The following is a 113,205-nucleotide window of genomic DNA, read 5'->3' as shown; positions in this document are numbered from 1 at the left end:
CGTGGGGATCGGGCAGTCCGGCGAGACGGCCGGCTTCCAGCTCTCCCAGCGCGCCGACTACATCGAGGTGCTCACCGGGCTCGAGACGACCCTGCGTCGCGGGATCATCAACACCCGCGACGAGCCGCACGCGTCCGACGAGACGTGGCGCCGACTGCACGTGATCATCGGCGACGCGAACATGTCCGAACTGGCGACGTACCTCAAGATCGGCACCACGTGCCTGGTCCTGGACGCCATCGAGGAGGGCGTCGACTTCTCCGATCTCCTGCCCGTCGACCCCGTGGAGGCGGTGCACGTCATCAGTCACGACACGTCGCTGACCGCCACGGTGCCGCTGCCCGACGGCCGCGCACTGACCGGGATCGGTCTCCAACGCGAGATCCTGGACCGGGTCGCCGACCTCGTCGGCGACGGACCCGGCCGACCGGACTGGGCCACCGAGGTCCTCGCCGAATGGCGGGAGATCCTCGAGGCCCTCGAGCAGAATCCCATGTCGTGCGCCGACCGCCTGGACTGGCCCGCCAAGCTGCGTCTGCTAGAGGGATTCCGCGCCCGCGACGCGCTGGACTGGGACCACGCGCGGCTCGCGCTCATCGACTTCCAGTACCACGACATCGATCCGGAACGCGGCCTCTACACCCGTCTAGTGGCGAAGGGCGCGATGCGCCGACTGACCACCCCAGACGAGGTCGAGGCCGCCGTCACGACCCCGCCCGCCCGGACGCGGGCCTGGGCCAGGGGACGCTTCCTCGCGGAACTCGGAGACAGCATCCACTCCGCCGGATGGGACCTCGTCGTCGTCGTCGACTCACGCGGCCACCAGCGCCACGTCGACCTCACCGACCCGTACACCGGGACCCGGGAGTACTGCGAGGCGCACCCGGACTTCCTCACCACCGACGGACCGTCACCGTGGTGACCGCACCGACACGCACCTCCGACCACCGAACCTCCCACCGTTAAGGAGAAGTCCATGTCCCGGATCCAGAAGAACGCCGGCGGCCCCGCCGACGGTGACGACGAGGCCGGCCAGGTCGCCAAGGCCGCCGACACCACCTCCGCCGACTCGCTGCTCGACGAGATCGACGACATCCTCGAGACCAACGCCGAGGAGTTCGTGAAGTCCTACGTCCAGAAGGGCGGGCAGTAGACCGCCATGATCCGTCGCATCGTCGGGATCGAGACGGAGTTCGGGATCACCAGCGTCGGCGGTGACGGCGCGCGGTCCCTCGGCGCCGACGAGATCGCCCGCTACTTCTTCCGGCCCGTCGTGCAGCGGTGGCGCAGCTCCAACGTCTTCCTGGAGAACGGCTCCCGCCTCTACCTCGACGTGGGCTCCCACCCCGAGTACGCGACCGCCGAATGCGACGGCCTGCGCCAGCTCGTCGCGCACGACAGGGCGGGGGAGCGGATCGTCGACGACCTCGCCCTGCAGGCCGAGCAGGCACTCGCCGCCGAGGGGATCGACGTCAACGTCTATCTGTTCAAGAACAACACCGACTCGGTGGGCAACTCCTACGGGTGCCACGAGAACTACCTGCTCGACCGGGCCACCCAGGTCCGCAGCATCGCCACCACACTGTTGCCGTTCCTCGTGAGCCGGCAGCTCCTCTGCGGCGCCGGCAAGATCCTGCCCGGCACCCCGGCGGGCGTGGGACTCGGCGAGACGGAGGAACCGACGTTCTGCTTCTCCCAGCGCGCCGAACACATGTGGGACGGCGTCTCGTCCGCCACCACCCGGTCGCGACCGCTCATCAACACCCGAGACGAGCCGCACGCCGACTCGACCCGGTTCCGGCGCATGCACGTGATCGTGGGCGACTCCAACATGATCGAGACCACCACGCTGCTCAAGATCGCCAGCACCCGGCTCGTGCTGGAGATGCTCGAGGCGGGCGTCGAGCTGCGCCCGATGGCGGTGGCGCACCCGGTTCGGGCCATCCGGGAGATCAGCCGCGACCTCACCGGCACGCGGCCCGTCGCGATGACCGACGGCACCACCATGACGGCGCTGGAGATCCAGCGGGAGTTCCTCGCCGGGGTCCACCGCTACCTCGACAGCGGCGGCTGGGAGCGCGACGATCGCCCCGACATCGAGCGGTGCGTGGCCCTGTGGGAGCGGGTGCTCGACGCCGTCGAGTCCGGGGACCACGAGTCGATCGCCGCCGACATCGACTGGGCCGCCAAACTGCGGCTCATCCGGCAGGTCCAGGACAAGACCGGCGTCGACCTCGACCACCCGAGGCTGTCCCAGATCGACCTGACCTACCACGACGTGCGGCCCGGACGCGGGCTCCACTCGGTCCTCGAACGCCGCGGGCTCGTCTCCCGCGTCGTGGACGACGCCGAGGTGGAGCGGGCCCGCACCGTCGCCCCCGAGACCACCCGCGCCGCGCTGCGTGGCAGGTTCATCACGGCCGCCCGGGACGCCGAGCGCGACTTCACCGTGGACTGGGTCCACCTCAAGGTCTCCGACGGCACCCTGCCCACCGTCGCGCTGACGGACCCGTTCGCCCACGAGGACCCGCGTGTCGACGAACTCGTCGCCGCGCTCGGACGATAGCGTCTCCAGGCGTGCCCACCTCGAAGTCCCAACGTCTGGTCAACCTCGTGATCTGTCTGAGGTCGACCAACGCGTTCCTGTCGGCGGGGGAGATCCGCAGGATGGTCCAGGGGTACGACGACGCCGAGAACGACGCCGCCTACCTGCGGATGTTCGAACGGGACAAGCGGGAGCTACGCGACGCCGGGGTCCCGCTCGAACAGGGCGCCTCGCTGGCCCCCGGATCGCCGGCCGGGTACCGCATCCCCGCCCACGGGTACGAGCTGCCCGACATCACCCTCACGCCCCAGCAGGCCGGCGTGCTCGCCGTCGCGGCCGAGGTGTGGCGCGAGGGGGAGCGGGCCGCGCGCGCCGACGGGGCGCTGGCCAAACTCACCGCCGCGGGGATCGAGCCCGCGCACGACGCCGGCGCGACCGTGTCCGTAACCGACCCCGCCGAGCTCGCGACCGCCGCCCTGGTCGCCGAGGCGATCGCCGAGGGATCCACGGTCACCTTCTCGCACACCCCCGCGGGCGCCGCCGAACCCACCTCCCGGCGGGTCGAGCCCTGGTGGACCGGATCCCGCCACGGCCACTGGTACCTCGTCGGTCACGATCTCGACCGAGGCGAACCCCGGACGTTCCGGCTCGTCCGCATCTCCGACGTCCGGCTCGGGCGCGCCGCCCGGACCGTCCCCGTCCCGCCGACCGAGCAGGTCCTCGCGTTGCTGGACGGCGCCGTCTCCCGGCTCAACCCCCTGGTGGAGGCCACGGTCTGGGCCGCCGACGGCAGAGCCGCCGAGCTGCGCGCCATGGCCCGGTCCCAGAGCCCCGCCCGGCGATTCGGCAGGGACGGGGTCGACCTCGAGGTCGCCGCGCCGCTCGGTGAACTGTCCGCGCTCGTGGCCGCCCAGGGTGCCGACGCCGTGGCCCTGCGCCCGGCCGAGCTCCGCGTCCGGGTCGTGACGATCCTCACCGCCGCCGAGGAGGCCGCCCGATGAGCGCCCGCGCCGTCCCGCTGGCCACGTTGCTCAGCGTGGTCCCGTACTTCCACACCCGGGGCGCCGTCCCCGTGGCCGACGCGGCCCGCGACCTCGGGTTGACCGAGAAGCAACTCCGGGCCGCCCTGTGGCAACTGTGGTCCTGCGGTCTGCCCGGGTACGGCCCCGGTGACCTGATCGACCTCGCCTTCTCCTCCGAGGACCTCGACGACGCCGATCTCGTGGAGGTGACCTTCACCGCCGGGATCGACCGCCCGGTCCGCCTGACCGCCGCGGAGGCGGTCACGCTCGAGACCGGGCTGGCGGTGTTCCTCGACCAGCCGGAGGTGATCGACCAGGGCGCGCTGCGCGACCTGCTGTCGACGCTCCGGACCGCCACCGGCGCCGACGTGCACGCCGGGGGGCTCGACGCCCGACGCGAGACGGCCGACTCGGACGCGGACGTCGTGCGCACGGCCGTCCACGACGGTCGGGCGCTGCGCTTCGTCTACCACTCGGCCAGCTCCGACACCTCCACCACCCGGGTCGTGGACCCCGCACGCCTGTCCGTCGCCGACGGCCATTCCTACGTCCACGGGGTGGACCGTGAGTCGGGTCAGTGGCGGACGTTCCGCACCGACCGGATGAGCGGGGTCGAGGAGGTGGGGCCGCGCCGCGCGCTGGGACCCCGACCCCAGGACGACGGCGAGGGCGACGTCCGACTGGAGTCCGCCCGTGTCCCCGCCGCCGCGGCCTGGTTCCTCGACGAGTTCCGGTTCCACAGCGTGGTCCGCCGCCCGGACGGCGACCTGGAGGTGGAGATCGCCTACCACGACCGGGCCTGGCTCCTGCGCTTCCTGCTCGGTCATGCGGACGTCGTGCGGGCCGCCGATCCCGAACTGTCCGCCGAGGTGGCGGGCCGCGCCGTCGAGGGGCTGGAGGCGTACTCGGCGGAGCCGGGGAAGACCTCCGTGACGGAATCGTGAATTCTCGGTAAATAACCAGGTAGCAGCCGGTTTCGGGGAGCGCTCGAGTGACGCCGCCCGGTGTGGGTGCGCTAGCATGGGCACGTTGTCAGACAAACGGAGGTTGACATGGGTGCGTTGAGCATCTGGCACTGGCTCATCGTCCTCGCGGTGGTGCTCCTGCTGTTCGGTTCGAAGAAGCTCCCGGACGCCGCCCGCGGCCTCGGACGGTCGATGCGCATCTTCAAGTCCGAGATCAAGGAGATGCAGAACGACGACAAGCCGGTCGAGGACCCCGCGCCGCAGGCTCTCACCCAGGCGCAGCCGAACGCCGCCCAGTACGCGCAGCCGCAGGCACAGCAGTCCGCCCAGCCCCAGCCGCAGCAGTACCAGCCGCAGCAGTACCAGCCGCAGGCACCCCAGCAGTACCAGCCGCAGGGGCAGCCGAATGCCCAGGGGCAGGGTTACCCGCAGGCACCCCAGCAGCCGTACCAGCCACAGGGGCAGCAGCAGTACACCGACCCCACCGCCCCATACCACGGCGGTCAGGGTCAGCAGGGGCAGTAGGCCGACCCCTCCATGACGCAGACCGACACCGCGGACACCGGCGCCACCCGCAAGGGTGGCGCCGGTCGCCTGCTGACCAGACGCCGCCGCAGGCCCCGCAACCCGGACGGCACCATGCCGTTGATCGAGCACATCTACGAGCTCCGCAACCGCGTGCTCATCGCGATGGCGGCGATCATCGTGACGTTGGGCTTCGGATTCTGGTGGTACGGCAGCGGCTTCTTCGGCATCCCGTCGTTGGGCGGGATCCTCACCGGCCCCTACTGCGACATCCCCCCGGGGGCGCGCCTACAGCTCGGTGACGACGGCGACGAGTGTCGCCTGCTCGCCACCGGACCGTTCGAGCAGTTCATGCTCCGGCTCAAGGTGTCCGCCACCGCCGGCATCGTGTTGGCCAGCCCGGTCTGGCTGTACCAGCTGTGGGCGTTCATCACGCCCGGCCTGCACAAGAACGAGAAGCGCTACGGGGTCGTCTTCACCATCCTGGCCGCGGTGCTGTTCATCGGCGGCGCGGTGCTCGCCTACGTCGTGATCGTCCACGCGTTGGAGTTCCTGCTCTCGATCGGCGACAACGTCCAGACCACCGCGTTGTCCGGCACGCAGTACTTCACGTTCCTCATCCAGCTCATCCTCATCTTCGGCGTGAGCTTCGAGATCCCGCTCCTGATCGCGATGCTCAACGTCGCCGGGGTCGTGAGCTACGAGGTTCTCGCCAAGTCGCGCCGCGGGATCATCATGGGCATCTTCGTCTTCGCGGCCGTGGCCTCGCCCGGCCAGGACCCGTTCTCGATGCTCGCCCTCGCACTGGCGGTGACCATCCTCGTCGAGGGCGCGATCCAGTTCGCCCGCCTGCATGACAAGCGCAAGAACAAGTCCCGCGCCGACTGGCTCGAGGTCGACGACGAATCCGCCTCGCCCCTCGGCCCCGCCGACGACCTCGGCGGATCCGGCCCACTCGAGCGGCCCGCCCCTCTGACCACCCCGGCCCCGGACACCGGCACCCGAACGCCCGGCGACACCCGACCGCTCCAGGCCCCGGCCGGTGGCGGTTCACTCTATGACGACATCACCTGACCGTCCCCGGACCGATCACCTGCTCGAGGACTTCCTCACCGGGGAGGGGTTCTCGCCTGACCCCTTCCAACTGGAGGCGTTCTCCGCCCTCGACGCGGGACGCAACCTGCTCGTCTCGGCGCCCACCGGGTCCGGCAAGACCCTCGTCGGCGAATACGCGGCTCACCGGGCGCTCGCCGGGGGAGGGCGCTGCTTCTACACCACCCCGATCAAGGCGCTGAGCAACCAGAAGTTCCGGCAGTTCCGCACGCGCTTCGGCCCCGAGAACGTGGGGCTGCTCACCGGCGACCACTCGATCGACGCGGACGCGCCCATCGTGGTGATGACCACCGAGGTCCTGCGGAACATGATCTACAGCGGCTCGTCGGCGCTCCACGACCTGGACTGCGTGGTGATGGACGAGATCCACTACCTCGGGGACCGCTCGAGGGGCGTCGTGTGGGAGGAGATCATCCTCACGCTCGATCCGGCCGTCCGCCTGGTCGGGCTGTCCGCCACCCTGAGCAACACCGACGAGCTGGGCGACTGGATCACCGAGATCCGTGGCGACACCGCGGTGGTGCTGTCCGAGCACCGTCCCGTGCCGCTGGCCCACATGCTCTACACCGATGGGGACCTGATCCCCATCCGGGCCGCTGCCGACCAGCGCAGACGGTCCCGGAGCGGCTACCACGAGGAGCGGGTCACGGCCCGGCCCCGAGCGCAGTGGGCCAGACGCCAGGACGTCATCGAGAAGCTCGACGACGAGCGACTCCTGCCGGCCATCTACTTCGTGTTCTCCCGGGCGGGGTGCGACGGCGCGGTCGCTCAGATGCGTCGCGCCCGCCTCCGGCTCACCACCGGGGAGGAGGCCCGGCGTATTGCCTCACACGTGGACGCCGCCTGCGCCGAGGTCCCACAACACGACCTCGACGCCCTCGATTTCACCTCGTTCCGCGCCGGGCTGGTCAACGGGCTCGCCGCCCATCACGCCGGGATGCTCCCGCTCTTCCGCACCATCGTGGAGGAGCTGTTCTCCGCAGGGCTGATCAAGGTCGTGTTCGCGACCGAGACCCTGGCGCTGGGCATCCACATGCCGGCTCGCGCGGTGGTGCTGGAGAAGACGACCAAGTTCAACGGCGACACCCACGCGATGCTCACCTCCGCGGAGTACTCACAGATCACGGGCCGGGCCGGCAGACGGGGCATCGACACCAAGGGCACGGCAGTCGTGCTCGACCAGCCGGACCTCGACCTGGACGCCCTGTCCGCGCTCGTCGACACCCCGCGGTTCCCATTGCACAGTGCCTTCGCTCCCGACTATTCGATGGCGGTCAACCTCGTCGAGCAGCTCGGCGTCGAGGAGGCCACCATCCTGATCGGCCGGTCGTTCGCCCAGTTCCAGACCGACCGCACCCTGGTGTCCCGGTCCCGCGCCATCGAGCGCCGGTCCGATGAGCGCGACCGCATGCGGGCGTCGCTCGAGGAGGCCGGGGGAGACGAGGACCTCGACGAGTACATGGGGTTGCGCGCCGAGCTCAGCCGTCTCGAACGCAAGGCCGAGAAGTCGAACCGGGACGACCGGCTGGCGTCCGTGCGCGCGGCCATGCTCAAGCAGACCGCCGGCTCCGTGATCACCGTGGGCCGCAAACGATTCGGCATGGTGGCGACCGTGCTGCAGGTCCGGACCGACATCCAGTCCGACCCCGCGCTGCTCTGTCTCACCGACACCGGGTGGACCGGCTGGTTACGCCAGAACGACTTCGCCTCGCCCCCGATCCCCGTGGGTCGGGTCGACCTGCCCAAGGGCCGCCGCAAGCTCGACGGGCGCGCCAAGCGGGCTCTGGTCCAGCGGATGGAGCACCTGCGGGGCAAGGCGAAGGGTCGGATGAAGAACGCCGGCGGTAAGCCGGTCCGCAAGGACCCGCGGATCGCCGCGGCGCGCCGGGCACTCCGGCAGCACCCGCTGCACGAGGACCCCCGGATGGACAAGCTCGCCCGCCTCCACGAGCGCTGGGCCCACGCCGACGCCGACGTGGCCGCGCTCACCGCCGAGGTCGACGCCGACGCCGATTCGCTGGCCCGCCGCTTCCGCCGCATCGTCGACCTGCTCCGGCACCTCGGTTATCTCGAGAAGGTGGACGGCGTACTCCGTGCCACCGACGCCGGGCGGCTCCTGGCCGGGGTACACACCGAGCAGGACCTGTTCGTCGCTGAATGTCTGCGGCGGGGAGTGTGGCGCGGGCTCGATGCCGCCGGCCTCGCGGCGGTCGTCACCACGGTCGTGGCCCACCCGCGGACGGACTCCGCGGTCCGCGAACCCTCCGACGACACCCTGCGCGCCGCCCTCGCCGAGACGGAGCGGGTGGCCGGTGACGTCGCCGAGATCGAACGCGCGCACCGCCTGCCCACCACCCCGGACCTGGACGCCGGCCTCGCGCCCGTGATGCACCACTGGGTCTCCGGCGGGGCGCTGGCCTCGATCCTCGCCGCCTCGTGGCAGGAGGGCGTCGAACTCACCGCCGGCGACTTCGTCCGCTCCGCCCGCCTCGTGGTGGACGTCCTCGCCCAGGTCGGTCAGGTCGCCGAACCGGAGCTCGCCCGCACCGCCCGGTCCGCCGTGGGGTCACTGCGCCGCGGTGTGGTGCTCGACCACATGGCCTGAGCCGACGCGGACGAGCGGCGACGGGAACGGGGCGACGGGCGCCTGCCCGGCTCAGACCGCGTCGAGCCCCTCGGTCGCCTCGACGAGCCGGCCGATCGCGCGGGCCTGCCCGGTCGATTCGCCCAGCGCCTCGAGGCGGTCGGAATCCACGGCGCCACGGCGTCCGTCGACGTCGCCCTCGAACCGTACGTCGAACGCCCGGCCGCCCAGGCGGACGACCCCGCGCGCGGCGGAGAGGTAGTCGGCCCCCTCGGTGATCGCCGTGCGCTGGCGGGCGGTGAGCGCCGACCCCGGATCGCCGGCGGCGGCGACGATGCCGTCGAGGTCGCCGTATTCGCGCAGCAGGGCCGCGGCGGTCTTCGCACCGACCCCCGCCACGCCGGGCAACCCGTCCGACGCGTCGCCGACCAGCACCGCGTAGTCCGCGTACACGCGGGCGTCGTCACCAGCGGGCAGATCGAAGCGCTCCGCCACGACCTCCGGGGTGTACGCCAGACGCTTCTTCATCCCCGCTCCCACGTACACCACGGTGGTGCTCGCCGATGCCAGCTGGAACAGGTCGCGGTCGCCCGTCACGACCAGCACCTCGCGATCCCGGGCGGCCAGCGCGGCCAGCACGTCGTCGGCCTCCGCGTCCTCCGCCCACGCCTGGGCGATGCCCGCCGCCCCGAGGATTCCGCGGATCGACTCGACCTGCGGGCCCAGTGACGCGGGGGCGTCCTCCTCGCCGTCGTCACCCACGCGGTGCGCCTTGTACGAGGGCAACAACTCCACCCGCCAGTCCGGACGCCACGCGCGGTCGAGGCCGGCCACCAGGCCGGTCGGGGAGTACTCGTCCACGAGCACGGCCACCATGTCGCAGAAGCCGCGCACGGCGTTGGCGGGGGAGCCGTCCGGGCCGGTGATCTTCTCGGGCACGGAGTGGAACGCGCGGAACCACAAGCCGGCGCTGTCGAGAACCATGAGCGGGCCCTGGGACACCGCGCCTCCTTGATGTCGTCGGGTCGGGAGCGAGTACCTGCCGTCAGGCTAGTCGGCTCCGGCCCACTGCGGCCCCGGCCTACTGTGGAGGACATGAACAGCCCCACTACGCAGATCCACTCGCACCGTCTGGCAGCCGTCCGCGATCGCGCGCGGGACCTCGGGATCGACCACGTGGTGGTGTATTCCGGCGAGGACATGTCCTACCTCACCGGTGAGCGCATGGACTCGCACGAGCGGCTCACCGCGCTGGTCGTGCCCGTGGACGGGGCAGAGCCACTGCTGGTGCTGCCGTCGCTCGAACTCACCGACGTCACCCGGCGAGCCGCCGACCGCGTGGGCGCGAGGATCCACCCGTGGGCGGACGGGACCGACGCCATCGCGCTCGTCACCGGGTCGGTCGCCGGGCGGGTGGCGGTGTCCACCGCCCTGCCGGCGTTGCACCTGGTGCCGCTCCAGGACGGGGTCGACGGCGAGGTGGTCCTCGCCTCGGAGGTGATCGACCACGTGCGGGCCGTGAAGACCGCGCACGAGGTGGGCGAGCTCGCCGAGGCCGCCCGTCGCATCGATGCAGTGCATGCCCGGATGGGGGAGTTCCTGCAGGTGGGCCGGACCGAGGCGGAGGTGGGCGAGCTCATCACCGCCGCCATCGAGGCCGAGGGGCTCACGCGCGCCGAGTTCGTGATCGTCGGCTCGGGCCCGAACGGCGCCGACCCGCACCACGGGGTGTCCGACCGGGTGGTCGAGACCGGCGACATCGTGGTGGTGGACATCGGCGGGCCGCTGCCCAGCGGCTATCACTCCGACTGCACCCGGACCTACTCGATGGGCCAGCCCTCCGCCGAGGTCGCCAAGACGTACGCGGTGCTGGAGGAGGCGCAGCGCCTGGCACGCGAGTCCGTCCGACCGGGGATCGCGATCGGCGAGGTCGATGCCGCCGCACGCGAGCACCTCGCCGCGGCCGGGCTCGGGGAGTTGTTCATCCACCGCACCGGGCACGGGATCGGCCTGGGACTGCACGAGCCGCCGTTCGTCGCACCCGGAGCCGATACCGTGCTGGAGGAAGGGATGACCTTCTCGGTCGAGCCCGGCGTCTACACGACCGGGTCGTGGGGCGCGCGGCTCGAGGACATCGTGGCCGTCACCGCCGATGGCCGCCGCGACCTCAACGACGGCGAGCGCGGCCTGCGCGTCCTCTAGAGTCGGCGGACGCCAGCCTGCCCGCATCCGCTCCCGCCCCTGGCGCCTCGCCCCCCGCCCCTGCACGCGTCCGCCACAGCCGCCCCCGGGCATGTCGTCCGGCCTGCGCCTCGGCTCACGCGAGACGCCATGGCGGCGGGCGGCTATGACCGAGCAGGCGAACCCGGGAGATTCCTCTGATTCCGTCCGGCAGGCCGCGGCCCGGCGCGCACCCAGCGCGCACCCGCCGAGCGCCCGGCCGCGGTGTCAGTCGCCGGTGAACATCTGCTTGGAGCCCAGGACGCGATCCACCTCTATCGCCAACACCACCCGCTCGGGGTTCGGACTCGGCTCGCGGTACCGCAGCGCGTAGCGGCGCTCGCCCTCGCGGACCGAGTCGGGATCCTCGAGGAGGCGGATGGTGCCCTCGAAGGTGAGCCACCGTCCGCGGTCGACGTGCGAGACCGCCGCGCGGCCGCCACGCCGGGCGTTGGCCGCCTTCTGCGATCCCCGCCGGGTGATGACGCGCGCCAGCCCGCCCTCCACGTCGATCGTGAAGCCCACGGCGACCACGTGGGGCGAACCGTCGCGCCGGAGTGTGGTCAGGCTGCCGAGGTGGTATTCGGACAGGAACCGGTGTGCCTCGTCAGAGAGTTCTGCCATCGAGTGGGCCATGACGCCGAGCCTGCCACAGTGAACCGACTGCAGTGAGCCGGCCGCAGTGAGCGGACCGCAGTAAGCCGACGCAGAGCGCGACGCGGTACGTGGGACACTGGGCCCATGCCCACATCCGCAACCCCGTCGTCCCGGTCCGAATCCGGCGGTGAGGTCGTGGTGGTCTTCGGTGGCCGCAGCGAGATCGGTCTGGCCGTCGCCCACCGCCTCGCACCCGGCCGCACCGTCGTGCTCGCGAGCCGCCCCGGTGGCGACGTCTCCGCGCTCGAGGCCCCACTCCGGACCGCGGGCGCCGTCGCGGTGGAGCTCGTGGACTTCGACGCCGACGACCTCGACTCGCACGCCGCGATCGTGGCGGACATCGAGACCCGGGTCGGGGAGATCGACATCGCCGTCCTGACGTTCGGCATCCTGGGCGACCAGGAGGTGGCCGAGCGCGATTCCCGGGCCGCGGCCCGCATCCTGCACACCGACTTCGTGGCGCAGGCCGCGCTTCTCACGGTCCTCGCCGAGCGGATGAAGCCCCGTCGCCGCGGGGTTCTCGTGGCGTTCTCCTCGGTCGCCGGGCAGCGGGTCAGGCGCGCCAACTACGTGTACGGCTCGGCCAAGGCGGGACTCGACGGGTTCGCCTCCGGCATGGCCGACGCCCTGCACGGCACGGGCGTCACGCTGGTGATCCCGCGTCCGGGCTTCGTGATCGGCCGGATGACCGAGGGCATGGACCCCGCACCGTTCTCGTCCACGCCGGACCAGGTGGCGGACGCGGTGGTCGACCGGGTGGAGTCGCGCACGGCGGGTGTGGTGTGGATCCCGTGGCAGCTGCGCGTGATGTTCGCCGTCGCACGGCTCGTCCCGCAGCCGATCTGGAGGCGGATGCCGCGGTGAGCGCTCCACCCCGGTCGGGCGCCGACCCGGCCGCCGTACACCTTGTCGGCACCGGTCCCGGCCCCGTCGATCTGCTCACCGTCCGCGCCTCCCGACTCATCGCCATGAGCGGCACCGTCCTGGCGGAGCCGGGTCCGGTCGGCCCTGGGGCGCTGGGACTGTGCCCGTCGACGGCCCTGGTCATCGACGCCTCCGAGCTGTCGCCGACAGACGCCGCCGCGAGGATGTGTGAGGCCGTCGACCGCGGCGACCGGGTCGTCCGGCTCTATCCGGGCGATCCCACGGACCACCCCGAGCTGCCGGCCCACACCGGCGCCCTCGACGCCGAGGGGATCAGCTGGGAACTCGTGCCCGGCATTCGTTCCGGCGCCCCTGTCGAGGCCCACCGGGACGCGCGGCCCGCGCCCGCCCCGGAGGCCCCTCGGTCTCAGCCCGTCGCCCCGTCCGCGACCGCGATGCCGGGAGGCTCGCCCGGCCTGATCCTGGTGCTAGGGGGCACGGGCGAGGCCCGTCGACTCGCCGACCTCATGGTCACCGCCGGGCTGGACGTCGTCACCTCGCTGGCGGGCAAGGTCACGCGGCCGAGACTCCCCCGTGGGGAGGTGCGGATCGGTGGCTTCGGAGGTGCGGAGGGATTAACGCACTGGATGCGCGAGAACGGCGTCAGCGCCGTCATCGACGCGACCGACCCGTTCGCCGACCAGATCTCGGTGTCCGCGGTCCACGCCGCGCGCGAGACGGCCACGCCGCTGCTCCGCCTGCACCGCCCGCCGTGGACCGAGCAGGCGGGCGACGAGTGGATCCGCGTCCCGAACATGCAGACCGCGGCCCACGTGGTGCGGGAGCGTTTCCGCCGGCCGATGCTCACGGTCGGCAAGCAGGGCGCGTCCGCGTTCGCCGGGGACACCCGGGGGTCGTATCTCATCCGGTGCTCCGAGCCGCCCCCCGGGGCGCTGCCGCACCGCTACCTGCTGGTATTGGACCGGGGCCCCTTCGGGGTGGAGTCCGAGCGGACGCTAATGTCCCGCCACCGGATCGACGTGCTGGTCACCCGCAACAGCGGCGGAGCCACCTCCGAGGCCAAGCTCGCCGCCGCCCGCGACCTGCGCATACCGGTGGTGATGGTGGACCGGCCCGAGACCCCGCAGGCCCCTCGGGTCCCTGAGACCGTGCACTCCGTCGAGGACGCCGCCCGCTGGCTGGTCGAGCGGTTCGGCGCGCGCTGAGCCTGCCCAACTGCTGAGCCGACCTCACCACAGAACCGACCTCACGGGAAAGCCGTCACCCAGGGCGATTCGGCGTCGAAGATCATCCCCATCGGTGCCAGCACCCGCACCACCTGCTCCGCCATCGGTTCGGTGAGTTCGTGCAGGCCGATGACCCGGTCGGCCGAGACGGTGGTCGGACGCTCCACCGCGCCGAGAAATTCGGCGAGTCGGGCGGGAACGACGCCGTCGGGCACCACGGCGAGCAGGCTCACCAGCCCGTCGGCGGTGTCGATCCAGCCCACCCTCGGCACGTCTACATCGGTAGCAGGAGGGGACGTCGGGTCGACGGGAGCGGGGATGGTCCGGGGGTGGGATCCCAGGGCGTCGACGACGAGCTGGTGCAGGTCGCCGGACCCGGGCACTCGCGTCGGTCCCGCCGAACCGGTGAGCTTCACGGCCGCGTCGACCAGCACGGTGGCGGCGTCGGCCACCGCGACCCGGAGCGGGACGGGGTGACCGGCGACGTGGACCCGCGCGCCGCCGTCGGACCCGTCCACCGCCACCGCCAGGTCGGGGGAGTGCGCCAGGACGTCGCCCGACCCGTCGTCGATCCCGAACAGCACCTGCCCGTGCAGGGCGTCAGCCGCGTCGCGGGCGAGCAGCGCGGCCCCGAGCCCCGTCGGCAGGTCGCCGACGTCGTGATGCCCGCCGAGCCGGCCGGCCAGAGGAGAGGCGATGATGTCGCGTCCCCTGGGGTGGGCGACTGCCTCGGGCAGGCCCGCGGCCTCGAGGTCCCGCACCGCGAGATCGATCGGATCCCGGTCCGCGCCCACGATCCGGGCTGCGCCCCTGGCCGTGAGCTGGATGCCGCCGCGATGTCCGGCCGCGAGCTCCGCCAGGGCGGTCCAGTGCTCGGGGCGCAGCCGGCCGCCGGGAAAGCGCAGGGTGTCCCCGGGTCGGGACGACCCGGCCGCGTGGTGGGAGTCGTTCATGAGCACCCAGCGTAGGCGCGGGGGGTGGGCGGCCGGGCCGCCGGTCGGTGCTCGGGGATAATCGCCCGCATGACCGCTTTCCTGGCTACCGGGGGCCGGGTGCTCACGCCCGCCTCACGAGACGCAACCGCCCTGGCACACGAGAACGGGCTCATCGTGTGGGCCGGCTCGGATGCCCCGGGCCCCGCCCTGTTCCGGGGTGCCGAGCAGGTCGACCTGGAGGGGGACTGGGTGGCCCCGGCGTTCGTCGAGTGCCTCCCCGACGGCCTCGACCCGGCGGTTGCGGCCGCCGGCGGCGTGGTGCCCGCCGGTCTGCCGCGCGCACACGGGCTCGAGGAGGTCGAGGAGCGGGTGCGTGCGGGGGAGCGGGTGGTGCTCGACGACACCGTCGACCCGGCGCGCCTCGCGACCGAACTCACCCGCCTCGCCACCGAACTCGGCGGGCCGGCGGTCGCCCGGTGCATCCCGGTCCTCGTCGGCGGGGCCGGGGCTGGGAACGCGGACGGCGACACGCTCGCCGCCCTGGCCGCCGTGGGCACGGTGAGCCTGTTGCGCCCACTCGTCGATGACCTGACGGGGATCGACCTCGTGCGCATCGCCGCCTCCGGCGTGGCGCTGGCCGCGTCCACCCGGGCCGGTGACGAGGTCCGGCCGTGGGACGCCCTGCGGGCCCTGACCTCCGTCGAGGGCGGCCGTGGCCTGTCCCCGCGGGCGGCGTTCACCGCGACCACCCGGGGCGCACACCGGGCGGCCGGCGCGCGCGACGGCACGGCGGGCACCCTCACCCCGGGCACGGCGGCCACCTTCGCGAGGTGGCGGACCGGGGAGCTGGCCGTGATCGCCGCGGACGACGCCGTCCAGCGGTGGTCCACGGACCCGCGCTCCGGAGTTCCTCCGATGCCGGATCTCACCGGACCCGACCCCGTTCTGCGCGCGCTCGTCGTGGACGGCCTGCCCGCCGGCCCCGCGACCTGATGCCCCTGCTCACCAGGCTGGCCTTCGCGGCTGCCGCCGGGGCGCTGCTGGCGGCCTCGTTCCCCCCGGTGGGTCTGTGGTGGACGGCGCTTCCCGCGATCGCCGTCCTCGTCGTCGTCCTGTCCCCGTCCGGCGCCTCCACGGTCCGGCCGCGCACCGGCGCGCTCCTCGGGTTCACCTCCGGCCTGGTCTTCTTCCTCCTCCTGGTGCCGTGGGTGGGCCTGTACGTGGGCGCCTACGCCTCGTGGGGCCTGTCGGTGGTCGAGGCGCTGTACCTCGCCGCGTTCGGCGCCGGCGCCGCGGTCATCCTCCGGGCCGGCCTGGACCCCGGCAACCGGCGCGGCCCGCGTGCGGTCGGCGCCGTGCTCGGGGTGGCCGGCTGGTGGTCCCTGTGGGAGTGGGTCCGCTCGTCCTGGCCCTGGGGCGGCTTCCCGTGGGGACGGCTGGCGTTCGGCCAGGCCGACGGGCCGCTGCTGCCGCTGGCGTCACTGGGCGGCACCCCACTGGTCGGGTTCGCGGTGGCGTCGGTGGGGGCGGCGATCGGCGTCGCCGTCCTGCTCCTCGCGCGCCGTGACCGACCCGTCCGCGCCGCCGCCGGCCTGCTCACGGTGCCCCTGGTGACCGCGGGCCTGGTCGCCGTCGCGGCCCTCGCCCCGACCGGCGGCGAGCCCACCGACACCGTCGAGGTCGCCGTGATCCAGGGCAACGTCCCGCGCCTCGGCCTGGACTTCAACGCCCAACGCCGCGCGGTGCTCGAGAACCACCTGCGCGTCACCGCCGAGTACGCCGACGATGTCGAGGCCGGCACCGAGGCCCCGCCGGATTTCGTGCTGTGGCCGGAGAACGCCTCCGACATCTCGCCGCTGGCCGACCAGCTCGCCGCCGCCCAGATCACCGCCCTGTCCCGCCGTCTGGAGGCACCGATCCTCGTGGGCACCGTCCTGCCCACCGGCGAGGGCCGCGAAGCGCACAACTCTTATCTCGTGTGGGACGGCCGTTCCTCTGGCCCCGCCGAGGGCCCGGTGGTCGACCGCCACGACAAGAAGTACATCCAGCCGTTCGGGGAGTGGCTCCCGCTGCGCGAGCCGCTCGAGGCGCTGTTCCCGATCGCCCGGACCGCCGGGCACTTCATCCCCGGCGACGGCGACCACGTCGTCACCGCGGGCGGGGTGGACCTGGGCGTGGCCATCTGCTTCGAGGTCGCCTTCGACGCCGCCGCCCGCGAGCCCGTCTCCCGCGGCGCGCAGATCCTCACCGTCCCCACCAACAACGCCACCTTCGGCCGCTCACCCATGACGTACCAACAACTCGCGATGTCCCGGGTGCGGGCCGTGGAGCACGACGTGCCCGTGCTGATCGCCGCGACCAGCGGGGTCAGCGCCGTCATCGGCCCCGACGGCGACGTCCGCGCCGAGAGCGGCATCTTCGAGCCCGCGGTGCTGGCGGCGCAGGTCGAGGTGGGCGGGGCCGGTACGATGGCAACCCGACTGGGTGGCATCCCGCAGGCGGTGAGCTGCCTCATCGGGCTCGTCGCACTGGCATGGGCGCTGGTCCGCACCCGGCAACGAGCCGCGACCCGAACCGAGGAGAAGTAAGTGACCGATCCGACGACGCCGGGCCGACACGCGCCGTCCGCGCGCACCCTGGTGATCATCCCGACCTACGACGAGCGGGACAACCTGCCCGGCGTGGTGGAGCGGTTGCTGGCCGCGGCCCCCGAGGTGTCGGTCCTCATCGCCGACGACAACAGCCCCGACGGCACCGGCGAGGTCGCCGACCGGCTCGCCACCGAGGACCCGCGCGGGCGCATCACCGTGATGCACCGCGAGGGCAAGCAGGGGCTCGGGGCCGCGTACATCGCCGGGTTCCGCTGGGGTCTCGAGCGCGGGTACACCGTGCTCGTGGAAATGGACGCCGACGGCAGCCACCCGCCCGAGCGGCTCCCCGCGATGCTCGCCGCCGTCGACGGGGGCGCCGACCTGGCGATCGGCTCCCGCTACGTCCCCGGCGGCTCGGTGGTCAACTGGCCGTGGCAGCGCCACGTCATCTCCCGCGGCGGCAACGTCTACTCCCGGGTCATGCTGGGCGTGGGCATCAAGGACATCACCGCCGGCTACCGCGCCTACCGGGCCGACGCCCTGGCCGAGCTGGACCTCGACGCCATCGAGTCCAAGGGCTACTGCTTCCAGATCGACATGACGTGGCGCCTGCTGAACAACGGGCGCCGGGTCACGGAGGTGCCCATCACCTTCACCGAGCGCACCGTCGGTCAGTCCAAGATGAGCGAGTCGATCTTCCGCGAGGCCGCGGTCAACGTGGCCCGCTGGGGCTGGGAGAAGCGTCGACACCAGCTCAAGGGCCTCGTCGGCCGCTGACCCGGTGCGCGCCGGCTCCGGCCGCACACCGACCCCGGATACAGGAGAACGCCCCGGCCCTGCGGGGCCGGGGCGTTCCGGTGCCACCGGGTGATATCCGGTGACCGCTCGGTACTACCTACCGCGCACCGGCGCGGCGCCGCTTCTTGAGCAGGTCCATCCGCTCCTTGAGCAGCTCCTCGAGCTCCTCCAGGGAGCGACGCTCGAGCAGCATGTCCCAGTGGGTACGCGGCGGCTTGCCCTTCTTGACCTCGACCGCGGGGCCGTCGATGAGCTGGCCCTCCTGGCCGTTCTTGCACATCCAGGCGCCGGGGATCTCGGCGTCATCGGCGAACGGGACCTCGTAGACCTCGCCATTGGGGGTCTGGTACCGCGCCATGCGGCGCGGCGCGAGGTCGGTGTCCCGGTCGGTCTCGTAGCTCACCGCACCGAGGCGGCTGCCCCTGAGGACTCGATCTGCCATGCGAACTCCTTCTGCCGTGTTCGTCTGCGTCAATTCATGCGGATCGACACGACGCTGCGTGGTTCCTGCTTGTGTCAACGCCAGGGGAACCCCCAAATGTTCCCACGTCCCGACACCACGGGCCACCGCGGGGGCGCCGCTGGGTAACCTCACACCCGTGGAACCCGACGCCCGACCCGAGCCGACCGCGCCCCGGAGGGGCGAGGCCTCGTGCGCCTGGTGCGGTCGCCCCGTGGACGAGGGCGGGACCGGGCGCCGGCGCCGCTACTGCCGGCGGTCCTGCCGGCAGCGGGCCTATGAGCAGCGCCGGTCGCTCCGGATGCAGGACCTGCCCGAGGGCACGGTCGTGCTCACCGAGGCCGAATCGACCGACCTGATGGACCGCATGTTCCAGCTGCGCTGCGCCTGCGAGGATCTGCGGACCGCCATCGCCGAGGGCGAGGACCCCGCCGAGCTGGCCCGCATGTCCGAGGACCTGGTGGCGGCGGCGAGACGGGCCGAGCGCCTGCGGTGAGCGAGGACGGAGAGGCCGGTCGGCCGACAGCGGGGACCACGCCCGTCGCCGCGCTCCGGACGTGGTGGGAACGCTGGCGCCCCTCGGTCACCGGCCTCATCGTGGCCGCGCTGGCGGCGTGGGTCTCGCTCATGCCGTCCCTGCTGCCGCGGGCCTGGTACTACCAGGGGGTGGTCACCGGCGTGTCGATGCTGGTGGGCTACGGGGTCGGCGTCGCTCTGAGGACCCTCTGGCTGCGGGTCGTGGCGCCCCGCATCACCCTCCACCCCGACCTCCTCGCGTTCGGTGACCGTCTCCTGACCTTCGCCCGTCTGTCCGCCCCGTACATCCTGGTGGTCTACCTCATCACGGCCACGGCCACGGCGATCCGCTGGCAGGACCAGGTCTCCGATCTGGTGCGCTCACCCCGCCCGCCCTGGGCGGACTACATGAAGATCCCGTGGGTCGCCCTGGCGATCTTCCTGGGGCTCCTCATCGCAGCCCGCGGCATCCGGGCGGGGTACCGGTGGTCGGCCCGCGCGGTGGGCCGCAGGTTCGGCGTGGAGGAGTACACCGCCCGGCTCACGGGCGTCGTGATGGTGGCCGTCCTCGCACTCGGCGTGGTGCAAGGTGTGGTGCCGCGCCTGTTCTTCGGCGGCGCCAACCGTATCTTCAGCGGGCAGAACAACGAGGACCTCCCCGGCGCGCGACCGCCGACGGCGCCCGAGCGATCCGGGTCCCCGGACTCCGTCGTGGACTTCGGGGACCTGGGCCTGCAGGGCCGACGGTTCGTGAGCGGCGGCCTCGACGGGCAGCACCTGGGGGATCTGTTGGGCGAAGACGCGCCCGAGCCGATCCGGGCGTACGCCGGTCTGGAGTCCGCACCGACCGACGACGAGCGTTCCGCCCTGGTGGTGGAGGAGCTGGAGCGGACCCGGGCCTGGGAACGTGAGTCGGTGGTGATCGCCCCGACCACCGGCACCGGGTGGATCAACCCCCACGCGGCTCAGGCCATCGAACTGCTCTCCGGTGGCGACGTGGCGATCGTGGGCACCCAGTACTCGTACCTGCCCAGCTGGATCTCGTTCCTCGCCGACCGCGAGAAGGCGGAGGTGGCGGGCCGGTCACTGATCGAGGCGGTGGTGACCTGGCGCGACTCCCTCCCACCGGGTCGGCCGCAGCCGAAGCTGTACGTCTACGGCGAGAGTTTGGGCACCCAGGCCGGCGAGGCGGCGTTCTCGGGGATCCGCGATATCCGGGCGACGGTGGACGGGGTGCTCTGGGTCGGCCCGCCCAATTCCAACCACATCTGGCACGCGCTCGTACAGCGACGCGACCCCGGTACCCCGGTCACCGAGCCGGTGTACGCGGACGGCCTGCTGGTGAGGTTCTCGGAGGATCCCGCGGAGTTCCGCGACGACGACACCCCGTGGATCCCGCCGCACGTCCTGTACGTCCAGCACGCGACCGACCCGGTGGTGTGGTGGACCCCGGATCTGCTGTTCGACCGCCCCGCGTGGCTGGCCGAACCGCCCGGCAAGGGCCGACATCCGGGCATGTTCTACATGCCCGTGTTGACCCTGTTCCAGGTGACCGCGGACCTCGGAAACGCGATCGGCGGGTCGCAGGGCTACGGCCACCTGTACGACCATCAGATCCTCGACGGATGGGCGGCCGCGACGGGACGCGAGGGATGGGACGACGACGAGTTCCAGCGGTTCGCCCGACTGCACGCCACCGCGATGGAGCAGCAGGACCGCGGCTGACGCCCTTTCCCGCCGGGGGCCCGCGGTCTAACGTTGCCGCTGAGCGGACAGGCTGAGGAGACCCGGGATGAGCGCCCACACGGCAGACACGCACGACACCATCCGCGTCCTCGGCGCGCGGGAGAACAACCTCCGGTCGATCGACGTGGATCTGCCCAAGCGGCGGCTCACGGTGTTCACCGGCGTCTCCGGATCCGGCAAGAGCTCGCTGGTGTTCTCGACCATCGCGGCGGAGTCGCAGCGGATGATCAACGAGACCTACAGCGCGTTCCTCCAGGGCTTCATGCCCACCCTGGCGCGGCCGGACGTGGACGTGCTGGAGGGGTTGACCACGGCGATCGTCGTGGACCAGGAGCGGATGGGCTCCGACCCCCGCTCCACGGTCGGCACCGCCACGGACACCGGGGCGATGCTGCGGATCCTGTTCAGCCGTCTCGCGCAGCCGAGGATCGGCGGCCCCAAGGCGTACTCCTTCAACGTCGCGTCCGCCTCCGGGGTCGGCACACTGAAGAAGGCCGACGGAACCCGGCAGAAGGCCGAGTTCTCCATCACCGGCGGGATGTGCGTCCGCTGCGAGGGTCGCGGATCAGTCTCCGATTTCGACGTCGACGCGCTGGTGGACCGCTCCAAGTCCCTGTCCGAGGGCGCGATCACCGTCCCCGGATACTCGATGGACGGCTGGTACGGCCGCATCTACTCCGGCTCCGGGTTCTTCGACATGGACAAACCGGTGGGGGAGTTCACCGATCGGGAGATGCACGACCTGCTGCGTAAGGAGCCGGTCAAGGTCAAGGCCGACGGCATCAACGTCACCTTCGAGGGCCTGATCCCCAAGATCCAGAAGTCGATGCTGTCCAAGGACGTCGAGGCGATGCAGCCCCACATCCGCGCGTTCGTCGAGCGGGCCGTTGTCTTCACCCCCTGCCCCGAGTGCGACGGCACCCGGCTCAACGAGGGGGCCCGGTCCTCCCGGATCGGGGAGAGAAACATCGCCGACGTCTCGGCGATGCAGATCACCGATCTGGCCGAGTGGCTGCGCGGTCTCGACGAACCGTCGGTCACGCCGCTACTGGATGCGCTGCAGCACACGCTCGACTCATTCGTGGAGATCGGCCTGGGGTACCTGTCGCTCGACCGCCCCGCGGGCACTTTGTCAGGCGGCGAGGCACAGCGGGTCAAGATGATCCGCCACCTCGGTTCCGCCCTGACCGACGTCACCTACGTGTTCGACGAGCCGTCGATCGGCCTGCACCCCCACGACATCCAACGCATGAACGGGCTGCTCCTGCGGCTGCGCGACAAGGGCAACACGGTCCTGGTGGTGGAGCACAAGCCGGAGACCATCGCGATCGCCGACCACGTCGTCGACCTCGGACCCGGCGCCGGCTCCGAAGGCGGTCGGATCTGCTTCGAGGGATCGGTCAGCGGGCTCCGCGGGAGCGACACCGTCACCGGCCGGCATCTCGACGACCGCGCCGCGCTGAAGAACAGCGTGCGGGCGGCCACCGGGCGGATCGAGGTGCGTGGTGCGACAGCCCACAACGTGCGAGGCGTGGATGTGGACATCCCCCTCGGGGTGCTGTGCGTGGTGACCGGTGTGGCGGGGTCGGGCAAGAGTTCGCTCATCCACGGCTCGGTGTCGCCTCGCGACGGGGTGGTGGCGATCGACCAGGCCGCCATCCGCGGGTCGCGGCGCAGTAATCCGGCGACCTACACGGGACTCCTCGAACCCATCAGGAAGGCGTTCGCCAAGGCCAACGGCGTCAAGCCGGCGCTGTTCAGCCCGAACTCCGAGGGCGCGTGTCCCACCTGCAAGGGCGCGGGCGTTATCTACAGCGACCTGGCCATGATTGCCGGCGTCGCGACGACGTGCGACGACTGCGAGGGCAGGCGCTTTCAGGCCGAGGTGCTCGAGTACCGGTTCGGTGGCCGGAACATCGGCGAGGTGCTGGCGATGTCCGTCGCCACGGCCGAGGAGTTCTTCGCCGGGGGAGAGGCGCGGATCCCCGCCGCGCACAAGATCCTCGCCCGGCTCCGCGATGTCGGCCTGGGCTACATCCGGCTCGGTCAGCCCCTGACCACGCTGTCCGGTGGCGAGCGTCAGCGGCTCAAGCTGGCCGCCCAGATGGCCGACAAGGCCGAGGTCTACGTGCTGGACGAGCCGACCACGGGCCTGCACCTGGCCGACGTCGCGACCCTGCTGGCGATGCTCGACCGGCTGGTCGATGCCGGGAAGTCGGTGATCGTGATCGAGCACCATCAGGCCGTGATGGCCCACGCGGACTGGATCATCGACCTCGGTCCCGGCGCCGGTCACGACGGCGGCCGGATCGTGTTCGAGGGCACCCCGGCCGAACTCGTCGCCGGTGCCTCCACTCTCACCGGCGAGCACCTGGCGAGGTACGTGGCTGCGGCGACCTAGCCGGAACCAGCAGCGGGTAGAAAGAGCGGATGACCGATTCCGGCGGGTTCCCTGATGCCAACTCCTCCGACGCCAGCGTCTTCGTCCGGGCGTCCGGGCTCGTCGTCGACGAGGTGACCACCACCTCGCTGCGCGGCCACGCGGACCTGGGGGAGGGGCACGTCACGGCGTGGGGGACGGTCCACGGCGGCGTCTACGCGAGCATCGTGGAGTCCGCCGGCGGTGCGGGAGCCGGATTTGCGGTCGCTGACCGGGGGCAGATCGCGGTCGGCGTCCACAACGGCACCGACTTCCTCCGGCCATCCACCGGCGGGCGGGTCGAGGTCTCCGCGCATGCCCTGTTCCAGGGCCGCAGCCAGCAGCTGTGGGATGTCGTGATCAGCCAGGCCGAGGGTGGAACCGTGCTCGCGCGGGGCCAACTCCGGCTGCAGAACGTGCCCAGGCCGGACACCGCCGCCACGCCCGGACGCTGAGTACTCAGCGGAGCTGCGCTGCCCTGCGTGTGCCCTCGTCACCGAGACGCATGCCACCGGGATGGTCGGCATCATGCCCGGTCAGGCGGTCCGTCCGAATCTCTTGTGCAGCGCCTGTGTGCTGACACCGAGCACCATGCCGATCTCCGCCCAGCTCATGCCCTGCAGCCTGGCGTGCCGCACCGCAACCTATATTGACGACCATGGCAGCCAACCACTACCCGGGAATCGCGTACGGACCGGCGGTGAGGGCCCGGCAGAACGCCGTGGGGGTCACCCTCCCCGTCGCCACCGGTGACTTCGCCCTCGAGGGCACCGATGTCGCACTGATCCGGAGCGCCGACCACTTCTCCCTCTCGACCGTCACCGAGTCGGGCTGGCCGTACACGCAGCACCGCGGCGGCCCGGCGGGATTCGTGCACGTGGTCGACGACACGACCCTCGCCTGGGCCGAGTTCCCGGGCAACCACCAGTACGTCTCCACGGGCAACGTGGATCACGACGGACGCGTCTGCCTGCTCTTCGTCGACTATCCGACCCGACGGCGGTTGAAGGTCTTCGGTCACGCGCGCACGGTCGAGCCGGACAGCGACCCCGACCTGATCGACCGGCTCCGGGCCATGGGGGAGAAGCGGTACTCCGGCCGCGTGGAGCGCGCGATCGTGGTGGACGTCGTGGCCGCTGACGCCAACTGCAGCAAGCACATCACCCCACGGTGGAATCGCCGGTACATCGACGAGTTGACCGCGGTGTACAAACGCCGGATCGCCGAACTCCAGGCCGGATCGGCGTAGCCTGCTGCCATGGTCGGTGACCCGCCCAACTTCGACATCAAACGCGAGCGCAGGGACCTCTACAGCGGCAAGGCCGGCAGAGTCGACCTGGTCGAGGTGCCCCCGATGGACTTCCTCATGGTCGACGGGCAGGGGGATCCCGATACCGCGCCGGAGTACAGGGCCGCCGTCGAGGCGCTGTACGCCACGTCCTACGCCGTGCGCGCCGCCGCCCGGGCCGCGCTGGGACGGGTCCACACGGTGGGCCCGCTCGAGGGCCTCTGGTACGCCGACGACCCGCGGGTGTTCACGGCCCGCGACAAGGACGCCTGGAGTTGGACGATGATGATCTGGCAGCCGGACTGGGTCACCCCGGACATCCTGTCCGCCGCCATGGAGAAAGTGACGACGACGACGGTGCCGGACGCGCACGAGCGGGTGCGGTTCGACGGGTACGCCGAGGGGTCGGCGGTGCAGACGCTGCACGTGGGCCCCTACGACGACGAGGGCCCGATCATCGCGCGGATGCACGAGGAGATCATCCCCTCACACGGGGCGACCCCGTCGGGCCACCACCACGAGATCTACCTCTCGGACCCCCGTAGGTCCGATCCCGCCAGACTCAGGACGATCCTGCGTCAGCCGATCACGATCGGCTGACGCTACTGATCGCCGCGATCGACTCCTTCGAGCGAGGTCACGAGACGCTGGGCCAGGGTCCGCAGCTGGACGAGGTCCTCCTGCGGCATGTCCACCCTGTCCAGCAGGGAACACTGGATCGTCTCGGCTTCGGCGCGCAGCCGCCCGCCGGCCTCGGTGAGGTGCACGTGGACACTCCTCCCGTCGCCGACGGAGCGGGACCGCTCGACCAGTCCGGCATGCTCCAGCCGTGCGAGCAGAGGGGAGAGGGTGCCCGAGTCGAGGAGTAGTCGGTCGCCCAACTGGCGGACCGTCAGCCCGTCCTCCTCCCACAACACGAGCAGGGCGAGGTACTGCGGATAGGTGAGGCCGACCGACGCCAGGGCGTGGCGGTAGGCCGACGTCGAGGCGCGGGAGGCGGCGTAGAGGGCGAAGCAGACTTGCTCTTCCAGTCGGAGATCGGGATCCATCACCCGAGTATCGCCCATTTTTAGGTTGCGCTCAATTAAGTTGTGCGCAACACTACCCCCATGGACAAACTGGACCGGCCCCTGAAGAACTCGCGATCCCGCACACCGGTGCGCCGCCGCAGTGCGGGGGAGGTGGTCCGACATCTCGGACGATGGGCCCTCGGCGCCGCCCTTCTCGGGGCGGGGACCGGGCACCTGACCACCATGCGCGAGGAGTTCCAGGCACAGGTCCCGACGTGGGTCCCACTCGACCCGGACTTCGTGGTCGTCGCCTCCGGCGTGGTGGAACTCGGACTCGGCGCGGCGCTCATCCTCGCACCGGCGCGATACCGGCCGGCGGTGGGCGGCGTGACGGCGGCGTTCTTCGTCGCGATCTTCCCCGGCAACATCTCTCAGTACGTGACGGGCACGGACGCGTTCGGACTCGACAGCGACCGCGCACGCCTCGTGCGGTTGTTCTTCCAGCCCGTCCTCGTCGCGTGGGCCCTGTGGTCCACGGGCGCCTGGCGCGCCTGGCGGAACCGGAACAATCGCTGATCGCGCTGCGTAGACTCCGGCCCCATGCGCTTTGACGAGTTCCGAAGTCACGATGCCCTCGGTCTCGCCGCCCTCGTGCGGCAGGGCGAGGTCACCCCGGGCGACCTGCTCGACGCGTCGATCCAGCGCGCCGACGGTGTCAATCCGCGACTCAACGCGATCGTGCGCCGGCTGGACGGGCCGGCTCGCGCCCGGGCGACCGAGGAACTGTCGGGCCCGTTCGCCGGGGTGCCGTTCCTCCTCAAAGATCTCGGTCAGGACTACCGGGGAACACCCACCAGTGGCGGGTCGCGTCCACTGGCCGACGTACCGGCGACCGAGCACGCGACCGTGGTCCGGCGGTGGTTGGACGCGGGCCTGGTGGTCTTCGGCAAGACCAACACCCCGGAGTTTGGGGCCAAGGGAATCACGGAGCCCGAACTGTTCGGCCCCGCCAGGAACCCATGGGACACCAGCCGCAGCCCCGGGGGCTCCTCGGGCGGGTCCGCCGCCGCGGTCGCGGCCGGCATCGTCCCGGTCGCCGGGGCGAGCGACGGCGGCGGTTCGATCCGCATCCCGGCCGCGTGCTGCGGGCTCGTCGGCCTCAAACCCGGCCGCGGACTGGTCCCGATGGGGCCCGCGCGCGGCGAGGCGATGCACGGCGCGGCCACCAATGGCGTCATCTCGCGGTCGGTTCGCGACTCGGCTGCGATGCTGGACGTCCTGATGGGAGGGGAGCCGGGCGGGCCGTACGTCCCGGCCACCCCGTCGGAGTCGTTCCGGTCCCAGGTGGGGGCGGACCCCGGACGTCTGCGGATCGGCGTGTGCACCGCGTCCTCGATCAATTCCTCACCCCACCCTCAGGCTCTCGCCGCTGTGGAGACCGCTGCCAGAGCGCTCGAGGATCTCGGCCACCACGTCGACATCCTCGAGTCACAACCCGTGGACGACCTGGCTCTGGCCCGCGATTTCCTCACCAGCTGGTTCGCCTACCTCGCGTGGTCGGTCGAGGACACCAAGCGCCGGACGGGGTGCGCCGACCGGGACTTCGAGACGGACACGCGGATCGTGGCGGCACTCGGCCGGGCGCAGAGCAGCGTGGACTATCTCGATGCCGTGATGCGGCGGGATCAGTACGTCGGCGAACTCACCAGCTTCTTCGAGGGCTACGACTTGCTCATGACGCCGACGCTCGCAGATCTCCCGCCGCACATCGGCGCCCTGGACACGCCGCCGCTCGCGCGTCGCGCGGCGACCGCTTTGCTCGCGACGCGCACAGCTCCGCTGTTGCGACACTCGGGATTCGTGGAGTCGCTCATCGACGCCAACCTGAGCTGGGTGCCGTACACCCAGCTGGGCAACCTGACCGGTCGGCCGGCGCTGTCGCTTCCGCTGCACTGGACGCCCGAGGGCGTCCCCATGGGGGTGCACTTCACCGCCGGACTCGGGGGCGAGTCGATGCTGCTGCGTCTGGCCGGCCAGCTGGAGCAGGCACTGCCGTGGACTGACAGGCAGCCGGCGGCTCTGGGCGGATGACCCCGCAGGCGTACTGCGTCGGGGACACCCACCCCCGAAACGTCACAGTGTCGAATCGGAGCTGACTGGCGGGACCACCGGCAACAGTGGCGGATAGATGCCGCGGGGCCCACGTGCGGATTCGCACGGTAAACCGACGATGTCCACGACCCGGGGCCTCGCAACGAACGACGGCGACGGATCGCCGCCGGGGAACTCAGGCCATTGCAGAACTCAGGTCATGTCCGCGGGGAGGACACTGAGGAGCCACTGGTAGAGATCCACCAGAGGGTTGTGGATGAGCATGAAAGCGTTCTCGACTGATCCGCGCATGATGTCGCACCTTTCTCTACCGAGCGACACGGTGTCGCCTCAGTGACCATTCGTGGCAGTGTGCACGGCGGATGGTGACGAACTCCGGAAGCTTCTCACCGGACCACCCACTCCCGAAGTGCCGATAATCTACATTATGTAAAGTTCGAATACCGCTGTCCCATCCCCATCGGCGCGGTGGTCACATGCCACCGTCCTGCTGCGCGATCCACGCCGACGCCTCTCAGTGAGCTCGTTCGACTGAGATCCGTTCGATGCGCGTCAGCGCGATGGCGAGCACCGGCAGGTATCCCGCCGCCCAGACCGGAGCACCGAAGCTGAGGACACAGCCACCCGGTACCTCGATCACCTCGTGCCGGGTAGCGCTCACTCCTGCCACCTTCCACGCCCAGAGCCGCCCCTCCACGAACTCGGTGATCTCGAAGGGCAGGGACAGCCCCACCGCGGTCCTGACAGTCCCTCGCGTACCGGCCCTCAAGCCGGAGTCACCGTCGATCCGCGCCCCCGAGACGGTGGGCCCCCATCGCGGCCAGGTCTGCACATCGGTGATGACTGACCACACCGTCTCCGCATCCACGTGCATCCGCAGTTCGGTCGTCCACATCCCTCGGCGGAACGTACTTCGCATTCTCAGTACCGAACTCAGCGCAGCGGAACTCAGTGCAGCCGAACTCAATGCAGCCGAACTCAGTGCAGTGGCGGACGCGAGGTGTTTCATCGTCCGGCCCGGCTGTCCGGCTCCCGGGCTTCTCCGCCCTCGCCACGCGGTGGGCTACTCCACCACGTTGATGGCGGTCTCCCCCGGTCGCGGGTGTGACGGATCATCAGCCCATGGTGGCAGAGCATCGTGCGGGCGCAACCGCCCATGGTGGTCATGACGCCACGACGGCGGTATGCGCCGGGTCAGCTGGTCCGGTCCAGGATGAGCCGAGCCGCTTCCCGGGGCGCGTCCCATTGCGGGAAGTGACCGCACCTATCGAACCAGTGCAGTGTCGCGTCGGGGAACGCGCGGGCGGCTCGCCGGGCCTGGGCCGGGAGTGTCACCAGATCGCGACGCCCCCACCCGATGGTGACCCGTCCCGGGACCGTGCCCGCGGGGGCACCCTGCTGCGGGGGGCCCTTCGTGAGCGCGTCCATCGCCGGGCCCGTCGCCGGTGCGTCCGCCAGCCCGGCCACGTCAGGCAGCACGGTCTGTGCCGACAGCGCCCATGGCCGCGCCGACAACTGCGCCAGCACGGCGGTCCGACTCATCGGATTGCCCAGGAGTGCCGGGAGCGCTCCGCGCACAGCGCTGACCAGGGCGATCGACGGCCGCAGGGTGGCGCTGAAGATCGCCAGCTCGCGATCACTCCAGAATCCGCCGGGGTCCAGCGCCACGGTGTCGCCACCGACGCCGCGCCGGGCCAGCTCGAGAACGATCCGCCCACCCATCGACTGTCCGGCCGTGGACACCCCGTCCAGACCCGTCTCCTCGATGAACCGGGCGACGGCGTCAGCCAGCGCCGCTATGGACACCTCACCCTCCAGCGGTGGGGACTCACCGAAACCCGGCAGGTCGACCGCGATGACCTCGCGACGCGCCGCCAGATCGTCGATGATGGGTTCCCACGATCGCCACCCCGCGCCGAGTCCGTGCACGAGAAGTAGAGGGCTCCCCTGCCCGCGTCGAACATGATGCAACGTCATGGGACAAGCCTACGGAGCGCGCGCGGAGGAGAGCGCGCGCGACGTGTCACGATCGGGGCCCGTGTCCGAGGTGGCCGGCCGTCGTCAACAGATGGGACGATGGCGCCATGCGCACCCCACCCGGCATGGACCGTGATCGCGACGAAGACGGCCGCGCGCGCAATTCGCGCCCTCGCGATGAACTCGGTCGGCCGTTGCCGATCGGCAGCGTCGGTGTCGAGCGTATCCCCGAGGATCTCGATCTGCCCCCCGCCCGATCGCTGGAATGGGCACAGGATCTGCTGGACCGCGGCCTCGCGTTCAATGCCCACGAAGTTCTCGAGGGTGCCTGGAAGGCCAGTCCCGATGACGAGCGCATGCTCTGGCAGGGCCTGGCCCAGTTGGCGGTCGGCATCACCCATATCCAGCGCGGCAACACCAAGGGGGCATTGTCGCTGCTCGCCCGTGCCGCCGAACGTATTGGCCACGGCGGCGGCCCCGCGCCTCACGGGATCGATGCGACCGGGTTGATTTCCCACGCTGACGCACTCATCGCCACCGTCGAGGGGGGCGACGAGCCCTCTCCGGATCAGCTGACGCCGCGGCTGCGCGTCCCGTCAGCTCTCCCCTGACCTCCGCCAGACACTCCTCCCCTCGGGTCTCCCTGCGCTCGTGCGGTGATGCGCTCTGATCAGTGTTCGCCGACGGCGCGGGCGTGTCCGACCGCGGCGTCGACTCCGTGGGTCCAGGGGTCCCCGTGGCCGGGCAGGACGGTCGAGGCCCCGGTGGCGGCGACCGGGCCGAGAGACTCCATCGCGCGGGCGGTGTCGGCCGTGGCCGCCGAGGCGACGATCTGCGGTCCCGTGGCGCCGGTGTACGGGTCCAGGGTGACCAGGGCGTCCCCGCTGATGACCGTGTCCCGGTCGGGTAGGTGCAGGATGCAGTGTCCTCCGGTGTGCCCGGGGGCGAACATCGCCACGGGACGACCCGGGACGTCGAGAGCGGGACCCACCGGTAGCTCCTCGGTGTCCTCGACCCCCTTGATCGTGAGAGCGCCGGCCATGGCCATCCTTCCGAGCACGGGAAGCGACCGGGGATGGGTGAACGGGTACAGGAAGCGGTTGCGCTGGGGTGTGTAGCTGTAGGGGTGCGCGGCCAGGTGTCCGTCCGCGGGGTGCACCAGCACCGGCACCTCCAGCTCGACCCGGGCGCGCCGTGCGAAGCCGACGTGGTCGAAGTGCCCGTGGGTGAGTACGAGAGCCCGCACGTCGGCGGGACCACGGCCCAGCCGACGGAGTGTCTCGGTCATGAGGTCCCACATGCTCGGCAGGCCGGCGTCGACGAGGGTCACCCCGTCATCGTCCTCCACGAGATAACAGTTGACGTGGGCATGCGCCAGGCGGTGGACCCGGTCGGCGACTTCGGTGGCGTCCACGGTGCTCCTCTCCGTCGGTGTCTCGGGCGGTCGACCGCGGATCGCGTCGACGTCTCACCCGCCCGCGGTTGCGCCCGCAGTTGTGTGACGAGGCTGCTCGCCGTCCGGCGCTCTCGCAACCGCTGGCCCCGGGCCACCTGGGTAGGTTGGGTGCAGTGAGCGCTCTCGTGCAGACCGGCGCCGCCGTCGCGCCGGTCGTGGTGGTCCTGGCCCTGTTGGCGCTCCGCTCCCCCTCTCTCCTGGCGGGAAGCGCCGGCCTGGTGGCCGCGCTCGTCGGTGCGATCACCGTTTTCCGGCCCGACGACGACGAGGTCCTCGCCTCACTGGCGCAACTCGGGCCGACGGTCCTCGAGGTCGCTCTCATCCTCCTCGGCGGCGTCCTGGTGGCCACCGCCCTGTCGGCGACCGGGAGCAGGGATCACATCGCCGGATGGCTCGAACGAGTCGGCTCCGGCGACGACCGGGTGCCCGCGATCCTGCTGCTGGTCTTCGGGTTGACCCCGTTCATGGAGTCGGTCACCGGCTTCGGACTCGGCGTGGTGATCACCGCCCCGCTTCTCGTCCGGATGGGACTGTCGCCGGTGAAGGCCGTCGTCACGGGGTTGCTCGGGTTGGTCCTGGTCCCGTGGGGCTCCCTCGGCCCCGGCACCCTCGTGGCCGCGGAGCTCGGCGGTCAGGACGTCGCGGAACTCGGATACTGGTCGGCTCTCCTGACCCTGCCGGTCCTCCTCGTGAGCATGACGACCGTCCTCGTCGTCGTCTCCACCCGGCCCTCCGCGCGCCACGTGGTTCTCGGCGCCGCCGTCGTCGTGACCCAGTGGGCCGCCCTCGTCGCGGCCAACGCGGCGGTCGGCGTCCCCCCGTCGGGCATCCTCGCCTCGACCGCCGTGATCGCCCTCCTCCTGGGGGTCGGGCGCGCCCGGCACGGCGTTCTCCCCGCGGTCACCGCCGAGCTCGGGCGCGCACTCATCCCGTTCGCGGTCCTGCTCGCGGGGATCCTCGGCGCCAGCGCCGTGCTCGCCCTCGCCGGCGCCCCGGCCGGGACGGGATGGCTCACCTCCCCCGCCCTCTGGGTGAACGTCGCGGCCCTCGTCGCGCTCCGCGTCTACACCACACCGGGCCCGCCCGTGACAAACCTGGTCCGGACGGCGCTGGCGACGTGGGTCCCCGTAGCGGGCAACGCCATCGTGTTCATGTCCATCGGCGTCGTCATGGCCGCCGCCGGGATGGCCGCCCACCTCGCCGATCTCGCGTCCGGGTTCGGACCTGCGTCACTGGCCGGCATCCCGGCCATCGGGGCGCTGGGCGGCTACCTCACCGGCACCAACACCGGCGCGGCGGCCATGTTCTCCTCCGCCACCTCCGGCGCCGCGACCGGGCTGGGAGCCGACAGCCTCGTCACTCTCGCCGGCCAGAACGTCGGCGGGTCGTTCGCCATCATCGTCTCGCCCCCGCGCGTCGCCCTGGCCGTCGGCGTGGTCATGGCCGGACACACCCGGCTCCCCGGCGCCGCCACCCGGACGCTGGCCACCGCCGTCGTGGCCGCCACGATCATGCTCTGCGCGGCGGTCGCCGTCCTGGCGTAGGGTGCGGACCACGCGACCCAAGAGGCAGTTCACACCGAGAGGCAGTGAGTTCCACCATGAACCATGTGACCGAGACCGCCGACCGCATCCTCGCCCGCGCGAAGGAGTCCGCACACGGACGCCACGCCGAGATCCTCGTTCGCGAGGGGCCGCTCCGGCAGTCCCTGCTCGCGCTGACGGAGGGCACCGAACTCGAGGAGCACAACTCTCCCCCGGCCGCGAGCCTCTACCTCCTCCAGGGCGCCGTCCGCGTCACGGGCGAGGGGGACACCGACATCGCCGCTGGCGAACTGCACACACTCACCCACCACCGCCACGCCGTCACCGCGCTCGCCGATTCCGTCTTCCTCCTGACGACGGTCACCAGCATCGCCGGCCAGGGCAGCTACGACGAACCCGCCACTCCCTGACCACCCGCGCCACATCCCGACCACCCGCGCCACAGTCTGACCACTTTGCCTCTGCTGCACCCTGGCGCGGACGGCGGACGCGGCGGATACTCGTCCCATGCGCACCCGGCACCTGGGCGTGGTCATCCGCCGCTCCCCCGACGAGGTCTACGCCCTCGCCGCCGACCCCGCCCACCTGCCGTCGTGGGCGGCCGGACTCGCGGCGGGTGAGGTGCGATCCGACGGCGATACCGTCGTCGTCGACTCCCCCATGGGCGAGGTCCGGGTCCGGTTCGCGCCCACCAACGCGTTCGGTGTCCTGGACCACGAGGTCACACTCCCCGACGGGACGGTCACCCTCAACCCGCTGCGGGTCCTCCCCCACCCAGACGGGAGCGAAGTGGTGTTCACCCTGCGCGGAGCCGACGGCGGCGACGACGAGGACGACGTCGAACGGGACGCCGCCGCCGTGGCCGAGGACCTCGACCGCCTGCGCCAGTTACTCGACACGACCGCTCCACCCGTAGAGGACAGTGCGCAGTCCCCGGTAGGTCCTGCCGAACCGGCGGAGATCCGCATGGCCACGCCCGCGGACGCGGAGTCACTGGGGCGCCTGCTGTTCGACTTCAACACCGAATTCGGCGCGCAGACCCCGGACGGCCCCACCGCCGCCGCCCGATTCGAGTACCTGCTGCGCCGGGACGACGTCCTGGCGGTCCTCGCTCGAGTCGGCTCGGATATCGGCGGCGAGAACACGGCGGACATCGGGTTCGCGTTCCTCACCCTGCGCCCCACCCCCCTGTGGGTCGGTCCGCTGGCACAGCTCGAGGAACTCTACGTCCGTCGAGACCGTCGCGGGAGCGGGGTGGGCGCCGCGCTACTGGCCCGTGCCGTCGATGAGGTCCGCTCCCGGGGCGGCGAGGAGCTGCTCATCAACGTGGACGCCGATGACGTCGACGCCAGGCGGTTCTACGAACGGCACGGGTTCTCCGACCGCGACCCCGACACGGGCTCCGGTATGCGGTGCTACTTACGGCAGCTCACGGTCGGACGGTGAGCGACTGGGCGACGGTCCCCAACGGCCCGGCCTCATCGTGGATCACGCTCGATGTCAGCCCCAGCCCGCCGGGCCCGAAGGTCACGCGTGTGTCGAACCCCAACCACTCGCCTGCCGGCGGGCGGGTGAGATGCGCGGTGAGGTCGATGTTCGGATAGTGCACCGACGTCGGATCGGCCCGGACCGCCATCCCGTTGGCGATGTCGAACAGCCCGGCCATCCGCGCCAGTGGGCTCACGTCCTCGCCGGCCAGGAGCGGGACGTCGGTACGGACCCAGTACCGCGACCGGCCGGGGCCGTCGCTGATCCGCCGGACCTCGACCGAGGCGAGGTACCCCCCGCGCCAGATCGTAGTGGGGTCCCACGGCTCCATCCGCTCCGGCGGCGGGATCGGATCGAATCCGTCGCCCGCGATCGCCTCGGTATCGCGGGGCTGCTGCAGCCACGCCCGCAGTCGGATGCCGGTGCGCTCGCCGTGCCCACAGGTGGCCTCGACCAACTCGATGGTGCGCCCCGGTCGGACGACCTCCACCCGGATGTCCATGATGTCCATCGGCACCACACCGAGCAGTTCGTAGGACAGGCGGGACACCACCATGGGATCGTCGCGACGAGCGGCCAGGTCGAGCTCGACGGCGTGGACGAGCAGACCGAGTGCGGGCCCGATGTGCTGCGTTGACTCGTCCCACGCTCCGCTCACGTGCTCGGTCGGGCGGAATCTTCCCGGCCCGAGACGATCGAAGTACGCCATCTCCGTCCTCCAGTCGGTGAGTGGTGATTAACTAAAAAGCGTACACACCGACGTGGGAGAGACGATGCAGGACGAGACGTACGACGAGTTCACCGCCCCGATCGACGACAGGTACCTCGAGGACTACACCGAGGGCGCGAGGTACCGGTTCGGTGAGGAGTCGGTCGACGCCGACGAGATCATGGAGTTCGCGCGTCGGTACGACCCGCAGAGCATCCACACCGATCCCGAGGCGGCCGCCGCCGGCCCGTTCGGCGGACTCATCGCCAGCGGGTGGCAGACCGCCGCACTGATGATGCGGCTGTTCGCGGACAACTACCTGACCAGCGTGGCGAGCCTGGCCTCCCCCGGCATCGACGAACTGAGGTGGGTGCGGCCGTTGCGCCCGGGCGACCGCCTGACCCTGATCTGCGAGACCACCGGGGTACGCCTCTCCCGGACCAGGCCGGACCGGGGCGTGCTCACCACCGACATCACGGTGGTCAACCAGGACGGGGACGCGGTCCTGACCGCCACCGCGATGAACATGGTCGCCCGGCGCGGATGACACGGGCCGGGCGGCGCGGACGTGACCGGATCGCCCGCGCCGCTCCCACGAGACCCGCGCTCCCGCGATTACAGGCGGGGCGTGAGGTGGAAGACGGGCAGTTCGCGGCTGGTGCGCCGGGCGTAGATCTCGTAGTTCGGCCAGACACGGGCCGCCGCCGACCATGCCGAGTCCCGGTCGTCACCGGTCAGTTCGCGGACGTCGACGACCAGCCTCGCGCCGTAGACCGAGATCTCGACCTCGCCCTCGGCGGCGGCCCGGAGATTGTGGACCCAGGCCGGGGTCTTCTGCCCGCCCCAGTTCGAGCCGACGACGACCAGCCCGTTCCCCCAGGACGCACACAGGAGCGGCGTGCTGCGCGGTGCGCCGCTCCTGCGACCAGCGACGTGCAGGGTCAGAGTCGGCAGCCCCGCGACCCGGAGAAGCGGCACCCGTCCGCGCGTGACCCGGTCGAGCCACCGGTCCACCGTCACGACCAGGTGGGAGTTCTCCCGGGTGGCGTCCTGTCGGCCGAACCACACGGCGATCGGGGTGAGGATGTTGCCCATGGGGCAAACCCTATGTCGTGGGCCCGTCCGCGCGCCGCCGGACCGCCTCACCGGCTGTCGCGAGCAGCTGAACCGACTCGACCCATCCCCTGCGGAGCCCCGTCTCCATCGCCGCCAGGTGGAACGACCACATCCGTCGGTAGACGGCGTCGAACCCCAGCGCGGCGGCATCGCGGCCGCGCTGCGCGAACGTCTCCGACCACAGGCGCACGGTCTCCGCATGATGAGCGGTGATCTCCACCCGCCCCCGGAGCGTCAGACAGGGCGCCCGGTCGACCATCTCGACGAGTTCCGACCACGCCACCGGGGGCCCCGCCTCGGACACGTACCGGGACTCCCACGCGGCCAGCTCCACGACCGCCGGGGTGGGCCGACCCGGTGAGACCGTCGTCTGGAGGGCGAGACGGCCCCCCGGGCCGAGAAGCCGGGCGGCCACGGCGAGGACCTCGGCGTGCCCGGCGGATCCGGCGGTGATGCCGGGGTCCACCGCGACGACGGCGTCGACCGCGCCCGCGACCTCCGATGGCGCTCCGAGGAACAGCGAGATCTCCTCGTCGAGACCTGCCGCGGTGAACCTCGACCCGAGCGTCGCCAGTCTCTCCGTCGACGATGTCATGGTTCGGACGTGCGCCCCGCGCTCGGCAGCCCTCATGGGCAGTTCGCCCCACCCCGGTGTGGCGACCAGGGCACGGGTCCCCTCCCCGATCCCGGCCAGCGTCAACAGGGTGTCCGCGGCCCGGCGTTGGGCGTCGCCGAGGTCGGTGCGGCGGGGCGCAGCCGCCGGCGCTTCGAGGTGTACGACCTCGGTCCCGTCGTCCAACCGGGCACGGGTGCGCGCTCCGGAAGCGAACACCGCGCCCGCGGTCGACATCGTCTCGTCCGTGTACAACGAGGTCAGCGCGCCGGGGACCGAGTCCTCCAGTTCCACGGCGACCGGCCCGCCACGCCGACGACCGCCGCCGGCGGGGCCGCGACCCTCCCGGCCGTACGCGCGTTCACCAGGGTGCGCGCAGTCGGCGTTCGAGGCGATCCACGGGGCCAGCACCGCGATGGCGGCACACAGGTCCGGAGTGGCCCAGTCGCCCGCCATGAACGACTCGCCGAGCCCCACCACGCCGGCGTCCGCCAGCCGGGCCCAGAAGTGATCGGGTTCGCGCAGTACCACGCGCACCGGGGCGTCGTACTCCCCGGCCGCCGACGAATCGGGGTAGTCGATCCGCACCCCGAGCTCGCGCGCCGACCGCCGGAGCGCCTGGGCGACGAGCGCCGAGGGCTGTCCCCCCGGTCCGGACGGTGGCGCGAGCGCGGGCCAGCGCTCGAGGTCGACGGTCTGCGGTTCGACTCTGACCACCCTGTCCCTCCCTCCGGGGCTCTCGTCAGGTGGACGGTACCGTCGCCTGCGCGTCCGCCCGGTCAGGCGCGGCGGGGGGCCACCCACCCGCGTGCGGTGCGGCTACCTGTGCACGGGGTCAGGCGGAGCACTATCCTGGGGACCCGTGCCCGGCGTCATCCCGCGCGGGCCCCAGACCGACGAGGCCACCGAGCCCCTCAACCCAGACCAGCCTCATCAGGAGCCGCCATGACCGAGCCCGCAACCGACCAGGTCACAGCCACCGCACCGGCCGGCCGCCGGCACCGCGTCGTCATCGTCGGCTCCGGCTTCGGCGGTCTGTTCGCCGCGCAGCAGCTCGCCAAAGCGGACGTCGACGTGACCCTGGTGGCCAGGACCGGCCACCACCTGTTCCAGCCCCTGCTGTACCAGGTGGCCACCGGCATCCTCTCCGTGGGCGAGATCGCCCCGCCGACGCGACTCATCCTGAGGGATCAGAAGAACGCCACCGTGGTCCTGGGTGATGTCGACACGATCGACGTGGCCGGGAAGAGGATCCACGCCTCGGCAGGACACATCGACTTCGATCTCGAGTACGACAGCCTGGTCGTCGCCGCGGGGGCCAACCAGTCCTACTTCGGGAACGACCACTTCGAGCGGTGGGCGCCGGGGATGAAGACCGTCGACGATGCGCTCGAGTTGCGCAGCCGCATCCTCGGCTGCTTCGAGCAGGCCGAGGTCATCGACGACGAGGAGGAGCGCCGCCGGCTGCTGACCTTCATCATCGTCGGGGCCGGCCCGACCGGGGTCGAGATGGCGGGTCAGGTCGCCGAGCTCGCCCAGCACACCCTGAAGGACAGCTTCCGCCGCATCGATCCGGCGTCCGCACGCGTGATCCTCCTCGACGCCGCCCCGGCCGTGTTGCCCCCGTTCGGCAACAACCTCGGCAACGCGGCCCGCGCTCGGCTGGAGAAGATGGGCGTCGAGATCCAGCTCAACGCCATGGTCACCAACGTCGACTACCAGGGCATCGAGGTCAAGGACCCGGACGATTCGGTCCGCCGGATCGACGCCTCGTGCAAGATCTGGTCCGCGGGCGTCAAGGCCAGCCCGCTCGGCAAGCAACTCGCCGACCAGACGGATGCGGAGATCGACCGTGCCGGGCGCGTGCTGGTCAACAAGGACCTCTCACTGCCCGGTCACCCGGAGATCTTCGTCGTGGGCGACATGATGAGCCTCGACGGATTGCCCGGTGTCGCGCAGGTCGCCATCCAGGGCGGCAAATATGCGGCCAAGCAGATCATGGCCGAGGTGGAGAAGGGCCGGACCCCAGCCGAGCGGAAGCCGTTCAAGTACTTCGACAAGGGGTCCATGGCCACGGTGTCGCGCTACAGCGCAGTCGTGAAGATGGGACCGATCGAGATCTCGGGCTTCATCGCCTGGGTCATGTGGCTGGTGGTCCACCTCGCCTACCTGATCGGCTTCAAGAACCGGATCACCACCATGTTCTCGTGGGGCATGCACATGGGCGGCGACCACCGGTCGCAGCTGACCTCCACCAAGCAGTGGGTCTACGCGCGCCAGGCCATCGAGCGGGTGGCTGCGGACGAGGCGGCCGCACTCCAGTCGGCCGAGCGGTCCCGCGTCGAGGCGCAGCAGTCGGCGTCCGCCTCGGCCACGACCGACTGACCGGGGCGAGACGGCGACGCGCCCGGCGGGATCCACCCGCCGGGCGCGTCTTTCTCTCTGCCAGGGAGTTCTCCCGGTCTCAGACGCTTCCCTGCCCGCTTACTGGAGATTCGCGAGCCGTACCTGCCCGACCGCTGCGGTGCGCCCCCGGTCGTCCTCGATCTCGACCCGCCAGAGTTGCTGTGAGCGGCCGCGGTGGACGGGCGTGCCCGTCGCCGTGAGGGTGCCCTCCGTGACGGCGCGCAGGAAGTCGGTGGAGTTGTTGACACCGACCACCTTGCCCTCGCCACCGAGCCACACCGCGCCGGCGATACTCGCGACCTCCTCCGCGATCGCGCAGTACACACCGCCATGGACGATCCCGTAGGGCTGGTGGAGATGCGGCCCCACCGTCACCGTGACGACCACCTTGTCGGGCGTCACCTCGGTGTATTCCATCCCGATCCCGCCGCCGAACCCGGTCCCGGAATGGGAACGGATCATGTCGATGAATTCGCTACGAGCCGCCTCGGACATCCGACCTCTTTCCCCGGCCCGGCGTGCCCGGGCGTCCGGGACGGAACGTTACCCGCGGGGACGGGCGCCCGTCGCGACTCCCTCGACGCGCAGCGCGCCTACGACGCTCAGCGGACCGATCGCCAACCGCGGTCCCGCACGGGGATCGGCCCGGCACCGGGGGTGCGTGGGAGCCGGCTCCGTCGCCGGACCGCCAGGCCCGAGTCGTGGAGAGCCTGCAGGACCATCTGCCCGCGACGGTAGCCGGTCTCCTGACTGGTCTCCGCGAACGTGGGGACGATCGTCGCGGCGCCGAGGACGCACTCGCCCGCCATCGACCACAGCGTCTCCACACTGCAGTTGCTCACCGCCGACAGCCCCTCGAACACCGTCGTCAGTGTCGCGCGCGACCGGCAGGCGAGCCACTGCGCCAATGCCTGCTCGCAGGGCAGGATCACGGTGCCGGGCGAACCCGCGACGGGGTCGTCGGGCAGCACCCTCAGGGTGGTGTCGCGGACGCCCGCCCAGTCCAGGCCGCCCTCGATGTCGGTTCGCACGGCCATGTTCTCGGCGCCGGTGTCCCACACCCTGCCGATGGTGACGAAACTGGCCACGGCCCTGCCGAGGACGCCGTGGGTGAATGCCTCCGCCACGAGATAGGTCGAGAAACGGATATCGCCGGACTCCGCGAAGTGGTTGCGGAACATGAGTTCCACCCGCCCGCTGTCGACCGCCTGCTCGAGCGGCACCCACCGACGTCGCGACTGCGTGCCCAGATCAGCGATCGAGTAGAACTTGGGATAGCCCGCGCGAAAGCCGCCGAGCGCCTCGACCGTGTCGTCGAACACGGTGCGTGTCCCCATCAACTGCGTGGGCAGCGTTGAGCCGGTCATGTCTGGTCTTCCCCCTAGTCGGTTCCTCTACACGGCCGGTCCGTCCCTACGAAGTACGTCCCGGCACCGCGATCCGACCCCCCGATCCGCAGTGGCCCAGGTCATCCGGCCGGTATTAAGTGTTACAACAGACACCCGTCCGTAACCAAGGGATTTCGCCCGGTTCGGCCAAACGGTGCACTCAGTGCACGTCTGATCTGTCAGCAAGAACACAGGTGGTGTTCAGCCACGCGGTGAGTGTCGGTACCCATCACCGCAGGTCCGACCGGCCGGGGGGCGTCGACTACTCTGAACACCATGAGTACTGAACGCGAAGGCGCGACGCCCACCTCCGACACTGCCGGAACCGCCGATATCGGTGTGACCGGTCTCGCCGTCATGGGCTCGAACATCGCCCGCAACTTCGCCCGGCACGGGTACACGGTCGCCGTCCACAACCGCTCCGCGGGGAAGACCGACGCACTGCTCGGCGCGCACGGCGATGACGGGGACTTCGTCCGCACCGAGACGATCGAGGAGTTCGCGGCAGCGCTGCGTTCCCCCCGTCGGGCACTGGTCATGGTCCAGGCCGGCGCACCCACCGATGCAGTGATCGACGCGCTCGCCGATGCCTTCGACGAGGGCGACATCATCATCGATGGTGGCAACTCCCTGTACACGGACACCATCCGGCGCGAGAAGGCCATGGCCGCGCGCGGAATCCGGTTCATCGGTGCCGGGATCTCCGGCGGCGAGGAAGGGGCCCTGGAGGGACCGTCCATCATGCCGGGCGGCCCGGCCTCCAGCTATGAGGTCGTCGGGCCGATGCTCGAGGACATCTCGGCGAAGGTCGACGGCATCCCCTGCTGTACCCATGTCGGCGAGGACGGCTCGGGGCACTTCGTCAAGATGGTCCACAACGGCATCGAATACTCGGACATGCAGCTCATCGGCGAGGCCTACCATCTCCTCCGGGGCGTGGCCGGGATCGAGCCGGCCGCCATGGCCGATACATTCCGCGACTGGAACACAGGCGAACTCGACTCCTACCTCATCGAGATCACCGCCGAGGTCCTCGCCCAGGTGGACGCCGAGACCGGCGCCCCCCTGGTGGACGTGATCGTGGATCGGGCCGGACAGAAGGGCACCGGTCGCTGGACCGTCAAGTCCGCTCTCGACCTGGGCGTCCCCGTCACCGGTATCGCCGAGGCGGTGTTCGCGCGAGCCCTCTCGAGCTCGGTTCCGCAGCGCGAAGCCGGTCGGGCCCTGCCCGCGGGCTCCGTATCCACTCCCGCCGGGATCGGCCCCGATTTCGTGGAGGACGTGCGCAAGGCGCTCTACGCGTCCAAGGTCATCGCCTACGCCCAGGGGTTCGATCAGATCACCGCTGCCAACGCCGAGCACGGCTGGGACGTGGCGCGCGGTGACCTCGCCACCATCTGGCGCGGGGGTTGCATCATCCGCGCCACGTTCCTCGACCGCATCCGCGAGGCGTACGCCGAGAACGGCGATCTCCCCTCACTCCTCGCCGCGCCGTACTTCGCCGAGGCCCTGTCCGACTGCGTGGACAGTTGGCGCCGGGTCGTGACGACCGCGGTGACCGCAGGGATCCCCGCACCCGGGTTCTCCGCCGCCCTGGCCTACTACGACGGCCTCCGGACCGAACGCCTGCCGGCCGCGCTCATCCAGGGCCAGCGTGACTTCTTCGGCGCGCACACCTACCAGCGCACCGATCGAGAGGGGAGCTACCACACCCTCTGGAGCGGCGACCGTTCAGAGGTGCGGGCCTGACCGGCCCGCGGCCCGGGGAACTGGGCCGCCTGCTCGAGGAGTTGGGAGTCGCGGTCCCGATCCGGCACGCCGTGTCGGGTCTGGTTCCGGGGACGCCCACCCCGATCCAGGCCGCCGCCCTCGCGGATGCCGTCGGGGGCGCGAACCTCCTGGCCGTCGCCCCCACCGGATCGGGCAAGACGTTGGTGTTCGCCATCGCGGTGGCCCACCGCCTCGCCGGGTCACCGAGCCTGACCGGCCGGCCCCGCGCCCTGGTCGTCGCCCCCACTCGCGAACTGGCCGAGCAGAACGCCGAGGTCCTCGCCGCGGTGGGCGCGGGCGCCGGGCTGAAGATCGCCTCGTTCGTCGGGGGACAACCCCTCAAACGGGACCGGCGCGCGCTCATAGCTCCGGTCGACGTGGCCGTCGGGACCCCCGGGCGTCTCGCCGACCTGGTCCGCGCCTCGGCCCTGTCCCTGGACGGTGTGGACCTGGTGGTGCTCGACGAAGCCGATCAACTGCTGGGTCCGTCCTTCGCCGAGCAGACAGAGGCCCTTCTCGCCGACTGCGTCGGCGCGGGCCTCGTGGCGACCACCGCCACGGCCGACGACGACATCGAGTCGATTCTGGAACGCACACGCCCGGGACTCCGGGTGCACCGCGTGGAGCACTCACCGCTCCCGTCGTCGGCCCCCACCCGCGGCGACTCCGAGGCGGCCGGGGCACCTCGTCGACTGGTGGTGCTCTCGACCCCGGACCCGGACCGTCTGGTGGTCCGCCTGGCGGCACGGTGCACCCGTGGCCTGTTCTTCGTCCCCAGACGGGACGCCGTGGAGCCCCTGCGTTCGGCAATCGCCGACACCGGCGTCACCGCTGCCGGGGTCGCGGGGTCCGCCTCCCCCACCCGCCGGGCGGCCGCGTTCGCCGATCTGGCATCGGGCGCGGTGAGGGTCCTGGTGAGCACCGACCTGGCGGGGCGGGGCCTCGACATCGACAGCATCGGACACGTGGTGCACGTGGGCCCACCGCACTCGATGGACGACCTCGTCCACCGCTCCGGGAGAACCGGTCGAGGCGACGCCCGGGCCGGCGTCGTCGCCGCGGTTCTCCGTCCCTTCGAGGTCGCCAAGGTCGCCGACCAGGCACGTTCGGCCGGCATGACGGTCGAGATCGTCGACACCTCCCGGTCCGACGCGGAGCGGGTCATCGACGCGCTGTTCGGCCCGGAGATCGTCCTGCCACGTACCCGCAGGGCACCCGCACCGTCGGAGCGGTCCCGCCGCCCCTCGCAACCCCGACGTCCGACGCAGTCCCGGGTTCACCGCCCCAAACGGAAGAAACGCTCGTGACCTCGGCGCGGCGACGGAACCGTCATCGAGTCGGTGCCCCGGTCGTCGTTCCCGAAGAGCTGTGGCGCGTTCGCGAACAGCGACACCACGACAGGGTCGACCGTCTCACCACCGACCACCTGGAGCGACGTCGCAGGGGCGAGCAACACCCGGTCGTCGACTTCCTCTTCACGTACTACCGGACCAGCGTCGCCACCGTCCGACGGTGGCACCCGGGCCCGGGTGTCCTACTGGAGAACGCCCACCTGACCGAACGTCAGGACTGGCGCCACTACCGCCGGGAGAGTGTGGCCGGCCGAGAGGGGCTCGTGGTCGACGCACCCTCGGTGTGGCGACGCGCCGGCGGCAGGATCACACGGGCACGTGACGTGATCGCGTCCACCGCGTCCCGCCGGGGCGCCACCGGATGCTTCGGTCTGCACGAATGGGCGATGCTGTACGAGACCGGACAGGGGGACGTCCGGCACGGCCGGGTACCCCTGCGGCTCCCACACGAGCGGATCGACGAGGTCGTCCGAGGTTCCCGCCTGCGGTGCACGCACTTCGACGCTTTCCGCTTCTTCACCGATGCCGCCGTCCCCCGCAACCAGGATCCGCTGACCCGGGACGACCAACTCCGACTGGAGCAGCCTGCCTGTCTCCACGCCGGAATGGACATCTACGCCCACACCGCGACGGTGGAGGCGGGAGCACCGGGGGAACTCCTCCTGGACTCCCTCGCGGCGGCATTCGACGCGCGGGAGGTGGACATGCGGTCCTCCCCCTACGATCTCTCCTCCTGGGGGCTCCGACCGATCCGGGTGGAGACCAGCGAGGGTCGGGCCGAGTTCGTCGCGTTCCAGAAGAAGTGGACGGAGCGCACACAGGGCCTCAGGTCGAGATTCCTCGCCGCCGTCGACACACTGGAGGACCTGGCGTCCCCCGTGGGCGATCTAGTGACCTGAGGACGTGAGCTGAGGGCGTGAGCTGAGGACTCGTCACACCGGGGTCGCGTCGAACTGGTCGACGGCCACCTCGGCGACGACTCTGCCGAACTCGCCATAGGCTTCCGCTCCCGCGGTGGCGCTGCGCAGTACCAATCCGATCGTGCGACCCGGGACGGGATCCGCGAACCTCGCGACCGCGATCCCCGGATCCCGGGTCTCGGGACCGACCGCGGACTCGGGGACGAGCGCCACTCCCAGACCACCTGCCACACACCGAACCGCGGTGGTCAGCGATGCGGCTCGGGACTCCCCCCTGCCCAACACGGGGGCGGACACCCGGCGGCACAGTTCCACCGTCTGTTCGCGCAGACAGTGCCCCTCGTCGAGCATCAGCAGCGGTTGGTCGACGAGGATCTCCAATGGCAACCCCTCTCTGCCTGCGAGTTCGTGATCCGCGGGCACGAGGAGCGCGAAGGGTTCGCTGTACAGCGGCGTGGCGGCCACCCCCACAGCGTCCGTGGGGACGGCCATGATCGCCAGGTCGATCACGCCGCTCCGGAGTCCGTCCAGGAGCCTGGCCGTCTGATCCTCGACGACCCTCGGTCGCAGGTCCGGGAACCGCTCCCCCAGTGCGGGCAGCAGCCCGGGCAAGAGATAGGGAGCCACCGTCGGGATGACCCCGATGCGCAGCGAGCCGAACAACGGGCCGTCGCTTCCCGCCGCCGCGTCCGCCACCGCGTCCATCGCGGTCACCGCGGCCCGGGCGTACGGCAGGAGCCGGTGCCCCGCGGGGGTGACGAGGACGGAGCGGGTGCTGCGCTCGACCAGGTGGAGACCGAGCCCGTCCTCCAGCGTCGCCAGGGCCTGGGACAGCGAGGGCTGGCTCATGCCGAGGTCCTCCGCGGCGCTACGAAAGTGCAGTCGCTCCGCCACCGCGAGGAACACCCGGAGCTGCATGAGGCTCGGAACGAACCGATGATCGGCCATGTCGATGAGTCTATGCCCGGCGATAACCAGAAGTCGATGATTATTTGCACAATCCTATGAGTGATCTACCTCTCATCGACTTTACCTCTCACAGGAAGTGGGGCATAGTCGGGGTCGTCCGTCCGACACAGGCACATCCTCAGGAGGATCACATGGCTATTCTCACCATCGGCGACCAGTTCCCCGATTTCGAACTCACTGCGCTCAAGGGCGGTGACCTGCAGGCGGTCAACGCCCAGCAGCCGGAGGACTACTTCGAGACCGTCACCAACCAGTCCTACGAGGGCAAGTGGCGCGTGATCTTCTTCTACCCGAAGGACTTCACCTTCGTCTGCCCCACGGAGATCGCCGCGTTCGGCAAGCTCGACGAGGACTTCCAGGACCGCGACACGCAGATCCTCGGCGGCTCCATCGACAACGAGTTCGCGCACTTCAACTGGCGTGCGACCAACGATGAGCTCAAGACCGTGCCGTTCCCGCTGCTGTCGGACATCAAGCACGAGCTCATCCGCGCTCTCGGCGTGGAGAACGCCGACGGTGTCGCCGATCGTGCCACCTTCATCGTCGACCCGGACAACGTCATCCAGTTCGTCTCGGTCACCCCGGACGCTGTCGGCCGCAACGTGGACGAGGTTCTCCGCGTCCTCGACGCCCTCCAGTCGTCCGAGGTCTGCGCCTGCAACTGGCAGAAGAACGACCCGACGAAGAACATCAACAAGATGGACATGCTGCAGGAGGGCATCAAGTGAGCATTGAGAACCTGAAGTCCGGACTCCCCGAGTTCGCCAAGGATCTCAAGCTGAACCTGGGTTCGCTCGCGCGATCCACCGAGCTGAACCAGCAGCAGCTCTGGGGGACGTTCCTCGCCACCGCCGCTGCGACCAAGTCGGCGACCGTCCTGTCAGAGATCGCGGACGAGGCCCGCCAGCACCTGTCGGACGAGGCGTTCAACGCCGCCCTCGGCGCCGCCTCGATCATGGGGATGAACAACGTGGCCTACCGCGCCAAGGAGTTCCTGGGCGATGACTACACCCAGGTCCGCATGGGCCTGCGGATGAACATCATCGCCAACCCGGGCGTGGAGAAGGCCGACTTCGAGCTGTGGTCGATGGCCGTCTCCACGATCAACGGCTGCGAGAACTGTACTGCCGCTCACGATGCCGTCATCCGCAAGGAGGGCATCACCAAGGAGCAGGCCTGGGAGGCGGTGAAGATCGCCGGCACCGTCGCCGGCGTCGCACAGGCCGTCGAGATCGACGCAAACATCTGATCCTCACCCTCCCCCGGTGAACACGGGCCCCGCTGACCGCGCGTCAGCGGGGCCCTGTCGTCTCTTCCGGTTGCGGGCGCGCGGCGAGTTGCCCCTCCCGCAAAGCACTCCCCGGCACTAGGTTCGTATGTAGAGCCGGGGAAATCCTTCGCGGCGCACCTAGCGATCTGGAGACGTCATGACTACCGGAGGTACCCCGTCAGGGGACGGCTTTCCGAACGATCCGTCCAACTCCGGCCCGGGCGAGCCGAACTGGGGCCGGGGTTACGGGGAACAGGGCCACGGGAACCAGAATTACGGCCCGACGCAGGGTCAGGAGCCCTACCCGGGGCAGGGTTACGGCCAGGAGCCCTACCCGGGGCAGGGTCAAGGTCACGAGCCCTACCCCGGCCAGGCATACGGGCAACAGGGCTACGGCCAGCAGAATTATGGCCACCAGTCCTTCGGCGATCCCGCCTACGGCGGTGCGTACGGGCAGAGCGGTCCGGGCGGCGGCCCGGTCATGACGGGCAAGGTGTCCGCGACCGACGCGGTCAGTGCCGGCTGGCAGCTGTTCAAGAACAACCCGCTGCCCTGGGTTCTCATCACCCTGGCGAGCGTGGTGGTCGGCAGTATCGCGGGGCAGCTCGCGAACTCCGAGTCTCTCGCGGTGGTGTTCCTGGCCCAGATCATCTCCTTCGTCGTCGGACTGCTGTTCCAGGCGTTCATCCTGCGCGGCGCCCTGCTCGAGGTGGACGGACACAGGCCCGCTATCGGCGACTTCTTCAAACTGCACAACTTCGGCTGGTTCGTCGTCGCGGCGATCCTCGTCGGGATCGCGACGTTCGTCGGGCTCATCGGCTTCATCATCGGCGCGTTCGTCGTGGCGTTCTTCCTGTACTGGACGCAGTACTTCGTCGTCGACCGCAACATGACCGCCACCGACGCGATCGTCTCGAGCTTCAACGCGATCAAGTCGGACGCCGGCAACCTCTTCGCACTCGCCCTCCTCAACGTCCTCATCCTCGTGGTGGGCGCGCTGGCACTGCTCGTCGGCCTGTTCGTGGCGATTCCGGTCACCACACTCGCCTCGGTCTACGCCTACCGGGCGATCACCGGGCCGAGCGACTTCTCCCGCGCGGCGACCGCGGCGGTCTGACCTCCCGTCGACGTCGTCCATCGCTCGCGAAGCAACGGGACAGCCCCGGCGACCATCCGGTCGCCGGGGCTGTCCCGTCCCGCGGAGCGGAGTGTCAGGCGCCGCCGGTCTCGTCCTCGGGTGACGCCGGGGCCCCGGTGTCCGAGTCAGCCTCGTGCAGCATCTCCTTCTCGTGCGTCGAGGCCCGTCGGACCGCCCAGACGGTTCCCAGGAAGGCCACGAGTGCCAACGGCCATCCCATGCCGATGCGCGCGGCACCGAGCCAGGTGACCTCGTCATTGAGGTACAGCGCGTATTGCAGGACGGCTCGGATGGCGAACAGTCCGGCCCAGAACGACGTCGCGACCGTATACCACCGCCGGGCCGCCGGAATCCGGCGCCAGGCCATCCCCCTGCCGTCGAGGAATCCCCAGATCACTCCGACCAGAGGCCAGCGGACGAGCGCGGAGATCGCGAACGCCGCGCCGTACACGGCCTGGGTGATGATCCCGTAGAGGAAGTAACCCTTGGCGTCCCCGGTCCGCCAGGCGATGAAGACGCAGATGGCGACACCGATGAAACCCGAGATCGCGGGCTGCGGGTTCTCTCGACGCCCCAGTGACCACGCCAGCATCGCCACGGCGACGCCCAGCGCACCCCAGATCGCGACGGTCAGCCCCCAGATCCCGTTGAGGGGGACGAACGTGAGAATCGGGATCGACGAGTACACCAGCCCGCGGATCCCGCCCATCTGATCGATCAGGGACGCGTCGGGGTCCCCGAAGGACGATCTCCGGCGCGTCGCACCGGTCGCCTGCGGGGTCGCCCGTTCAGACTCGGTCACGCGACTCCTCCACGGCGGTGCGGGGCTGCTCGTCCAGTAGCTCATATCGCGGGTTGAACATGATCTTGTGTCCGTGCCGGACGCCGACCCGTCCGGTGACACGGAGGCACCGGCCGGTGTCGATGCCCGGAACGGTGCGTCGCCCGAGCCAACACACCTCGACCGCGCCCGTACCGTCGAAGACCTCGGCGGTGAGACCGAGGAAGTCCTCTCCCCCACATGTCAGGACGGTGCGGACACGCCCCGTCAGGGTCACGTGATCCCCACGCGACACAGTCGCGACATGCGAGCATCCGGTACGGTGCACCCGGCCGGCGAGGTCAGCCGCGTCGAGCATTTCCACCGGATCGGTGAGCCGGGCGGTCAATGCCCGGAGCGTTCGGGGGAACGGCACGGTCACCCCCCCGCTCGCTGGTCGGGAAACCTCACAGGTCGTCGTCTCCGTCACGGAGCCTGTCCATCGCGCTACCGTCTCTCCGCGGCGCCCTGGGGGCACTGTCCGGCGCGGGCGACGCCGCGGGAGCGGCAGGCTGCGCCTGGGGGTTCCGGGATGCCCGAGCCTCCTGCGATGCCGGCGACTGGGCCGGAGCCTGGCCGGCAGGGCCTGGCTGGCGCGTCTGGCCGGCATTGCCGGGCTGGCCGGTCCGGCCTGCCGCCATCTGCTGCTGGTACGCCTGGGCCTGCTGCTGTGCGGCCAGCTGGGACTGCGCCTGCGTCAGTGCTTGTTGGATCTCGTCCGGAATGGTGAGCGGTAGCTGCTCACGAACCGGCATGGGGCCGTCCCCGCGATGGATGAGCAGGTGCTGGAAGACCTCGCGGCCCTCCTCCGCAGCCTGGTCCGCCAGCTCGGGGGTGGCCATGATCCGCACCTCGGCGGTCCAACGGTGGCCGTCAACCCCGATCGCGCGGAAAACGGCTCCCGGCATCACCGCCACCAGTTCACGCCCCCACGGCCCGTCCTCGACGGAGACGTCCGCGCCCTGTTGCTCGAGCTGCTCGCGCATTCCCGTCACCATCGTCCGCCACTGACCCGCGGACTTGGGCGCGGCGAACGCGCGTGGGATGACCCTCGAGACCTGGGTGACCACATGGAACTCGGGCTGACCGTTGGGGTCCAGTGCGACGTTCAGGTCACGTCCCTTGGGAACTCCGATGACCAGCGAACCGAGATCGATGTGGCCGTAGCCGAGCGAGGTGTAGTACCCGGGCACGTCACCGACGGACGAGCGGTCATGAGGCCCCGTCGTGGAAGGGGGCTGCGACTCCTGCTCGGTGGCCGTGGTGGCGTCGCGGGCCCCGGTCACCGGCTTCTTTCGTCCGAACATGGTGGAAATCCTCTCCCCGTGCGACCCGGCCCCGAACGGGACCGTCTCGGGTCGACGCTACCCAACGAGGTGGACGCCGGTCAGGTCAGGCGGTGGTGCCCGCCCGTCGACCCGTGGCCGCCCTCACCCCGGTCGGTCTCGCCGAGCTCGTCGACCTCCACCACATCCCACAGTTCGACGCGCTGGACCAGGAGCTGGGCGATGCGGTCACCTCGTCCGATACGGACCGGCTCCGTGGGGTCCAGGTTGACGAGGTTGACCTTGATCTCCCCCCGGTAGCCGGCGTCGACCGTCCCCGGGGCGTTGACGATCGACAGACCCGCCCGTGCCGCGAGGCCGGACCGCGGATGGACCAGGCCCACGTAGCCCGCGGGGACCGCCACCGCCACCCCCGTGCCCACCAGGGCCCGGTGCCCCGGCGCCAGCTCACAGTCGTGCGCGGCGTGCAGATCGATCCCCGCATCCGTGGCGTGTGCCCGGACCGGAAGGGGAAGCCCACGGTCCAGACGGCGTACCCGTAGCACCCCGCCGGTGCCGTTCTCGTCGTCCGGATTGCTCATGGCCTCTCGCCCTCCTGCCGGGCCTGGCCCGGTTGCTCGATAGTCTTGACGTCGTGACCGACGAAGATCTCCGCCCGCCGCCCGATCGCGCTCCGCGCCCGGTTCACTCGGAAACCCTCCGGGTCCCGGCATGGTGGTGGGTCGTCCTCGCCGTGATCACCGTCGTGGTGGTCGCCCAGGCGCTCGTTATCGGAGCGCGGTGGTGGCTGTGGCTGCTGGCCGTCGTGGTCCCCGTCCTGCTCGCCTGGCTGTTCATCTCCGTCGGCCGGGTGAAGATCGAGGTCGAGTCCGACGGCCAGGGAGGGGGGACCCTCTATGCGGGCAACGCCCGCCTGCCCTTCGACGCCATCGCCCGCAGCGCCGTCGTGCCCGCCACCGCCAAGCAGGCCGCGATGGGGCGGCAGCTCGACCCCGAGGCCTTCGTGGTCCACAGGGGATACATCCCCACGATGGTGATCATCGTCCTCGACGACCCGATGGATCCCACCCCGTACTGGCTCATCAGCACGCGGGACCCCGAAGGCCTCGCAGCGGCGCTTCCGGACAACCACTACAGCTGACCGGCCGAGCCGCGGCGGAGTAGCCGGCGGTCGATCAGCCGGCGCAGTCCACGCAGATCGGCATCCCGTCCCGCTCCTCGGCGAAACGGCTGCGGTGATGCACCAGGAAGCACTCACCACAGGTGAACTCGTTGTCCTGCTCCGGCACGACACGCACCGTGAGCTCCTCGCCGGACAGGTCGGCGCCCGGCAGTTCGTAGGACTCGGCGGTGTCCGTCTCGTCGACGTCGACCTCGCCGGTCGCTCCCTCTGCGCGCCGGGCCTTCAGCTCCTCCAGCGAATCGCCGGTGAGCTCGTCGGCCTCGGTGCGGCGGGGGGCGTCGTAGTCGGTTGCCATGAGTCTCATTTCTGCGGGTCTGTGTGGGGGGCGCGCGGACCGGTCGTGTCGCGACCAGCGCACGCATAGTAACGGAATTAATCGGCATTTTCATCCGCGGCATCCGCCAGTGCGGCGACCGGGCCGACAGACGCCGGGCGTTTACAGTGATGGGTCAGGGCCCGGAGGGGCTCTCACTCCGTCCACCTGCAGGAAAGGACCTCATGGTCGTCCACCTCAGCACCCAGGCGACACCGAGTCCGACCCCCACCCGGGGGATACACCGTCTGCGTTCCGCCTACGTCCTGTTCGTAGTGGTGGCGCTGGTGCTGGGAGCACTCGTCTGGGCCACCGCACTGCGGGGAAATGACGCCGCCACACAGGCCGCGGCGTGTCCGGTACCCCCCGCGGCCGAGGACGCGGGCCTCCGTGACCAGCCCGCGGACGCCCTCGACGGGGTCGAGCCGGCACTACTGGACGAGACCCGCGTCCGCGTGCTGAACGCGAACGGGCAGAGCGGCCAGGCCGGAGCCGTGGCCGCTCAACTCGCCGAACGCGGATTCCAGCCCGCCGGCTCGAACGCCATCGGCAACGACCCGATCTACGGGCAGGCCCTCGAGTGCCACGGACAGATCCGCTACGGCGACGCGGGGCAGGCGGCCGCGCGGTCACTCTCGCTCGCGGCGCCGTGCATGCAACTGGTGAGGGACGGCCGTGAGGACGACACGGTCGACCTCGCACTGGGCACGATCTTCTCGCGGTTGTCCGACTCGACGGAGGCGGTGGGGGCACTCGACGAACTCGAGGTCGGGCGTCAGCCCATCTCCGCCGAACTCGACGCGGCCCGCATGGTCAGCTGTTGACCCCGGCCGACAGGTGGTCGAGCGCACCGAGGAAGTCCTCCGCCACGCCGGGCGATGCAGCGGTCGTCGGCACCGCGGGGTCGTCCGACACGGTTACCATCGCACCGGCTTCGCCCGCGACGAGGGCCCCGGCAGCGTAGTCCCACGGCTTCAACCCGCGCTCGTAGTAGGCATCCAGCCGGCCACCGGCGACCATGCACAGATCCAGTGCCGCCGACCCACACCTCCGGATGTCCCGTACGCGCGGCAGCAGGCCCGCGACCACCCGACCCTGCTCGGCCCGGATCCCGGCGTCGTAGGAGAAGCCGGTACCGACCAGTGACAGGGACAGGTCCACGCACGCCGAGGTCCGCAGCGCCCTCGACGTGCCGTCGGCCTCCCGCAGGGTCGCCCCGCGGCCGAGGCCTGCCGACCACGTCTCACGGGTGACGATGTTGTGCACCGCCCCCGCCACCACGACGCCGTCCACCTCCGCGGCCACCGAGACCGCCGTGAACGGGATGCAATAGAGCAGGTTGACGGTCCCGTCGACCGGGTCGACGATCCAGCGCACGCCTCCCCGGCCACCCGGGGCGTCGGCCGAACCGGACTCCTCGCCGCCCTCCTCGCCCAGCACCCGGTCACCCGGACGGCTGGACTCGATCTCCCCGCGCAGATGCTGCTCCACCGAGGTGTCGATGACGGTCACCGGATCCGTGGCCGAGGTCTTGGAGCGCGAGTCCAGACCAGACGTGTCGAACTCGGCCAGCATTCGCCGCGCCACGTCACCGCCGGAAGAGGCGAACCGCAGCGCGAGGGCCAGCAAGTCGTCGATGAACTCCGGGCCCGGTCGGCCGACCGCCGCGTTTGTCCCCCGCCCCGTCATGTGCGTCTCCTCGTCGTCGTATCCCACATGGTCGTATCCCACATGTTCGTATCCCACATCGTCCTCACCCACTGTCGTCACCCGGTGCCCCTCCGGCGATGATCCCGCCCGGCGGCGCGACCGACGGATACCCTGGCGGGCGCCCCACGCCCATCGTGCCCCGACGACGCGGGCGCCCGACGACCCACGCCGCGCCCGTGTACGTCCCGCCACCCAGGAGCCCGACATGTCCGTCCCCACCCCCGCAGCGACCGACCTCCCACCGGGCACCCCGGGCACTCCCACAGGCCTCGGCGTCGATGTGGGCGGCACCGGGATCAAAGTGGGGCTCGTCGACCTCGCACGCGGCGAACTCATCGGGGACAGAGTCGTGCGGGGCACCCCCCAGCCCGCCACGCCCGACGCGATCGCGCAGAGCATCCGCGAGATGACCGAGGAGTTCGATTGGACGGGCCCGGTCGGGGTCGCCCTGCCCAGCGTCATCCACGAGGGGGTGGCGCGGATCGCCCACAACATCGACAAATCGTGGATCGGGTGCGACGTGGCGGAGCTGTTCGACCGGCATCTCCCCGGCCGCACCGTGCTCATGCTCAACGATGCCGACGCCGCCGGTCTCACCGAGGTGCACTACGGCGCCGGCGAGGGAATCGACGGGCTGGTGATCCTCCTGACCTTCGGTACGGGCATCGGCTCCGCCCTCCTGCTCGACGGGAGACTGCTGCCGAACTCCGAGTTCGGTCACGTGATCGTCGAGGACATCGCCGGACGCGGATTCGACGAGGCCGAGCACCTGGCCTCCGCCGCGGTCCGGTCCCGCGACGGCCTGAGCTTCGCCGAATGGGCCCCCCACGTGTCCAACGTGCTGCGCTCGATCGAGGACCTCCTGTGGCCCCGCGCCTTCGTCCTGGGCGGCGGGGTCAGCGAGGTCGCCGACGAGTGGTTCCCTCTCCTCGAGAACCGGACCCCGGTGCGGGCCGCGGTCCGGCGCGGCGACGCCGGGATCATCGGCGCAGCGCTGTACGCGGCCGGCCATTCGGGCGTTCTCGACCTCGGCGGGGCACTACCAGACGACGAGGACTGACGCGGACCAACCCCGCCGGATGCGACCCCCCGACCAGAATCTCGTTACAATGGCCCACGCCGGGAACACGTACCGGCCGGGGACGGGCCCGGTACCGCAAGGCGGACGGCTCGAGTGTCTGCAGAAGGCGGCATCGATCCCCGATTCCCATCAAGTAACCGGTTGTGAAGGGGCGTTTGTGGCAGCCACGAAGACCACCAGTTCGGATTCCGCGGCGAGCGGCGATCCGTTGGACAGCGAGGTCGCTGGCGAGGCCCCCGCCAAGAAGACCGCCGCGCGCAAGGCGCCCGCGAAGAAGACGGCGGCCAAGAAGACCGCCGCCAAGAAGGCCCCGGCGAAGAAGGCGGCCGCCAAGAAGACCGCGGCCAAGAAGACGGCGGCCAAGAATACCGCCGCCCCGACGAAGCCCGAGGGCGTCGACGGCGACCAGGTCGACGAAGAGCCGACCGATGCTCCCGAGGCCGAGCCGGACACCTCCGAGCTGGAGGACGTCGAGGTCGACGTCGAGGACGTCGAAGCGGACGAGGAGACCAAGGAAGAGCCCACCGCCAAGGACAAGGCGTCGGGCGATTTCGTCTGGGACGAGGACGAGTCGGAGGCCCTGCGCCAGGCGCGCAAGGACGCCGAGCTGACCGCCTCCGCCGACTCCGTACGCGCGTACCTCAAGCAGATCGGCAAGGTCGCCCTCCTCAACGCCGAGGAGGAGGTCGAGCTGGCCAAGCGCATCGAGGCCGGCCTGTACGCCACCTGGTTCCAGGCGCAGGTCGCCGAGCGCGGGGAGAAGCTCACCACCGCGCAGAAGCGTGATTACCGATGGATCGAGCGCGACGGCGTCCGCGCCAAGAACCACCTGCTTGAGGCCAACCTGCGACTCGTCGTCTCGCTGGCCAAGCGCTACACCGGCCGCGGCATGGCGTTCCTGGACCTCATCCAGGAGGGCAACCTCGGTCTGATCCGCGCGGTCGAGAAGTTCGACTACACCAAGGGCTACAAGTTCTCGACCTACGCCACCTGGTGGATCCGGCAGGCCATCACCCGCGCGATGGCCGACCAGGCCCGCACCATCCGTATCCCGGTGCACATGGTCGAGGTCATCAACAAGCTCGGGCGTATCCAGCGTGAGCTGCTCCAGGACCTGGGCCGCGAGCCCACCCCCGAGGAGCTCGCCAAGGAGATGGACATCACGCCGGAGAAGGTGCTGGAGATCCAGCAGTACGCCCGGGAGCCGATCTCGCTCGACCAGACCATCGGCGACGAGGGCGACTCGCAGCTCGGTGACTTCATCGAGGACTCCGAGGCCGTGGTGGCCGTGGACGCCGTGAGCTTCACACTCCTGCAGGACCAGCTCCGTTCCGTCCTCGACACGCTGTCCGAGCGTGAGGCGGGCGTGGTGCGGCTGCGCTTCGGCCTCACCGACGGGCTGCCGCGCACCCTCGACGAGATCGGGCAGGTCTACGGGGTCACACGCGAGCGGATCCGGCAGATCGAGTCCAAGACGATGTCGAAGCTGCGCCACCCGTCGCGGTCCCAGGTGCTGCGCGACTACCTGGACTGAGTCGACCGCGAACAGCGGGCCCCCGCCGAGATCTCGGCGGGGGCCCGCTGTCGTCTGTCAGCCGGGGTCCGGACGTCACCAGCTCCGCAGGAGGGTGATCCTCTCGCGGATCTGCTCGGCGGAGGCCATCGGCACGGGCGGGCCGCCGCACGCATTGCGGAGCTGCGTGTGGATCGCCCCGTGCGACTTGCCCAGGCGACCCGAGTACACCGACACGAGGGTGTTGAGCTGACGCCGCAGGTCCTTGAGCTCGGCGGCGGAGGCGACCCGCTCGGCAGCCGCGCCGGCATGCGCGCCGGGTCCGGCGGCGTTGCCGGGGATGGTCGCCCCGGACACCGCCGGGTCGGCACCCACGACCGCGACCGACCCCGCCCCGGAGGCGGACTGGGCGGACGTGCGCTTGATCTGCTCCTTCTCGCGCTGCCGCAGCAGGGCTTTGACGTCGTCGGCACCCAACAGTCCGGGTAGCCCGATGTAGTCGGCCTCCTCCTCGCTGCCGGCGAATGTGGCCGTGCCGTAGGACGACCCCTCGTACACGATCTGGTCGAGCTCGGCGTCGGCGCCGAGGGAGATGTAACCGCGGTCCTCGTCGTCCTCGGTGTTCTCGTCCTGCTGCTGGTTCGCCTGGGCGAGAAACTGGTCCTCCAGCCCCTCCTCCCGGTGGGGCTTGCCCAGGACGTGGTCGCGCTGCGCCTCCATCTGCGAAGCCAGTTGCAGCAGCACGGGTACGGACGGGAGGAACACCGACGCGGTCTCCCCGGGCCGACGGGACCGGACGAACCGCCCGATCGCCTGCGCGAAGTACAGGGGTGTCGAGGCACTGGTGGCGTACACGCCGACGCTCAGTCGTGGCACGTCGACGCCCTCGGAGACCATCCGGACCGCGACCATCCACTCGTCGGTGGAGTCGGAGAAGGTACCGATCCGACTCGATGCGGTCGGGTCGTCGGAGAGGACGACGGTCGGCGGGGTACCGGTGATCTCCGTCAGGAGCGCCGCGTACTCGCGGGCGCGCTCCTGGTCGGTGGCGATCACCAGACCGCCGGCGTCGGGCACTCCGCCGGCGCGGATCTGCCGGAGCCGGGTGTGCGCCGCCTGGAGCACGGCGGGCATCCAGTCACCGTGGGGGTCAAGGGCGACGCGCCAGGCACGGGACGTCTGGTCGGCACTCAGCGGCTCGCCGAGGCGGGCCGAGAACTCCTCGCCGGCGTTGCTGCGCCACCGGGCCTCGCCCGAGTAGGCGAGGAACACCACGGGGCGGACGACGCCGTCGGCCAGAGCATCGGCGTAGCCGTAGGAATGGTCGGCCTTGGAGCGCTGGTGTCCCTGCCCGTCGGGCTCGTAGGTGACGAACGGGATGGGACTGTCGTCGGACCGGAACGGGGTGCCGGTCAACGACAAGCGGCGCTCCGCGTCCTCGAACGCCTCGCGGATCGCGTCGCCCCAGCTCTTGGTGTCACCACCGTGGTGGATCTCGTCGAGGATCACCAGGGTGCGCCGGGACGCGGTGCGTTCCCGATGCTTGAACGGGTGCGCGGCCACCTGGGCGTATGTCACCACCACGCCGTGGTATTCCGGGGCGAGCGCGCCCGAGGTGTTGGAGTACTCGGGGTCGAGAGCGATGCCGGCGCGCGCGGCCGAGGCGGCCCACTGGTACTTGAGGTGTTCGGTGGGGGCCACCACGGTGATCGCGTCGACCGTGCGGTCGGCGAGCAGTTCGGAGGCGACTCTCAGGCCGAACGTCGTCTTGCCGGCGCCCGGGGTCGCCACGGCGAGGAAGTCCTTCGGCCGCGCCATGAGGTACTTGCGCAGCGCGGTGCGCTGCCAGGCGCGCAGCGACGCACCCCCGGCCGGCGGGGTGGAGTGTTCTGCGGTCTGTTCGTCTGGGCCCGGGACCGCGCCGGGATCACTCACCAGGCTTCAGGGTCTCGTAGACGCGCTTGCACTCCGGGCACACCGGCGATCCGGGCTTCGCGGATCGGGTGACCGGGAAGACCTCACCGCACAGGGCGATCACGTAGGAACCCATGACCGCGCTCTCGGCGATCTTGCTCTTGTCCACATAGTGGAAGAACTTGGGTGCGTCGTCCTGCGTCTCCTCGGTCGTCGTGACCTCGGGACGCTCGAGTGTCTTCGTCCGGGTGGTACTCACCCCCTCATGATGCCGCACCCGGGCGTCGCGGCGCCAACGCCGGAGTACCTTGGGCCCCATGGCACCCGACTTCCGCCGTCAGCGATCCGGGGAACGGGACGACACCTCGAGGCCCGTTCTCATCACGGGCGCGCGCGAGTCGTACCACGACGAGCTGGCGGCCCGGAAGAAGCGCTACTTCCTGCTGATGAGTATCCGGATCCCCGCGCTCTTCCTGGCGGCGGGGTCGCTGGCCCTCTGGAACAACCCGTGGATCGCCCTGGCGATCGTGGCGGGGTCCATCCCGATCCCGTGGATCGCCGTCATCGGGGCCAATGACCGGCCTCCCCTGCCCAAGGGACAGGCCCGCACCTACACCGCGGGGCGGCTCTCGTCGAACATCCCGTACGCGTTGCCACCCGGGCTCACCGGGACCGACTCACCGCCCCGGGGCACGAGTGCCCCCGACGCCGCACCCGATCCCACCCCGTCCGCCGACGAGAGCGACCTCGACACGTGAGCAGCCCGAACCCGACCCTCGCCGAACTCGCGCCCGCGCTGGCCGAGGCGTTCCGGCGGCACGACTACACGGTGGAGGGACTGGAGCGCGCGCTGGGGCCCGAGGCGGTCTCGGCCCTGGACAGATCGGATGCCGCGACGGTCCGCCGTCACGCGCGTGACGCGAGGGGGGTCGGGACCCTGGTGCGGCTGTTCGTCCTGGGCGATCCGCTCCCCCGCTCCGAGGTCGCCGCGACCCTGCCCGGGGTCGACGTGCGGGACGGCGTCGCTGCCGGATTGTGGACCGCGATCGACGACGGTGCCTCCCTGCGTGCGGAGATCGACCTGCGTCCGGTCGACACCGGGCACGGGACCCGCTGGGTGTTCGCGGACGTCGACGGGTCGATGGTCCACACCACGACCCGGCCGGACCACGTCCTGGGGGTCGGGCAGGCGACGCTCTCGCTGCTGCGTGTCACGCCCTCGTCCACCACCGGGTCGGTCCTGGATCTCGGCACCGGGTGTGGGATCCAGATGGTCCACGCGTCGGGGTCCGCCCGAACCGTCACCGGGACCGATATCACCCCTCGGTGCCTCGAGTTGGCGGCCGCCACCCTGGCGATCAACGGCCAGCGTGCGGAGCTCCTGCACGGTCCGTGGTTCGAGCCCGTGGCGGGGCGCCGGTTCGACCGTATCGTCGCCAATCCCCCGTTCGTGGTGGGCCCGCCCGAGACCGGGCACTCCTACCGCGAGTCCGGCCTGAAGCTCGACGGTGCCAGTCGGACGGTCGTGTCGGGCGCGCCGCAGCATCTGGCCGACGGTGGCACCGCGGTTTTGCTGGCGTCCTGGGTGGAGCGGGAGGACTCGGACTGGCGGGCCCACGTGTCGTCGTGGGTGCCGGCCGAGGGCGTCGACGCATGGATCGTGCGGCGGGACGTCTCCGACCCCGGCCTCTACGTGTGGACCTGGCTCACCGACGAGGGCATGGACCCACGCGACGAGGCCACCACGAGGGCCGCGGACGCCTGGTTGGACCACTTCGCCGAGGAGGGTGTGGCCGGGATCGGGTTCGGCTACGTCTACCTCCGGCGGATCGACGGGCCGTCGTCCGTCCTGTGCGAGGACCTCACGCACCCGCTCGGCGACGGCCTCGGTGACGAGGCGGAGGCCTACTTCGCGCGCACGGCGTGGCTGCGGGAGGCCGCGGAGCAACACGGCGGACAGGAGCGCGCCCTCGATGCCACGGTCTTCACAGTGTCGCCGGACGTCCACCTCCACCTCTCCGAATCCCTCGCCCCCGCCGGGCCGGACGAGGTCGGCTCCCCCGGTCCGTCCACCGTCGTGGTGGAGCGGGTCACCGGCGCCCGGTGGCGCCACGAGATCGATCCGCTCACCGCGAGCGTCCTGCGTGGGGCGCGGACGGGCGCGCTGCAGTTGGAGGACCTGGTGGTGCTCGCCGCGGTCGGTGCCGGGGAGGATCCCGACGCCCTCGCCGGCCCCGTCCGCCGGGTGGTCGCCGACCTGTTCCTCCACGGGTTCGTCGTCCCGGCGGGGATGCCAGGCCTCCTGCCCCCGGGGGTCGCCGCGGCCGTGGCCGCAGGGGCGGCGGGATGAGGGCCGTCGTCTCCCGGGTCACCGAGGCGTCGGTGACGGTGGACGGTGAGGTCGTCGGGGCCCTGTCACGCCCCGGGCTGCTGGTCCTGTTGGGGGTGTCGGACGACGACGACGAGACCGACGTCGCCACGATGGTCCGCAAGATCTCGGACCTGCGGATCCTGCGGGAGGAACGCAGCGCCGCGGAGGTGGGCGCCCCCGTCCTGGTCGTCAGCCAGTTCACGCTCATGGGGTCGACCGCGAAGGGCAGGCGGCCGTCGTGGTCGAGAGCGGCTCGGGGCGAGGTGGCCGAACCCGTGGTGGACGCCGTGGTCCACGGTCTGCGCGAACGCGGCCTCGAGGTGGCCACGGGAGTCTTCGGCGCGATGATGCAGGTCCATTCGGTCAACGACGGCCCGTTCACGCTGCTGGTGGAGACCCCCGGCTCGGGCTGAGCGGGTTTCCTCGACGGATCGTGACCGACATCATCGGCGCGGGAACATTCCCGGTACCCCCGTCGTTGTAGAGGTACGTGACCGTGACCCGGCCACGCGCCTGATCCGTCCACCAGCAACCGAACGCCGGCCTCGTCACATGGCCAGGCAGGAGGAGGAGACATGACGTCAGCCACCACCCGATCGGACCGTCGGACGGAGGCGGGGCCGGACGGCCAGAGCCCGAGCGCTGACCTCGTCCGTGTCTACCTCAACGGGATCGGCAAGACGGCACTGCTCAACGCTGAGGACGAGGTCGAGCTCTCCAAGCGGATCGAGGCCGGTCTCTACGCCAAGCACGTGCTGGAGACCAGGAAGCGTCTGGGTCCGGTCCGCAAGGCCGACCTCAAGGCGATCGTCGCGGAAGGTGAGGCCGCCCGCGCCCATCTGCTGGAGGCCAACCTGCGCCTGGTGGTGTCGCTGGCCAAGCGCTACACGGGCCGCGGCATGCCGTTGCTGGACCTCATCCAGGAGGGCAACCTGGGCCTGATCCGTGCGATGGAGAAGTTCGACTACGCGAAGGGCTTCAAGTTCTCCACCTATGCCACCTGGTGGATCCGTCAGGCGATCACCCGCGGAATGGCCGATCAATCCCGCACCATCCGTCTGCCGGTCCACCTGGTCGAGCAGGTCAACAAGCTCGCCCGGATCAAGCGTGAACTCCACCAGCAGCTCGGCCGTGAGGCCTCCCTCGAGGAACTCGCCGAGGAGTCGGGCATCCCCGCGCACAAGATCGAGGAGCTGCTGGACCATTCGCGTGACCCGGTGAGCCTCGACATGCCGGTCGGCGCGGACGAGGAGGCACCGCTCGGTGACTTCATCGAGGACGCCGAGGCCACCAGTGCCGAGAACACCGTGGTGACCAATGTGATGCACTCCGACGTGCGCGCGGTCCTGGCCACCCTCGAGGAGCGCGAGCAGCAGGTCATCACGCTGCGTTTCGGTCTCGACGACGGCCAGCCTCGCACCCTCGACCAGATCGGCAAGCGTTTCGGACTGTCGCGCGAGCGGGTCCGCCAGATCGAGCGCGAGGTCATGGCCAAGCTCCGCGAGGGTCGTCGCGCGGACAAGCTCCGCTCCTACGCCGTCTGACCGGACGCCGGATCGCACGCCGCACGATCAGACGCTGCCCGATCGGACGCCGCCCGATCAGACGCGAGCCGGGTTCCCCGGAGCCCTTCACACCGTGAGGTCGCAATCCCAGGGCCCCGCCTCCCCCGATCGGGAGGGGCGGGGCCTTCGCGGTGCCGTCCAGGGCCGACCACAGCGCCTAGCGCAGCCGGCGGGGCCCCTCGTCGGCGCTGAACCTGGGGGGCGGCCCCAGCCGGACCGTTGCGTAGAGCACCGCGAGACCGTCGGGTCCGGCGAGCGCCGGGTCCACCGACAGGCGCCGCATCTCCGGCACGTCCTCTACCAGGCATGAAACCCGCCCCATGAGCTCCACCAACGCGTCACGGTCCACAGGCGCGTCCCCGGCATACCCGTCGAGGAGCGCTGCGGCCCGGGGCCGGTCGAGCAGGGCGGCCGCCTCGCGGGGTGAGATCGGCAGCGTGCTGAACGCGCGGTCGGCCAGCAGATCCGACAACATCCCGGACAGTCCGAACGAGATGAGGGTGCCGAAGATCGGGTGATCGGCGACCCGGATGGTCACGGCGACCCCCTTGGTCGCCATCTTCTGCACGTGCAGGGAACGTGAGCCCGTCGTGGACTGGAGGAACGCGAAGGCATGCCGCACCGCGGCAGAGTCGACGAGGTCGAGTCGCACCCCGGACTGATCGCTGCGGGTCCGCCACCGGTCACTCATCGCCTTGACCGCCACCGGGTAGCCCAACTCGTCGGCGGCCATCACGGCCTGGTCGACATCCGTCACGACGCGGTAGTCGACGATGTCGATCCCGTAGCACTCCAACAGGGCCCGGACCTGGCCCTGCGTGAGCTCGAACGACTCGGTTCCGGCGTGGAGCTGGCAGAGCGAGTCCACGAGCTCCCGCGCGCGTGCGCGGTCGATGTCCTCGTACTCGGCGGGCTCCTCGGCCGGCTTGTCGAGCCACTCGGCGTACCGGCGGGCGCGCACCAGTGCGGACACCGCTCGTTCGGGATACGGGTAGGAGGGTATCGAGCCCCGCGCCGCCACCCCGGACTCGTCGGTCACCGTCAGTCCCTCCGGCAGCCCTTCCCCCGCGAGGAAGGTACTCACCACGGGCTTGCTGCTCTCGCCCGCGGCGGTACGGATCGCCTCGGCATAGGCGTCGGGTTCCGTCGCGACCGGAGGGACGAACACCGTCAGGACCGAGTCGACCTCGTCACGTGCGAGGACGTCCGCGATCGCCTCGCGGAACTCCTCCGGGGACGCGCCGGCACCCAGATCGACCGAATGCGCCACGGTGAAGCCCTGTTGACGCGCGGAGTCCCCGCCGAGGCGTCCGACCGCGGAGGAGTTGCCGACGATGCCGAGGCGACCTCCCGTGGGCAGCGGTTGGTAGGCCAGGAGCGTGGCGGTGTCGAACATGTCCGTGATGGAATCCACCTGGATGAGGCCGGAGTCGCGGAACAGTCCACCGATGGCGTTCGCCGTCAGCCCCTCGACGCCCGACTCCAGATCGTCGGCCGCTCGGCGGACCACCACCACCGGCTTGTTGCGCGCCACGCGCCGGGCGATCCGGGAGAACTTGCGGGCGTTACCGAAGCTCTCCAGGTAGAGCAGCACCACCTCGGTGGCGGTGTCGGTGTCCCAGTACTGCAGCAGGTCGTTGCCGGAGACGTCGGCGCGGTTACCGGCGGAGACGAACGTGGACAGCCCGAGCCTACGTCGGGCCGCGGCGGCGAGGATGGCGATCCCGAGCGCACCCGACTGGCAGAAGAACCCCGTGCGGCCGGGTCCCGGAACGACTTCTGCGAGGGTCGCGTTGAGCTGCACGTCGGGTGAGGTGTTGATCACCCCGAGCGCGTTGGGGCCGACCACGCGCATCCCGTGGGCGCGGGCCTCGCTGACCAGACGCCGTTCGGAGACGACGCCGGCGCTGCCGACGTCCGAGAACCCGGCGGAGATGACGACGAGGGTCGACACGCCCTTCGACAGGCAGTCGTCGAGGACTTCCGACATGGACGCCGCCGGTACTGCCACTACCGCGAGGTCCACGGGATCCGGGATGTCCCTGACGCTCGGATAGGCGCGCACGGACTGCACCGACGTGGCATCGGAATTGACGGGGTACACGGGACCGGAGAACCCGTTGCCGATGAGGTTGCGCAGTACCGTGTGCCCGATCTTGCCCACCTGGTCCGAGGCGCCGATCACGGCGACGGAACTGGGGTTGAGCACACGCGCCAGACTCCGTGCCTCCGCCGCCGCCTCCCGCGAGTTCCGGACATTGGTCAGGGCCTCGGATGGGTCGATCGCGAACTCCAGGTGGAGAGTGGACCCATCGAACGAACGGGAGATCTCGTACCCGGCCCGCCGGAACACCTGGATCATCGACCGGTTCTCGGAGAGCACCTCGGCCTCGAAGTGGTCGATCCCGCATTCGGCCGCGGCGCCGGCCAGGTGCTCGAGGAAGATCGACCCCAGCCCACGCCCCTGATGCTGGTCGGAGATGGTGAACGCGACCTCGGCGAAGGTCGAGTTCGGCAGTCGCTCGTAGATCGCCATGCCGATGACCTCCGCGCCCAACTCGGCGACGAACGCCATCCGGTCGCGGTAGTCGACGTTGGTCATCCGGGCGAGTTCACGGTCGGACAGCACATCGTGCGATCCGAAGTAACGCAGGTAGCGGGTGCGCTCGGACAGGCTGGTGTGGAACCGGGAGATCTTCTCGGCGTCGTTGGGCAGGATCGGCCGCACGCGCACGGCCCGCCCGTCGGATCCGAGTACGTCCGCAGCCCACTCGTGGGGATAGCCCTCCGGGTACTCGTCGACGGAGGTGTCGGTCGACGCGTGCTCGGGTGGGTCCACCGCCGGGGTGGCGTCGGTCGGGTTCTCGGTCACCGTGTCAACGGTCTCGCGGTCGCCGGGGTGCGCCATGGGGTCCTCCAGGGACTGGGGGGTAGGGGGTCGATGAGTCTGTTGCAGCGCCGCCGGTCAGTCACGGGGATCGTCCGGGTCGAGTCCGAGCAGGGGGTAGACCGAGCGGCGGGTGTCGAGGATCGACTGGTCGAGTCGGGCGAGCGAACGATCCATCTCCACCCCCCGATCGGATCCCGCGGGCTCCCACGGGGTGTAGCCGGGGGTCTCCCCGTCCCCCATCGTCTGCGGGACGCGGTCGGGGACGGTGAACCTGCCGGCCGCGGCCCGCCACTGGTCCGGGATCGCGGTCGCCGGGTCGAGCGGGACCCCCAGCACGGCAGCGATGAGGTGGGTCCACGACCGCGGGACCACCCGCACCAGTTCGTAGCCGCCCCCGCCGATCGCGATGAGTCTCCCTTCGCAGAGTTCGTCAGCCAGCGCCACGACCTCCAGATACGACTGCCGGTGACCGTCGACGGTCAACGAGAGGTCGGCGAGCGGGTCTTCACGGTGCGAGTCGCACCCGGCCTGCATGACGATGATCTGGGGTTCGAACGTCCGCAGCACTCCGGGGACCACGGCGTGGAAGCCCCGCAGCCAGAGATCATCGGTGACCGCGGGGAGGTACGCCAGGTTGACGGCGGTGCCCTCCGCGCGGCCGACACCGGTCTCCGACGCCCAGCCGGTGGACGGCCACAGGGTGGCTGGGTGCTGGTGCAGGGACACCGTCAGGACCCGCGGGTCCTCGTAGAACGCGGTCTGGACGCCGTCCCCGTGGTGGACGTCGATGTCGACGTAGGCGACGCGGTCGTACCCGTTGTCGAGCAACCAGCTGATCGCCACCGCCGCGTCGTTGTAGACGCAGAACCCGGCGGCGGCAGCGGGCATGGCGTGGTGCATCCCCCCGGCGACGGAGACCGCACGCGTCGCGGCCCCGCTGGCGATGGCCCGGGCGGCCGTCAGCGTGCCGCCCGCGACCGCCGCGCTGGCCTCGTGCATCGCCGGGAACGTCGGGTTGTCGGCCGTCCCGAGCCCGTGGCTCATCCCGACATGCTCACCGGGCGGCAGGTCGCCGGCGGCCTTGACGGCGTCGATGTAGCGGGAGGTGTGGACCCTCAGTAGCTCGTCCTCGCTGGCCGACCCGGGGTCCAGCAGCTCGACACCCTGCAGGACGCCGAGCTCGGTCGCGAGCGACATGGTCAGATCGAGCCGCCGTGGACTCATCGGGTGGTCAGCGGAATGTCGATACTCCAGCAATGACGGACTCCACACGACCTTCGCCGCGACGCCGTCCCCGATCCCGGCCATAGCCACCGTCCTCCCGTGGGCCGGGTCGTTCCCGGCCCGAGCACCCCGAGCGAGCAGTGGGGCACGTCACCCGTGAATCTACGCGTGTGGCACCGGGCCCGGCCCCCGATTGTCCGCTCTCCACCCCGGTCGGTGGCCCGACGGTAGTCTCGGAGGCAGAACCCTGACGGCGCCCGCGCCTGCGGGGAGTCGCACACCTATCGACGATCCGACCGTGGAGGACTGCAGCGTGAAGGACCTGGTGGACACCACCGAGATGTACCTCCGCACCATTTACGAACTCGAGGAGGAAGGCGTGATCCCGCTGCGGGCGAGGATCGCCGAGCGCCTCGAGCAGAGCGGGCCGACCGTGAGCCAGACCGTCGCGCGGATGGAGCGCGACGGGTTGGTCCTCGTGGCCCCCGACCGGCATCTCCAGCTCACCGCCACGGGCAGGGAACTCGCGGTGGGTGTGATGCGTAAGCACCGCCTCGCCGAGCGTCTCCTGGTCGACGTGATCGGACTGGAGCTCGAGAAGGTCCACGCCGAGGCGTGCCGCTGGGAGCACGTGATGAGCGACGACGTCGAGCGGCGGCTCATCGAGGTCCTCGATGACCCCCGGACCTCTCCCTACGGCAACCCGATCCCCGGGCTGGAGCGGATCGGGTACCCCGCCTCCGCCCTCGACGACCCCAACCAGATCAGGCTCTCGGCGCTGGAGAGCGACGTGGCCCACCGGGTCCGGATCCGGGCGATCGGTGAGAACGTGCAGATCGACACGGAACTGATCTCCGAGCTCCGGGCCGTGGGCGTCGAACCGCTCAGAACCGTCACCGCCACCCGCCGCGGGCACCTCGTCGAGCTCGACTCCGGTGAGGGGCGCACGGTGGAACTCGACGGCGACCACGCCCACGCGATCCAGGTCGAGATCGTCTCGTGAAGCTGCTCGTCACCGGCGGCGCCGGGTATGTCGGCGGGGTCTGCGCGACGGTCCTGATCGAGCGCGGTCACGAGGTGGTGGTGCTCGACGACCTGTCCACGGGTAACCGGGACGGGGTTCCCGAGGGGGCGACGTTCGTCGAGGGGGACGTGGCCGTACGCGCGCCGGAGGTTCTCGACTCCTCGTTCGACGGTGTCCTGCACTTCGCCGCGCGTTCCCTCGTCGGCGAGTCCGTCGAGAAGCCCGGGGAGTACTGGCAGGGCAACGTCGTCACGTCCCTGGCCCTCCTCGACGCGATGCGTGAGTCCGGGGTGGGCAACCTGGTGTTCTCCTCCACCGCCGCCACCTACGGCGAGCCCGAGCAGGTCCCCATCACCGAGGACATGCCCACGCGTCCGACCAACACCTACGGGGCCACCAAACTCGCGATCGATCACGCCATCACGTCGTACGCCACCGCGTACGGTCTCGCCGCGACCAGCCTGCGCTACTTCAACGTCGCCGGGGCCTATCACGGTGCGGGCGAGAACCGGGTCGTGGAGACCCACCTCATCCCCCTCGTGCTGCAGGTCGCGCTCGGCCATCGCGCCGATATCAAGGTCTTCGGTGACGACTGGCCCACCCCCGATGGCACGTGCATCCGCGACTACATCCACGTCGCCGACCTCGCCGACGCCCATCTGCTGGCGCTGGAGACCAACACTCCTGGCACCCACCGGGTGCTCAACCTGGGCAGCGGTGAGGGGTTCTCCGTCCGTGAGGTCATCGACGTGTGCCGGGAGGTCACCGGACATCCCATCCCCGACGTCGTCGCCCCACGTCGCGCCGGCGACCCGGCGGTGCTCGTGGCCTCCAGCGCCCGGGCGATCGCCGAACTCGGGTGGAACCCCTCCCGCACCGACCTGCGTACGGTCGTCGAGGACGCCTGGGCGTTCACCGAGGCGCTCGGCGACCGCGCGCACTCGGCTCCGCGCTGACCCGGAGCGGCTCAGGCGGCCGCGGCCACCTGCCTGAGCCGTTCCGGAGACAGGCCCGCGTGCAGGCTGTCGATCAGGAGCCGGGCGAGGGAGTTGCCGGCGTCGGCGTCCAGGGCCGCCGACAGGGCCGACCAGGCGTGCACCCCGCTACCGTCGAAGTAGGCCGCGGCGCCGAGTAGCAGGAGCGCCACCGAGCGTTCGCGCCCCGGCCTCCGGCGCGCGACCGCCCACCACACGAGACGTCGGCCGTCGCCGTCGCCCAGACCCCGCTGGGCCAGCCGCCGGTAGATCTCGTCCCGAACCGCGATGACGAGCAGGTCCCGGCCGATTCCGGCGAGCTCGTCGTCGTCGACACTCTCCCCCACCTCCAGTCGACGTGCGGCGTCGTCGTGACGCTCGACCGCCTCGGCCACCACCGCCTCCGCCACCCGACGGGCCCCGTCCACCCGCGGCGGCCCCGACTCGTGGGGATCCTCGTCGCAGGCGTCCGCGTCCCGCACGAGGTACATCCGGTCTATCTCGTCCCGCGAGCCGGCCCGGACCCGGCCACCGTACGCGTGGACCGCGGCGATCTGCGTCGAGTCGGGATCGAGTTGGACCCCACGGACCATCCCGAACAGGTCCACCCACGGTGCGCCCTCGGCGAACTCGCCGACGCCGTAGGCCGCCGCGACCTCTGTGCCCGCGACACCCAGCCAGTACTCGAACGCCGATGCGGCGTCCTCCGCCCGCAAGCCCGCGTGGTAGTCCTCCACGCAGTCCTCGTGCACCACGACCAGATGCACCGACCCGATCCCCTCCCGCGCGCAGAACTGCGCCAACCCGCGCGCGGGACCGGGATCGACAGCCGGGTTCGAGCGCCCCACGGAAGCGTCGTCGGGACCGCCGTCGTGATAACCGTCCACGTCGTCGTCACCGTCGAGCAACTCGTCGTCATCGGGGTCGCCCCGTCCCGCCCCCAGCAACCCGTCGACATCCATACGGACCACCGGCCCCTGCCCGCCGTCGGCCGTCTCGCCGCACAGCACCACCACCGACCCCCGGCCCGGTGGGAACCCGAGCATCGCCGGTATGGAGGCGATCAACTCCTCCGGCGAGGAGATCACCACCGTCGCCCGTCCGTCCGCCCCGTCATCGTCGATCATCTCGCCGGTCGTCATCGCCCTCATCCGTCTCCTGTCTCGCGCGTCCTGGGCCCCGCCCGGGTCCCGGCCCGCAGGTGCCGTGCACCGGTCTCACCATCGGGCACGTGGTCGGCCACCGGAGGCCTGCGGGCGTCCTGTCGCGCCCCGCCTGTGGAGAGGGGGACGACCTGTGGGGAACGGCAGGGGCACCGCCACCGGGGAATCAACCCGGGCGCGGTGTCGTTGTCACAGTTGTGAACCCCGTCCCGGATGGACGACCGGGCGACCCCGTACTCCCGACGGACGGGGTGTGGTGACGAGAGGAGTCGACATGGCCAGGCACAGCGATCTGTACCGAATGATCGAACCCGTTCCCGACCTGCGTTCTGAGGACGGCCGCGGGCCGGTCCTCGTGCACGGACTCGAGGGGTTCTCGGATGCCGGCCAGGCGATCCAGGGCGTGGCCGAACACCTCCGCGAAACCCTGGACTCGCAGCTGATCGTCGAGTTCGACGTCGACGAGCTGGTGGACTACCGGTCCCGCCGCCCCCACCTGAAATACTCGTTCGATCGGTTCTCCGAGTACGACCAGCCGACGATCCAACTGCACGCCGTCAAGGCCACCGACGGCACGTCGTTCCTGTTGCTCTCGGGCCTCGAACCCGACCTGAAGTGGGACGGTTTCACCAACTCCGTGATCGATCTGGCCGCCACCTTCGGCGTCCGCATGTCGATCGGACTCGGGGCAATGCCGCTGGGCGTGCCGCACACCCGGCCGACCAACTCCAGCGCCCACGCCAGTGATGTGGACCTCATCCAGGGGTTCACCGCCTGGCCCGGCGAGTTCTCCGTGCCCGGCAACGTGACCTCACTGCTCGAGCTGCGGATGGCCGAGCACGGGATCCCGTCCGCGGGCTTCACCGTGCACGTCCCCCAGTACCTGTCCCAGACCGCGTACCCCGCGGCGGTGCTCAACCTCGTCGACAACGTCTCGCGGCTCGCGGACCTCGAGCTGCCGACCACCGGACTGGAGAAGGCCGCCGAGGAGTTCACCGCGCAGGTCAACGCGCAGATCGAGAACAACCACGAGGTCCTCACCGCCGTCGAGCTCATGGAGAAGCAGTACGACCAGTTCATGGAGACGCGGCTGGGCTCCGATTCACTCAACCCCGGCGGCAAGCCGTTGCCCTCCGGCGACGAGATCGGTGCCGAGTTCGAGCGGTTCCTGGCCCAGCAGGCCGAGGACGACGGGTCGGGCCGGGGCCCGGAGATGAACGGCTGACCGACCCCGGCGACTAGGCTCGGACCGGTGCATCTGCCCCACCTCCTCGCCGACCTCGACGACGTCCCCGCCGACCTGCACGACGAGGCGGTGTTCGACGCGTTCGTGGCGTGGGCCGCCGACCGGGGGCTGACGCCGTACCCGGCGCAGGAGGAAGCCGTCCTCGAGATCGCCGCCGGCAGCCACGTGATCCTGGCCACCCCCACAGGCTCCGGCAAGTCCCTCGTGGCACTGGGGGCCCACTTCTCGGCGATGGCACGAGGTGTCCGCAGCTACTACACCGCCCCCATCAAGGCGCTCGTCAGCGAGAAGTTCTTCGCCCTGTGCGAGGTCTTCGGCGCCGAGAACGTGGGCATGCTCACCGGCGACGCCTCGGTCAACGCCGACGCCCCCATCGTCTGCGCCACCGCCGAGATCGTCGCCAACATCGCCCTGCGAGAGGGGTCGGCCGCCGACATCGGCCAGGTGGTGATGGACGAGTTCCACTACTACTCCGAGCCGGACCGCGGGTGGGCCTGGCAGGTGCCGCTCATCGAACTGCCCGACACGCAGTTTCTGCTCATGTCCGCGACCCTCGGGGACGTCGACTGGTTGCGGGAGGACCTGCGTCGGCGCACGGGTCGGGAGTGCGTGCACATCGGCGGCACCGAACGCCCCGTCCCCCTGTCGTTCGAGTACGAGCTCAGCGGCGTCCACGAGACGGTGGAACTGCTCCTCCGTGACGGCAAGGCCCCCGTCTACATCGTCCACTTCACCCAGGCCGCCGCACTCGAACAGGCCCAGGCGTTGACCTCGCTCTCGGTGGCGACCAAGGAGCGCAAGGCCGCGGTCTCCGAGGAGATCGGCGGGTTCCGGTTCAGCACCGCGTTCGGCCGCACCCTGCGCAAACTCCTGCTCCACGGGATCGGCGTCCACCACGCGGGCATGCTCCCCAAATACCGGCGGCTGGTGGAGCGGCTGGCGCAGGACGGCCTGCTCACCGTCATCTGCGGTACGGACACCCTCGGCGTCGGGATCAACGTGCCCATCCGGACCGTGCTGTTCACCGGCCTGACCAAGTTCGACGGCCGTCGTCAGCGGGTCCTCAAGGCCCGCGAGTTCCACCAGATCGCGGGCCGTGCCGGTCGGGCCGGGTTCGACACCGAGGGGTTCGTGGTGGTGCTCGCCCCCGAGCACGAGATCGAGAACGCCAAGGCCGCCGCGAAGGCCGCCGCCAACCCCAAGAAGAAGGCCAAGGCGGGCAAGAAGAAGCCCCCCGAGGGGTTCGTCAACTGGTCCCGGTCGACCTTCGACAAGCTCGTCGGCGCGCAGCCGGAGCAACTGACCAGTCGCTTCGAGGTGAGCAACTCGATGCTGCTCAACATCATCTCCCGACCCGGCAGTTGCTACGACCACATGCGGCACCTGCTGTTGTCCTCGCACGAGACCCGCGCGCGGGTACGTCGGCACGTGCTCCGCGCGATCGAGCTGTTCCGCGGACTGGAGGCCGCCGGGATCGTGGAACGGCTCCCGGAGCCCGACGGCGACGGGCGGCACGTCCGGCTGACGGTGGACCTCCAACGGGATTTCGCGCTGAACCAGCCGCTGGCGCCGTTCGCGATCGCTGCGATGGAGGTGCTCGACCCGGAGTCCCCCACCCCCGAGCTGGACCTGGTCTCGGTGATCGAGGCCGTGCTCGACGATCCCCGGCCGATCCTGTACGCCCAGCAGCGCCAGGCCCGTGGGGAGGCGATCGGGGCGCTCAAGGCCGACGGGGTCGAGTACTCCGAGCGCATGGAGTTGGTCGAGGACATCTCGTGGCCCAAGCCGCTCGGGGACCTCATCGCCGACGCCTACGACGCCTACCGCGCAGGGCATCCGTGGGTCGCCGGGATCGAACCGTCACCGAAATCGGTCATCCGGGAGATGGTCGAACGGGGCATGACGTTCTCGGACCTCGTCTCGGCCTACGGGCTCGGCCGCTCCGAGGGAGCCGTCCTGCGCTACCTCACCGACGCCTACCGGGCACTGCGCCAGACCGTCCCCGCCGACCGACGCTCCGAGGAGTTCGAGGACCTGGTCGAGTGGCTGGGCGAACTGGTCCGACAGGTGGACTCGAGCCTGCTGGACGAGTGGGAGCTCCTCACCGACCCGGATGTGTCGTCCGCCCAGGTCGCGGAGCTCGCGTTCGGTGAGTCCGCCGGGAACACCAGGCCCGTCACCGCGAACAGGCGCGCGTTCCGCGTGATGGTGCGCAACGCGATGTTCCGCCGCGTCGAACTGCTCTCGCGCGACGACATCGAGCGGTTGGCGGAACTTGACGCCGACGTGCCCGACCACCCCGACTGGGACTCGGAGATCGACGCCTACTGGGACGAGTACGACGCCATCGGAACCGGTCCGGCGGCCCGTGGCCCGGCGCTGTTCACGGTCACCGAGTCGGGCCCCGGCGTGGAGACCAATACGTGGCGGGTCCGGCAGGTGCTCGACGACCCGGAGGGCGACCACGGTTGGGCGATCGAGGGTGTGGTGGACCTGGCGGCCTGCGACGAGGCGGGCGAGGTGCGTTTCGCCTCACTCGCCCTCCACGGGTGAACCCGCCCCCGACCTGGAACCTACCCGCGCGGCCCGGGTCCGTAGCATGTGCGACGAACCCCGACCCGATCGATGGAGGACAGTTGTGACCCCCCGCATCCTGTACAAGAGACTCGCGCTCGCGGAGGTGGTCACCTGGACGCTCCTGATCCTGGGCATGATCGGCAAGTACGGCTTGGGATTCGACTGGGCGACCATGGTCGGCGGCAGCGTCCACGGGTTCGTGTTCCTCTGCTACGCGGTGGCCACCGTCGCGGTCTGGACCGACAAGCGGTGGACCGCAGGGACCGGTGTCCTCGGTCTGGCCTCCGCCGTGATCCCCTATGCAACCGTCCCGTTCGAGCGGTCGGTGGAGCGTCGTGGACTGCTCGACGGCCCGTGGCGGGTCGGCCCGGAGGGCGACGCCCCGCGTACGCTCCCGGAGCGCGTTCTGGCCTTCGCGGTGCGGTCGCCCGCCCTCGCGTTGGTGGCGACGCTCGTCGTGGTGGCGATCGTGTTCTCGCTGTTGCTGATGGCCGGCCCGCCGACCGAGTGGTTCTCGTGACCCCCACCCGCGAACCCGGCCGCCGGGAGTTGAACAAGGCCGACAAGCAGCGGCGCATCCACGCGGCCGCCCGCGACCTGTTCACCCGTCGCGGCTACTCCTCGGTGACCACCCAGGAGGTCGCCGATCTGGCCGAGGTCGGGACGGGGACGCTGTTCCGGTACGCGCAGTCCAAGGGCGAACTGTTGTGCATGGTCGCCAACGACGAGTTCCGCGCGATGGTCGAGACCGTCCCGGCCACCGGCGACCCGGTGAACGATCTCGTCACCCTGTGCGAACCTCTCCTGGTGGCGCTCGACAGGCAGCCGGAGAACATCGCGGCGTACCACCGCGAGACGCTGTTCGGGGAGCCCGGGCCGCACCGCGCGGAGGCGCAACGCATCCTCGGAGAGCTTCGCGACCTCATCGCCGGCGTCCTCGCAGGTCACTCGGGCACCTCCGCGACCGCGGACGACCTCGCCGGTCCGGCCCAGACCGTGTTCGACGTGCTCTACATGACCATCGTGCGGTGCGGGGTGGAGCGCTCCCCCGTCAGCGACAGCCGCGGGACTGTCACCGAGCAGGTCCGCCACGTGCTCTACGGCGTCCTGCCTCCGGCCGCCACGGGTTCCGACCGACCACACCCACCCCGGTGTGCGGCGCGCCACCGCGTCGGGCGAGACTGACAGCATGACCGAGGTTGACCAGAGCACCGCCCGCCCCGTCAAGGACGCCTCCACCGTGATGGTGATCCGCGATTCCACCGCCGGCCCGGAGGTGTTCGTCGCCCGCCGCGTCAAGGGTATGGCGTTCGCCGGTGGGATGACCGTCTTCCCGGGTGGAGGGGTGGACGCCGCCGACGACGACCCCGACCTCGCGTGGACGGGCCCGGCCCCCACCTGGTGGGCCGAGCGCCTCGGGTGCGACGAGCCGCGGGCCCGCCGGCTGGTCTGCGCCGCCGCCCGGGAGACGTTCGAGGAGTGCGGTGTCCTGTTGGCGGATCACCTCGACGGAGCCGCGGTCTCGGATGCCGGCAGGTACCACTCGGCCCGGGCCGAGCTCGAAGCCCACGAATTGTCGTTCAGCGGCTTCTTGGAGCGGGAGGAGCTCTCGCTGGCCGCCGGCCGTCTCCGTCCGTTCGACCACTGGATCACTCCCGAGGTCGAGAAGCGCCGGTACGACACCCGGTTCTTCCTCGCCGCACTGCCGGGCGGGCAGGAGCCGGACGACCTGACCACCGAGGTGGACCTGACCATGTGGGCCCGCCCCGTGGACCTGCTGGCGGACTTCCGTACGGGCCACTCGATGCTGCTGCCGCCCACCTGGACCCAGCTACGCCACCTCGCCGAGTTCGCGGACGTCGACTCCGCACTGGCCGCGTCCCGGACCATCGCGCCGATCCAACCGGAGATCATCGAGCACCGCGGCGGCATCAGGGTCGGGTTCGACGGCTCCGACGAGTACTGGTCGGACTATCAGGCAGGGCATCCGCCGACCGGGAACTGATCGGCGCGCGCCGGGACCCGTGCGCCGGACCCTGTCGAACCGCTCACGGAGACGGTGGCTCGGTGGTTGACTGCCTTGCATGCCGGCATTCGAGTTCGACGTGGACGCGTCGATCGCGGCCGGGTGGGACCGTTTCGCCTCCCACCTGGCCGATCTCCTGCGCGACCTGGTCCCCGGCGCGATCTTCGACCTGGCGGTACCCGTCCTCGGTGCGCCCTCCGCGCACACGCCGTACATCCGGTTCACCGCCGTCGCCTCCGGGCGGGTCGACGCCGAGGTCTCCGGCGGCGGTTCTGAGGACACCCCCACCCCCCTGAGCCCCGCGCAACTGGCGCAGCTCTCGGCCCTCGGATGGCAGGCCGCCGACACGGGTCGTGAACCGGATCCCGCCGCCGGCCCCCGTGTCAGCCTGACGACGGACCGGGCCCGCGAGCTGTCCCACCTCGTCGCCGGGACCCTGGAACAGGTGTTCGGGATCCGACACCCGGTGTTCCTGCACGATGTCACCGACTCCGATCCGGATGACCTCGTCGGCGCGCGTCCGGTCGAGCCCGGGCCTCCGGACGGGGACCCGGACGGGGACCCGTCCGACGCCGTGAGCCCCCCGGGCGGCGAGGACGACTTCCGCCCGCAGCCGATCACCGATCCGGACCAGGCGACCCGGGCTGTGGAAGCCGCCCTCACCGAGGTCTACCGGCGGCGCGTCCGGGCCGACGAGCACGATGTCTTCACCGTCCCCGCCGGGTGCGTCCTGCTCTTCGTGCGCGCGCACCGTTCCCTGCCGCTCATCGTGTTCCGCAGTCCGCTGGTGTCGGCGGTGGAGGACGCGGCCGCCGCGGAGACCGAGGTCGCGATCCTCAACCGCGACTCCTTGTGGTGCCGGTACGTCTTCGACGGCGAGGCGATCACCGCCGAGTCGGAGTTCGTCGACCGGGTGTTCGTGCCGGTCAACTTCAAGATCCAGCTGGCCGAGATCTCCGCGGAGCTCGATGACGTCTACCCGGACCTCGTACGCCGGGTCGCGGGCAAACACTCGCGGGACCTGCGAGCCTCCGATGACCCCGGCCCCGACGGGCCGTAGGATCAGGGACTGCCGGGACCGGCCCGGCGCACGATCCCGCCACAGGAGCGCCCCTATGCGTCGCGCCGCCCTCGCCGCCGTGGTCACGGCGGCGACCGTGTTGACCAGTGCCTGCTCTCCGTCGCTCCTCGGCGACGACGACGAACGCGCCGTGCCCGCCCCCACCGCGGAGCCCAGCGGCCCGCTGCCCTCATCCCAGCAGTTCGACCGCCCGTTCCCCGTCTCGGGCGATCTGTGGGACGCCACCGTCACCGTGTCGAACCTGCGGATCGAGCAGTCCTCCGCGTACTCGGACGCCGTGCTGGTGGTGGATGTCCGTGCCGTGCAGTCGTCCGGGCAGCCCGAGTTGGGTCCGGCCGACTTCTCCGCCTTCGACCCCTCGGGACGACCCTTCGAGCGGATCCAGAACCCCGCGGGAATCGTCGACGACCCGCTGGTCCCCTCGGTCCTGGCCACCCCCGGCGAGGAGATCCGGGGAATGGTGGCCTGGACGGTGCCCCGCGGTGTCAGGATCGGCCGGATCGATGTGACCACCCCCGGCACGATCGGTTCGTTCATCGTGACCCGCCAGCCGGACGACCCCGCCCGGTCCTAGTCGCCCGCGGGATCCGACCCCGTCAGGTACGTCCAGCGCCCGCCCCTGCGCTCGAACAGCGACCGTTCCCGCATCACGGTCGGGCCCTCCGGGCCGGTGTACCGCGCTTCGAACTCGACCACCCCGTCGTCGTCGCCCTCATCTCCGGCGACCACCTCCACGACGGTGAGCCCGGTCCACTCCACGTCGGATGCCTCGACCGTCGGCGGCCTGGTCCGGGGATGCCACGTGCGCCAGAGATGGTCCGTGTGCCCCAGCACGAACGCCGTGTACCGCGACCGCATCAGCCGCTCGGCCGTGCGCGCGGGTAGGCCGTCCTCGACGATCGGACCGCAGCACGTCCCGAACCCGTCCCCACTGCCACACGGGCATGCGCTCATCGGTCCACTCCGTTCCCCCTGCGATCCGATCCCCTCAGGCTACCGCCGCCGCACCGGGCGGCCACCGACCCGCCCAGCCCCGCCACCGGACGCCGCCCGCCTACCCCCGGCCTTCCCGGCGGTCTATCCTCGCTGGTGACATGACTGGTTTCGCTTCCCTCCGCTCGCTCACGCGACGCCGCCCGGACCCCGACCTCGCACCCCTTCGCGTGCGCTCCTGCCGCGACCTGTGCAATTGGAACGAGACCCCGGTCGAACGTCGGGGAGAGCCGCTGTTCGCGTGCCGCGGATGCGGATCCCAGTGGGTCCCGAGTGAACCGTGGACCCCGCGCGAGGCCACCGGGGAGATCCCCCGGGCCGTCCTGGACCTCCTCCGGTCCGGCGACTGACCACCCGGGGTACGACGTCACCGTCCGCTATAGAGTCGGACCATGACCACGACCCCTCTGTCCCCCCTCTCGTCCGCCGGCGCCGGGACCGTCGACGCGATCCTGCGACGGTCCGCCCGCCGGTTCCCCGACCGGGTCGCCCTGACCTTCGCCGACCGTCGCTGGACCTACGCCGAACTCGACACCGCGGTCGACCGGGTCGCCTCCCTGCTCGCCGCTCGGGGGCTCGACGACGGTGCGCGGATCGCCGCCTACGGGGTCAACTCGGACGCCTACCTCATCGGCTTCCTCGCGACCTCACGGGCGGGGTACACCCACGTCCCGGTGAACTACGCCCTGACGGGCGGAGAGCTCGAGTACCTCCTGACGGATTCCGGCGCCTCACTCGTGCTGGTCGACCCCGCACAGGCGCCGACCCTCGAGACCGTCGTCCAGACCCTGCCGTCGCTGCAGACGCTCGCGCTGCAACCCGCCGCCGGGGATCCCGCCGACGGCACGCTGCTGGGCGCGGCAGTGGATCGGGGCGAGGCCCGGCCCGTCGACTCCCCCGCATCCGGGAGCGACCTCGCGCAGCTTCTGTACACCTCGGGCACCACCTCGCGGCCCAAGGGCGCGATGATGACGCACGCGGCACTGGCACACGAGTACGTCAGCTGCATCCTCTCCCTCGACCTCGCAGCGGATGACGCACCACTGGTGACGATGCCGCTGTACCACTCCGCGGCCATGCACGTGTTCGCGATGCCCTACCTCTCGCTGGGGGCGACGGTGCACCTGATGGCCGCGCCCGACATCCCGGAGATCCTCCGGCGCGTCGAGGAGGACGGGATCGGGTCGCTGTTCCTCGCACCGACGGTCTGGGTTCCGCTGGCCTCCCACCCCGACCTCGACACGCGTGACCTGTCGAGCCTGCGCAAGTCCCAGTACGGCGCGTCGATCATGCCGGTCACCGTGCTGCAGCGCCTGCGCGACAAGTACCCCGAGCTCGGTTTCTACAACTGCTTCGGGCAGTCCGAGATCGGGCCGCTGGCGTGCGTCCTGCGTCCCGAGGAGCACGATGCACGCCCGGCCAGTGCCGGCCGTCCCGTCTTCTTCGTCGAGGCGCGCGTCGTCGACGAGAGCGGCGCGGAGGTCGCGGCCGGCGAGCAGGGTGAGATCGTCTACCGCTCCCCGCAACTGTGCCAGGGGTACTGGAACAAGCCCGAGGCCACGCAGGAGGCGTTCCGCGACGGGTGGTTCCACTCCGGGGACCTCGTGGTGCGTGACCCGGAGGGGTTCGTCGAGGTGGTCGACCGGATCAAGGACGTCATCAACACCGGCGGTGTCCTGGTGGCCTCCCGCGAGGTGGAGGACGCCGTGTACCGGGACGAGCGGGTCGCCGAGGTCGCCGTGATCGGCACCCCGGATCCCAAGTGGATCGAGGCGGTGACCGCGGTCGTCGTCCTCAAGGACGGAGTTCACGCCACGGAGGACGAGATCGTCGCGGGCACGCGCGAGCACCTCGCCCCGTTCAAGGTGCCCAAGCGGGTGGTGTTCGTCGATGAACTGCCCCGCAACCAGTCCGGAAAGCTCCTCAAGCGGGAGTTGCGGCAGGACTGACACGCCTCGGGGCGGTCAGGCGATCCGGGCCAGGACCTCGCGTGCCACCAACGCGGGGGCCTGTTCCGGTATCCAGTGACCGAGGTCATCGAGCGGGACGAAACGGTACTCGGCCGTCACCCGCTCCGCCGTCGCGTCGGCCCCGCTGCGCGCGACCGCGGGATCCTGCCCGCCCCACAGGAAGGTGGTGGGGACGGTGACGTCGGGGAGGTCGTACCTCCGCATCGCGCGGTACCAGTGCAGGGCCGCGGTCAGGGCCGAGCGCTCCCCGAGCACCTCGAGATGCCTGTCCACCAGATCCGGCGGTACCTGCCCGCCGAACATGGCACGCAATCGGTGAGCATCCCCCTCGAGGAGCACGTCCTCGGCCTTGCCCTCCTGCCGGAACAATCCGAAGTACGCCGACCGGGCCTGTTGATCGGGATCCGCCCCGATCGCGTCGGAGAACGCCGCGAGATGCGGGATCGAGATGGCCGTGAGACTCGCGACCCGATCGGCGTGGTGGGCGGCCAGCCACCATGCCACGGACGCCCCCCAGTCATGACCGACCACGTGGACACGCTCGAGCCCCAGACCGTCCGCCACGGCGAGGGCGTCAGCCGACAGGTGCTCGATGGCATAGTCCGCCACATCGTGCGGACGCGCTCCGGGCGAGTATCCACGCTGCATGGGGGCCACCACCCGGACACCCTGAGTCACCAGGTCCGCGGCGACGCGTTCCCATTCCCACGCCGACTCGGGGAAGCCGTGCAGGGCCAACACCGTCCGCACCGGTGCAGTGTCGGCCGCGTGGCCGTCCGGCTCCCACACCAGGACGTCGAGGGTGCCTGCCGGGACGTCCACGGTCGTTCTCCGGGGTTCCATGGAGCGGACCCTAGCGCGCCACCGGGTCAGCGCGGGCGGGTTCCCCGATGCGTCCGGTCGGACGCGCCCGAGCAGTCGGCCGGCGCCCGCCGGTCGTGCCACTCCCGGACGAGCCACATCTCGATCACCAGCGGGTCGACGGCCGCCTCGCGAGCCCACGCGGCGACCACGTCCAGGTAACGCTGGTAGCGCCGCGGGGTCAGCCGGGAGGCCGAGTCGATCTCGGTCCAGCCGGCGTGGATCAGGGTGCCGATCCCCGCCGGATCGACCGGCACGATATGCGGCGCCGACCAGGCCATGCCCAACGACGACAGGTACAGCGACGCCAGGGGGTACCCCAGGTCGGGAACGCCGCGCCCCGCTCTGCCGGCGGGAGCTCCGTGCCGCAGGAGGTTCATCGCCTCAACCGGCGCGTCGAGCCAGTCCACCACCTCGTGCAGCACGAGTGGGTATCCGTGGGAGGAGACCGATACCCGACCGTGCCGGTCCCGCTCGGCTACCCGGAAGTCCGGCAGCCCGCGCCGCACCCCCGATCGCGACGGGTGGCCGGACAGCCAGGCGGCGCACATGTAGAGCGCCACGACGGATTCCTCGAGACTGCCCCGGGCGCGCCGACCCGCCGCCCACAGGTCGCTCCTGCGGAGGTACCCGGGCCCGGACTCGACCCGCCCGCCGTCGAGGCCACCGGCGACCAGGCGGAGGTCGACGCGCTTCTCCGCGAGGCGCAGGTTCCACAGGTCCAGATCGATCCCGACGTACTCGTCGGCGACCAGCAGCGCGGCAGGCTGCGCGCGGCACCACTCGCGGCAGGCCGCGGGGAGTGCGGGGATCGGGTGGGGTCCGGTCGTCGTCATGCCCCGTACCGTGTCATGCGGGTACGACAACACCGGACCCCGGCGCCGGTTCAGTCCTGTGCGAACGCGTCCAACGGCGGGCACGAGCAGACCAGGTTGCGGTCGCCGTAGGCCCCGTCGATCCGGCGGACGGCCGGCCACACCTTCGGGCGCCAGGTCGACCCCAGGGGGTACCCCGCGACGCTGCGCGGGTAGGCGTGCGTCCACTCGTCGGCGGACACGCTCTGGGCCGTGTGGGGCGCGCCCCGCAGCGGGTTGTCGTCCACCGTCCACTCGCCGTCGGAGACCCGGTCGATCTCGGCGCGTATCGCCGCCATCGCATCACAGAACGCGTCCAGTTCGGACAGGTCCTCGCTCTCGGTCGGCTCGACCATGAGCGTGTTGGGCACCGGGAAGCTCATGGTGGGCGCGTGGAAGCCGTAGTCGGCGAGACGCTTCGCGACGTCGTCGATCGAGATGCCGACCGAGTCGATGAGCGGGCGCAGGTCGAGGATGCACTCGTGGGCGACCCACCCGCCGTCACCGGAGTACAGCACCGGGAAGTGCTCCCCGATACGCCGGGCCAGATAGTTCGCGCTGGCGATGGCGGTGAGCGTGGCCCGGCGCAGTCCGTCGGCCCCCATCATCCGCACGTACGCCCACGTGATGGGCAGGATCGACGCGGAGCCGAACGCGGCCGAGGAGACCACGCCACCCGCGCCCAGGCCGTCCTCGTGGGGATGCCCGGGCAGGAAATCGCGCAGGTGCTCGGCCACCGCGACGGGGCCGACGCCCGGTCCACCGCCACCGTGGGGGATACAGAAGGTCTTGTGCAGGTTGAGGTGGCTCACGTCGCCCCCGAACCGGCCCGGGCGCGCGACCCCGACCAGCGCGTTGAGGTTGGCCCCGTCGATGTAGACCTGACCCCCGGCATCGTGGACGATCGCGCAGATCTGCTCGATGTCGTGCTCGTACACGCCGTGTGTGGACGGGTAGGTGATCATGATCGCCGACAGTTCGGCGCCGTACTTGTCCACCTTCGCGCGCAGGTCGTCCACGTCGACGTCGCCGTTCTCACGGCACGCCACCACGACGACCTTCATCCCGGCCATGACCGCGGAGGCGGCATTGGTGCCGTGCGCGGACGACGGGATGAGGCAGACCGTCCGGTCCTCCTCCCCGCGCGATCGGTGGTAACCGCGGATCGCGAGGAGTCCGGCGTACTCGCCCTGGCTACCGGCGTTGGGCTGCAGACTGACCGCCGCGTACCCGGTGATGTCGACGAGCCACTGCTCGACATCCGCGACGAGTTCGCGGAGTCCGGCGCTCTGGTCCGCCGGGGCGAACGGGTGGAGTCGGTTGAACTCCGGCCACGTGATGGGCTCCATCTCGGTGGTGGCGTTGAGCTTCATCGTGCACGAGCCCAGCGGGATCATGGTCCGGTCCAGCGCCATGTCCTTGTCCGAGAGCGCCCGCAGGTACCTCAGCATCGCGGTCTCGGTGCGGTACCGCACGAACGCCTCGTGCTGGAGGAACTCGCTCGTGCGATCCCCGTGGCCCGGATCCACCGAGATCTCGACGGCCCCGACGGCACCTGCGCCGAATGCCTCGAGCACGATCCCGACGTGCTCGGCGGTGGTGGCCTCGTCACACGCGATCGACACGGAGTCGTCGTCGACCTTCCACAGGTTCACCCCGCGCGCGGCGGCGGCGGCCAGTACCTCATCAGCGCGTCCCGGTACACGGGTCAGGACCGTGTCGAAGAACGCGTCGTGGACCACCTCGACCCCGGCCGAGCGCAGTCCCCGGGCGAGAGCATCGGCGTGGGCGTGCACCCGGCGGGCGATCGCCGAGAGACCGTCGGCGCCGTGATAGGACGCATACATCGCGGCCAGGACCGCCAGGAGGACCTGGGCGGTGCAGATGTTGGACGTCGCCTTCTCGCGACGGATGTGCTGCTCACGGGTCTGGAGGGCGAGCCGGTACGCGACCTGTCCGTCGGCGTCTGTCGACACCCCGACCAGTCGACCCGGCAGGTTGCGGGCGTGCGCGCTGCGGCACGCGAGGAAACCGGCGTGCGGCCCGCCGAAGCCCATCGGGACCCCGAAGCGCTGGGTGGTGCCGAAGCACGCGTCCGCGCCCTTCTCCCCCGCGGGGGTCAGGACCGTCGCCGCCAGCAGGTCGACACCCGCGGCGACCATGGCGCCCCGCTCGTGGCACTGCTCGATGAGCCCGGACACGTCGGCGACACGACCGGACGCGCCGGGGGTCTGCACGAGCGCCCCGAAGAACTCTCCCTCGGGCAGGCCGTCGTCCACCAGGTTCGCGGTGACGATCTCGATGCCCAGGGGCTCGGCGCGGGTGGCGAGGATCGCCGCGGTCTGGGGGAAGATGTCGACGTCGACGGCGAAGCGGGGGCTCTTGGAGGAGCGGTTGGCCCGTCGCAGCATCGTCATGGCCTCGGCCGCGGCTGTGCCCTCGTCCAGCATGGAGGCGTTCGCCATGTCCATACCGGTCAGGTCGGAGACCATCGTCTGGAAATTCAGGAGCGCCTCGAGACGGCCCTGGCTGATCTCCGGCTGGTAGGGGGTGTAGCCCGTGTACCACGCCGGACTCTCGATGATGTTGCGGATGAGCACCGGCGGGGTGAGCGTGTCGTAGTACCCCTGGCCGATCATCGACACGGCGACGGTGTTGCGGTTCGCGAGTTCACGGAGCGCGGCGAGGGTGTCCGCCTCCGACAGCGGCTCCGGTAGCGCGTCGATCCCCTCAGCACGCCCGTCCGCGCCCACCTCGTCGAGGATGACCGACGGGACGGACCGCTCGGCGAGCTCGTCCAGCGAGCTCACCCCGATGGTGTCCAGGATGCGTTCCAGGCCGTGGGCGTCGGGACCCAGGTGGCGGGCGACGAACTCGCCTCCGGTCCGGGAGATGTCGGGGGTCGTCGTCACAGGTGCTCCTCAGGTGGCGGGGCCGCCCGGACAGGCGGCCTGCGGGCCGGTGCTACCCTCTCCGCTCTGTCCCCTGCCGGACGGGTGCCGGCGCCTGAGAGATTCACCGGACTCGCGAGGCGAGCCCGGCTTTCCCCGTGGGCGGGTGGTCTGTTCCACCGCTCTCCAGAGGCGTTAGGCGACTACACGGTCCGGGTGCCTGAGAGATTCTCGGAGAGGAGTTGCTCCTTCGGCGCCCACGGCCCGTAGGCCGCGGAGCTCTCCCGTGAGTCGCGTGAACGCACGGCCGAGTCTAGACCACCCGAGCCGATCAGCCCGTGCGGCGTGAGGCGCGTGCGCGCCGACGGGCCGCCAGTTCGTCCTCCACCGGCGTCAGGATGTCCTCCTCCGACACCGTCTCGGCGGGGAACTCGGCGATCGAGCCGGCGAGCTCACGCATCGCTCCCCCGATCCCGATCCCGAAGACACCCTGCCCGCCCTGCAGCAGGTCGAACACCTCCTCCTTGGAGGTGCACTCGAACACGGTGCGGCCGTCGGAGAACAGGGTGATGGTCGCCAGATCCTCCACACCACGTGAACGGATCTGGTCCACGGCCTTGCGGATGTTCTGCAGCGAGATGCCGGTGTCGAGCAGCTGCTTGACGATCTTCAGGACGAGGATGTCCTTGAACGAGTACAGGCGCTGGCTACCCGAGCCGGCCGCATTGCGGATCGACGGCACCACGAGGTCGGTGCGTGCCCAGTAATCGAGCTGCCGGTAGGTGATCCCGGCGATCTGGCATGCGATCGGGACCCGGTACCCGCTCGTGCCGTCCGGGATCCCGTCATCGGGGAACAACCCGGGCTGCACCTCGTCGAAGGAAGCCTGGGTGCCCTCTCCTCGGTCCCCGAAGAGACTCTCCGTGTTCGTATCGGCGACGGACGGCTCCGAGACCCGGGTGTGGTCGGCCACGATTGCTCCCTCAAGCTGCGGGTGTCGCCACGATCGTGACGACACGGTACCGGGCGACGAGGCCCGGATCCTGGACGCGTGAACACCATCGGTGTAGTTCACTGAGGGCAACGCTATGCCCGCCGGGGGCCCTGATCAATAGGACACGCGGTAAACCTCAACCTCAAGTTGAAGTTTAGAGTCTGTCCTGACCTGCGAACTGGTATCGGTGTGGCCACTGTGAATGCCAAACTCGCAGGTCGCAGGCGTCAGGACGATGACCCGCCCGGTTCTCTGGGCGCCTCCGGTCCGCCGAGAAAATCGTCAGGGTTCACCTGATCGAGGAACTCCCGGAAGGCTTCGACCTCTTCCTCGCCCTGCTCCACGAGGGAGATCCCCACCTCGTCGAGCACCTCCCGGCTCACGAGTACCGGCGAGGAGGTCCGCAGTGCAACCGCCACCGCGTCGGACGGGCGCGCGGACACCCTCGTGTCGCCGAAGACCAACTCCGCGAAGAACGTCCCCTCGGACACTCCGATGATCTCCACCTGCTCCAGCGGATGCGAGAAGGTGTCCAGTAGCGCGGCCACGAGGTCGTGGGTCAGCGGCCTGCTCGGCCGCACCCCCTGCTGTTGGAGGCTGATCGCCGCGGCTTCGGCCGCCCCGATCCAGATCGGTACGTACCGGCCACCGTCCTTCTCGTGCAGGATCAGTACGGGTGCGTACTCCGGCTCCTCGAAACGGACGCCGACGATGTCGACCTCGCGCATGTTCTTTCCCATGTTCTCCGCCTCTCCCACGTCTCAAGCGTAGCCCCGATCCGGTTCACCGCGAGCGGGCGCTGTCCCTGTCAGGACTCGAGGGCGTGCCTCACGGCGACGGTCACCAGGGTCGAATGGAGCGACACCGACAGTGCCGCGATCTCCCGCGCCAACTCCGCGGCCCGGTCACGGGCATCGGCATCGCCCTGGCGGGCCACCGGGCCGGCGATCTGGGTGATCAAGCCGGTCTGCCGATCCGCCGCCGTGCGGAAACCCCTGAGGTGGCGCACGTCCACCCCGTGCCCGGCCAGATCGTGCGCGGTCCGCGCCACCAGGACCGCTTCCGGGTCGAAGAAGCCGCCGGGCCCCGCCGCGATCAGGCCGGCGTCGATCAAGGCGTCGACCAGTGCGGCGTCCACCCCGGACTGCTCGACCACGTTCTCGCGGGTGAGCCTCTTCAGGGTGTCGCTCCGGAAATCGTCCGGGGCGGAGCCGGGGACGCCGTCCTCACCCGACCGGGGCCGCAGCGCGGTGGTCGACCCGTCGGCGATGCCGGCGTCCAGTGCGTCGAGTTCCTGCCGGATCACCTTGAGCGGCAGGTACCGATCGCGCTGGGCGGTCAGTACGTACCGCAGGCGCTCGCGGTCCTCGACGCTGAACCGCCGGTATCCGCTCGCCGTGCGCTCAGGGGTGACCAGCCCCTCGTTCTCGAGGAACCGGACCTTCGACACCGTCAGGTCCGGGAACTCCGGACTCAGAAGTGCGATGACGCCCCCGATGGAGAGGTACTCCTCCCTCGGGGCGCCCTGTCCGGCGGCGGTCACTGCCCGGGCGTACCCGTCAGGAAGACGAGACGGAACTTGCCGATCTGGACCTCGTCGCCGTTGGACAGCGACGCCGAGTCCACGGGCTCACGATTGACGTAGGTACCGTTCAGCGACCCCACGTCGACGACGGTGAAGGTCTCGCTCTCGCTCCGGAACTCGGCGTGCCGCCGGCTCACCGTCACGTCGTCGAGGAAGATGTCGCTGTCCGGGTGCCGTCCCGCGGACGTGGTGGCCTGGTCGAGCAGGAACCTCGACCCCGCGTTGGGGCCACGCTTGACCACGAGCAGCGCCTGCCCCTCGGGGAGCCCCTCGACACCGGTGACGGCGGAGTCGGACTGGGCCGCCTGCTGGTCGGATTCGTTGAGGAGCTCGGCACGGAACACCGAGGTGGTCTCGGCGGTCGCCTCGGGCATGTTCTTGTTCTCGGTCACGTTCGTATCTCCTCGTCCGAGCCCAGCGGGGGCTCACCGTGCGGTGCTGTTGATTCTATGTCGGAGTCCCCGGTCGCGGGGCCCGGGGGCGGCGACTACCCGCTCAGCCCTCGGTGATCTTGGCGTACCCGTCCGAATCGAGGGTCTGCTCGAGCTGGGACTCCAGGTCGTCCACATCGGCGATCTCGAGGACGACGATCCACCCCTCACCGTACGGATCCGAGTTGACCAGTTCGGGAGACGTCTCGAGGGCGGTGTTGACCTCGACGACCTTGCCGCTCAGTGGCGCGTAGAGGTCGGACACGCTCTTCGGCGACTCGACCTCACCGAAGGGCTCACCCGACTCGGTCTCCCCACCGACGTCCGGGAGTTGGACGAACACGATGTCGCCCAACTTGGACTGCGCGTACTCGGTGATTCCGATGCGCACGCGGGTGTCCGACACCCGCTCCACCCACTCGTGCTCATCGGTGTACCGGAGCTGGTCGGGGATGTTCTGATCGCTCACTGACGCGCCCTTCTCGAGTGGCTCACTTCGAATTCCATCTGGCGACATTACACACCGTCGGGCGCCCCCACATCAGCCGATCGGACCCCGCGCGGGCGAACCGCCCGCGCGATCCTCGACGCCTGCCAGACGTAGATGCCCCCACTCCAGGCGTACAGGCCGACACCCCAGTACAGGCACGCCTCCCCCACGAGTTCGAAGGCCTGGCCTCCCGGTACTCCGGCGTGGCCGGTCAGCAGCAGTGGGAGCGACCAGAACAGGGCGAAGGTCGCCGCCTTGCCCAGATAGGTGACCTCGGGGTCCAGCCCGCGCCGGCGATAGACCGGGAGCGTGGCCGTCAGTAGGAGATCACGCGCGATCAGCACCACCACGATCCACACCGGGATGTATCCCGCCACGGCGAAGGAGACGGGGACGGCGGCGACGAGGATCCTGTCGGCGATCGGGTCCAGACGCTCGCCCCAGGTGGAGCGCATGTTCCACAGGCGGGCGATCTTGCCGTCGAGCCAGTCCGACACCACCAGCACCCCGAGGAGCCACAACGCCAGGGGTGGGTCATCCCACGCCAGGATGCTCAGCACGAGGACCGGGATCAGGGCGATGCGCCCCAGGGAGATCGCGTTGGGCAACGTCCAGAACCGGTCGCTGACCTCCGGAACCCTCGCGGGCGTATCGGGCCCCAGGCCGGGCGGGACCGCCGCGGACAGGTGGCCGTCCCGCGGCGGGGGGATCCTGGCCCCGAGGACCTTGCCCTCGCCGGTCCGCCATTCCCGGAGGTCGGTCTCCCGTCGACCGTCACGCGCCGCACTCATCGGAACGTCGACATCATCCCGGAGAAGACGTTCCCGCCGGCCGCCATCGGGTTGTCGTGGACCATGTAGGTCCAGGTCGAGGTGGGCCGTGCCATGGAATTGGCCTCGAGGTCCACCCCGGAGGCGGTGAACTCGATCTCGGCGAACGTGGCCTCGGACTTGCGGACCGCGTCGGAGGCGAGATCGCGGAAGTGGTCGATCGCGATCCGGTGGAACTCGTCGAGGGGGTTCTCGCGTCCCAGCGCGCGGAGGTGGATCGATTCGCGGACGTCGTTCATCGTCTCGAGATGTCGCGCCCAACCACGGTCGAGATGCCACAGCATGATCTCGCGGCATCCCTGCACCACGGCGTCGCGGCCGTGCGCCTCCACCAGTCGGGCACTCCGTTCGGGATCATGTGCCGTGAGTTCCTCGAACGCCTTGTCCGTGCGGAGCAGCGCGGCACGTCGCTCGGCGAGGATGTCGCGCTGCTCGGCGAGGAGACGGCTGTAGCGCCAGGTGTTGGCGTGGATCTCCAGCATCTGTCCCTCGGTCACCCGCTGCGCGTGATCGACGGCGTCACGACCGCGATTGCCCTTGAGCAACCCGGTGATCCGGTCGTGGGCGGTCGGGATCTTCTCGGGTTCGAGCGCCGAGGTCACCACCGGGTCGTCCATGGACGCGAAGAACACCGAGCTACCCGGGTCGCCCTGACGCCCCGCCCGTCCTCTGAGCTGGTTGTCGAGTCGCTCGGTCCGGTGCCGTCCGGTACCCACCACGTGCAGTCCGCCGAGCTCCACGACCTCGTCGCGCCGCGACTCGTCGGAACCACCGAGCCGGATGTCCGTCCCGCGGCCGGCCATCTGGGTGGAGACGGTGACGTTCCCCACGTCGCCCGCCTCGGCGATGATCGCCGCCTCCTCCTCGTCGTTCTTGGCGTTGAGGACCGCGCAGTCGACACCCTTCTCGGCGAGCCGCGCGGCCAGTTCCTCGGACTCGGCCACGTCGTGTGTGCCCACCAGGACCGGCTGGCCGGTGGCGTGGACGCTCACGATGTGCTCGACCACGGCGCGAGTCTTGCTGTCGGTGTCGATGTAGGTCCGATCGGCCTCGTCGAAACGGATGTTCGGCGCATTGGAGTCGATCTGGGACACGCCCAGGGAGTAGAACTCGCGCAGCTGGGCACCGGCGGCGAGCGCGGTACCGGTCATGCCGCACACCTTGTCGTACCGCCCGATGAAGGCCTGGACCGTGAGACTGTCCAGAATCTGGCCCGCTTCGGACACCGGGACGCCCTCCTTGGCCTCCACGGCGGCCTGGAGTCCGTCCGGCCACCGCTGGAGCTCGGCCACGCGCCCGCGCGAGGCGTTGACCAGTTGCACCCGTCCGTCGCGGACGATGTAGTCCACGTCCCTGCGCAGGAGGAAGCACGCGTGGAGGGCCACGTTGACCTGAACGAGGGTGGTACCGACGTGGTCGGCGTCGTACAGGTCGGCGATGCCGAGTTCGGTCTCGATGGCCTCGGCACCGTCCTCGGTGAGGAAGATGTTGCGCCGCTCGGAATCGGTCTCGTAGTGCCGCCCCGGGCGCAGCTTGCGCACCGCGGCCAGGACCTCCCCTGTCGGCGCCTCCCCGGACGTGGACCCCGCCAGCACCAACGGCACGAGAGCCTCGTCCACCAACACCGAGTCGGCCTCGTCCACGAGGGCCACGTCCGTCGTCGGGGAGATGAGGTCCGACGGGTTGGTCACCAATTGCTCGCGGAGGACGTCGAAACCGATCTCCGAGACCGAGCCGTAGGTGACATCGCAGCCGTAGGCGTCACGCCGTTCATCGCGTGTCGAGGATTCGGTGACGTGGCCGACCGAGAGCCCGAGCAATTCGAACATCGGCCCCATCCAGCGCGCGTCCCGGGCGGCGAGATAGTCGTTGACCGAGATGACGTGCACCGTGTGGCCCTGGAGGGCGTAGCCGGCGGCGGCCACCGCCCCCGAGAGTGTCTTGCCCTCGCCGGTCGCCATCTCGACGACATCGCCGGCGAACATCCGCAACGCTCCCTGGAGCTGGACGTCGAACGGCCTCAGACCGACGGTCCGGGTGGCGGACTCCCTCGCCAACGCGAGGAGCCGGGCGAGATCCTCGGGCGAATCACCGAAGAGCTGCAGCCCGTGCGCGGCGTCCGCGAACTCGCCGTCGTCCAGTCCCGCCGCCCACCCGTCGTACTCGTGCGAGGCCTCGACCGCGCTCTGCGCGCGCGAGGTGTCGCGTCCCTGGGTGGAGCCCATGAGCTTCCAGAAGCGGTTGGCCAGTCCCACGCGTGGAGTCCTTCCCGGTCACGAACAGATGCGTCCACCGTACGCAGGCGGGACGCGGGCGGGGACGTGCCCCGCCGGTCACGGCGTCTAGCGCTCCGGGTCGATCTGGCCCCGCAACCGCCGCATGGCCTCCGTCGAGAGCATGCGATCCCCCGCCCGGGCCGCGAGATTCTCCGCCACCACGTCCGCCGGTGAGGGGCGGTAGGGCGTCGCGGGCGATGCCACACCGTTGTCGCGCGCGATCCCGGCGAGGCGTTCCGCCTCCGCCACCGCGGCATCCGCCCGTGACTCCACCGACTCGACGAGCTCACGGAACGCGACCGCCCGGTCGACGACCTCTACCCACACCCCGTCGATCGACGTGCCCATGCCGGTCAGGGTGGTGAATCCGTCGCTCGCAGGCGGTACCCCGGCCGTCGCCGCCGCTTCACGAAGTCGACACAGGTCCCCGGCGAGTCCGACCACCTCGGCCTCGGCATCGAACTGTAGCCGGATCTCCTCGACCGACCGTCCGCCCCGCGCGTAGGCGCGATACAACCGGTCGTACAGACCACCGACCTCCATGAGCGTGGCCGTGTACATCTCCGGGATCCGGCGCCGGTCCGCCCGGATGTGCGGGAGCGAGGGCAGCGACTGGACAACCGACTGCACCCGCTGTGGCAGCACCACCCTGCCCATCTCACGCTGACCCCTGGCCGCGGCGACGGTCCCGAGTTCTGCGAGGGTCCGGGGCACGAGCGGAACGGCGGCCATCGTCGGCGTCGACGCCAGTGCGTCGAACAACCGGCCGCGGTCATCGGTGTCCAGGTGCACACCGCGTCGACGGTCGGCGCGGATGTCCTTCACCCGGAACGCCCAGACGCCGGTACCCCGTGTGAACCCGGTCCGCAGGACGAGATACCTCCGATCGAGATCCGCCAACCGGGTACGCAACGCCATCCGCAGCATGGACGGCACCGGGGTGCCGAGGATCCGTCGGAGGTCGTGACGTTGTTCCTCGATGATCCGGACCTGGTGGAACCCGTTGACCGTCGGGAACGGGAGATTACGGTGCAACCGGGCCAGGACGACGTCGCCGACGCGGGGCTCGACCAGCCCGCAGGCCACGAGCAACGCGGCCCTGTCGGACAATTCCGCCACCGGGGCCTGCCCCTCCCCCCGGCACATCCGGTCGACGTCGGACACGATCCGGTCCCGTGCCGTCTGTGGCGTGCGCTCGTCGGCCATGCCCCTCCTCGCCCGCGCGTCCGGCGCGCGGCTCTTCTCACGGGATACCTATCGGATACAACGGTAGGCCCCGCCCCCGTGTTCCCCGGCGCCACTTCCGGGTCACCGTCACTCACTCAGGATTCGAGGTGCCTTTTCAACCCGTTGACAGTGTTGTCGACGAGCCCCTTGATCACACGTCGGCGCAGTAATCCCGGTAGGGGGAGATTGTGGTGGATGGTCAGGCGGAACGAGACCGAGGTCGACCCCGGGCCGGTCTCCACGAGGTCGTACACCCCCTCCTGCCCGGTCTGGAGCCGCCCCTCGACCATCGACCAGTCCAGACCGTCGTCCCGGTGCTCGTACGTCAACACGTAGGCGTCCGTGCCCACCGTGGCCGACGCCTTGAACCGGGCGGTGGCGGGCAGCCCGTCGTCCTCATAGATCTCGAGGACCTCGGCTTCGAGGATCTCGGGGACCCACTCGGTCTGCCCCTCGAGGTCGCGGATCGTCTCGAGGACCGTGGCCAGTGGCACGGCGATCTCAACCGTCCGAGTGGCGGTGTCAGTGGGCAACGGAGGCCTCCCCGTAGTAGCCGAGTCGGAGTAGCTCGGTGAGTTCGGCGACCATCGGCATCCGTGGGTTGGTGCGATTGCTCAGGTCCTGGAACGCCGTCATCGCCAGTTCCGGCAGCGCCTCGAGGAAGTCGTGCTCGGCGATGTCGAGCTCAGCGAGCGTACGGGGAAACTCCAGACGGCGCAGGAGCGCGTCGACTCCGTCGAAGAGCCGACGCCGGCTCTCCTCGGGCTCGCGACCGCCGAACACGACGCGGCCGAGCTGGGCGTATTTTTCCGGTGCGATGTAGGCGGAGTACCCCGGGGCCGGCATGAACTTGGTGGGCAGACTCGCGTTATATCTAAGGGTGTGCGGCAGGAAGATCCCGTTGGCACGACCGTGTGCGATACCGAACCGGGCGCCGGTCGCGTGCGCGAGGGCGTGGTTGGTCCCGACGAACGCGTTGGAGAACGCGAGGCCGGCGAGCGTGGCCGCGTTGGACATGTCCGTCCGTGCCTCGAGGTCGTCCGGGTCGTCATAGGCCCGCGGGAGGGCGTCGAAGATCAACCGGGCGGCCTGCACGCAGAACGCGTCGGTGTAGGGCGAGGCGAAGATGGACGCCGCCGCCTCGAGCGCGTGGGTCAGTGCGTCCACGCCCGTGTCGACCGTCAGGGTGCGGGGCATGGACAGCGTGAGCACGGGGTCGACGATTGCCATGTCCGGCACCAGCGAGTAGTCGACCAACGTCTCCTTGCGGTCGCCGACGGTGAGGACCGCGGCGGGTGAGACCTCCGATCCCGTCCCGGAGGTCGTCGGGACCGCCACCAGTCGCAGGGTGTGGGGTTCCTGTGGGTATTCGGCCATCCGTTTGCGGGGATCGAGGAACGGAAGTGCGAGGTCCTCGAGCCGGACCTCCGGATGCTCGTAGAAGAGTCTGATCGCCTTGGCCGCGTCGATGACCGACCCGCCGCCGATCGCGATGAGCAGGTCGGGTACTGACTCACGGAGCAGGGCGACCCCGCGGTGGATGGTGGCCTCGTCGGGCTCCGGCTCGACCTCGCTGAACACGCGCAACCGCTCCACTCGGAGGTTCCTCCTCAGTTCGTCGACCACCCCCCTCTGTTCACTGAGCACGTCGGTGACCACCACCACGCTGGTGCAGGGCACCTCGCGCAGGTTCTCGAGTGCACCTGCGTTGAAGAACGTGTTGGCCGGGACGCGGAACCACTGGGGTGGGGTGCGTCGGTGGGAGACGGTCTTGACGTTGAGCAGCTGCATGTAGTTGACGTTCTCCGTGGTGCTCGAGCCTCCCCACGTGCCGCAGCCCAGGGAGAACGTCGGGGTGAGATTGTTGTAGATCCCACCCAGCGCACCGACGGCGGTGGGGGCGTTGACGAGGATCCGGCCGGTACGGACGGCCAGCCCGAATGCGTCGACGACATCGGGATCGCGCGCGTAGATCGCCGAGGTGTGGCCGAGACCCCCGTGTTCGGTCACGAGCACTGCGGTGTCGATGCCGTGGGCGGAGTCCGGAGACCGGACCAGACCCAGAACCGGCATGAGTTTCTCCTGCACCAACGGATGTAGAGCGAGTTCCTCGAGATCCGACGGCAACTCCGCCAACAGGATCTTCACGGAGGGATCGACAGTGATGCCCGCGCGAGCGGCCAGTTCGGGCGCCTGCTGGCCCAACGCCTCGAGGTTCACCCTGTCGCCGCAGCCGAAGGCGAAATCGGCGATCGCCCTGGCCTCGTCGCCGGAGAGCAAGTGGGCGCCCATCCTCCGGAACTCGGTCACTGTCTCGTCGTAGATCGGGTCGTCGATGATGCAGGTCTGCTCGGCGGGGCAGATGACCGACGCGTCGAACGTCTTGGAGATGAGGATGTCCACAACGGCGCCTTTGACGTCGGCTGTCCGGTGCAGATAGATGGGCGCGTTGCCGGGCCCCACCCCCAGGGCGGGCTTGCCGGCAGAGTTGGCGAGGGCGACGATCTTCTGCCCACCGGTCACCCAGATGAAGTCGACCCCGGGGTGCGCGAACAGGTAGTGCGTGACCTCGTGCGCAGCGTCTGGGATCACCTGGAGTGCGCCCGGCGGCATGCCCGCCGCCTCCGCCGCCTCGCGCAGGATCTCCACGGTCCGCTCACACGACCGCACGGCCACAGGCGACGGGCGGAAGATGACCGCGTTGCGGGTCTTGGCCGCGACGATCGCCTTGTAGAGGACAGTCGAGGTTGGATTGGTGACCGGGGTGATCGCCAGGACGACCCCGATCGGCTCGGCGACGAGCTCGATGTTGCGGGCGAAGTCCTTCTCGATCACGCCGACGGACTTCTTGTCCTTGAGGTAGTCGTAGAGGAACTCGGTGGCCACGTAGTTCTTGACGACCTTGTCCTCGAACACCCCGAAGCCGGTCTCCTCGATCGCGGTCGCGGCGAGCTCCCCCGCTGCGCGGATGCCCGCCCGCGACATGGCTTCCACGATCGTGTCGACCTGGTGCTGGTCGAGCGCGCGGAACGACTCGGCCGCTTCGGCCGCCGCGTCGACAGCTGAATCAACCATGACGCGGTCGACGTTCGGCCATTCATCGGCGCCCCGAGAGTGGTCAGGCGGTATCTGGACCTCGGTCATGAGTGCTCCCCCATCGTGGCGACAACCGCCTCGATGCCCCGACCGTACCCGCATGAAAAATAGCTCACAACGTTATCGGACGGTTGAGACTCCCGCGCGATCCTCCGGGGGTCGCGCCCACTGCATCATCCGCGCCACAGCGGCGACGACCGGAAGCGTCCCGGGGCCCGGCCGCGGGCCAGATGACCACCACAGCCCGGAGCCGCGAAGGCGGGGCCCGTCAGAGGTACTGGTCGACCCAGGCGCTGATGATCTTCGCGGCTCGCTGTGCCTGCCCGTCCACCGTGAGGAAGTGGTCCGACCCCTCCAGCGAGACGAAGCTGCGCGGGTGGAGCGCCGCCCGGAAGATCTGGGCGGCGTTGTCGATGCCCACCGTCGCGTCGGTGGGCGAATGGATGACCAGGAGTGGACGGTCGAGGGTGTGCACCCGGCCGATGAGGTCTGCCCGGCGCACGTCCTCGACGAACTCCCGCTTCAGAGTCATCGCGCGGCCGCCCATCGACCAGGTGCCACTGCCCTCCTCCAGGACCGTGCCGGCGATCGCGTCGTAGTGCCGCTCCACCTCGGCGGGCTCGGCGGGCGCCCCGATGGTCACCACCGCCCTGACGCTCGGTATCTCCTGCGCCGCCAGGATCGCCGCGGCCCCGCCCCACGAGTGGCCGACGAGCAGATCCGGCGGGGTCCCCCGGTCTGCCAGGAACTCCGCGGCACGCACCGTGTCGGCCACCTTCACGGAGAACGACCCGTCGCCCAGGACACCGTCGGACTCACCGATGCCGAGATTGTCGTAGCGCAACATCCCGATCCCCTCCTCGGCGAGGCTGCGGGAGATGCGGAACGCGGCCGGCGAGTCCTTGCCCAGTGTGAAGCCGTGCACGAACAGCCCCCACCCGCGCTGCCCGCCCTCGGGGGCCTCCAGCGCGCCGGCGAGCTCGGGGCCCCTCGTACTGGTGAACCGAACATCCTCTGTCATGCCCGCCATCACACCCGGCACGGCATAGCGGGGTCAAGGCCGAGGTAGCGACCACGACCGGGAACCGGACCGCGCCCCTCCCGTGCACCGGGGGACGCCAGAGCCGACAGATACGACGAAACCCCAGGTCAGATTTCTCTGACCTGGGGTTTCACTGTGTCGGGCTGACAGGATTTGAACCTGCGACCCCTTGACCCCCAGTCAAGTGCGCTACCAAGCTGCGCCACAGCCCGTCCGTCACCGCGGCTCGCGCGGCGACTCGATTACCCTAGCGCACCGGTTCCGTCGGACTCCAATCGGCAGGTCACTTGCGCTGTCGACGCTCCTTGACCCGCACGTTCACCCGGACCGGGGAACCATCGAAGCCGAAGGTCTCACGGAGGCGACGCTCGAGGAAGCGCCGGTACCCGGCCTCGAGGAACCCCGTGGAGAAGAACACGAACGTCGGGGGCCGGGTGGTGGCCTGGGTGCAGAACCTGATCCGCGGCAGACGACCACCACGCATGGGCGGCGGGGTCGCGGCGACGACCTCGCTCATCCACGTGTTGAGGGGCCCGGTGGGGATCCGCTTGTCCCAGGAGTCCAGCGCCGTCTCCATCGCGGGCACGAGCTTGGCCAGGGCGCGGCCGGTCCTGGCCGAGATGTTGACCCGGTGGGCCCAGCTCAGCACCCGGGACAGTTCGCGGTCGATCTCCTTGTCGAGGTCGTACCGCCGGTCCTCGTCGACCAGGTCCCATTTGTTGAAGGCGATCACCAGCGCCCGGCCGGCGTCGGCGACCATCGAGATCACCCGCAGGTCCTGCTCGGTGATGGGCTCCGAGGCGTCGAGGAGCAGGACGACGACCTCGGCCGCCTCGATCGCGCCACGGGTACGCAGAGAGGCGTAGTACTCGTGACCGTAGGCCTGGTTGACCTTGCGGCGCAGGCCGGCGGTGTCGACGAACCGCCAGGTGCGTCCCCCGAGCTCCACGAGCGAGTCGACGGGGTCGACGGTGGTGCCGGCGACGTTGTCGACCACCGAGCGCTCCTCGCCGGTCAGCTTGTTGAGCAGGCTCGACTTGCCGACGTTGGGCTTGCCGACGAGCGCGACGCGCCGCGGCACGTCGGTGGCCTCGCGCATCCTCGCCTTGGACGGCAGCTGCCTGAGGATCTCGTCGAGCAGGTCCGCCGTGCCCCGCCCGTGGGCGGCGGAGATGGCGTGGGGCTCGTCCAGGCCGAGTGACCAGAACTCGGCCGCCTCGAGTTCGGCCTTCTCACTGTCGACCTTGTTGACGGCGAGGATGACCGGCGTCGCGGACCGCCGCAGGCTCTTGGCGACCGTCGCATCGGCGGCGGTGATACCCACCGTGCCGTCGCACACCAGCACGATGAGGTCGGCGGTGCTCATGGCGATCTCGGCCTGCTGGGCGATGGAGCGGTGCATGCCCTTGGCGTCCTGCTCCCAGCCACCGGTGTCCTGCACCATGAAGGTGCGACCGTTCCACAGCGCCTCGTAGGAGACCCGGTCGCGCGTGACGCCCGGGACGTCCTCGACGACGGCCTCCCGGCGGCCGATGATCCGGTTGACCAGGGTGGACTTGCCGACGTTGGGCCGGCCGACGATCGCGACGGTGGGCAGGATCTCCACGCCCTCGGTGACCGCCCCGATCTCGTCGGCGAACTCCGCGGCGACCGCCTCCCAGTCGGTGTCGTCGTTCCAGCCGTCCTCGATGGTCTCCTCACCGGGACCGGCGGGCAGGTCGAAGTCGGGGGTCTCCTCGTTGGTCGGCATCATGCGTTCCCTTCTGCGGTGGCGCCGTGCGACGCGTGGATCCCCTCGGCGAGCGCGACCAGGCGGTCGAGCACCTCGTCGAGGGTGAGGTCGGAGGTGTCGATGACGACGGCGTCGTCGGCGGGCCTCAGGGGGCTCGCGGCGCGCGTGGAGTCCTTGCGGTCGCGTTCGATGACGGCGGCCAGCACCTCGTCGTAGTCGGCCTCGCGGCCGGCGGCCAGGTCCTGGTCGGTGCGGCGCCGGGCCCGCACCTCCGGGCTGGCGGTGAGGTAGACCTTCACCTCGGCGTCCGGCAGCACGACTGTGCCGATGTCACGCCCCTCGAGGACGACGGTGCCCCCGCTGGCGGCCAGCCGTCGCTGCAGGAGGACCAGGTTCTGGCGGACTTCGGGCACGGCGGACACCGCCGAGACCGCAGCCGTGACGCGGGCGGTGCGGATCTCGTCGCTGACGTCCTCACCGGCGAGCAGGACGCGCTCGACTCCGGCGTCGGTGCCGATCTCCAGAGGCAGGTCGGCCGTGGCGGCGATCACGGCGGCCGCGTCCTCCGGGTCGATCCCGGCGCGCAGGATCTGCAGGGTCGCCACCCGGTACATCGCGCCGGTGTCGAGGTACGCGCCGCCGATACGCCGGGCCAGGGTGCGGGCCAGGGTGGACTTCCCGGTGCCGGCGGGGCCGTCGATCGCGATACGTCGACGCGCGGCCGGGGCGCTCGGGGCGCTCACAGGCCTACCGCCTCGTACAGGTCGGAGACCTCTTTGCGGCCCAGCTTGCGGAAGGTGCCCGCGCGCTGGTCGCCGAGTGCGACGGCCCCGAACCGGGTCCGGACGAGCGCCTCGACCGGGTGCCCGACCTCGGCGAGCAGCCGCCGGACGATGTGCTTGCGACCCTCGTGGAGCACGACCTTGACCAGCGAGCGCCCGTCGTGGACGTCGAGGATCGAGAACTGGTCGACCTTGGCGGGTCCGTCCTCCAGGGTCACCCCGGCGCGCAGCTGCTTGTTGACGCCCTTGCCCACGACGCCGGTGACGGTCGCCATGTAGGTCTTGGACACCTCGTAGGACGGGTGCATGAGACGGTGCGCCAGCTCGCCGTCGTTGGTCACCAGGAGCAAACCCTCGGTCTCGGCGTCGAGACGCCCGACGTGGAACAGCCGCTGTCCGGCGTCCACGCGGTCCGCGACGAGGTCGCCGACACAGGGCCGGCCCTTCTCGTCGGACATGGTCGTGTGGTAGCCGCGGGGCTTGTTCAGTGCGAGGTAGACCAGGGTGTCGTCCAGGACGATGCGGGTGCCGTCCACGCGGATGACCGCCGTGGCGGGGTCGACCTTGACGCCCATCTCGCGCACCTTCTTACCGTCGACCTCCACCCGTCCCCGGGCGATGAGCTCTTCGGAGGCCCGGCGGGAGGCGACCCCGGCCTGGGCCAGGATCTTCTGGAGGCGGACCGGTGCGCCGTCTCGGCCAGCGGATTCAGTCATGAAAACGTCACATCTCTTCGTCGTCGTCTCGGGGTGTGGGGTCGGGCGCCGCGGTGCGGCGCCGCCCCAGTGGGATCCGCGGATCGTCCGCGGGGTCGTCGCTCATCTCGTCGACCAGGTCGACATCCGGCAGCAACGGGGCGATGTCCGGCAGCTCGTCGAGCGACGTGAGTCCCAATCTTTCCAGAAATAGCTCTGTGGTCCTATACAGGATGCCCCCGGTGTCCGCATCTGTGCCGCATTCCACCGCCAGCCCGCGCGCCACGAGCGTCCTCATCACGCCGTCGACGTTCACCCCGCGGACCGCCGCGACCCGCGAACGGGTGACCGGCTGCCGGTAGGCGATCACGGCGAGGGTCTCCAGCGCGGCCCGGGTCAGGGTGGACCGGGTGCCGTCCGTGAGGAGCCGTGCCACGTACGGCGCCAGGTCTCGGCGGGTGTAGAGACGCCAGCCGTCGGCGCTGCGACGCAGGTCCATCCCGCTCCCCGCGGCCGTGAGCTCGTCGCGCCACGCCCGCAGCTCGGCCTCGACCTCGGCCGCCGTCGACCCGGCGGCCGCGGCCAGCGCGCTCTCCGGTGTCGGTTGGTCCACCACCAGCACCAGGGCCTCGAGCCGGGCACGGAGCGGCGGCCCCTCCGGCCCCGGCACACCGGGCTCGTCGTCGTCCCCGATCGCAATCGGCTCGGGGTCCCCGGGCCCCGACACGTCGCTCACGTCCACTCGTCCCTTCCCTTCGTCACCTCGTCGGCGTCCACGCCCGTCCACCTCACCAACAGGTCCCCCAGTGCCTCGTCCTGGGCGAGCGCGACCGCGCGCGCCCGGTACAACTCCAACAGGGCGAGGAACCTGGCGACGACGACGAGGGAGTCGTCGCACCCCGTGATCAGGTCGCGGAAGTCCACCCACCGACCCTCGCCGTGGAACTTCAACAGCTCCAGGACACGGCCCGCCTGCTCGGGGACCGAGACGACGGGGGCGTGGATGTGCCCCACCCCCACCTCGTCGACCGGCCGTGGCCGGAACGCGACCGCGGCGATGGTGGCGAACTGGTCGGGATCCACCCCGAGCTCCACCTCGGGGAGCAGTCCCAGGAACTCCTCGTCGGGCCCGGCGGTCCTCGGGTACGCGTGGCGCGCGGTGCGGTCGAGCTCACCGAACAGCTCCGCGACCTGACGGAACGCCCGGAACTGCAGCAGTCGGGCGAAGAGCATGTCCCGGGCCTGCAGCAGGGCCAGGTCCTCGGGATCCTGGACCTCGCCGGACGGGACGAGGCGGGCCGTCTTGAGGTCGAGCAGTGTCGCCGCGACGACCAGGAACTCGGTGACCTCCTCGAGCCCGGCCTCCGTGCCCAGGCGGCGGGTGTGCGCGATGAACTCGTCGGTGACGGCGTGGAGGGCCACCTCCGTGACGTCGAGGCGCTTGGAGTCGATGAGCCCCAGCAGCAGGTCGAACGGACCGGTGAAGTTGGTCAGGTGGACGGTGAACGCCCGCGGGTCCCCGACCTCCGTCGCCGACCCGACCGGGTCCTGACCCGACGGGGGCCCGACGCCGGTCACCGCCCGGTCACCTGCCGCGCTGGATGACCTCGCGCGCCAGGGCGCGGTAGGCCTGCGCACCCGCGGACTTCGGAGCCCACGTGGTGATCGGCTCGCCGGCGACGGTGGTCTCCGGGAACCGGACGGTGCGGGTGACGAGGGTGTCGAACACCTTGTCTCCGAACACCTCCACGACCCGGCTGAGCACGTCGCGGGCGTGGACCGTCCGACGGTCGAACATCGTGATGAGGATGCCCGTGAGGTGCAGTCGGGGGTTGATGCGGTCGCGGACCTTGTCGATCGTGTCCGTCAGCAGCGCCAACCCGCGCAGCGAGAAGTACTCGCACTCCATGGGGATGAGCACGCCGTCCGAGCACGCCAGCGCGTTGACGGTGAGCAGGCCAAGCGACGGTTGGCAGTCGACGAGGACGAAATCGTAGCGGTCCAGGACCGGGTACAGGGCGCGGCCCAGCGCCTGCTCGCGACCGACCTCGTTGACGAGCTGGATCTCCGCGGCCGACAGGTCGATGTTGGCGGGGATGAGGTCCACGCCCTCGACACGGGTCCGGACCAGGACCTCCTCCGTCGACACGGAGTTGTCCACGAGCAGGTTATAGACGGTGAGATCGAGCTGGTGGTGCGGGATGCCCAGGCCCGCGGACAGCGCCCCCTGGGGATCGAGATCCACAACGAGCACCCTGCGGCCGTACTCCGCCAGTGCCGCCGCGAGGTTGATCGTGCTGGTGGTCTTGCCGACGCCGCCCTTCTGGTTGCACATCGACAACACCACGGCGGGCCCGTGCGAGGACAGTGTTTCCGGTTCGGGGATCGCGGAGAACCCCTCGCCGGCCGCCGGGTCGTCGGCGCCCAGGAGCTCGGCGCGGGAGAACAACGCGGGGTCCATCGCCCCAGTGTTCAGCGCCACCGCATCTCCTCTCCTCGCCGTCTCACCCGTGCCGTCTCGAGCGTGCAGTCTCGAGCGCGCCGGGCCGTATTCACGGTCACGTTACCGTGCCCGGGGGTGACACTCGGCCCAGACCTCTCGGAGCGTGTCGACGGTGACGAGGGTGTACACCTGCGTGGTGGTGACCGAGGAGTGTCCCAGCAGCTCCTGGACCACACGGATGTCCGCCCCGCCGTCGAGGAGATGGGTGGCGAACGAGTGCCGGAACGAGTGTGGTGAGACGTCCTGCTGCACACCGGCGCGTCGTGCCGCGACCGACACCACGTTCCACAGGGTCTGCCTGGTGACGCGCCCACCGCGGGCGTTGAGGAACAGGGCCGGGCCCCCTCGGGTGGCGAGCGCGGGTCGGGCACGCACCAGATAGGCCCCCACCGCCTCGCACGCCGGACGCCCGACCGGGACGATCCGCTCCTTACCACCCTTGCCCCGCAGGATCACCGCTCCACCGTCCGGGTGGTCGAGACCGTCGAGGTCGTCGACGTCGAGCCCGACGAGTTCGGCGGCCCGGGCACCGGAGGCGTAGAGCAACTCGAGCATCGCGCGATCGCGCAGGCGTGCGGGGTCGGTGTCCATCTCGGTGGCGCCGGCCGCCTCGATCACCGCGATCATCCGGTCGACCGGCAGTGCCTTGGGGAGCCGCCGCGGCGGACGGGGCGGGGTGACCGCGGCGGCCGCGTCGAGGGCAGTCACCCCGTCACGGGTGGCGAACCGGTGGAGACCACGGACCGCCGCCATGGTCCGCGCGATCGAGCTGGGGGCCAGGGCCTTCCGTCCCTCGTCCGGGTCGGCGGTGGCCAACCGGGTGCGGAACTCCTCCACGTGCGCCTCGGTCACGGACGTCAGGTCGTCGACGCCCGAAGCCGCGAGATAGCGGTGGTACTTCTCCAGGTCGCGGCGGTACGCGGCCAGGGTGTGGGCCGAGGCCCCCTTCTCGACGGCGAGGTGGTCCAGATACCCGCGGATCTGCACGGTGGCGCCGCCCTCCGAGGTCACCGGGGGTCCGATCCCGTCAGGACCGGTCGATCACCGAGTGGGCCGCGAGGATGCCGGCCACGGCGATACCGTTGACGATCCGGCCGTCCAGCACGGCGTCGACGGCCTCGGCGAACGGCATGCGCGCGACCTCCATGTCCGCCTCCTCGTGCTCCGCCTCCGGGCGCTCGACCTGCCGGAGTCCGGTGGCCAGGTACACGTGGACGCGCTCCGTGCAGAACCCCGGGGACGGGACCATCTCGATCACTGGGCGCCAGTGCTCGGCCTCGAGACCGGTCTCCTCGACGAGCTCACGGCGCGCGGTCGCCAGGGGCTCCTCGCCGTCGACATCGCACAGCCCTGCGGGCAGTTCCCAGAGTCGCTCCCCCACGGCGTGCCGGTACTGCCGGACGAGGGTGATCCGGTCGTCGTCGTCGAGGGCGATCACCGCGACGGCGTCGTCGTGCCCGCAGATCTCCCGGTCGGCGGTGCCCCCGCCCGGCATGGTCAGGGTGTCCACACGCAGCCGCACGACGCGACCGTCGAAGATCTCACGGCTCGCGACGGTCCGGTAGTCGTGAGTCCCGGGGGCACCGCGCTCGGACACGCCGGTCAGCTCCCGTCCGCGCGGGTGTCGGAGGCCGCCTCGGTGTCCACCTCGTCGGCACGCACGCTGGACGTCTTCGCGTCCGGTGCGTCCACGGTCTCCGGGCCGGAGTCCCCGCTCTGACCGGTGCGCCACGGTTCGACGGGCAGTCGCATCTCGTTCTCGTAGTCGAGCGCGGCCTTGATGAACGCGACGAACAACGGGTGGGGGCGGGTCGGACGCGACTTGTACTCCGGGTGAGCCTGGGTGGCGACGAAGAACGGGTGCTGCTCGCGCGGGTACTCGACGAACTCGACCAGGTGCCCGTCCGGGGAGGTCCCCGAGAACTGCAGGCCGGACTCGGCGATCCTGTCGCGGTAGGCGTTGTTGACCTCGTAGCGGTGGCGGTGGCGTTCGGTGATCTCGGTGGACCCGTACGCCTCGGCCACGACCGAGCCCTTGGTGAGCGTGGCCGGGTAGGAGCCCAGACGCATGGTGCCGCCGAGGTCGGCGTTGCCGGCGACCGCGTCCACCTGATCGGCCATGGTCGAGATGACCGGGTGCTCGGCATCGGGGTCGAACTCGGTGGAGGAGGCGCCCTCGAGCCCGACCGAGCGGGCAGCCTCGATCACCGAGCACTGGAGACCGAGGCACAGCCCGAGCAGCGGGATGCGGTTCTTGCGCGACCACGAGATCGCGCCGAGCTTGCCCTCGATCCCCCGGATACCGAACCCGCCGGGGATGAGCATGCCGTCCACACCACGGAGCGCCTCGCGCGCGCCGGCCTCGGTGGTGCAGGCATCGGACTCGACCCACCGGATGTTCACCCGGGCGTGGTGTGCGAAGCCGCCGGCGCGCAGCGCCTCGGTGACCGAGAGGTACGCGTCGGGCAGGTCGATGTACTTGCCCACGAGGGCGATCTCGACCTCCTCGCGCGGCTCGTGGACCCGCTGGAGCAGGTCGCCCCACACGGTCCAGTCGACGTCCCGGAACGGCAGGTTGAGCCGCCGGATGACGTGCGTGTCGAGGTGCTCGTTGAACAGCACCTTGGGGATGTCGTAGATGCTCGGGGCGTCCGGGGTGGACACGACGCCCTCGAGGTCCACGTCGCACATCAGCGCGATCTTGGCCTTGAGCCCGTCGGTGACGTCCCGGTCCGAGCGCAGGATCAACCCGTCGGGGACGATGCCGATCGAGCGCAGCGCGGCCACCGAGTGCTGCGTGGGCTTGGTCTTGAGCTCCCCGGACGGCGCGAGGTACGGGACCAGGGACACGTGCAGGAAGAAGATGTTCTCGCGGCCCACCTCGTGCCGGACCTGCCGGCACGCCTCGAGGAAGGGCTGGGACTCGATGTCACCGACGGTCCCACCGACCTCGGTGATGACCACGTCGGGGCGGCGCCCCTGGTCATCGGGGTCGCCCATCGCGATGATGCGGTCCTTGATGGCGTCAGTGATGTGCGGGATCACCTGCACGGTGTCACCGAGGTACTCGCCACGGCGCTCCTTGGCGATGACCGCGGAGTACACCTGCCCGGTGGTGACGTTGGCCTTCGCGTCCAGGTCGCGGTCGAGGAAGCGCTCGTAGTGACCGAGATCCAGGTCGGCCTCGGCGCCGTCCTCCGTGACGAACACCTCACCGTGCTGGAAGGGGTTCATCGTGCCGGGGTCCACGTTGATGTACGGGTCCAGCTTCTGCATGGTCACGCGGAGACCGCGGGCGGTGAGCAACTGCCCGAGACTCGAGGCGGTGAGCCCCTTGCCCAGCGACGACGCCACGCCGCCGGTGACGAAGATGTGCTTGGTCTCGGACCGCGATGCGGTTCGGTTCAGTGCCAAGGGGACTCCCGTGTCCATACGCCGGAATGGATGAATGCTGGTGTGGCTCCGGTGCACCCCACGGGGCTTCAGGCTATCACCGCTCCGGCGTCGGGGGGAGCGACGGCGCCGCGGCGGTCGCGTCCGGCCTCAGCCCGTAGTGACCCTGCCCACCGTCGAGCTGCTCCGCCAGCGCCAGCGTCGTCGCCAGACGTCCCGCCTCGGTACCGGCGTCATCCATGGTCGAGACGTCCTCCTCCGCCGAGGACCGCAGGATGCTGACCGCGTCGCGTCCCCCGGAGTCGCCCGTCCGCACCGCGACCACCGCGCCGGCGCCCTCACCGTCGAGGGTGCGGGCCAGGGCGGCGACACGGACCCCGGTCGATTCCTCGTCCCGGGGCCCGGTCACGACCAACGCGAGCTGTCCGGGCCGAAGGGTCCCGGGTTCGTAGCCGATGATCCCCGCATCCGCGAGGGTGGTGAGGACCGTTTCCCGGTCGTCGTCCTCGAGGTGCGGTTCCGCGTCCTCGGCGCGCAGCAGCCCCGCGCGACCGAGCGCCGTGCCCAGCTGGGTACCGAGGTCCGCGTCAGCGGACGGGGCGGTGCCGATGGGCAGGTTCGCGACGAGCGCCTGGAGCTCCGCGTCCGCCTCCGGGTCGACGGCCTTGTCCGTCAGGGTGACGCGGCCCGCGTCGATCCCGCCGGCCGCGTCGATCACCTCGCGCACCGCGGAGACGTCCTCGTCGGAGGCTCCGGGTGCCACGATCGTCAGGACCGGCCTCCCGTCGAGCCGACCGTCCACGACGACCGGGGTGAGGTCTCCCGCCAGCGAGTCGAGTCGGTCGACGGCGATCCGCTCCGCGGCCAGATCCTCCTGCGACGCCTCGAGCCGCGCCGCTGTCGTCTCCTCACGCTCGACCACCGCGTCCCTGATGGACGTCGCCACGGACGTCGACCCGAGGACGACCCCCACCGCGAGAGCGAGGAACACGGCCACCAGCGTCAGGACGTGGCGACGCAGGGAGATCAACGGAAGAGCCCCTGGACCCAGAGCGCGAAGGAGTTCCAGGCCTCGACGGCCCAGATGAGCAGGTCCGCGGCGGCGTCGCGGGCCACCACGACCGCGGCCACCGCGATCAGGGCGGCGAGTACGACCAGGGCGAGTCCGATCCCGGCGCCCCGCGACCGGTACAGGGTCGCGCAGGCATCGGCGTGGACCAGGCGGGAGGAGACGGTCGTGCCGACCATCGTGGACGAGGGCGCGGACGAGTCGCGGAACGCGTTCTCGAGCCCCCTGTCGTCGCCGGTCACCACGATCATCTCGGCGCCCCCGTGGTAGGCCAGCAGCAGCGCCATGTCCCTCGGGGTCGCGGCGGCGGGGAATGTCGTGGCCCCCAGTCCGAGCTCTGTGATCTTCTCGAGGCCCTCGGCGCGCCCGTCGCGGTCGGCGGGCACCACCAGGACGGCGCCGTCGGTGAGGACGTCGTCGGACACGTCCGTGGGGGTCGCGACGACGACGTCGGCCGTCAAGCGGGCCGAACGCAGGAACTCCGCCCCGGCACCCACGCCGACCAACAGCGGTCGGTACTCACGGATGAACGGCTTGAGCTCGGCGAGCTGGCCGCGCGCGGCCGCGTCACCGGTGACCACCACGACATGGCGGTCGGTGAAGTCGACGTCGATCGACGGGAGCCCCTCGCCGTCCAGCAGCAGCGGGTGCTCGAGGCTGAGGAACTCGGTGGCGTTGGCCAGGTGCGCCAGCGCCGACTCGACGTACCCGCTCTCCGCGGTGTCCACCTCGGCGAGGAGCGTGGCCGGGTCCACCTCGCGGCCGCTCGTGATCTCGTCCTCCGACTTGACCGAGTAGACGACACCGTCGTCGATCCGCACCCGGGTCCCGTCGGCGACCCCGGTCAGGTCCGCGTCCTCGATGACCGGGATCGTCGACGCGGCGAGGATCCGGAACGCGGCGCGGGGGAGCATCTCCTCCCCCTGACGGGGCATGTGCACCACTGCCGCCACCCCGGCGTCGACGAGAGCGCGGGCGGTGTCGGCGGGCGCGCGGTTGAGATCGAGCACGGCGACGTCCTTGGCGCCGAGCTTCCTGGGGACCTGTGACCCCACCTCGATCTGGCGGACGGTGCCCACGACACCGGCGAGGTCAGTGGAACGACGGCTGAGCAGACCCGACATCTTCATGCGCCGAGTATCACGCGTGTGATTCACGTGACCAGGGAGGTCTGCCCGGCGTGTCGGATTAACGGTCGACTTGAGCTTGAGACTTTTCCCGTTGAGCCTTCTCCAGCAACTCCCGCGCATGTGCCAGACCTGTGTCGGTGTCCTCCATACCGGCGAGCATCCGGGCGAGTTCGGTCACCCGATCGGAGTCGGCGACCGCCGTGACCCCGGAGACGACCCCGTCCGATCCCCCGGCGCCGGTGTCCTTGTGCACGACCAGGTGCGTGTCGGCGTACGCCGCGACCTGGGCGAGGTGGGTCACCGCGATGACCTGGTGGGTTCTGGCCAGTCTGGCCAGCCGCTTACCGATGCTCAACGCCGCCCGGCCGCCCACTCCCGCGTCGACCTCGTCGAACACCAGGGTCCCTCCCCCGGATCTCTCGGCCAACACCACCTCGAGCGCGAGCATCACCCTCGACAGCTCGCCTCCCGACGCGCCTCGGCCGAGCGGGACGATGCCCGACGGCCCGTCGAGCGCCAGCTCGACGTCGTCGAGACCCGACTCCGAGGCGCCGTCGAGGCCTTCGCCTGATCGGGTGACCCGGACCACGAGCCGGGCCCCGCCCATCGACAGCTCGGCCAGCTCGGCGGACACCCTCTCTGCGAGATCGTCCCCGGCGGCGCGTCGGATGCGCGTCAGTGTGGCTCCGCGCTCGTCGAGCTCGGCGGCGAGGCGCTCCACGGTGGAACGGAGTTCGGCGACGGCGGAGTCGGAGGTGTCGACCTCACCGAGCCGCGTACGGGCCCTGTCCGCCCACGCGAGCACGTCGTCGACATCGGTGCCGTATTTCCGGGTCAATGCCCTGAGGTCGTGGCGTCGTTCCAATGCCGAGTCGAGGTCCGCCGCGTCGACCGGCAGCTCGGCCAGGTACAGGCCGAGCTCGGTCGCGGCATCTCCGAGCGCCGCGACGGCCTGGCCGATGCTGGTGGCGATCGGGTCGAGCGCGGGGTCACCGGCAGCGGCCAGACGGTGCCGCAACTGGTCGAGGACGCCCACCACCGGCTCGCTGGTCTCGCCGTCACCGGCGAGGACGTCGTGGGCCTGACCCGCGACCTCTCGCAGTTCCTCGGAATCGGTGAGTCGGCGGATGCGGGCGTCGAGTTCGGCCTCCTCCCCCGGCTCGGGCCCCAGGGCATCGATCTCCTCGAGTCCCATCCGCAGCAGGTCGGCTTCCCGGGCCAGCTCACGAGCCCGACCGGTGCGCTCCGCCAGTGAACGCTCGGCGTCCCGCCACAGCCGATAGGTGTCGCGGTAGGCGTCGAGGGCCGCCCGCGCCTCGTCCCCACCGTGGGCGTCGACGGCGTCTCGCTGCCTGTCCGGACGGAGCAGACGCAGCTGATCGTTCTGGCCGTGCACGGCCAGCACCGGCGCGCAGAAGCGGGCGAGGGTCCCGGCGGGGACAGACCTCCCCCCGAGCCTGGCACGCGAACGGCCGTCCGCACCCACCCGGCGTGCGGCGATGACACTGCCGTCCTCGTCGAGTTCGACGTCGGTGTCCTCGAGCAACTCGTCGAGGTCGCGTCGGTCGGCTGCGTCCATGGTGGCCGTCGCGGCCAGGTCGAAGCGCCCTTCGACGAGTGCCTTCTCCGCTCCGCGCCGGACACGCCCGGGGTCCGCGCGCCCTCCGGCCAGGAGCCTCAGTCCCGTGACCACCATCGTCTTGCCCGCGCCGGTCTCGCCGGTGAGCACCGACAGCCCGGGCGAGAAATCGGCCACGGCCTCGTCGATGACGCCGAGGCCGCTGATCCGAAGTTCCGTGAGCACGCACCCACCCTAGGTGAGGGGCCGGACAGCGGACCGCCCACGCCACCCGGTGACGGGCAGCTCGAACTTCGTGACCAGTCTGTCCGTGAACGGCGAGTCGTCCAGCCGGACCCACTTGACCGGGCGCGCGCCCCGCACCACCTCGACCCGGCTGCCCGGCGGGACGTCGACGAGGCGTCGTCCGTCCACCACCACCACTGCCGGGCCGGAATGCACCCCGGTCTCCACCGCGACCCTGGAGGTGGGTGCCACGACCATCGGACGGGCGAACAGCGCGTGGGCGTTGTTGGGGACCACGAGGATGGCGTCGAGTTCGGGCCAGACGATCGGCCCGCCGGCCGAGAACGCGTAGGCGGTCGACCCGGTCGGCGTGGAGACCAACATGCCGTCACAGCCGTAGTCACTGACCGGTCGGCCGTCGATCTCCACGGACGCCTCGAGGACGCCCTGCCGGGAGACCTTCTCGATGCTGACTTCGTTGAGTGCCCAGTCCCGGGCCAGGACGGTGTCCCCGTGGATGACGGTGGCCTCCACCGTCATCCGTTCGACCACCCTGTAGTCCTTCGCCGCGATCTGCTCGACGACGCCACTGAGCGAGGAGACCTCCGACTCGGCGAGGAAGCCGATGTGTCCGAGATTGACCCCCAGGATCGGCACGTCCGCGGCGTTGGCGTACTGGCAGGCGCGCAGGAACGTGCCGTCACCACCGAGGACCAGGACGAGTTCACACCCTTCGGCGGCCTCGGGGATGTCAGGGACCGTCTCCACGCCCGCCCCCGTGGCGACGCTCTCGCTGGTGCCCTCCACCATCCGTACCGCGATGCCCCTGGTCGCGCACGCGTCAACCACCTGGGCGACGGTGGCGACGATGTCCTGCCGGGCGACGTTGGGGACGAGCAGGATCCTGCGCGAGTGCACCGGTCCGGGCGTGCCGTTCATTGCGGGCCCTCCTCCACTGCCGTCCGTATGGCCTGCTGCGCCTCGGCGCTCATCTCGAGTCGCTCTCCCGCGCCGACCTTACGGAGGTGGAGGAAGTACTCGACGTTCCCGGACGGGCCGGGGAGCGGGCTGGCGACGCATCCCAGCGGCTCCAGTCCGAGTGCCGCGGCAGCCCGGGCGACACCGGTGACCGCCTCGATCCGCAGTGCCGGGTCGCGCACCACACCGCCCTGGCCGACACGCTCGCGGCCCACCTCGAACTGGGGCTTGACCATCGGCAACAGGTCGCCTCCCGGGCGCACGCACGCTGCGAGCGCGGGCAGGACGAGTGCGAGCGAGATGAACGACAGGTCGGAGACCACGAGGTCCACCGGGCCACCGATGTCGTCCGGGGTCAGGGAGCGGACGTTGGTCTTGTCGTGCACGCCCACGCGCTCGTCGCTGCGCAGGCGCCACACCAACTGTCCGTACCCCACGTCCACCGCCTCGACGCGGGTGGCGCCACGCGAGAGCAGGACATCGGTGAACCCGCCGGTCGACGCGCCTGCGTCGAGACACCGAGCTCCGGAGACCGGCACGTCGGAGAACGCCTCGAGGGCTCCGACCAGTTTGTGGGCTCCGCGGGATGCCCAGTCCGGTTCATCGGAGGCGGTGAGCGCGATCGATGTGGTCGGCTCGACCTGGGTCGCGGGCTTGGTGGCTGCCACCCCGTTGACGATCACGCGCCCGGAATCGATGAGATCACGGGCGCGTTCCCGACTGTCACAGATCCTGCGGCGAACCAGTTCGGCGTCCAGCCGCATCCGCTTCGCGACCATCAGCGCCGACTGTCCAGCGCCGTCAGCGCCTGCGCGAGGAGCTCGTGGGCGGCGTCGAGGGCGGCCACCTGGTCGTCCCGGACAGATGAGCCGTCCGGTCCAGCGCCCTGGCCCCCGACGGAATCGGCGAGCAGATCGTCGAACGTCGAGCGGAGTTCGTCGGTGTCGGGGCCCGCGGGCCCGGGGCGTGGCTGTGGTCCGGGGGTCGTCACGGCCTACACGCTAGCCGACGCCGAGGCCTGCACCCGCCAGCCGGGATCGCAGACCCTCGTCGGCCGCCCGGAATGCCTTCGACTCGTGACGCCACGCCAGCCTGACCACCGCACGGGCGAGATCGAGCCGATCGAGCGCCTCCGGCGCGCTGGTCAGGTGCAGGGCACCGTTCTCGACCGTTCCGTCCAACTCCACCGCGGCGTCGATCCGGCTGGCCTCCGCCGAGGCAGACAGTGCGGAGAGATCGTCCGCCAGGTAGGTGGCCCGGCTGTCGGGATCCGCGACCAGGAGGTCGTCGACGCCGTGGACGCCGGTCAGCACCATGAGCGACGGCATCCCGGCGGCGACCGCACCCTCGATGTCCGTATCGAGGCGGTCACCGATGACCAGAGGCCGGGTGGAACCCACCAGCTCCGCGGCGGCGGTCAACACGCCGGCGGCCGGTTTGCCCGCGACCAGGGGCTCGCGGTCGGTCGCCGCACGGAGGGCGGCGACCAGGGACCCGTTCCCGGGGAGCAGGCCTCGTTCGGTGGGCAACGTGGCGTCCACGTTGGACGCGACCCAGGGCACCCCCTGACGGATCGCCAGACATCCCTCGGCCAGATCGGACCAGGTCAGTTCCCGGGACAGTCCCTGCAGGACGACTTCCGGAGCGTCGTCGGCGGACCGGACGACCTCGAACCCGGCCTGCCGGGCGAGGTCGCGGAAACTGTCGTGCCCCACCACCAGGACCCTGGCACCGGGATCGACATGGTCCGCCGCCATCACGACCGCGGCCTGCGCGCTGGTCATGACGTCGTCGGCGCCGGCGGGAAAACCGAGCGACCGGAGATGCGCCGCGGTCTCCGCGGGCGAGCGGCTCGCGTTGTTCGTCACGTAGACCACGGGGAGCCCCGCGTTCGCGAGCGCCTCCGCGGCGCCCGGGATCGGCTGGCTACCGCGGATCAGAGTGCCGTCGAGATCAACGAGTAGGGCGTCGTGTTCTGCGGCCAGCGTAAGAGAGCTCAACTGCGCTACGCCTCGAGCTCCGCGAGACGTGCCTGCGCATCGGTGGTCTGCTCGGGGTCGGCGGTGACGGCGTGACCGAACCAGTCGGCCGCCTCCCTCTTGCGATCGGCGACGAGCAGCACCTCGGCGTAGGCGTAGTCGAGGCGCGCCGCGGATTCGCCGCGGGCGTCCTTGTCGAGGCCGGTGTCCTGGAGAGTCACCAGGGCCGCGTCGAGCTGACCCATGTCCACCCGCGCGCCGGCCTCCACGATGCGAAGTTCGATGAGGTCGTTCCCCTCGAGCATCCGCGATTCCTCCCCACGGGCCAGTTCGATGGCACGTTGGGGCCTCTCGAGGCCTCGTTCGCAATCAGCCATCATCGCCAGCAGCCCCGGGCCACCGGAGATCCGGCGGGCCGCCCGGAGTTCGCTCAGCGCTTCCGACCATTCACCGGCGCGGTACGCCAACACACCGAGGGTCTCCCGGACGACACCGATGCGCCCGGCCCTGTTCTTGGCCGCGCGACCGTGCGCGAGCGCGAGCTGCGGGTCTTCGTCGACGAGGTACATCGCCGCCACCATGTGCTTGGCCACGGACTCGGCGTTGGACTTGTCCAGACTGCGCAGGTCACGACGGATCTCGAGGTCGAGGTCGGCGGCCTCGATGTCATCGGGGAGCTGCGGCTCGTCGGCCCTGGCCGCTTGGCGTGCCTCCTGACCGGGACGACCTTCCGATCTACGGTCGTCGCCGGGCCGGCCACCTCGCCGGGCTCCGCCCGGGGTGCCGGATCCGCGTCGGTCTCCGCCGTCGCGTCGGTTTCCGCCGCCGCGACCGCCGACGGGGGCTCGCCGGGGACCGCTTCCCCCGTCAGAGGCGGCACCGCGGCGTGCGGTGTCGTCGCCGGCGGAACGCGGACGTGAATCCTGTCGATCGGCCTGCTTCGAGCCGTCCGACCGACCCGTTTCCGAGCCGTCGTATCGCTTTCCGCGGCGCTCGCCGTACGAGCTGTTGTCTCTCCGACGCTCCTGTGGCGCCCGATCTCCCCGGCGGGGTACGTCGCGGTCGCCGCGTCGGGGCGAGCGGTCGGTGTTCTCGGACCGAGGTTCGTTCACGTCGTTCACCTTACGTGCGCCGGGCAGACCGGCACTGGAGTGGGTAGAAGGGTACAAATGCGACCAGCGGGAGGAACATATAGTCCCTCCCGCTGGTCATGAAGTTGTGTTCGGCGGTGACCTACTCTCCCACACCCTCACGAGTGCAGTACCATCGGCGCTGGCAGGCTTAGCTTCCGGGTTCGGAATGGGACCGGGCGTTTCCCTGCCGCTATGGCCGCCGTAACTCTGTGAAACAAGGCCCACGTGTTTTCCGCGTGGGTGTGTTGTTTCAGATACTGCACAGTGGACGCGTTGCGATTCTTTAGGGGCTGTTTGTGTGTAAGCCCTCGGCCGATTAGTACCGGTCACCTGCACGCATTGCTGCGCTTCCAGTTCCGGCCTATCAACCCCATGGTCTGTGGGGGGCCTTAACCACGCGAAGGTGGTGAGAAACCTCATCTTGGAACAGGCTTCCCGCTTAGATGCTTTCAGCGGTTATCCCTTCCGAACGTAGCTAACCAGCGATGCTCCTGGTGGAACAACTGGCACACCAGAGGTTCGTCCGTCCCGGTCCTCTCGTACTAGGGACAGCCTTCCTCAAGTTTCTTACGCGCGCGGCGGATAGAGACCGAACTGTCTCACGACGTTCTAAACCCAGCTCGCGTGCCGCTTTAATGGGCGAACAGCCCAACCCTTGGGACCTACTCCAGCCCCAGGATGCGACGAGCCGACATCGAGGTGCCAAACCATCCCGTCGATATGGACTCTTGGGGAAGATCAGCCTGTTATCCTCGGGGTACCTTTTATCCGTT

The 113,205-nt window shown here is 70.6% G+C and carries 110 protein-coding genes, 1 tRNA gene, 2 rRNA genes and 1 riboswitch (1 of these 114 only partly in view); of the genes, 53 read left to right on the top strand and 60 right to left on the bottom strand.

Annotated features, from left to right (window positions below):
* The 8 genes from dop to G6R20_RS05260 form a co-directional block, all read left to right on the top strand.
* A protein-coding gene (gene dop, locus G6R20_RS05295; RefSeq protein ID WP_163375763.1) for a depupylase/deamidase Dop crosses the window boundary here: on the top strand, nucleotides 1–922 show its 3' portion. Its footprint begins 596 nt before the window's first position; only the last 922 of its 1,518 coding nucleotides appear in the window; its start codon lies off the left edge, out of view; it ends in the stop codon at nucleotides 920–922.
* Between the two features lie 54 nt (nucleotides 923–976).
* Nucleotides 977–1,153, top strand: a complete 177-nt coding sequence (locus G6R20_RS05290) for a ubiquitin-like protein Pup (protein ID WP_096905488.1) — start codon at nucleotides 977–979, stop codon at nucleotides 1,151–1,153.
* Nucleotides 1,154–1,159: 6 nt separating this feature from the next.
* Nucleotides 1,160–2,566 carry a Pup--protein ligase gene (gene pafA, locus G6R20_RS05285; protein ID WP_119191679.1) on the top strand — a complete coding sequence of 469 codons (1,407 nt, stop codon included), beginning with the start codon at nucleotides 1,160–1,162 and terminating at the stop codon, nucleotides 2,564–2,566.
* Nucleotides 2,567–2,577: 11 nt separating this feature from the next.
* Entirely contained in the window at nucleotides 2,578–3,546 is a 969-nt protein-coding gene (locus tag G6R20_RS05280) for a WYL domain-containing protein (RefSeq protein ID WP_132063312.1), read from the top strand.
* A complete protein-coding gene (locus G6R20_RS05275; RefSeq protein WP_119191678.1) occupies nucleotides 3,543–4,511 on the top strand; it encodes a WYL domain-containing protein in 969 nt (322 codons plus the stop codon). The genes G6R20_RS05280 and G6R20_RS05275 overlap by 4 nt, the downstream gene beginning before the upstream one ends.
* Nucleotides 4,512–4,619: 108 nt before the next feature.
* Nucleotides 4,620–5,057 (top strand): Sec-independent protein translocase subunit TatA, encoded by a 438-nt coding sequence (tatA, locus tag G6R20_RS05270; RefSeq protein ID WP_119191677.1) that lies wholly within the window; start codon nucleotides 4,620–4,622, stop codon nucleotides 5,055–5,057.
* A gap of 12 nt (nucleotides 5,058–5,069) precedes the next feature.
* Nucleotides 5,070–6,131 carry a twin-arginine translocase subunit TatC gene (gene tatC / locus G6R20_RS05265; protein WP_163375762.1) on the top strand — a complete coding sequence of 354 codons (1,062 nt, stop codon included), beginning with the start codon at nucleotides 5,070–5,072 and terminating at the stop codon, nucleotides 6,129–6,131.
* The gene (locus G6R20_RS05260; RefSeq protein ID WP_096905491.1) at nucleotides 6,115–8,775 is read left to right on the top strand and encodes a DEAD/DEAH box helicase; all 2,661 of its coding nucleotides are present in this window, start codon (nucleotides 6,115–6,117) and stop codon (nucleotides 8,773–8,775) included. The genes tatC and G6R20_RS05260 overlap by 17 nt, the downstream gene beginning before the upstream one ends.
* Before the next feature lie 51 nt (nucleotides 8,776–8,826).
* On the opposite strand, the gene G6R20_RS05255 is transcribed toward G6R20_RS05260, so the two are convergent.
* The gene (locus tag G6R20_RS05255) at nucleotides 8,827–9,756 is read right to left on the bottom strand and encodes a 5'-3' exonuclease H3TH domain-containing protein (protein WP_082923805.1); all 930 of its coding nucleotides are present in this window, start codon (nucleotides 9,754–9,756) and stop codon (nucleotides 8,827–8,829) included.
* A gap of 93 nt (nucleotides 9,757–9,849) precedes the next feature.
* Here G6R20_RS05255 and G6R20_RS05250 point away from each other — a divergent pair, with 93 nt between their 5' ends.
* Nucleotides 9,850–10,956: a Xaa-Pro peptidase family protein gene (locus G6R20_RS05250; protein WP_069389235.1), complete on the top strand. Its 1,107-nt coding sequence runs from the start codon at nucleotides 9,850–9,852 to the stop codon at nucleotides 10,954–10,956.
* A gap of 246 nt (nucleotides 10,957–11,202) precedes the next feature.
* On the opposite strand, the gene G6R20_RS05245 is transcribed toward G6R20_RS05250, so the two are convergent.
* Nucleotides 11,203–11,610, bottom strand: coding sequence for a PPOX class F420-dependent oxidoreductase (locus G6R20_RS05245; protein WP_069389236.1), 408 nt, complete (start codon nucleotides 11,608–11,610; stop codon nucleotides 11,203–11,205).
* A 105-nt stretch (nucleotides 11,611–11,715) separates the two neighbouring features.
* On the opposite strand from G6R20_RS05245, the gene G6R20_RS05240 reads away from it, so the two are divergent.
* Nucleotides 11,716–12,495 carry an SDR family NAD(P)-dependent oxidoreductase gene (locus tag G6R20_RS05240; protein WP_119191675.1) on the top strand — a complete coding sequence of 260 codons (780 nt, stop codon included), beginning with the start codon at nucleotides 11,716–11,718 and terminating at the stop codon, nucleotides 12,493–12,495.
* Complete coding sequence (locus G6R20_RS05235; protein ID WP_240341284.1) at nucleotides 12,492–13,721, top strand: cobalt-precorrin-6A reductase; 1,230 nt, start codon at nucleotides 12,492–12,494, stop codon at nucleotides 13,719–13,721. Before G6R20_RS05240 ends, G6R20_RS05235 begins: the two co-directional genes overlap by 4 nt.
* A 41-nt stretch (nucleotides 13,722–13,762) precedes the next feature.
* On the opposite strand, the gene G6R20_RS05230 is transcribed toward G6R20_RS05235, so the two are convergent.
* Entirely contained in the window at nucleotides 13,763–14,695 is a 933-nt protein-coding gene (locus G6R20_RS05230) for a precorrin-3B synthase (RefSeq protein WP_119191674.1), read from the bottom strand.
* Between the two features lie 69 nt (nucleotides 14,696–14,764).
* Between G6R20_RS05230 and G6R20_RS05225 the strand changes: the two genes are divergently transcribed.
* Genes G6R20_RS05225 through G6R20_RS05215 form a run of 3 tightly spaced genes read left to right on the top strand, consistent with a single transcriptional unit; the run spans nucleotide 14,765 to nucleotide 18,045 of the window.
* Nucleotides 14,765–15,670, top strand: a complete 906-nt coding sequence (locus G6R20_RS05225; RefSeq protein WP_119191673.1) for an amidohydrolase — start codon at nucleotides 14,765–14,767, stop codon at nucleotides 15,668–15,670.
* Nucleotides 15,670–17,265: an apolipoprotein N-acyltransferase gene (gene lnt, locus G6R20_RS05220; RefSeq protein ID WP_163375761.1), complete on the top strand. Its 1,596-nt coding sequence runs from the start codon at nucleotides 15,670–15,672 to the stop codon at nucleotides 17,263–17,265. The genes G6R20_RS05225 and lnt overlap by 1 nt, the downstream gene beginning before the upstream one ends.
* On the top strand, nucleotides 17,266–18,045 hold the full coding sequence (locus G6R20_RS05215) for a polyprenol monophosphomannose synthase (protein ID WP_119191672.1): 780 nt from the start codon (nucleotides 17,266–17,268) through the stop codon (nucleotides 18,043–18,045).
* 118 nt (nucleotides 18,046–18,163) lie between these two features.
* On the opposite strand, the gene G6R20_RS05210 is transcribed toward G6R20_RS05215, so the two are convergent.
* A complete protein-coding gene (locus tag G6R20_RS05210) occupies nucleotides 18,164–18,508 on the bottom strand; it encodes an RNA polymerase-binding protein RbpA (RefSeq protein ID WP_067714504.1) in 345 nt (114 codons plus the stop codon).
* Between the two features lie 157 nt (nucleotides 18,509–18,665).
* Between G6R20_RS05210 and G6R20_RS05205 the strand changes: the two genes are divergently transcribed.
* The 6 genes from G6R20_RS05205 to G6R20_RS05180 all read left to right on the top strand — a co-directional run bounded on the left by G6R20_RS05205 (nucleotide 18,666) and on the right by G6R20_RS05180 (nucleotide 25,095).
* Nucleotides 18,666–19,022 carry a hypothetical protein gene (locus tag G6R20_RS05205; RefSeq protein WP_119191671.1) on the top strand — a complete coding sequence of 119 codons (357 nt, stop codon included), beginning with the start codon at nucleotides 18,666–18,668 and terminating at the stop codon, nucleotides 19,020–19,022.
* Entirely contained in the window at nucleotides 19,019–20,767 is a 1,749-nt protein-coding gene (locus G6R20_RS05200) for an alpha/beta hydrolase (RefSeq protein WP_119191670.1), read from the top strand. Before G6R20_RS05205 ends, G6R20_RS05200 begins: the two co-directional genes overlap by 4 nt.
* Nucleotides 20,768–20,834: 67 nt before the next feature.
* Nucleotides 20,835–23,189 (top strand): excinuclease ABC subunit UvrA, encoded by a 2,355-nt coding sequence (locus G6R20_RS05195; RefSeq protein ID WP_163375760.1) that lies wholly within the window; start codon nucleotides 20,835–20,837, stop codon nucleotides 23,187–23,189.
* Between the two features lie 29 nt (nucleotides 23,190–23,218).
* A complete protein-coding gene (locus tag G6R20_RS05190) occupies nucleotides 23,219–23,662 on the top strand; it encodes a PaaI family thioesterase (RefSeq protein WP_119191668.1) in 444 nt (147 codons plus the stop codon).
* 203 nt (nucleotides 23,663–23,865) lie between these two features.
* Nucleotides 23,866–24,456 carry a pyridoxamine 5'-phosphate oxidase family protein gene (locus tag G6R20_RS05185; protein ID WP_119191667.1) on the top strand — a complete coding sequence of 197 codons (591 nt, stop codon included), beginning with the start codon at nucleotides 23,866–23,868 and terminating at the stop codon, nucleotides 24,454–24,456.
* 9 nt (nucleotides 24,457–24,465) lie between these two features.
* A complete protein-coding gene (locus G6R20_RS05180) occupies nucleotides 24,466–25,095 on the top strand; it encodes a GyrI-like domain-containing protein (protein WP_119191666.1) in 630 nt (209 codons plus the stop codon).
* Between the two features lie 2 nt (nucleotides 25,096–25,097).
* Here G6R20_RS05180 and G6R20_RS05175 read toward each other — a convergent pair whose 3' ends face one another.
* Nucleotides 25,098–25,544: a MarR family transcriptional regulator gene (locus G6R20_RS05175; RefSeq protein WP_132063300.1), complete on the bottom strand. Its 447-nt coding sequence runs from the start codon at nucleotides 25,542–25,544 to the stop codon at nucleotides 25,098–25,100.
* A gap of 60 nt (nucleotides 25,545–25,604) precedes the next feature.
* Between G6R20_RS05175 and G6R20_RS05170 the strand changes: the two genes are divergently transcribed.
* Nucleotides 25,605–26,081, top strand: a complete 477-nt coding sequence (locus G6R20_RS05170) for a DoxX family membrane protein (RefSeq protein WP_096905505.1) — start codon at nucleotides 25,605–25,607, stop codon at nucleotides 26,079–26,081.
* Nucleotides 26,082–26,105: 24 nt separating this feature from the next.
* On the top strand, nucleotides 26,106–27,596 hold the full coding sequence (locus G6R20_RS05165; RefSeq protein WP_163375759.1) for an amidase family protein: 1,491 nt from the start codon (nucleotides 26,106–26,108) through the stop codon (nucleotides 27,594–27,596).
* Between the two features lie 535 nt (nucleotides 27,597–28,131).
* Here G6R20_RS05165 and G6R20_RS05160 read toward each other — a convergent pair.
* Complete coding sequence (locus G6R20_RS05160) at nucleotides 28,132–28,512, bottom strand: SRPBCC family protein (RefSeq protein ID WP_163376066.1); 381 nt, start codon at nucleotides 28,510–28,512, stop codon at nucleotides 28,132–28,134.
* Nucleotides 28,513–28,811: 299 nt separating this feature from the next.
* Complete coding sequence (locus G6R20_RS05155) at nucleotides 28,812–29,594, bottom strand: alpha/beta fold hydrolase (RefSeq protein ID WP_163375758.1); 783 nt, start codon at nucleotides 29,592–29,594, stop codon at nucleotides 28,812–28,814.
* 107 nt (nucleotides 29,595–29,701) lie between these two features.
* Between G6R20_RS05155 and G6R20_RS05150 the strand changes: the two genes are divergently transcribed.
* The gene (locus tag G6R20_RS05150) at nucleotides 29,702–30,205 is read left to right on the top strand and encodes a DUF309 domain-containing protein (protein WP_096905509.1); all 504 of its coding nucleotides are present in this window, start codon (nucleotides 29,702–29,704) and stop codon (nucleotides 30,203–30,205) included.
* A gap of 59 nt (nucleotides 30,206–30,264) precedes the next feature.
* Here G6R20_RS05150 and G6R20_RS05145 read toward each other — a convergent pair whose 3' ends face one another.
* The gene (locus tag G6R20_RS05145; RefSeq protein ID WP_069388883.1) at nucleotides 30,265–31,008 is read right to left on the bottom strand and encodes an MBL fold metallo-hydrolase; all 744 of its coding nucleotides are present in this window, start codon (nucleotides 31,006–31,008) and stop codon (nucleotides 30,265–30,267) included.
* Nucleotides 31,009–31,163: 155 nt separating this feature from the next.
* Between G6R20_RS05145 and G6R20_RS05140 the strand changes: the two genes are divergently transcribed.
* From G6R20_RS05140 to G6R20_RS18640, 3 genes are all read left to right on the top strand, one after another.
* Nucleotides 31,164–32,594, top strand: coding sequence for an L-lactate permease (locus G6R20_RS05140; RefSeq protein WP_163375757.1), 1,431 nt, complete (start codon nucleotides 31,164–31,166; stop codon nucleotides 32,592–32,594).
* A gap of 56 nt (nucleotides 32,595–32,650) precedes the next feature.
* A complete protein-coding gene (locus tag G6R20_RS05135; RefSeq protein ID WP_067717414.1) occupies nucleotides 32,651–33,004 on the top strand; it encodes a cupin in 354 nt (117 codons plus the stop codon).
* 556 nt (nucleotides 33,005–33,560) lie between these two features.
* A complete protein-coding gene (locus G6R20_RS18640; protein WP_240341333.1) occupies nucleotides 33,561–34,040 on the top strand; it encodes a GNAT family N-acetyltransferase in 480 nt (159 codons plus the stop codon).
* Here the strand turns inward: G6R20_RS18640 and G6R20_RS05125 are convergent.
* Complete coding sequence (locus G6R20_RS05125) at nucleotides 34,024–34,791, bottom strand: thioesterase family protein (RefSeq protein ID WP_163375755.1); 768 nt, start codon at nucleotides 34,789–34,791, stop codon at nucleotides 34,024–34,026. The genes G6R20_RS18640 and G6R20_RS05125 overlap by 17 nt on opposite strands.
* A 64-nt stretch (nucleotides 34,792–34,855) precedes the next feature.
* Between G6R20_RS05125 and G6R20_RS05120 the strand changes: the two genes are divergently transcribed.
* Nucleotides 34,856–35,338, top strand: a complete 483-nt coding sequence (locus G6R20_RS05120; protein WP_163375754.1) for a MaoC family dehydratase — start codon at nucleotides 34,856–34,858, stop codon at nucleotides 35,336–35,338.
* Between the two features lie 68 nt (nucleotides 35,339–35,406).
* Here the strand turns inward: G6R20_RS05120 and G6R20_RS05115 are convergent, their stop codons facing one another.
* Both G6R20_RS05115 and G6R20_RS05110 read right to left on the bottom strand, forming a co-directional pair.
* Complete coding sequence (locus tag G6R20_RS05115) at nucleotides 35,407–35,886, bottom strand: nitroreductase family deazaflavin-dependent oxidoreductase (RefSeq protein ID WP_163375753.1); 480 nt, start codon at nucleotides 35,884–35,886, stop codon at nucleotides 35,407–35,409.
* 10 nt (nucleotides 35,887–35,896) lie between these two features.
* Nucleotides 35,897–37,237, bottom strand: a complete 1,341-nt coding sequence (locus tag G6R20_RS05110; protein ID WP_163375752.1) for a class I SAM-dependent methyltransferase — start codon at nucleotides 37,235–37,237, stop codon at nucleotides 35,897–35,899.
* Between the two features lie 228 nt (nucleotides 37,238–37,465).
* Here G6R20_RS05110 and G6R20_RS05105 point away from each other — a divergent pair, with 228 nt between their 5' ends.
* Nucleotides 37,466–38,905 (top strand): NAD(P)/FAD-dependent oxidoreductase, encoded by a 1,440-nt coding sequence (locus tag G6R20_RS05105; RefSeq protein WP_163375751.1) that lies wholly within the window; start codon nucleotides 37,466–37,468, stop codon nucleotides 38,903–38,905.
* Nucleotides 38,906–39,004: 99 nt separating this feature from the next.
* On the opposite strand, the gene G6R20_RS05100 is transcribed toward G6R20_RS05105, so the two are convergent.
* Both G6R20_RS05100 and G6R20_RS05095 read right to left on the bottom strand, forming a co-directional pair.
* Nucleotides 39,005–39,421 (bottom strand): PaaI family thioesterase, encoded by a 417-nt coding sequence (locus G6R20_RS05100; RefSeq protein ID WP_096905514.1) that lies wholly within the window; start codon nucleotides 39,419–39,421, stop codon nucleotides 39,005–39,007.
* 107 nt (nucleotides 39,422–39,528) lie between these two features.
* Entirely contained in the window at nucleotides 39,529–40,293 is a 765-nt protein-coding gene (locus tag G6R20_RS05095; RefSeq protein ID WP_119191655.1) for a hypothetical protein, read from the bottom strand.
* A gap of 297 nt (nucleotides 40,294–40,590) precedes the next feature.
* Between G6R20_RS05095 and gndA the strand changes: the two genes are divergently transcribed.
* Genes gndA through G6R20_RS05080 form a run of 3 tightly spaced genes read left to right on the top strand, consistent with a single transcriptional unit; the run spans nucleotide 40,591 to nucleotide 44,335 of the window.
* Nucleotides 40,591–42,063, top strand: coding sequence for an NADP-dependent phosphogluconate dehydrogenase (gene gndA / locus G6R20_RS05090; RefSeq protein ID WP_154830675.1), 1,473 nt, complete (start codon nucleotides 40,591–40,593; stop codon nucleotides 42,061–42,063).
* 41 nt (nucleotides 42,064–42,104) lie between these two features.
* Nucleotides 42,105–43,391 (top strand): DEAD/DEAH box helicase, encoded by a 1,287-nt coding sequence (locus G6R20_RS05085; protein WP_240341283.1) that lies wholly within the window; start codon nucleotides 42,105–42,107, stop codon nucleotides 43,389–43,391.
* The gene (locus G6R20_RS05080; RefSeq protein WP_240341282.1) at nucleotides 43,388–44,335 is read left to right on the top strand and encodes a hypothetical protein; all 948 of its coding nucleotides are present in this window, start codon (nucleotides 43,388–43,390) and stop codon (nucleotides 44,333–44,335) included. Before G6R20_RS05085 ends, G6R20_RS05080 begins: the two co-directional genes overlap by 4 nt.
* 33 nt (nucleotides 44,336–44,368) lie before the next feature.
* Here G6R20_RS05080 and G6R20_RS05075 read toward each other — a convergent pair whose 3' ends face one another.
* Complete coding sequence (locus G6R20_RS05075) at nucleotides 44,369–45,304, bottom strand: hydrogen peroxide-inducible genes activator (protein WP_163375750.1); 936 nt, start codon at nucleotides 45,302–45,304, stop codon at nucleotides 44,369–44,371.
* 152 nt (nucleotides 45,305–45,456) lie between these two features.
* Here G6R20_RS05075 and G6R20_RS05070 point away from each other — a divergent pair, with 152 nt between their 5' ends.
* From G6R20_RS05070 to G6R20_RS05060, 3 genes are all read left to right on the top strand, one after another.
* Nucleotides 45,457–46,053 (top strand): peroxiredoxin, encoded by a 597-nt coding sequence (locus G6R20_RS05070; protein WP_067717408.1) that lies wholly within the window; start codon nucleotides 45,457–45,459, stop codon nucleotides 46,051–46,053.
* Nucleotides 46,050–46,574 (top strand): carboxymuconolactone decarboxylase family protein, encoded by a 525-nt coding sequence (locus tag G6R20_RS05065; RefSeq protein ID WP_067717410.1) that lies wholly within the window; start codon nucleotides 46,050–46,052, stop codon nucleotides 46,572–46,574. Before G6R20_RS05070 ends, G6R20_RS05065 begins: the two co-directional genes overlap by 4 nt.
* 178 nt (nucleotides 46,575–46,752) lie before the next feature.
* A complete protein-coding gene (locus tag G6R20_RS05060) occupies nucleotides 46,753–47,712 on the top strand; it encodes a hypothetical protein (RefSeq protein ID WP_163375749.1) in 960 nt (319 codons plus the stop codon).
* A gap of 94 nt (nucleotides 47,713–47,806) precedes the next feature.
* Here the strand turns inward: G6R20_RS05060 and G6R20_RS05055 are convergent, their stop codons facing one another.
* The 4 genes from G6R20_RS05055 to dut form a co-directional block, all read right to left on the bottom strand.
* Nucleotides 47,807–48,442, bottom strand: coding sequence for a DUF3159 domain-containing protein (locus G6R20_RS05055; RefSeq protein ID WP_240341332.1), 636 nt, complete (start codon nucleotides 48,440–48,442; stop codon nucleotides 47,807–47,809).
* A 79-nt stretch (nucleotides 48,443–48,521) separates the two neighbouring features.
* A complete protein-coding gene (locus tag G6R20_RS05050; RefSeq protein ID WP_227022268.1) occupies nucleotides 48,522–48,791 on the bottom strand; it encodes a hypothetical protein in 270 nt (89 codons plus the stop codon).
* Between the two features lie 169 nt (nucleotides 48,792–48,960).
* Nucleotides 48,961–49,860: a DUF3710 domain-containing protein gene (locus G6R20_RS05045; RefSeq protein ID WP_067715859.1), complete on the bottom strand. Its 900-nt coding sequence runs from the start codon at nucleotides 49,858–49,860 to the stop codon at nucleotides 48,961–48,963.
* An 80-nt stretch (nucleotides 49,861–49,940) separates the two neighbouring features.
* The gene (gene dut, locus G6R20_RS05040; protein WP_067715856.1) at nucleotides 49,941–50,420 is read right to left on the bottom strand and encodes a dUTP diphosphatase; all 480 of its coding nucleotides are present in this window, start codon (nucleotides 50,418–50,420) and stop codon (nucleotides 49,941–49,943) included.
* A gap of 53 nt (nucleotides 50,421–50,473) precedes the next feature.
* Between dut and G6R20_RS05035 the strand changes: the two genes are divergently transcribed.
* Nucleotides 50,474–50,980 carry a DUF3093 domain-containing protein gene (locus G6R20_RS05035; protein ID WP_067715853.1) on the top strand — a complete coding sequence of 169 codons (507 nt, stop codon included), beginning with the start codon at nucleotides 50,474–50,476 and terminating at the stop codon, nucleotides 50,978–50,980.
* A 34-nt stretch (nucleotides 50,981–51,014) separates the two neighbouring features.
* Here G6R20_RS05035 and G6R20_RS05030 read toward each other — a convergent pair whose 3' ends face one another.
* On the bottom strand, nucleotides 51,015–51,317 hold the full coding sequence (locus G6R20_RS05030) for a DUF4193 domain-containing protein (RefSeq protein ID WP_067715850.1): 303 nt from the start codon (nucleotides 51,315–51,317) through the stop codon (nucleotides 51,015–51,017).
* A 203-nt stretch (nucleotides 51,318–51,520) separates the two neighbouring features.
* Here G6R20_RS05030 and cei point away from each other — a divergent pair, with 203 nt between their 5' ends.
* Nucleotides 51,521–52,159, top strand: a complete 639-nt coding sequence (gene cei / locus G6R20_RS05025; RefSeq protein WP_067715848.1) for an envelope integrity protein Cei — start codon at nucleotides 51,521–51,523, stop codon at nucleotides 52,157–52,159.
* Here the strand turns inward: cei and G6R20_RS05020 are convergent.
* Complete coding sequence (locus G6R20_RS05020; protein ID WP_240341281.1) at nucleotides 52,149–53,105, bottom strand: inositol monophosphatase family protein; 957 nt, start codon at nucleotides 53,103–53,105, stop codon at nucleotides 52,149–52,151. The two genes, cei and G6R20_RS05020, sit on opposite strands and share 11 nt — an antisense overlap.
* Before the next feature lie 145 nt (nucleotides 53,106–53,250).
* Here G6R20_RS05020 and G6R20_RS05015 point away from each other — a divergent pair, with 145 nt between their 5' ends.
* Nucleotides 53,251–54,105, top strand: coding sequence for a polyphosphate--glucose phosphotransferase (locus tag G6R20_RS05015; protein ID WP_120283139.1), 855 nt, complete (start codon nucleotides 53,251–53,253; stop codon nucleotides 54,103–54,105).
* 178 nt (nucleotides 54,106–54,283) lie between these two features.
* Nucleotides 54,284–55,660, top strand: coding sequence for an RNA polymerase sigma factor (locus G6R20_RS05010; protein WP_067715843.1), 1,377 nt, complete (start codon nucleotides 54,284–54,286; stop codon nucleotides 55,658–55,660).
* A 75-nt stretch (nucleotides 55,661–55,735) separates the two neighbouring features.
* On the opposite strand, the gene G6R20_RS05005 is transcribed toward G6R20_RS05010, so the two are convergent.
* Nucleotides 55,736–57,457, bottom strand: coding sequence for a DEAD/DEAH box helicase (locus G6R20_RS05005; RefSeq protein ID WP_240341331.1), 1,722 nt, complete (start codon nucleotides 57,455–57,457; stop codon nucleotides 55,736–55,738).
* A gap of 109 nt (nucleotides 57,458–57,566) precedes the next feature.
* A complete protein-coding gene (locus tag G6R20_RS05000; protein ID WP_017837712.1) occupies nucleotides 57,567–57,812 on the bottom strand; it encodes a DUF3039 domain-containing protein in 246 nt (81 codons plus the stop codon).
* 58 nt (nucleotides 57,813–57,870) lie between these two features.
* Here G6R20_RS05000 and G6R20_RS04995 point away from each other — a divergent pair, with 58 nt between their 5' ends.
* From G6R20_RS04995 to G6R20_RS04980, 4 genes are all read left to right on the top strand, one after another.
* Entirely contained in the window at nucleotides 57,871–58,311 is a 441-nt protein-coding gene (locus G6R20_RS04995) for a DUF3099 domain-containing protein (RefSeq protein ID WP_163375748.1), read from the top strand.
* Nucleotides 58,308–59,903 (top strand): class I SAM-dependent methyltransferase, encoded by a 1,596-nt coding sequence (locus G6R20_RS04990; RefSeq protein ID WP_163375747.1) that lies wholly within the window; start codon nucleotides 58,308–58,310, stop codon nucleotides 59,901–59,903. The genes G6R20_RS04995 and G6R20_RS04990 overlap by 4 nt, the downstream gene beginning before the upstream one ends.
* Complete coding sequence (gene dtd, locus G6R20_RS04985; RefSeq protein WP_067715834.1) at nucleotides 59,900–60,337, top strand: D-aminoacyl-tRNA deacylase; 438 nt, start codon at nucleotides 59,900–59,902, stop codon at nucleotides 60,335–60,337. The genes G6R20_RS04990 and dtd overlap by 4 nt, the downstream gene beginning before the upstream one ends.
* Nucleotides 60,338–60,499: 162 nt before the next feature.
* The gene (locus G6R20_RS04980; protein WP_067715832.1) at nucleotides 60,500–61,468 is read left to right on the top strand and encodes a sigma-70 family RNA polymerase sigma factor; all 969 of its coding nucleotides are present in this window, start codon (nucleotides 60,500–60,502) and stop codon (nucleotides 61,466–61,468) included.
* Between the two features lie 178 nt (nucleotides 61,469–61,646).
* Here G6R20_RS04980 and G6R20_RS04975 read toward each other — a convergent pair whose 3' ends face one another.
* Both G6R20_RS04975 and G6R20_RS04970 read right to left on the bottom strand, forming a co-directional pair.
* Nucleotides 61,647–64,397, bottom strand: a complete 2,751-nt coding sequence (locus G6R20_RS04975) for a GNAT family N-acetyltransferase (protein ID WP_082923878.1) — start codon at nucleotides 64,395–64,397, stop codon at nucleotides 61,647–61,649.
* A 57-nt stretch (nucleotides 64,398–64,454) separates the two neighbouring features.
* Nucleotides 64,455–65,687, bottom strand: coding sequence for an acetoin utilization protein AcuC (locus G6R20_RS04970; RefSeq protein WP_067715829.1), 1,233 nt, complete (start codon nucleotides 65,685–65,687; stop codon nucleotides 64,455–64,457).
* Nucleotides 65,688–65,916: 229 nt separating this feature from the next.
* Between G6R20_RS04970 and G6R20_RS04965 the strand changes: the two genes are divergently transcribed.
* Together G6R20_RS04965 and galE are read left to right on the top strand one after the other, a co-directional pair.
* Nucleotides 65,917–66,606, top strand: coding sequence for a metal-dependent transcriptional regulator (locus tag G6R20_RS04965; RefSeq protein WP_067715884.1), 690 nt, complete (start codon nucleotides 65,917–65,919; stop codon nucleotides 66,604–66,606).
* Entirely contained in the window at nucleotides 66,603–67,583 is a 981-nt protein-coding gene (galE, locus tag G6R20_RS04960) for a UDP-glucose 4-epimerase GalE (protein ID WP_069390204.1), read from the top strand. Before G6R20_RS04965 ends, galE begins: the two co-directional genes overlap by 4 nt.
* A gap of 11 nt (nucleotides 67,584–67,594) precedes the next feature.
* Here galE and G6R20_RS04955 read toward each other — a convergent pair whose 3' ends face one another.
* Nucleotides 67,595–68,743 (bottom strand): DUF4192 family protein, encoded by a 1,149-nt coding sequence (locus G6R20_RS04955; RefSeq protein WP_096905528.1) that lies wholly within the window; start codon nucleotides 68,741–68,743, stop codon nucleotides 67,595–67,597.
* Between the two features lie 295 nt (nucleotides 68,744–69,038).
* On the opposite strand from G6R20_RS04955, the gene G6R20_RS04950 reads away from it, so the two are divergent.
* From G6R20_RS04950 to G6R20_RS04920, 7 genes are all read left to right on the top strand, one after another.
* A complete protein-coding gene (locus tag G6R20_RS04950; RefSeq protein ID WP_069390205.1) occupies nucleotides 69,039–69,989 on the top strand; it encodes a PAC2 family protein in 951 nt (316 codons plus the stop codon).
* 27 nt (nucleotides 69,990–70,016) lie between these two features.
* A complete protein-coding gene (locus G6R20_RS04945) occupies nucleotides 70,017–72,563 on the top strand; it encodes a DEAD/DEAH box helicase (protein WP_159148027.1) in 2,547 nt (848 codons plus the stop codon).
* Between the two features lie 85 nt (nucleotides 72,564–72,648).
* Entirely contained in the window at nucleotides 72,649–73,107 is a 459-nt protein-coding gene (locus G6R20_RS04940; RefSeq protein ID WP_096905531.1) for a DUF3817 domain-containing protein, read from the top strand.
* Nucleotides 73,104–73,772: a TetR/AcrR family transcriptional regulator gene (locus tag G6R20_RS04935; protein WP_083249828.1), complete on the top strand. Its 669-nt coding sequence runs from the start codon at nucleotides 73,104–73,106 to the stop codon at nucleotides 73,770–73,772. Before G6R20_RS04940 ends, G6R20_RS04935 begins: the two co-directional genes overlap by 4 nt.
* 4 nt (nucleotides 73,773–73,776) lie before the next feature.
* Nucleotides 73,777–74,592, top strand: coding sequence for an NUDIX hydrolase (locus tag G6R20_RS04930; RefSeq protein WP_067715878.1), 816 nt, complete (start codon nucleotides 73,777–73,779; stop codon nucleotides 74,590–74,592).
* Between the two features lie 79 nt (nucleotides 74,593–74,671).
* Nucleotides 74,672–75,673 carry a hypothetical protein gene (locus G6R20_RS04925; protein WP_119191641.1) on the top strand — a complete coding sequence of 334 codons (1,002 nt, stop codon included), beginning with the start codon at nucleotides 74,672–74,674 and terminating at the stop codon, nucleotides 75,671–75,673.
* A 55-nt stretch (nucleotides 75,674–75,728) separates the two neighbouring features.
* Nucleotides 75,729–76,268 carry a hypothetical protein gene (locus G6R20_RS04920; RefSeq protein WP_163375746.1) on the top strand — a complete coding sequence of 180 codons (540 nt, stop codon included), beginning with the start codon at nucleotides 75,729–75,731 and terminating at the stop codon, nucleotides 76,266–76,268.
* Here the strand turns inward: G6R20_RS04920 and G6R20_RS04915 are convergent.
* Complete coding sequence (locus tag G6R20_RS04915) at nucleotides 76,265–76,648, bottom strand: YchJ family metal-binding protein (protein WP_096905534.1); 384 nt, start codon at nucleotides 76,646–76,648, stop codon at nucleotides 76,265–76,267. The genes G6R20_RS04920 and G6R20_RS04915 overlap by 4 nt on opposite strands.
* Nucleotides 76,649–76,788: 140 nt before the next feature.
* Here G6R20_RS04915 and G6R20_RS04910 point away from each other — a divergent pair, with 140 nt between their 5' ends.
* Entirely contained in the window at nucleotides 76,789–77,037 is a 249-nt protein-coding gene (locus G6R20_RS04910) for a hypothetical protein (protein ID WP_120283106.1), read from the top strand.
* A gap of 42 nt (nucleotides 77,038–77,079) precedes the next feature.
* The gene (locus G6R20_RS04905) at nucleotides 77,080–78,636 is read left to right on the top strand and encodes a fatty acyl-CoA synthetase (RefSeq protein WP_119191640.1); all 1,557 of its coding nucleotides are present in this window, start codon (nucleotides 77,080–77,082) and stop codon (nucleotides 78,634–78,636) included.
* A gap of 15 nt (nucleotides 78,637–78,651) precedes the next feature.
* Here G6R20_RS04905 and G6R20_RS04900 read toward each other — a convergent pair whose 3' ends face one another.
* The 34 genes from G6R20_RS04900 to G6R20_RS04735 form a co-directional block, all read right to left on the bottom strand.
* Entirely contained in the window at nucleotides 78,652–79,500 is an 849-nt protein-coding gene (locus G6R20_RS04900; protein WP_173674757.1) for an alpha/beta hydrolase, read from the bottom strand.
* Nucleotides 79,501–79,526: 26 nt separating this feature from the next.
* Nucleotides 79,527–80,354, bottom strand: coding sequence for a hypothetical protein (locus tag G6R20_RS04895; protein ID WP_163375745.1), 828 nt, complete (start codon nucleotides 80,352–80,354; stop codon nucleotides 79,527–79,529).
* 50 nt (nucleotides 80,355–80,404) lie between these two features.
* Nucleotides 80,405–83,284 carry an aminomethyl-transferring glycine dehydrogenase gene (gene gcvP / locus G6R20_RS04890; protein WP_205475743.1) on the bottom strand — a complete coding sequence of 960 codons (2,880 nt, stop codon included), beginning with the start codon at nucleotides 83,282–83,284 and terminating at the stop codon, nucleotides 80,405–80,407.
* 177 nt (nucleotides 83,285–83,461) lie between these two features.
* Nucleotides 83,462–83,560, bottom strand: a riboswitch (glycine riboswitch).
* A gap of 34 nt (nucleotides 83,561–83,594) precedes the next feature.
* On the bottom strand, nucleotides 83,595–84,134 hold the full coding sequence (locus G6R20_RS04885) for a MerR family transcriptional regulator (RefSeq protein ID WP_235027748.1): 540 nt from the start codon (nucleotides 84,132–84,134) through the stop codon (nucleotides 83,595–83,597).
* Between the two features lie 350 nt (nucleotides 84,135–84,484).
* Entirely contained in the window at nucleotides 84,485–84,985 is a 501-nt protein-coding gene (locus G6R20_RS04880) for a bifunctional nuclease family protein (protein ID WP_096907250.1), read from the bottom strand.
* A gap of 80 nt (nucleotides 84,986–85,065) precedes the next feature.
* Nucleotides 85,066–85,800 carry a MerR family transcriptional regulator gene (locus G6R20_RS04875; protein WP_067715790.1) on the bottom strand — a complete coding sequence of 245 codons (735 nt, stop codon included), beginning with the start codon at nucleotides 85,798–85,800 and terminating at the stop codon, nucleotides 85,066–85,068.
* A complete protein-coding gene (locus G6R20_RS04870; protein WP_172812138.1) occupies nucleotides 85,797–86,216 on the bottom strand; it encodes an FHA domain-containing protein in 420 nt (139 codons plus the stop codon). The genes G6R20_RS04875 and G6R20_RS04870 overlap by 4 nt, the downstream gene beginning before the upstream one ends.
* Nucleotides 86,217–86,337: 121 nt before the next feature.
* The gene (gcvH, locus tag G6R20_RS04865) at nucleotides 86,338–86,742 is read right to left on the bottom strand and encodes a glycine cleavage system protein GcvH (RefSeq protein ID WP_067715784.1); all 405 of its coding nucleotides are present in this window, start codon (nucleotides 86,740–86,742) and stop codon (nucleotides 86,338–86,340) included.
* A 47-nt stretch (nucleotides 86,743–86,789) separates the two neighbouring features.
* Entirely contained in the window at nucleotides 86,790–87,554 is a 765-nt protein-coding gene (locus G6R20_RS04860; RefSeq protein WP_082923877.1) for a CDP-alcohol phosphatidyltransferase family protein, read from the bottom strand.
* Nucleotides 87,551–89,848, bottom strand: a complete 2,298-nt coding sequence (secA2, locus tag G6R20_RS04855) for an accessory Sec system translocase SecA2 (RefSeq protein ID WP_163375744.1) — start codon at nucleotides 89,846–89,848, stop codon at nucleotides 87,551–87,553. Before secA2 ends, G6R20_RS04860 begins: the two co-directional genes overlap by 4 nt.
* 87 nt (nucleotides 89,849–89,935) lie before the next feature.
* Nucleotides 89,936–91,075 (bottom strand): hypothetical protein, encoded by a 1,140-nt coding sequence (locus tag G6R20_RS04850; RefSeq protein ID WP_154830653.1) that lies wholly within the window; start codon nucleotides 91,073–91,075, stop codon nucleotides 89,936–89,938.
* Between the two features lie 116 nt (nucleotides 91,076–91,191).
* Nucleotides 91,192–91,629, bottom strand: coding sequence for an SRPBCC family protein (locus G6R20_RS04845; RefSeq protein WP_154830652.1), 438 nt, complete (start codon nucleotides 91,627–91,629; stop codon nucleotides 91,192–91,194).
* Nucleotides 91,619–94,240 carry a bifunctional acetaldehyde-CoA/alcohol dehydrogenase gene (gene adhE / locus G6R20_RS04840; RefSeq protein WP_163375743.1) on the bottom strand — a complete coding sequence of 874 codons (2,622 nt, stop codon included), beginning with the start codon at nucleotides 94,238–94,240 and terminating at the stop codon, nucleotides 91,619–91,621. The genes G6R20_RS04845 and adhE overlap by 11 nt, the downstream gene beginning before the upstream one ends.
* A gap of 220 nt (nucleotides 94,241–94,460) precedes the next feature.
* A complete protein-coding gene (locus tag G6R20_RS04835) occupies nucleotides 94,461–95,213 on the bottom strand; it encodes an alpha/beta fold hydrolase (RefSeq protein WP_120284272.1) in 753 nt (250 codons plus the stop codon).
* Nucleotides 95,214–95,372: 159 nt separating this feature from the next.
* Nucleotides 95,373–95,446: transfer RNA gene (locus tag G6R20_RS04830), tRNA-Pro, on the bottom strand.
* 71 nt (nucleotides 95,447–95,517) lie between these two features.
* Nucleotides 95,518–96,984: a ribosome biogenesis GTPase Der gene (gene der, locus G6R20_RS04825; protein ID WP_163376062.1), complete on the bottom strand. Its 1,467-nt coding sequence runs from the start codon at nucleotides 96,982–96,984 to the stop codon at nucleotides 95,518–95,520.
* Entirely contained in the window at nucleotides 96,984–97,709 is a 726-nt protein-coding gene (cmk, locus tag G6R20_RS04820) for a (d)CMP kinase (RefSeq protein WP_163375742.1), read from the bottom strand. The genes der and cmk overlap by 1 nt, the downstream gene beginning before the upstream one ends.
* Nucleotides 97,706–98,464, bottom strand: a complete 759-nt coding sequence (locus tag G6R20_RS04815; protein WP_119191634.1) for a pseudouridine synthase — start codon at nucleotides 98,462–98,464, stop codon at nucleotides 97,706–97,708. Before G6R20_RS04815 ends, cmk begins: the two co-directional genes overlap by 4 nt.
* Nucleotides 98,465–98,471: 7 nt before the next feature.
* A complete protein-coding gene (scpB, locus tag G6R20_RS04810) occupies nucleotides 98,472–99,137 on the bottom strand; it encodes an SMC-Scp complex subunit ScpB (protein ID WP_240341329.1) in 666 nt (221 codons plus the stop codon).
* A 38-nt stretch (nucleotides 99,138–99,175) separates the two neighbouring features.
* Nucleotides 99,176–99,937, bottom strand: a complete 762-nt coding sequence (locus tag G6R20_RS04805; RefSeq protein ID WP_096907252.1) for a segregation/condensation protein A — start codon at nucleotides 99,935–99,937, stop codon at nucleotides 99,176–99,178.
* A 91-nt stretch (nucleotides 99,938–100,028) separates the two neighbouring features.
* Nucleotides 100,029–100,904 carry a ParA family protein gene (locus tag G6R20_RS04800; RefSeq protein ID WP_067715749.1) on the bottom strand — a complete coding sequence of 292 codons (876 nt, stop codon included), beginning with the start codon at nucleotides 100,902–100,904 and terminating at the stop codon, nucleotides 100,029–100,031.
* A gap of 102 nt (nucleotides 100,905–101,006) precedes the next feature.
* A complete protein-coding gene (locus tag G6R20_RS04795) occupies nucleotides 101,007–101,957 on the bottom strand; it encodes a site-specific tyrosine recombinase XerD (RefSeq protein ID WP_163375741.1) in 951 nt (316 codons plus the stop codon).
* Nucleotides 101,958–101,973: 16 nt separating this feature from the next.
* The gene (locus G6R20_RS04790) at nucleotides 101,974–102,543 is read right to left on the bottom strand and encodes an NUDIX hydrolase (RefSeq protein WP_163375740.1); all 570 of its coding nucleotides are present in this window, start codon (nucleotides 102,541–102,543) and stop codon (nucleotides 101,974–101,976) included.
* A 5-nt stretch (nucleotides 102,544–102,548) separates the two neighbouring features.
* Nucleotides 102,549–104,378 carry a CTP synthase gene (locus G6R20_RS04785; RefSeq protein WP_205475742.1) on the bottom strand — a complete coding sequence of 610 codons (1,830 nt, stop codon included), beginning with the start codon at nucleotides 104,376–104,378 and terminating at the stop codon, nucleotides 102,549–102,551.
* Between the two features lie 58 nt (nucleotides 104,379–104,436).
* Entirely contained in the window at nucleotides 104,437–105,369 is a 933-nt protein-coding gene (locus tag G6R20_RS04780) for a copper transporter (RefSeq protein WP_240341279.1), read from the bottom strand.
* Entirely contained in the window at nucleotides 105,366–106,538 is a 1,173-nt protein-coding gene (gene steA / locus G6R20_RS04775; protein ID WP_163375738.1) for a putative cytokinetic ring protein SteA, read from the bottom strand. Before steA ends, G6R20_RS04780 begins: the two co-directional genes overlap by 4 nt.
* A gap of 58 nt (nucleotides 106,539–106,596) precedes the next feature.
* Nucleotides 106,597–108,342 (bottom strand): DNA repair protein RecN, encoded by a 1,746-nt coding sequence (gene recN / locus G6R20_RS04770; protein WP_096905556.1) that lies wholly within the window; start codon nucleotides 108,340–108,342, stop codon nucleotides 106,597–106,599.
* 9 nt (nucleotides 108,343–108,351) lie between these two features.
* The gene (locus G6R20_RS04765; protein WP_163375737.1) at nucleotides 108,352–109,281 is read right to left on the bottom strand and encodes an NAD kinase; all 930 of its coding nucleotides are present in this window, start codon (nucleotides 109,279–109,281) and stop codon (nucleotides 108,352–108,354) included.
* The gene (locus G6R20_RS04760) at nucleotides 109,278–110,099 is read right to left on the bottom strand and encodes a TlyA family RNA methyltransferase (protein WP_163375736.1); all 822 of its coding nucleotides are present in this window, start codon (nucleotides 110,097–110,099) and stop codon (nucleotides 109,278–109,280) included. The genes G6R20_RS04765 and G6R20_RS04760 overlap by 4 nt, the downstream gene beginning before the upstream one ends.
* Entirely contained in the window at nucleotides 110,099–110,311 is a 213-nt protein-coding gene (locus G6R20_RS04755) for a hypothetical protein (RefSeq protein ID WP_119191625.1), read from the bottom strand. The genes G6R20_RS04760 and G6R20_RS04755 overlap by 1 nt, the downstream gene beginning before the upstream one ends.
* Nucleotides 110,312–110,321: 10 nt before the next feature.
* Nucleotides 110,322–111,320: an HAD-IIA family hydrolase gene (locus tag G6R20_RS04750; RefSeq protein WP_163375735.1), complete on the bottom strand. Its 999-nt coding sequence runs from the start codon at nucleotides 111,318–111,320 to the stop codon at nucleotides 110,322–110,324.
* Nucleotides 111,321–111,325: 5 nt separating this feature from the next.
* Nucleotides 111,326–112,411 carry a hypothetical protein gene (locus G6R20_RS18455; RefSeq protein ID WP_205475740.1) on the bottom strand — a complete coding sequence of 362 codons (1,086 nt, stop codon included), beginning with the start codon at nucleotides 112,409–112,411 and terminating at the stop codon, nucleotides 111,326–111,328.
* Nucleotides 112,412–112,519: 108 nt separating this feature from the next.
* Nucleotides 112,520–112,636 (bottom strand): 5S ribosomal RNA (gene rrf, locus G6R20_RS04740).
* A 92-nt stretch (nucleotides 112,637–112,728) separates the two neighbouring features.
* Nucleotides 112,729–113,205 (bottom strand): 23S ribosomal RNA (locus G6R20_RS04735); the annotation flags it as partial.

It is taken from the genome of Dietzia sp. Alg238-R159 (genome assembly GCF_900537145.1).
In the GTDB taxonomy this organism is placed as follows: Bacteria; Actinomycetota; Actinomycetes; order Mycobacteriales; family Mycobacteriaceae; genus Dietzia; species Dietzia kunjamensis.
This window is presented reverse-complemented; position numbering and strand designations above follow the sequence as displayed.

What these genes read in the sequence shown, in the direction of transcription:
- G6R20_RS05115 (WP_163375753.1), bottom strand. Translation starts at nt 35,886, where the DNA reads ATGGGCAACATCCTCACCCCGATCGCCGTGTGGTTCGGCCGACAGGAC.
- G6R20_RS05185 (WP_119191667.1), top strand. Translation starts at nt 23,866, where the DNA reads ATGGCAGCCAACCACTACCCGGGAATCGCGTACGGACCGGCGGTGAGG.
- G6R20_RS05240 (WP_119191675.1), top strand. Translation starts at nt 11,716, where the DNA reads ATGCCCACATCCGCAACCCCGTCGTCCCGGTCCGAATCCGGCGGTGAG.
- G6R20_RS05160 (WP_163376066.1), bottom strand. Translation starts at nt 28,512, where the DNA reads ATGTGGACGACCGAACTGCGGATGCACGTGGATGCGGAGACGGTGTGG.
- G6R20_RS05195 (WP_163375760.1), top strand. Translation starts at nt 20,835, where the DNA reads ATGAGCGCCCACACGGCAGACACGCACGACACCATCCGCGTCCTCGGC.
- G6R20_RS05075 (WP_163375750.1), bottom strand. Translation starts at nt 45,304, where the DNA reads ATGGCCGATCATCGGTTCGTTCCGAGCCTCATGCAGCTCCGGGTGTTC.
- G6R20_RS05260 (WP_096905491.1), top strand. Translation starts at nt 6,115, where the DNA reads ATGACGACATCACCTGACCGTCCCCGGACCGATCACCTGCTCGAGGAC.
- G6R20_RS04995 (WP_163375748.1), top strand. Translation starts at nt 57,871, where the DNA reads ATGGCACCCGACTTCCGCCGTCAGCGATCCGGGGAACGGGACGACACC.
- G6R20_RS05105 (WP_163375751.1), top strand. Translation starts at nt 37,466, where the DNA reads ATGACCGAGCCCGCAACCGACCAGGTCACAGCCACCGCACCGGCCGGC.
- G6R20_RS05045 (WP_067715859.1), bottom strand. Translation starts at nt 49,860, where the DNA reads ATGTTCGGACGAAAGAAGCCGGTGACCGGGGCCCGCGACGCCACCACG.
- G6R20_RS04930 (WP_067715878.1), top strand. Translation starts at nt 73,777, where the DNA reads ATGACCGAGGTTGACCAGAGCACCGCCCGCCCCGTCAAGGACGCCTCC.
- G6R20_RS05165 (WP_163375759.1), top strand. Translation starts at nt 26,106, where the DNA reads ATGCGCTTTGACGAGTTCCGAAGTCACGATGCCCTCGGTCTCGCCGCC.
- G6R20_RS05250 (WP_069389235.1), top strand. Translation starts at nt 9,850, where the DNA reads ATGAACAGCCCCACTACGCAGATCCACTCGCACCGTCTGGCAGCCGTC.
- G6R20_RS05225 (WP_119191673.1), top strand. Translation starts at nt 14,765, where the DNA reads ATGACCGCTTTCCTGGCTACCGGGGGCCGGGTGCTCACGCCCGCCTCA.
- G6R20_RS05100 (WP_096905514.1), bottom strand. Translation starts at nt 39,421, where the DNA reads ATGTCCGAGGCGGCTCGTAGCGAATTCATCGACATGATCCGTTCCCAT.
- tatA (WP_119191677.1), top strand. Translation starts at nt 4,620, where the DNA reads ATGGGTGCGTTGAGCATCTGGCACTGGCTCATCGTCCTCGCGGTGGTG.
- G6R20_RS04860 (WP_082923877.1), bottom strand. Translation starts at nt 87,554, where the DNA reads ATGAGTGCGGCGCGTGACGGTCGACGGGAGACCGACCTCCGGGAATGG.
- G6R20_RS05070 (WP_067717408.1), top strand. Translation starts at nt 45,457, where the DNA reads ATGGCTATTCTCACCATCGGCGACCAGTTCCCCGATTTCGAACTCACT.
- G6R20_RS04880 (WP_096907250.1), bottom strand. Translation starts at nt 84,985, where the DNA reads ATGCGCGAGGTCGACATCGTCGGCGTCCGTTTCGAGGAGCCGGAGTAC.
- G6R20_RS05210 (WP_067714504.1), bottom strand. Translation starts at nt 18,508, where the DNA reads ATGGCAGATCGAGTCCTCAGGGGCAGCCGCCTCGGTGCGGTGAGCTAC.
- G6R20_RS04980 (WP_067715832.1), top strand. Translation starts at nt 60,500, where the DNA reads ATGACGTCAGCCACCACCCGATCGGACCGTCGGACGGAGGCGGGGCCG.
- G6R20_RS05120 (WP_163375754.1), top strand. Translation starts at nt 34,856, where the DNA reads ATGCAGGACGAGACGTACGACGAGTTCACCGCCCCGATCGACGACAGG.
- pafA (WP_119191679.1), top strand. Translation starts at nt 1,160, where the DNA reads ATGATCCGTCGCATCGTCGGGATCGAGACGGAGTTCGGGATCACCAGC.
- G6R20_RS04905 (WP_119191640.1), top strand. Translation starts at nt 77,080, where the DNA reads ATGACCACGACCCCTCTGTCCCCCCTCTCGTCCGCCGGCGCCGGGACC.
- G6R20_RS05190 (WP_119191668.1), top strand. Translation starts at nt 23,219, where the DNA reads ATGACCGATTCCGGCGGGTTCCCTGATGCCAACTCCTCCGACGCCAGC.
- G6R20_RS05180 (WP_119191666.1), top strand. Translation starts at nt 24,466, where the DNA reads ATGGTCGGTGACCCGCCCAACTTCGACATCAAACGCGAGCGCAGGGAC.
- G6R20_RS05125 (WP_163375755.1), bottom strand. Translation starts at nt 34,791, where the DNA reads ATGGCGTACTTCGATCGTCTCGGGCCGGGAAGATTCCGCCCGACCGAG.
- G6R20_RS05005 (WP_240341331.1), bottom strand. Translation starts at nt 57,457, where the DNA reads ATGGCGCGGCCGAAGGACTTCCTCGCCGTGGCGACCCCGGGCGCCGGC.
- steA (WP_163375738.1), bottom strand. Translation starts at nt 106,538, where the DNA reads ATGAAGATGTCGGGTCTGCTCAGCCGTCGTTCCACTGACCTCGCCGGT.
- G6R20_RS04815 (WP_119191634.1), bottom strand. Translation starts at nt 98,464, where the DNA reads ATGACTGAATCCGCTGGCCGAGACGGCGCACCGGTCCGCCTCCAGAAG.
- G6R20_RS04975 (WP_082923878.1), bottom strand. Translation starts at nt 64,397, where the DNA reads ATGGCGCACCCCGGCGACCGCGAGACCGTTGACACGGTGACCGAGAAC.
- G6R20_RS04800 (WP_067715749.1), bottom strand. Translation starts at nt 100,904, where the DNA reads ATGGACCCCGCGTTGTTCTCCCGCGCCGAGCTCCTGGGCGCCGACGAC.
- G6R20_RS04920 (WP_163375746.1), top strand. Translation starts at nt 75,729, where the DNA reads ATGCGTCGCGCCGCCCTCGCCGCCGTGGTCACGGCGGCGACCGTGTTG.
- G6R20_RS05245 (WP_069389236.1), bottom strand. Translation starts at nt 11,610, where the DNA reads ATGGCCCACTCGATGGCAGAACTCTCTGACGAGGCACACCGGTTCCTG.
- G6R20_RS05135 (WP_067717414.1), top strand. Translation starts at nt 32,651, where the DNA reads ATGAACCATGTGACCGAGACCGCCGACCGCATCCTCGCCCGCGCGAAG.
- G6R20_RS04910 (WP_120283106.1), top strand. Translation starts at nt 76,789, where the DNA reads ATGACTGGTTTCGCTTCCCTCCGCTCGCTCACGCGACGCCGCCCGGAC.
- G6R20_RS05275 (WP_119191678.1), top strand. Translation starts at nt 3,543, where the DNA reads ATGAGCGCCCGCGCCGTCCCGCTGGCCACGTTGCTCAGCGTGGTCCCG.
- G6R20_RS05175 (WP_132063300.1), bottom strand. Translation starts at nt 25,544, where the DNA reads ATGGATCCCGATCTCCGACTGGAAGAGCAAGTCTGCTTCGCCCTCTAC.
- G6R20_RS05095 (WP_119191655.1), bottom strand. Translation starts at nt 40,293, where the DNA reads ATGACCGGCTCAACGCTGCCCACGCAGTTGATGGGGACACGCACCGTG.
- dut (WP_067715856.1), bottom strand. Translation starts at nt 50,420, where the DNA reads ATGAGCAATCCGGACGACGAGAACGGCACCGGCGGGGTGCTACGGGTA.
- G6R20_RS04955 (WP_096905528.1), bottom strand. Translation starts at nt 68,743, where the DNA reads ATGACGACCGGCGAGATGATCGACGATGACGGGGCGGACGGACGGGCG.
- G6R20_RS04785 (WP_205475742.1), bottom strand. Translation starts at nt 104,378, where the DNA reads ATGGACACGGGAGTCCCCTTGGCACTGAACCGAACCGCATCGCGGTCC.
- G6R20_RS05230 (WP_119191674.1), bottom strand. Translation starts at nt 14,695, where the DNA reads ATGAACGACTCCCACCACGCGGCCGGGTCGTCCCGACCCGGGGACACC.
- lnt (WP_163375761.1), top strand. Translation starts at nt 15,670, where the DNA reads ATGCCCCTGCTCACCAGGCTGGCCTTCGCGGCTGCCGCCGGGGCGCTG.
- G6R20_RS04760 (WP_163375736.1), bottom strand. Translation starts at nt 110,099, where the DNA reads ATGGTCGCGAAGCGGATGCGGCTGGACGCCGAACTGGTTCGCCGCAGG.
- G6R20_RS05170 (WP_096905505.1), top strand. Translation starts at nt 25,605, where the DNA reads ATGGACAAACTGGACCGGCCCCTGAAGAACTCGCGATCCCGCACACCG.
- G6R20_RS18640 (WP_240341333.1), top strand. Translation starts at nt 33,561, where the DNA reads ATGGCCACGCCCGCGGACGCGGAGTCACTGGGGCGCCTGCTGTTCGAC.
- cei (WP_067715848.1), top strand. Translation starts at nt 51,521, where the DNA reads ATGGTCGTCCACCTCAGCACCCAGGCGACACCGAGTCCGACCCCCACC.
- G6R20_RS04900 (WP_173674757.1), bottom strand. Translation starts at nt 79,500, where the DNA reads ATGGAACCCCGGAGAACGACCGTGGACGTCCCGGCAGGCACCCTCGAC.
- G6R20_RS04850 (WP_154830653.1), bottom strand. Translation starts at nt 91,075, where the DNA reads ATGGCCGACGAGCGCACGCCACAGACGGCACGGGACCGGATCGTGTCC.
- dtd (WP_067715834.1), top strand. Translation starts at nt 59,900, where the DNA reads ATGAGGGCCGTCGTCTCCCGGGTCACCGAGGCGTCGGTGACGGTGGAC.
- G6R20_RS05015 (WP_120283139.1), top strand. Translation starts at nt 53,251, where the DNA reads ATGTCCGTCCCCACCCCCGCAGCGACCGACCTCCCACCGGGCACCCCG.
- G6R20_RS05060 (WP_163375749.1), top strand. Translation starts at nt 46,753, where the DNA reads ATGACTACCGGAGGTACCCCGTCAGGGGACGGCTTTCCGAACGATCCG.
- G6R20_RS04970 (WP_067715829.1), bottom strand. Translation starts at nt 65,687, where the DNA reads ATGGCCGGGATCGGGGACGGCGTCGCGGCGAAGGTCGTGTGGAGTCCG.
- G6R20_RS04915 (WP_096905534.1), bottom strand. Translation starts at nt 76,648, where the DNA reads ATGAGCGCATGCCCGTGTGGCAGTGGGGACGGGTTCGGGACGTGCTGC.
- G6R20_RS05030 (WP_067715850.1), bottom strand. Translation starts at nt 51,317, where the DNA reads ATGGCAACCGACTACGACGCCCCCCGCCGCACCGAGGCCGACGAGCTC.
- G6R20_RS04895 (WP_163375745.1), bottom strand. Translation starts at nt 80,354, where the DNA reads ATGACGACGACCGGACCCCACCCGATCCCCGCACTCCCCGCGGCCTGC.
- G6R20_RS04835 (WP_120284272.1), bottom strand. Translation starts at nt 95,213, where the DNA reads ATGACAGAGGATGTTCGGTTCACCAGTACGAGGGGCCCCGAGCTCGCC.
- adhE (WP_163375743.1), bottom strand. Translation starts at nt 94,240, where the DNA reads ATGACCGAGGTCCAGATACCGCCTGACCACTCTCGGGGCGCCGATGAA.
- G6R20_RS05290 (WP_096905488.1), top strand. Translation starts at nt 977, where the DNA reads ATGTCCCGGATCCAGAAGAACGCCGGCGGCCCCGCCGACGGTGACGAC.
- gndA (WP_154830675.1), top strand. Translation starts at nt 40,591, where the DNA reads ATGAGTACTGAACGCGAAGGCGCGACGCCCACCTCCGACACTGCCGGA.
- G6R20_RS05150 (WP_096905509.1), top strand. Translation starts at nt 29,702, where the DNA reads ATGCGCACCCCACCCGGCATGGACCGTGATCGCGACGAAGACGGCCGC.
- G6R20_RS05055 (WP_240341332.1), bottom strand. Translation starts at nt 48,442, where the DNA reads ATGGGCGGGATCCGCGGGCTGGTGTACTCGTCGATCCCGATTCTCACG.
- G6R20_RS05155 (WP_163375758.1), bottom strand. Translation starts at nt 29,594, where the DNA reads ATGACGTTGCATCATGTTCGACGCGGGCAGGGGAGCCCTCTACTTCTC.
- G6R20_RS04925 (WP_119191641.1), top strand. Translation starts at nt 74,672, where the DNA reads ATGCCGGCATTCGAGTTCGACGTGGACGCGTCGATCGCGGCCGGGTGG.
- der (WP_163376062.1), bottom strand. Translation starts at nt 96,984, where the DNA reads ATGCCGACCAACGAGGAGACCCCCGACTTCGACCTGCCCGCCGGTCCC.
- G6R20_RS04870 (WP_172812138.1), bottom strand. Translation starts at nt 86,216, where the DNA reads ATGCCCGAGGCGACCGCCGAGACCACCTCGGTGTTCCGTGCCGAGCTC.
- tatC (WP_163375762.1), top strand. Translation starts at nt 5,070, where the DNA reads ATGACGCAGACCGACACCGCGGACACCGGCGCCACCCGCAAGGGTGGC.
- G6R20_RS04765 (WP_163375737.1), bottom strand. Translation starts at nt 109,281, where the DNA reads ATGAACGGCACGCCCGGACCGGTGCACTCGCGCAGGATCCTGCTCGTC.
- G6R20_RS04950 (WP_069390205.1), top strand. Translation starts at nt 69,039, where the DNA reads ATGGCCAGGCACAGCGATCTGTACCGAATGATCGAACCCGTTCCCGAC.